The sequence below is a fragment of the Pseudomonas graminis genome, assembly GCF_001705435.1.
Lineage (GTDB): Bacteria > Pseudomonadota > Gammaproteobacteria > Pseudomonadales > Pseudomonadaceae > Aquipseudomonas > Aquipseudomonas graminis_B.
The window spans coordinates 227,181-342,523 of the sequence record NZ_MDEN01000068.1 but is presented as its reverse complement, the minus strand read 5'-3'; the positions used below and the strand labels follow the sequence as shown (position 1 = coordinate 342,523).

Below are 115,343 nucleotides of genomic sequence, written 5' to 3'. Positions count from 1 at the left end.
CTGCGTGCTGTTGTTGATGGCCCTGGGGCTGGCGATCATCTTTGGTCAGATGGGCGTGATCAACATGGCCCACGGTGAATTCCTCACCATCGGCGCCTACACGACTTATCTGCTGTCGACCCTGGTGCAGACCTGGTGTCCGTGGATGCAGCCGTACTATTTCTTCTTCGCCATCGCGTTGTCGTTCGTGGTGGCCGGTGCCGTGGGTTGGGTGGTGGAGTGGGTGATGATCAGTCGCCTCTACCACCGACCGCTCGACACCCTGCTGGCGACCTGGGGCTTGTCCCTGGTCATGCAGCAAGCCTTCCGCTCCATCTTCGGCGCCCGTGAAGTCAGCGCCAACCCGCCCGAATGGCTGATGGGCGCGGTTAAGCTCACCGACGCCATCGAGATCCCGCGCAACGGCCTGTTCGTCATGGGCCTGACCGTGCTGATGACCGGCGGGATTTTTCTGATGCTGTACCGCACCCGCTGGGGGCTGCACGTCCGCGCCACGGTGCAGAACCGCATCATGAGCCGGGCGGTGGGCATCAACACTCGCAAGGTTGACCGCATGACTTTCGCTCTGGGCTGCGGCGTTGCCGGGGTCGCGGGCGCCGCGTTCACCACCATCGGTTCCACCGGCCCCACCGCAGGTTCCCTGTACATCGTCGACACCTTTCTGGTGGTGGTTTTCGGCGGCGCGGCCAGCCTGTTCGGCACCATCGCCTCGGCGTTTGCCATTGCCCAGACCCAGTCCCTGTCGGAGTTCTTCATGAGTGGCTCGATGGCCAGGGTCCTGACCCTGTCCGCCGTGATCCTGATCCTGCTGATGCGCCCCCAGGGGTTGTTCTCCAGCAAGGTTCGTAAATAAGTGTGCGCCAGAGAGGTAGCCCCATGAACGCGCTAAACAAAATGCTCGGCGGACGCCAGGGCGTAATCGGCCTGCTGATCCTTGCGGCCCTGATTCTGGTGGTCTTCCCCCTGACCCTGGACGCCTTTCGCCTGAACATGGTCGGCAAATACCTGACCTACGCGTTCGTCGCCGTGGGCCTGGTGTTGTGCTGGGGGTACGGCGGCATTCTCAGCCTGGGCCAAGGGGTGTTCTTCGGCCTGGGCGGGTATTGCATGGCGATGTTCCTCAAGCTCGAAGCCTCAGATCCGGAAAGCACCAAGATCCAGTCCACGCCCGGGATTCCGGACTTCATGGACTGGAACCAGATCACCGAATTGCCCGGGCTGTGGGCGCCGTTTCACAGCTTCACGTTCACCTTGATCGCGATCATCGTGTTGCCGGTGCTCCTGGCTTTGATCATTGGCGTCGCGCTGTTCAGACGCCGGGTGGGCGATGTGTATTTTTCCATCGTCACCCAGGCCATCGCGTTGATCCTCACGGTGCTGATCATCGGCCAGCAAGGCTTGACCGGCGGGATCAACGGCATCACAGACCTCAAGACACTGCTGGGCTGGGACATCCGCAGCGACAGCGCCAGGCTGCTGTTGTACTTCGTCAATGCAGGGCTGCTGTTCGCCTGCATCCTGTTTGGCAAGTTCATCCTCGCCTCCAAGCTGGGCCGGCTGCTGATGGCCATGCGCGACAAGGAAGAGCGGGTACGGTTTTCCGGTTACGACGTGGCGGCGTTCAAGGTTTTCGTGTACTGCGTCGCGGCGTGTTTCTCGGCCATCGGCGGGGCGATGTTCGCCTTGCAGGTGGGGTTCATGTCGCCCTCGTTCGTGGGCATCGTGCCGTCCATCGAGATGGTGATTTTCGCCGCCGTGGGCGGGCGCATGTCGCTGCTGGGCGCGGTGTACGGCTCGCTGCTGGTCAACTACGGCAAGACCTACTTCTCCGAGTCGTTCCCCGAATTGTGGCTGTACCTCATGGGCGGGCTGTTCATCGCCGTGGTCATGTATTTCCCCAACGGCCTGGCCGGTTTGTGGGAAAGCCACGGGCGCAAATGGTTGTCGGGCGTGACGCGCAAGCCGGCACTGGTGATTGCCTCCCCTGCCCCGGTCATCACGCCAACCCCCGCCCCCGCTGACAAGCAAGCTGCCAGCCCGATGGAGATTCAGCCATGACCCGCGCCACAGGCTTTCAGATGAACAAACCGGTCCTGGCCATTGAAGGGCTGACCGTTTCGTTCGACGGCTTCAAGGCGGTGGACGACCTCAACCTGTACATCGACCGCAACGAAGTGCGGGTGGTCATCGGCCCCAACGGCGCGGGTAAGACCACGGTCCTCGACCTGATCTGCGGCAAGACCCGGGCCACGGGCGGCAGCATCCAGTTCAAGGACCGCGAGCTGACCAAAATGAACGAGTACGACATCGTCCGCGCAGGGGTCGGGCGCAAATTCCAGACGCCGTCGATCTACGACAACCTGAGCGTGTTCGAGAACCTGGAGATGTCGTTTCCGGCGGGCCGGTCAGTGTTCGGCGCGCTGTTTTTCAAGCGCACTCAGGAGGTGCTGGACCGGGTCAATCAAGTGGCCGCCGAGATCTTCCTCGGTGACTGGCTGCAGCAGCAGGCGGGCCTGTTATCCCACGGCCAGAAGCAGTGGCTGGAGATTGGCATGTTGCTGATGCAGGACCCGGAACTGCTGATGCTCGACGAGCCGGTGGCGGGCATGAGTGTCAGCGAGCGGGCGCAAACCGCCGACCTGTTGAATCGCATCAGCCAGGGCCGCTCGGTGCTGGTGATCGAGCACGACATGGAGTTCGTCAAGAGCATCGCGCACAAGGTCACGGTGCTGCATCAAGGCAAGGTGCTGGCCGAAGGCAGCATGGAGTCGGTGCAGAAAAACCCGAAAGTCATCGAAGTTTATCTGGGCCATTAAGGAGCGCAGCATGTTCAACATTCAGCAGCTGGCGTGTGGCTATGGCCAGAGTCAGGTCCTCCACGACCTGAGCCTCTCGGTGCAGAAACAGGAAATAGTCGCGGTGATGGGCCGCAACGGCATGGGCAAGACGACCCTGTTCAAAAGCCTGATGGGCATCCTGCCGCAATGGAGCGGCCAGGTTCAGCTGGACGGCGTGGACGTGTCCGCCATGGAAACCCATAACCGTGTCACCGAGGGCATGGCCTACGTGCCCCAGGGCCGGATGATTTTTCCGTCGATGAGCGTGCTGGAAAACATTCAGACCGGCCTCCCCGCCTCAGCGGGCGGCCAGGTGCCGGAAGACCTGTACGCGCTGTTCCCGGTGCTGTTCGACATGCGCAGCCGACGCGGCGGCAACCTGTCCGGCGGCCAGCAACAGCAGCTGGCGATCGCCCGGGCCCTGGCGACCAATCCCAAGGTGTTATTGCTCGACGAGCCCACCGAAGGCATCCAGCCGTCGATCATCAAGGACATCGCCCGCACCCTCAAAGAGATCCGCACCCTGCGCAACCTGACGATCATCGTCTCCGAGCAGGTGCTGTCCTTCACCCTGGAAATCGCCGACCGGTTGCTGGTGATCGAGAAAGGCCGCTTCGTCATCGAAGAAACCCGGGGCAACGTCGATGAAGCGACGATCAGTCGGTATTTGTCGGTGTAAGCAACAGCCAGAGATGTGCAGCGCCTGTAACGGCCTCTCACGGGACAAGCCACGCTCCTACAGAGGAATGCGGCCACCTGTAGGAGCGACCGGGGTGGCGATCCACCTTGTCCCGCGATGGCGCCCGCCCGGACTTTCACGACGTATTTGATTGACCCGAAACCCAAGGAGAACCCCCCATGACCGATACCTTGATCAAAGTCGACCTCAACCAGCCTGTCACCGAAAACGAGCAGATCCACAACCGCTGGCACCCGGAAATCCCGATGGCCTGCTGGGTCAAGCCGGGGGATGATTTCATCCTCGAAACCTACGACTGGACCGCTGGCGCGATCAAGAACAACGACGATGCCAGCGACGTCCGCGACGTCGACCTGACCACCGTGCATTACCTCTCCGGGCCGGTGGGTGTGCACGGCGCCCAGCCCGGCGACCTGCTGGTGGTGGAGCTGTTGGACATCGGCGCCCGGGCCGATTCGCAATGGGGCTTCAACGGCTTCTTCTCCAAGCAGAACGGCGGCGGCTTCCTCACCGAGCATTTCCCGCTGGCGCAGAAATCCATCTGGGATTTCAAAGGCATGATGACCAGCTCCCGGCACATTCCCGGCGTCGAGTTTGCAGGCTTGATTCACCCCGGCCTGATCGGCTGTCTGCCGGACCACAAGATGCTCGCCGAGTGGAACCGACGTGAGCAGGAACTGATCGACACCGACCCGGACCGCGTCCCGGCACTGGCCTGTCCACCCTGCGCCAGCACGGCGCACCTGGGCAAACTCAAAGGCCCGGCCCGGGACCTCGCCGCCGCCACGGGCGCACGCACCGTGCCGCCCCGTGAGCACGGTGGCAACTGCGACATCAAGGATTTGTCCCGAGGCTCGAAAGTGTTCTTCCCGGTCTACGTGGACGGCGCGGGTTTGTCCGTGGGCGACTTGCACTTCAGCCAGGGCGACGGCGAAATCACCTTCTGCGGCGCCATCGAAATGGCCGGCTGGGTGCACATGCGCGTCGAGCTGATCAAGGACGGCATGGCCAAGTACGGGATCAAAAACCCGGTCTTCAAGCCAAGTCCTATCGTGCCGAACTACAACAACTACCTGATCTTCGAAGGCATCTCGGTCGACGAAGCCGGCCAGCAGCACTACCTGGACGTCAACGTCGCCTACCGCCAGGCGTGCCTGAACGCGATCAACTACATGACCAAGTTCGGTTACTCCCCGGCCCAGGGTTATTCGCTGCTGGGCTCGGCACCGGTGCAGGGTCACATCAGCGGCGTGGTCGACATCCCCAACGCGTGCGCGACGTTGTGGCTGCCGACCGAGATCTTCAAATTCGACATCAACCCCAACGCCAATGGCCCGACAAAATTCATCGACGGCACCGTGGACTTGCCGATCGCGCAGGATAAGTAACGCTGGGCTGACGCCTGACCTGCAGTCGCGAAGGAATTCGCGCCTGCAGAACCCACGCCGACTAAAGGATTTGAGCCATGCCCATGTACGAATACGACTGCCCTGAATGCGGGGATTTCACCTCGCTGCGACCCATGGCCGAGAGCGCGCTGCCGTGCGAGTGCCCGGCGTGCGGCGCATCGAGCCTGCGGGTGATTCTCTCCGCGCCGGGGCTGAGCACCATGGCCGGCAACACCCGCAGCGCCATCGGCCGCAACGAGCAAAGCGCCCACGCGCCAAAAACCCTGGACCAGTACAAGGAAAGCCGGGGCCACCCCAGCGGTTGCAGTTGCTGCGGCCCGACAAAACGGCTCGAACCCACCAAAGCCAATCCCCACGCCCTGAAAGGCAAGCCAGCGGGCCGACCGTGGATGATCAGCCATTGATCTTTAGGGTGTTTATAGGGGACTGATTTATTTATCGCGCTTCTTTGATAAATCAATCTGTCCCCGATCGTTTATAGGGGACTGATTTATTTATCGCACTTCTTTGATAAATCAATCTGTCCCCGATGGCATAGCAAGCCGGGAGACAGATTAATTTACGGTGAAGCGCTGTAAATAAATCAGTCCCCTTCCCAGTCGTAAATAAATCAGTCCCCTCCCCACTACCCTTCCCACTAGTTCCCTCCTCACTTACGACTCGAGATGACAGCGCACGGACGCCTCACCGCCTTTTGCCGGTAGTAACGCCTGGGGCTTTTCGCAGCCTTGGGTGGCTTTCGGGCAGCGATCCCGGAAAAAACACCCCTTCGGCAACGTTCGATTGCCCGGCAGCTCGGTCGGCGCCGACACTTGCCCATCGTCCACCGCCACCCCCAAACGCGGCACTGCCTCCAGCAACAGCTGCGTATACGGATGACGCGGCTGCTCCAGCACCTCCGCCGCCGAACCCAACTCCACAATCTGCCCCAGGTACATCACCGCCACCCGGTCGGCCATGTGTCGCACCACCGAGACGTTGTGGGAGATCAGGATGTAGGTCAGGTCGCGGCTGCGCTGCAGCTCGGCCAGCAGATTGAGAATCTGTGCCTGCACCGAAATATCCAGCGCCGAAGTCGGCTCGTCCAGCACGATGATGTCCGGGTTCGACGACAAGGCGCGGGCGATAGCGATCCGCTGACGCTGCCCCCCGGAAAACTGGTGAGGAAAACGATCCAGGTATTCCGTGCGAATGCCCACCTGAGCCGCCACCTTCGCGGCAATGGCACGCATCTCGTGGCGCGGCGCCGAACGCTGCACGAACAGCGGCTCGGTGATGATTTTCCACACCGGCAGCCTCGGGTCGAGGGACGATTGCGGGTCCTGAAACACAATCTGCACGTTGCTGCTGCGTTCCTTGTCGCTGTTGTAGATCCAGTCGAGTCGCCCGGACGTCGGCTTGATCAAGCCCATCAACAACTGCGCCAGGGTGCTTTTGCCGCAGCCAGACTCTCCCACTACACCGAGAGTCTCGCCGGAGCGGACCTGCAGATCGATGCCGTTCAGGGCGTGGGCCAGGGCTTTCGGGCGACCGAGCCAGTCCTTGCCCATCGGGTAATGCACGCGTACGTCCTGCAGGCCGAGGATGGTCGGGCTTGCGCCGGGCAATGTCTGCAGCGCTGAACGGTTCATGGCCGCGACTCCTGTGGGGTGGCGTGTGAAGGCGCGCTCAACCAGCAGGCGCTCTTGCGGTCTGCGGCGGCGTCGATGGTCTGCATTGGCGGGCGCTGCAGGCATTGAGCCGTGCCGAAGGCGCAGCGATCCAGGAAGGTGCAGCCCTCCGGGAACGCCGAAAGGTTGGGCACCTGCCCGGGTATGGTCATCAGGTCCTGACCCGGTTCGACCATCTCCGGCAATCCGCTGAGCAAGCCCTGGGTGTACGGATGCCGGGGGTCGGCCATCACCTGAGCGGTGACGCCCTGCTCCACCACCGCGCCGGTGTACATCACGTAAACCCGGTCGCAGAACTGCGACACCAGCGCCATGTCGTGGGTGATCAGCAAAATCGCCGTGCCCCGCGCGCGGGCCTTTTCCCGCAGCAGCAACAGCACCTGCCGCTGCACCGTGACGTCCAGCGCGGTGGTCGGTTCGTCGGCGATCAGCAATTGCGGATCGCAGGAGAACGCCAACGCGATCATCACCCGCTGACGCATGCCGCCGGAGAGCTCGAAGGGGTAGCTGTTCATCACCTGCTCGGGGTCGGCGATGTGCATGTCCCGCAGCAACGCGATGGCTTTGGCCTTGGCGTCGGCCTTGCTCAGGCGCTGGTGATGGATGATCACGTCGAGCATCTGCCGGCCGATGCGGCGGGTCGGATTGAGGGCGGTCATGGGCTCCTGAAAGATCATCGCGGCGTCGCGGCCACGGACACTCAGCAGGTCTTTCTCTTTGGCGGTGAGCATGTCGCGGCCCAAAATGCTCAGGCTGCCGGCTTTCACGTCGTAAGAACGCTCCGGCAGCAGGCGCAGGCTGAGCATCGCGGTGACCGACTTGCCCGAGCCGGACTCGCCGATCACCCCGACGATCTCACCGGGATTGACGTGCAGCGAGACGCCGTTGAGCGCCTTGACGGTACTTTTGTAAGCCGGGAATTCGATGCGCAGGTCGTCGATGACCAGCACCGGTGCCTGCTCGGCAAGCGGTGTTTGAACAGAAGCCTGCATGGTCATTTCCCCTGCTGCCGTGGGTCGAGCAAGTCACGCACGCCGTCGCCCAAAAGGTTGAAACCGGTGGCGGTGATCAGAATCGCCACGCCGGGAAAGGTCGAGTACCACCATTGATCAAGGATGTAGTTGCGCCCGGTCGCGACCATCGCGCCCCACTCCGCCGTCGGCTGTTGCGCGCCACGTGCCAGATGACCATGTGCCAGCGCCCGGCGCCGAAGGTTTCGGCGGCCTTGACGTAACCCATCTGGCGAATGCTCAGGGCCTGCCCCCGGGCCAGGCGCACGTAGAACGGAATCCGCACCAGCGTGATCGCCAGCATGGCGTTGAACAGGCTCGGGCCCAGCGCGGCGGCCAGGGCCATGATCAGCACCAGCGAAGGCACCGAGAGCATGATGTCCATCAGGCGCATGATCAGGCCGTCAAAGCGCCCGCCAATGATCCCGGACATGCAACCCAGCAAGCCGCCGGCAAAGCACGACGCGAAGGCCACGAACAGGCCAACGCCGACGGATTGCCGACTGCCGTACAGCACGCGGCTGAACAGGTCGCGGCCCACTTCGTCGGTGCCGAACCAGTGGGCGGCCGACGGCGCGGCCAGGCGCTGGGTCAGGTTCAGTGCATTGGGATCATGGGACGCGAGCCACGGCGCGAAGGCCATCACCAACAGCACCATCACGGTGATCAGCAGCCCGGCCATGGTCAGCGGACTGCGGCGGATTTGGTGGGCCAGATACGCCCATTTGTCCCGCCAGCGCGAGGCGGCCGGCAGTGGCGCCACGGCGGGCGCGGTGATCGGGGTAGTCATGTCAGTTGACCTCGCCAATGCGCGGATCGATCAGGCGGTACAGCAGATCGATCGCCATGTTCAGCAGCACATAAATGAAAGAAACCATGATCGCGAAACCCATCACCGCCGGGAAATCCAGCGACTGGATCGACTTGACCACGTAAGCGCCCATGCCCGGCCAGGCGAACACGGTTTCGGTGAGCACCGCGCCGTAGAGCAGATCGCCCAGGGTCAGGCCCAGAACGGTGACCGAGGGAATCAGCGCGTTGGGCAAGGCGTGACGCAGAATTACCGCCCATTTCGACAGGCCGTAGGCGCGCGCGGTACGGATGTAGTCTTCGCCGAGCTGGTCGAGCATCGCCGAACGGATCTGCCGCGCCACCACGCCGAGGTTGACGAAACCGAGGGTGATGGTCGGCAGAATCAGGTGCTGCAGGGCGTTGAAGAACAGCCCGGTGTCGCCCGCCAGCAGCGAATCGATCAGGTAAAAGCCGGTGATGGTGCGGGGCGGGTCCAGCCCCTCGTCAAGCCGCCCGCTGCCCGGCAGCCAGTTGAGGTGGCCGTAAAACAGCACAATCAGGCCCAGCCCGAGCCAGAACGCCGGGGTCGAAATCCCGGTCACCGCCAGGGTGCGTGCGACCTGATCGATAAAGCGGTTGTGGTACACCGCCGAGAGCACGCCCAACGGCACGCCCACCAGAATCGACAAGGTCAGCGCCGCCAGCGCCAGTTCCAGGGTTGCCGGAAAGAACGCCTGCAAGTCTTCCAGCACCGGGCGATGGGTGCGAATCGACGTGCCCAGGTCGCCGTGCAGCAGGTCGAGCATGTAGCGGCCGTATTGTTGATACAGCGGCAGGTCCAGCCCCAACTGGTGGCGGATGTTGTCGACGATGGCGTCGGTGGCGCGGTCGCCGGCGATCAGTCGCGCGGGGTCGCCCGGAATCAGGTGCGAGATGGAAAAGGTAATCAGGGAAACGCCGAACACCACCAGCAGCAGGCCGCCCAGGCGTTTGCGCAGCATATTCAGGAAGGCCATGGGGCACCTCAGTCACGCAGTCGATCAATAACGCGAAACTGCTCGCGGACACAGCGCTGCTTCACAGGCCCCTGCCTCACTTGCAGGGCCCTGTGAGTCACAGCGATTGACGGGATGCAGCGCTTACTTGGTGATCGTGCCGACGTTGAACACCTGTTCCAGCATCGGGTTGAACACGTAGCCCTTGACCTTTTCGCTCATCGGCAAGGTGTAGGCCTTCTGGTAGAGGTAGGCGTAGACGCTGTCGTTGAGCACGATCTTCTGCGCCTGCTGATACAGCTCGGTGCGCTTGGCCATGTCATTGGTGCTCGCCGATTCGCGGATCAGTTTGTCCACGGCCGGGTTGTCATAGAACGAACGGTTGCCGGCCAGGCCTTTCAGCTTCGAGTCGAAGAAGAAGTTCATGAACATGTAGGGGTCGGCGAAGTCCGGGCTCCACGAACCGATGGCGATGTCGAAGTCCCCGGTGCCCAGGCGCTCGCGCATGCTGGCGTTGGCGAGCTTCTCCAGCTTGAGGTTCACGCCCAGGGGTTGCAGGCCGGCTTGAAGGGTCAGGCCGATGGGCTCCCAGTTCGGGTCTTTGTCGGAGTACATGAATGTCAGGTTGCTGACCTTGGGTGACACTTTCGCCAGGTCCGCCTTGGCCTTGTCCATGTCCTGCTTGAACGCCGGCAGCTTCTCGTCATACGCCCACATGCCCTGGGGGATCGGGCCATTGAGCGGCTTGGCCTTGCCTTTCAGGATGCCGTTGATGATGCCGTCGTAATCCAGAGATTCGACGATCGCGCGCCGCGCATCGGGGTTGTTCATCGGCGCTTTCTGGGTGTTGAGGTACAGCAGCGTCACCCGCAGCGACGGGTAGTCGCCGACGACAATGCCGGATTTCTTCGCCAGCGCTTCGAGCTGGTCTTCGGGCATGTCTTCGATGATGTCCAGGTCGCCGTGTTCCAGCTGCAGCCGACGCACCGAGGCCTCGCTGATGATCTTCACCACAACTTTCTTCAGGGTCGGTTTGGGGCCGGCGTAGTAGCTGTTCTGCTCCATGGTCAGGGCCTGGCCTTTCTGCCAGTTGACCAGCTTGAACGCACCGGAACCTGCGGTGTGGTTCGACAGGTAGGCGTCGGCGCCTTCGGCTTTCTTCGCCACGTCCGGGTTGATGATCGCCGCGCCGTTGTGGGCCAGCGTCGAGAGGAACGGCGCGTACGGTGCTTTCAGGGTGAAGCGCACGGTCAGCGGATCAACCACCGACACCGCCATGTCATCGGGAAACGCACCGGACGGGCCTTGCTTGAGCTTCATCACCCGGTCGAAGGAGAACTTCACCGCCTCGGCGTTGACCTCGGCGCCGTCATCGAATGTGTTGCCGGGCTTGAGCTTGAATTCCCAGGTCAGGCTGTCTGCCGAGGTGGTCCAGCTGCTGGCCAGCTCCCCCGCGACTTCGGTGCTGCCCTTGCCGTTTTCGACCTTGTAGGTGACCAGCCGCTGGTACGCCGGGTAGGTCACGGTCCAGTCGTTGTTGTCGATGGTCACGGCCGGGTCGAGGGTTTGCGGGTCGGACGGTTTGCCGATCATCAGGGTGTCCTGGGGCACGGCTGCGCTGGCCGATTGCCAGGCGCCGAGGCCCATGGCGGTGCAGAGGAGTGCCATCGCCAGGGTGCTAGGGGTGAAGATTGATTTCATGCCGGTTCCTTGATCGTCGATGTAGGGAAGTTCGTCAGGGTTGTTATTGAAGCTATACCGGGCAGTTAAAGCTCACAGGCCTCAGGCCTGGGAAATGGCACGCCCTGCTCTTGCGAGGTCGGGTGGCGCCAGATTCAGCCGGGATTCGTGGTCGTCCCGGTCGTGTGTTCGTGTGTCTTGTTTTATATCTTGTCGTGCTTTGCGTGCTGCGTGGTCAGTCAGCGGGCTGGATCGAGCCGTCGTCGATCAGCGGGTAGTCCTCGGCGTCGGGCAGTTCGTAATGCCACCACTCGCTGTCGATGTAGGTGAATCCTGCGGCCAGCATGATCCCCAGCAGGAGCAGACGATTGCGCTGAACGTTGGCGGGCAGATCAGCGAAAAACTGATGGGACTGCTCGCGCATGTCATCGAAACCGGTGCCCATGTCGAGGGCCTGCCCGCTGGCGTCGATCAGGGTCAGGTCCACCGCCACGCCACGGGTGTGGTGGGAACCCAGCGTAGGGTCACGGACGTATTCCGGGTTGGGCAGCGCCTGCCAGAGCAGGTACTGCGCGTAAGCCGGGCGATAAGCATCGAAGAGGCGCAGGCGCAAACCGGCCTGGCGCGCCAGGGTGCTGGCCTTGCGCAGACAACGCTCGGCGTCGCGGTGCAACAGGCAGCGCGGGTCCTGGTAAATCTGCTTGCCGGCGAGGTTGTCGACGCCGGCGTAGATCAAGTCGACCTCGACCTGCAGCGCGTGGGCGTCGACTTCGACGAGGGGGCTATTCACGTAACGACACTCCAGATCAGCTTCTTCATTCATCATGTATTGAGGGGGTAGAGCTTCCCGGCTGAAGCCGGTCCTACTAAAAGCGAGTCATGCATCGGGCCCGGCTGCCTCCCGTAGGACCGGCTTTAGCCGGGAAGCTGTTGCCCTTGTGAAACCGGCTTCAACCGGGCAATCCGGTTTATTCGAACTGGCCAAACAGTTGTTGCAGCTCACGGTTCTTCGCCAGCCTCTGGTCGAGGCGATCGCCATAGCGCTCGGCTACCGCCGACACCATCAAATTAAACAGGCACGTCAGCGGCGCCAGGGAATCCCAGAATTGCCCCACGTCGGCGTCGAGCTGCAGCAGGTCGCTCGGGAAATCCCGCGCCCACGGGCAGTGAAAATCGGTGATGAAGGCCAGTCCGACGGTCTGCTGATGGGCGACTTCGCAGAAGGTCCGCGTAACAGCGGAATAGGTGCGGAAGTCGGCGATCACGGCGTAGGGATTTTCGAATTGCGAGTTCAGCGATTCGGCATAGGTGCCGGACAAACCGTCGACGTAATACACCTTGGGCCGGATGTACTCCAGGTGACTGAAAAACGCGTTGAGGATGCCGCGGGTGGTCTGAATGCCGACGATAAACACCGCGTCGGCGCTGTGCAGCCGTTCAACGATCCGGGCGAAGGTTTCGCCACGGGCCAGGGCATAGACCCGCTGGATCGCTTCCAGCTCACGGTTCATCGAACGTTCCAGTGCATCACCCTGGGTGTTTTCTTCACGAAACGCGCCGAGCCGATCAGTGATCACCCAAGGACTGGCGGTGTCGCCGCGCAGGCTCTGTTTGACGTCGTCAATGTTACGGTAGCCCAGGGAGCGCAGGAACCGCCCCACCGAAATACCGGTGGTGCCGGTCTGCTGGGCGATGCTGTCAGCGGTCTCGAACGGCAGCTTCTGCGGGTTGGCCAACAGGTAGCCGGCGATGCGCTTGCCCGTCGGCGTCAAATCGCTAAACCGTTGTTCCAGTGCATCGAGGAAGGGACGCTTTTCCATGGGAATTCCGATGATGGAGCCGGGTTGCACGGACCGGGATAATGTTATCCGGCGGTCATTTTGCAACAGGATGTTAGCAACTTAACATCCTGTCTCACGGCCTTACAACGATTTTTTCAAGAGATTTCAGGCAGGGGATTTTGGTGATTCAGGGTGGTGCGGACGAGAGAGGAAATGCCCTTTTTGTGGGCGATATTCACTGATACAGGATGACCTTACGGGAGCGCAATGGTCTGCGGAATGACCACTTCAAGGGAACCATCTGCAGACTTGAGCCCCAAACTTGACCACCGGCTCCGACGGAAACCGCGCAGGGCGAATATCTAGCCGATCCACGGAGACCGTCGTAAGCACCAGCGTGTTTTTACCGTCCTCCTCTGGACGACTTTTCATCTTTGAATATCAGACTATCAGCCAGATGTACTCCGGTTGCTACCTATGGCTTTCGTATCCACCTTAAGAAAGCCGCTGCCGTGAAACCCCGTATGCGGTAATCCGCCCGACGTTATTTTGACAAGATAGCTCGCCGATAAAAACTCAGGTCGGTCGTCATAGCTTGGGATCCTCGACAGGAAGAAGCTACTGCCCGCCCCTTTTCTTTCACTCCGTTTCCTCTCAACACTTTGTTCCCCTTGATCGATATTCTTTCTAGGTAGATCCCCTTGACCGACCACGTAAAATCGTTGACCGGCATCCGGATTTGGGTCGGTGAATACTCCCAAAGGGACTGGACCGCTAAAAACGAAGTAGGGGTCCAGTTCTCCACCCGCCCGAGAGGCTGGAGGGTTTTAACTGCCTGCTTCCCCGAAAAACCTGAAGAGCAAAACTTCGGTGGGAAGCGTGTTCGGATCCTGAGCAACCGCGAGTATATCCGTGCCTCTTTGAATCCCCAGCTTGCGGAACCCATTAAGATTGTCATAAGTTCTGGAGCCGTTAATACCAAACTCGCTGTCCAGAGTCCCATCAGGCATTATCCGCGTCATGCGTGCATGCTGCTCCGATACCGCATCCTGTCCAGCCACGATGATTCGTTCTTGGTTATCCAACTCCATGAACACAAACGCATCTGAAATGCCGCCCATCTCACTCAACAAAAGTGCTTCACCACCATTGAAACTTGCGTCCTCCTTCCCGTTCTTGTCCAGCTTCATGACAGCAAATTCCATGCGTCCCTGCGATTGTAGGTAATCCACAGCAAGCAAGAGGATAGCTTCGCCGTCATCCAGGACCGTGACTTGTTTAATATAAACATTGGCCCCTTCGATCTTGATGATCTGCTCACCGCTATTGCCGAAGCCGGAATCGAGTTTACCGTCCGAGGTATATCGAGCCAGGACCCCCTCTGTAGCATTGGAAACCTGCCCCCTGCCAGCAAGCGTGATGCTCCTATTACTATCGATTCCATAGTCTAACCATTGCAGCCCGCGTTCTGGACTTCCCGCAGGTATCGTCAAGACGCCGTTTGTCCCAAACGAGGTCACGGGGTCGCCGTTCTCACCAATTTTTACCAGGTGGTAGGATTCAACCTGGGTGTTGGAGTTGAAAAGACGGCAACAGAAAAGTATGTCTCCACTTGACTGTACAGTCCGCCGGATAGAGCCGAATCCATGGGAAACAGCTTGAATGTGTGGCGCCCGCGAGTCGTCAGGGTGAGATAAATCAACGCCGCAGCTGGCAGCGTCTTTAGACAAGTCGACCTCGTAAATCATCCGCCCTTTATTCCCGAAACCCTCATCAATTGCGGCAGGGGTGCCTGAAGTCTCAATACGGACTGCGGCAGGGTAAAAATATCTACCGGATTCGGTAGTAACGTCTGTGATGCCAACACAGGTAATTTTGCCGTCGTTATTAAAAATCAACCCCTGAACATCCATAACGGCTCTTAGACTGTCATCGACGAATGGAAGGGCCAAGTTCCCAAAAGCAGGATCAACAGCGCCAGTCGGCAGCCGGCCAACTATCACACTTGGGTTACTGCCACTCGTCCCGTAAGTGATGACATAGATCCTTTGATCAGTATCCGTGGTTGGATCAGTGATAAACGGATCACGAACATATCTGACATAGCCACTGCCGCCGAATTGTAGATCCTGATCCCCAGCAACATGCGCGGCGTTGGCAGGAGAGGTCCTTCCGTTGCGACTGTCATTACCCATGACGTTTCATCCTTTGAATGTGTTTGCGGTTTCCAGAGCCTAGCGCCTGGTCCGATCACGTTCAAATAGGATGAAACCCACCTGATTTATTGCGAATTAGAAAATCCCTTTAAATACATTAGCTTGGAAATTAATAGTATGATTCGCAATTGAGCTTACTTCCAAAAAATCTATAGACTTATAAATAACCGAAATAAGAATCACCGTACTATTCCCTTTTATCCTGCAACGTACCACTGCTCGCAACAAGCACGCCGGCTGATCTACAGGCGCTGTGCATTGCACACAGCGCCCACTCGACCCGCATACGCCTGCCGAACTGGCGCTTGTCTATCATGCGCCGGAAAAATAATACAAGGATCTGTAGACCAATCTGATCAGAGTTATTTAACACCCAACCAACTGTCAGCCAATTATGTATTGCTATGCGTCGCATGCCCTATGAAGTGCGTGCAGAGTCCCAGCGAGTTTGAGATAGCTTAAAGCCTCCCCTACAGACAACATACCCGATCTGAGCAGGACCGGCTTTACCCGGGAGGAGGCCTGTGTGAACACCCTGACTTTTGCGGTGTATCCACTGACGCCTTCCCAGCTGAAGCCGGCCCTACATGAGATCAGCGCAGGTTGTTCTTCGCCAATTCCAGCACCATGTCCCCCTTTGCCGTCATGAAGGCCTTGAGCGTGAACAGACTGAAGCTTTGATACATCATTGCCCTGGCACGCTTTCGCCAAGGTAACGAACGACGTAAAAATTCCCGTCGCCTTGTTTCCGGTAGATTTTCGCGAGCAGGTCGGCCCCCCTGTGAATGGCCGTATTGTTCAAAGCCAAGAGATCTGGATACCCGGCTGTGCCATTCGAGCCGAAGCTGATATCCGGAATGCCGTCAGGTGTGAATCTTTTAAGTTCGCAGCCGTTTTCCTGCGAATAGTAGGCGAGGAGGTAGCGCCCCTTGTCATCGATATGCATTTCCGGCCAGCGTCCGCTGGTGGCAAACACCGTATCAAGAATCCGCGGCTCTCCATTATTAAATGAAGTGTCCGGCGCTCCATTTTCCAGACGCTTCATCAAGGCCAAGGCAGTGATGTTTTGCCTGGATACGGCCACAAGCATCGTCACGCTACCGTCTGCCATGACGTGAACCCGAACAAGATAAGGGGCCTCCTCTCCACCTTGGATCTTCTGTATTCCCCCGGATCCGTAGTTTGAGTCAAGGACGCCCTCTGTCGTGTACTTGGCTATCACCCCATAAGCTTGAGCGCCTGCAGCGCTCTCGCCAATCAGCAAGAGATTACCGCCCCCGTCCACACCATAGTCGTTCCAGATAGGGCCATCGGCGTCCGAGCCAATCAGAAGAAGACCGTCATCGCCAAACTGATCATCGGGCAACCCATTCTGCTTAGTCTTTACCAAATAACACGACCGCATTTGAGTGTCATAGTCGAGGATCTGAGACACGAACAAAATGTCTTTGTTCTCTTGTTGTTGACTCCGCCGAATCGAAGTGAAAGGAAAAGGAGGAACCTCAGGGGCGTTCTTGGAAGGCTGACCGGTGGGATAAACGACTCGCCCTCTATCCCCGAAGTCAACATCCAGGGCCCCGGACGACGTCAGCCGGATTGCTGCGGGGTAATGATAATTAAGCTCTCGCACTTCCAGCGTCGTATCACCGACACACATCACTGCGCCGCGCTGATCGAAAACCAGTCCCTGGATCCGTATATCCCCGCCCACAAGACCCGGCTGATCCGTCAACCCCGGCAGAATCAACGTTTCTCCATTATTAAAGTCGGGATCAGGTTTCCCGTTGGCTAAGTGGCGGGAGATGGAACTTGGAAAAGGTGAAGGCGTGCGGTGTTCTCCGTTGGTGATCAGGTAGAACTTCTGATCTGTTCCTGCCCCAAGTTCGGTAAATACGCGCGCCCTTCGACCCAGTACTTGTCCGTCGATACCGAAAACAGGGTCCTGATCCCCAGCCATTGATTCCACGTTGGAACCCTTAATACCGTTGCGTTTGTTTTTGTCCATGATCACTCATCCTTGCTGAACTAAACTCCGGATTGCTCAGTATAGGCAAGCGAAGGCTGTGCCAAAAAAATAAGCAAGATTCGACGAATGTCGAGGCGCGCTCATAATTCCCTTACTAACAAAGCGTTGCGTGCGGATAGAACTATTTGGAACTGATCTGATTTCGAATAAATATAAAAAGCGAAATACGGGTTATATGAAACCGGCACCCGATAGTGTTTGAGTGTTAAGCGATTGCTCTACCCGCATTGTCCCGGGTTGAAAAACAGGCGCTGTGCATTGCACACAGCGCCCACTCGACCCGCAGGTGCTCAACGCAAATTGGTCTTCGCCAACTCCAGCACCATGTCCGCTTTACCGTTCATTACAGCCTTGAGCATGAAGAGGCTGAAGCCTTTCGCCTGGGCCAGCTTGATTTTTGGCGGCATGCCCAGTTCCTGCTTCGCGGTCACGACATCCACCACCACAGGCCCTGGATGCTCGAAGGCTTTCTTGAGCGCGTTCGGCAGGTCAGCCGAATCCTCCACGCGAATCCCCAGAATGCCTGCACCGATGGCGATGTTGGCGAAGTTGGTGCTGTCGAAATCGGTGTCATGGGGCACGTAACCGCCGGCCTGCATTTCCATCGCCACGAAGCCCAGCGAGCTGTTGTTAAACACCACCAGCTTGATCGGCAAATTCAGTTGGCGGATCGACAGCAGGTCGCCCATCAGCATCGACAAGCCGCCGTCGCCGCACAGCGCCACCACTTGCCGCTGCGGAAATGCGGCTTTCGCACCCAATGCCTGGGGCATCGCGTTGGCCATGGAGCCGTGGTTGAACGAACCCAGCAGAGAGCGCTTGCCGTTCATGGTCAGGTAGCGCGCGGCCCACAGCGTCGGTGTGCCGACGTCGACGGTGAAAATCGCGTCCGGGTCGGCGTAGGCGTCAACCAGGCGCGTCAGGTATTGCGGGTGAATCGGCTCGCCGTGGCCCGACGGCGTGGCCAGTTCGTCGAGTTCTTCGCGGGACTTGGCGTAGTGATCCAGTGCCTTGTCGAGGAACTTGCGGTCCGTGTGGGCCTTGAGGCGGGGCAACACGGCATCGAGGGTTTCACCGATGTCCCCCGCCAGACCGAGGGCGACCGGCACGCGACGACCAATGGCGGTCGGGTCGATGTCGATCTGAATGACCTTGGCTTTTTCCGGGTAGAAATTGCGGTACGGCAAGCTGCTGCCGAGGATCACCAGCGTGTCGCAGGCCATCATCGCGTGGTAGCCGGAGCCGAAGCCGATCAAGCCGGTCATGCCCACGTCGAAGGGGTTGGCGTATTCGATGTACTGCTTGCCGCGCAGGGCGTGAACCACTGGCGCGGAGAGCTTCTCGGCCAGCGCAACCACCTGATCGTGGGCCTCGGCACAGCCGGCACCGGCGAGAATGGTCACGGCTTTGGACGTGTCCAGCATGTCCACGAGGCGTTGCAGATCAGCTTCTGCCGGGATGATCCGCGCAGGCGCGTGATCGACCCACACGGGTTTGATATCCGGGGCCGCGCTCAGGGCGACGTCGCCGGAGATGACAATCACCGCCACGCCGCGCTGGCTGATGGCCGCGCGCATGGCCCGCTCCAGCACCCGAGGGAACTGCTCGGGGGTGCTGACGGTTTCAACGAAGTGGCTGCACTCCTTGAACAGGTCGGTGGGGTGGGTTTCCTGGAAGTAATTCAGGCCGATCTCGGAGGACGGAATCTGCGCCGCAATGGCGAGGACCGGCACACCGCTGCGGTGGCAGTCATACAGGCCGTTGATCAAGTGCAGGTTGCCCGGGCCGCAACTGCCCGCGCACACCGCCAGCTTGCCGGTGGAGGCTGCTTCCGCCCCTGCCGCGAAGGCCGCGACTTCTTCGTGACGGGTGTGCATCCACTTGATCTTGCCCAGGCGCTGGAGGCTGTCGGTCAGGCCGTTCAGGCTGTCGCCGCTGACGCCCCAGATCTTCGAGACGCCGGCTGCGGCGAGGGTTTGGGCGAGGTAGTCGGCGATGGTTCTGCTGGACATGGGGCAAGTTCCTTGTCGAGTCGAATGAGCGCGCGAGGCCGGAACAGACCTCACGCGTGGTCTCAAATCGACCTGTCACGCCGGGCACAGTTCAGTGCATCTTGGGGAAACGCCCCCGCGCGCAAGCGCCGGTTCTCACACCGGCGGCGGGGCCGCCGCTTTGCTCGGCGCGGCGATCTGCACTTTCGGATTGACCGGCGTTGCGCTTGGCGTGGCGTATTGCTGCTTCAGGTGGCCGTCCGGATCCAGCAACCAGGCATCCAGAATTTCCCGCACCACGGGACCGGCCACACGACCGCCCGCCTCGCCGTTCTCGATCATCACCGCCACGACAATCTTCGGATTGGCGGCCGGCGCAAAACCGACGAACAACGCGTTGTCCCGGTGCCGTTCCAGGGTTTTGTTGCGGTTGTAGCGTTCGCCCTGCTTGATCGCCACCACTTGCGCGGTACCGCTTTTGCCGGCGATGCGGTATTGCGCACCTTGCGCCGCCGCACGGGCAATGCCGCGCGGGTCGTGCATGACCGCTTGCATGCCATTGTTGACCTGATCCCACTCGTGGGGATCACGCAGGACGATGTTTGGCATCGGGTGCTCGTCCACCGGCGGCGAACCGCCGATTTCCCTGGCCAGGTGCGGACGGTGCCAGATACCTTTGCTGGCGATCAGCGTGGTCGCCTGGGCCAACTGCAGCGGCGTCACCTGCATGTAGCCCTGGCCGATGCCGAGGATCACGGTTTCGCCCGGGAACCAGGCCTGACGCCGGGTGATGCGCTTCCATTCTTTGGAGGGCATGAGGCCCGCCGATTCTTCGAACATGTCGAGGGAGACCTTCTGGCCGATGCCGAACATGGTCAGGTAATCGTGCATGCGGTCGATGCCCAGCTTGTGCGCCAGGTCGTAAAAATAGGTGTCGTTGGAGCGCATGATTGCCGCGTTCAAATCCACCCAGCCATCGCCGCTGTGGTTCCAGTTGCGGTATTTGTGATCGAAGTCCGGCAGCTGGAAGTAACCCGGATCGAAGACCCGGGTCGATGGCGTGATGACCCCGCTGTCCAGGCCGGCGATCGCCACTTCCGGTTTGATCGTCGAACCCGGGGCGTACAGGCCGCGCAGCACGCGGTTGAACAGCGGCCGGTCGACCGAATCCCGCAGCGCCGAATACTCCTTGAAGCTGATCCCGGTGACGAAGAGGTTCGGGTCGAAACTCGGCTTGCTGACCATCGCCAGCACTTCGCCAGTGGCCGGATCGATCGCCACCACCGAACCGCGACGATCCCCCAGCGCGTGTTCCGCCGCCTCCTGCAGCTTGATGTCCAGGCTCAGGGTGATGTTTTTGCCGGCCACTGGATCGGTGTGCTTGAGCACCCGCAACACCCGACCCTGGGCGTTGGTTTCCACTTCTTCGTAGCCGACATGGCCGTGCAGCTCGCTTTCGTAGAAGCGCTCGACGCCGGTCTTGCCGATGGACTGGGTGCCGCGGTATTCCACCTGATCGAGCTGGGTCGCCTCTTTCTCGTTGATCCGCCCGACGTAGCCGATGGAGTGCGCGAAATGCTCCGCCAGCGGGTAGTGGCGAACGAACTGCGCCTCGACGTCCAGCCCCGGCAGGCGGAACTGATTGACGGCCAACAGGGCGATCTGCTCTTCGGTCAGCTCATAGAGCAGCGTCACCGGCACAAAGCGGTGCGGCGAGTTCTTCATCGCCTTGTCGAAGATGATCCGGTCCTCGTCGGGCAGGTTGAGGATCTGCATCAGTTCGTCGATCACCGCATGCCAGTCGCCTGCGCGCTCGCGGGTCATGGTCAGGTTGAAGCTGGGGCGGTTGTCGGCGAGGATCACGCCGTTACGGTCGAAGATCAGTCCGCGTTCCGGCGGAATCGGCAGCACGTGGACGCGGTTGTTTTCGGAGATGGTCGAGTGGTAGGCGAATTCGGTGACTTGCAGGAAGTACATGCGGCACACCAGCGCGACGCTGAGCATGGCCACGAAAACGGCGCAGGCGATCAAGCGTTTGTTGACCAGCCGGGTTTCCTTCTCGTGGTCTTTTAAAGGTATTGGATCGGGCATTTCTGCAGCTACTCGGTGAATATATAAACGGCACAGTCAGCAACCCGCAGGGACAGGCGGGACGCAAATGGCGTGCACGATACCAAGAAGTGGCCCTGGCAAAGGACTTGGCTTGATGAAGATTCTGTCAGGTTGGTGCCGACGTCAGCCCTGAACGGCTGTACCCGTGGGCTGCTTCGGCGGGAGGACACGCCCCCCTGATCTGACCCATTGTTACCCGATTGCAGATCGACTGTTACGCAATCGGTAAGAGTCATTTACCGATTTCATCAGCCGCAACACGGCGTAACACATCTATCATGGCAGCTGGCGTGAAAAGATGCGGATCAGTTACGGCATTTCCCCGCTTAGCGTGCGCCATTCGCGCGCAGGCGTGCCAGAGACCCAATGTCACACCCCGCCAAGAGCCACTTGCCGTGCACATCGTATGCGCGGCAATACCCGTGATAAAGAACGCAGAGCACAGCCCCGGCACGGACCATTCCCCAATGGCCTGTGGGGGCGTGGTTTTGCAGGAGCCCTGAATGACAGAACAATCCAAAGGCCTCACCCGCCGCCAGTTGCTGAAAGGTTCAGCCACGACGCTGGCCGTCGGTGCTGCTGCCACGGCCCAGGCCGCCACCGTCGTCGGTGTGCCGCAGTGGGTGCCCTTCGACCACAACGGACCGATGCACTACGACACCCCCGGCTGGCAATTCTTCACCGACGCCGAAGCCCTCGCGGTGGAAGCCATTGTCGCCCGACTGATCCCCGCCGATGACCTCAGCGTCAGCGGCAAGGACGCCGGTTGCGCGGTGTTCATCGACCGCCAACTGGCCGGCGAGTACGGCACCTTCAGCCGTCTGTACATGCAGGGCCCCTTCGTTCAGGGCACGCCGATGCAGGGTGACCAGTCGGAACTGGTGCCGCGCCAGCGCTACCGTCTTGGCCTCGCCGGCCTGGAAGGCTACTGCCAGAAGCAGTTTCAGAAAAGCTTCAGCGCGCTTAACGCCGAACAGCAGGACAAGGTCCTGACCGGTCTGGACAAGGCCGAGATCACGCTGGACGGCATCGACGCCAAATTGTTCTTCCAGCAGGTGCTCGGCAACACCATGGAAGGCTTCTTCGCCGACCCGGTCTACGGCGGCAACCGCGACATGGTGTCGTGGAAAATGATCGGTTTCCCCGGTGCCCGCTACGACTACCGCGAGTACATCGGCCTGCACAACCAGAAGCTCAATCTGGTGCCGCTCTCCATCATCGGCAGTTCCGCCTGGACCAAGAAGGGTTAATTCGACATGGCCAAAAAACTACCTTCCACGGACGTCGTGGTAGTCGGGCTCGGCTGGGCCGGATCCATCATCGCCAATGAACTGGCCGATGAAAACCTGAAGATCATCGGCTTCGAACGCGGCCCATGGCGCGATACCGCGGCGGACTTCAACGTTGCCTCGGCGGCGGATGAACTGCGCTACAACCGCCGCCAGGACCTGATGGTGAGGACCCGGCAAAACACCACGACCATTCGTAACAGCGTGACCGAGACAGCGCTACCCATGCGCAGCTGGGGCTCGTTTCACCCGGGCAACGGCACCGGCGGCGCCGGCAATCACTGGGCCGGCATCAGCTTTCGTTTCCAGCCCCACGAATTCCGGCTGCACAGCCACCTGAGCGAGCGGTACGGGAAAGAGCTGTCGCCCGAACTGACCCTGCAGGATTGGGGCACTGACTGGGACGAAATGGAGCCGTTCTACGCTAAGTTCGATCGCCTGGCGGGCATCTCGGGCAAGGCCGGCAACATCAAAGGCGTGATCCAGGAAGGCGGCAATACTTTCGAAGGGCCGCGCTCCGAGGAATACCCGAACCCGCCGACGGCACAGACCTACGCGCCGACGCTGTTCGCCGAAGCCGCGAGAAACCTCGGCTACAAGCCCTTTCCAGTGCCGTCCGCCTTGCAATCACGGCCCTATGTGAACTCCCTCGGCGTGGCGATGGGTGCCTGCACCTTCTGCGGTTTCTGCACCAACTACGGCTGCGCCAACTACTCCAAGGCCAGCGCCATCACTACCGTACTGCCGGTCCTGGTGCGCAAGCCGAACTTCACCGCGATGACCAACTGTGAAGTGCTGCGCGTGACCATGGACAGCAGCGGCAAACGCGCCACCGGCATCGTCTACATGGATGCCAACGGCGAAGAGTGGGAGCAGCCTGCCGAACTGGTGGTGATCAGCGCCTTCATCTTCGAAAACGTGCGCCTGATGCTGCTCTCCGGCGTCGGCCAGCCCTACGACCCGGTGACCAACACCGGCACCACGGGCCGCAACTACGCTTACCAGACCGCCAACAGCGTGCGCATGTTCTTCGATGACAAGAACTTCAACCCGTTTATCGGTGGCGGCGCCATCGGCATGGGCATCGACGAATTCAACAACGACAACTTCGACCACTCGGGTCTGGGCTTCGTTGGCGGCGGCAGCACCCGCGTGACCCCGATCGGCGCCGCGCCGATCGACTCGCGCCCTCTCCCGCCCGGCACCCCGGCCTGGGGTTCGGAATGGAAGAAAGCCACGGTGAAGAACTACGCCGCGACCATGTCCATCGGCTGTGAAGCGAGCAGCTACGCGACACGGACCAACTACCTGTCGCTGGACCCGACCTACAAAGATCCGCTGGGTCGCCCGCTGCTGCGCATCACCTTCGACTTCCCGGAGAACGATCGCAAGATGGCCGCCTACGTCACCGGCAAGGTCGGCGAGATCGCCAAGAGCATGAACCCGCGGCAGATGGTGCCCAGCTCCCAGCAAGGGCACTGGAACAGCGCGCCGTATCAGTCGTCGCACATCGTTGGCGGTTTCATCATGGGCGCCGATCCGAAGAACAGCTCGGTGAACAAACACCTGCAAGTGTGGGGCGTGCCGAACCTTTTCGTGGTCGGCTCCTCCGCTTTCCCGCAGAACCCGGGCTACAACCCGACCGGCACCGTCGCGGCGCTGGCTTTCAAAGCGGCGGATGCCATCCGCACCCGCTACCTCAAGCGTCCAGGGGAGATGATCAGCGTATGAAAACTCTTCTGACGGTCTGCGCAGGCGTTATCGGCCTGTCTGTTTCCCTGGCCCATGCCGCAACCGGCGCCGATTCCTACAACATCGTGGAAAAGGGCCGCTACCTGACCACTCTGGGCGACTGCACGGCGTGCCACACCATCCCGGGCAAGCCGCTGTTTTCCGGTGGCGTGATCCTTGATACGCCGTTTGGCAAGCTGGCCGGCGCCAACATCACCCCGGACCCGGCCACCGGCATCGGCCGCTGGAGTTTCGAGGATTTCCAGAACGCCATGTCCAAGGGCCACGGGCTGGACGGCAAGCGCTTGTACGGCGCCATGCCGTTCACCGCGTACACCAAGGTGCTGCGTGAGGACAACCTGGCGATCTTCGCGTACCTGAAGACGGTGGATCCGGTGGAAAACAAGGTGGAAACCAACCAGTTGCCCTTCCCTTTCAACGTGCGCACCAGCCTGATCGGCTGGAACCTGATCAACTTCAAGGAAGGCGAATTCAAGGCCGATCCGCAGAAGTCCGAGCAGTGGAACCGCGGCGCGTATCTGGTGGAAGGCCTTGGGCACTGCGGCACGTGCCATACGCCAAAGAACCTGATTGGCGGTGACAAGAACGATCAGTTCCTCACCGGCGCCAATCTGCAGAACTGGGTCGCGCCGAACATCACCTCCACTGGCCACGATGGCATTGGTGCGTGGAGCGAGGCGGACATCGTCAAGTACCTGAAGACCGGTGCGAACCGTTTCGACATTGCGTCCGGGCCGATGGCCGAGGAAGTCGAGCATTCTTCGCAACACTGGAAGGATGAGGATTTGCTGGCGGTGGCGGTGTATTTGAAGGATGGCGCCAAGCCGGTCGAGGCCGCCACGCCGGTTTCGGCAAGCGATGCGGCGATGGTAACGGGCAAGGCGATTTATGCGGATCGCTGTTCGGCGTGTCATACGCCGACGGGTGAAGGCGCGGCCAATCTGTTCCCGAAACTGGCGATGGCGCCGTTGGTGAACAGCGACGATCCGTCGTCGTTGATTCGTGTGGTGCTGGCGGGCAGTCGTGCGGGCGCGACCGATGCTGCGCCGACGGCTCCGGCGATGCCGGCGTTTGGCTGGAATCTGTCGGATGAGAATGTCGCGGATGTGCTGACGTATGTGCGTAATACGTGGGGCAGTGCGGCGCCGTCGGTCTCGGCTGCAGAGGTGAAGGATGTGCGTGAGGGGTTGAGGGCGAAGTAGGTTTACGTTTGACGGCAAGATCAAGAGCGTCTGCCTAAGGGCAGACGTTTCGCCTTCGGCGAGTTACTTGGAAAAGCACCCCAAGTAACCAAGGGTGCCTGCTCCTGGTTTGGCCCGACTTCGTCGGGTTCCCTCACTCCGGTCTCGCTCCGTGGGCCCGCCGCCATCCGCCATCCATGGCGGGGGGCGGCTCTCGCGGCATCCATGCCGCTCGGCCCACGGAGCGAGACCTCCGTTCAGCCTGCACCCAAGTCGCGATAGGTGTCGTCTGGACTTTTTGGGTACGAAGATCAAAAGCAGATCAAGTGCAGCTCCGCTGCTTCCCGGCTGAACCCAATTCCACGGTCGAGGTTGCTGCCATTCTCACTGAATGCACGCGCTGCTTTTGTAGGACTGGCTTTAGCCGGGAAGAGGCCGGTTTGGGCGCCATCACTCTTGCGGCTCAACGCTTAGATCGTTCCCCCGCTCCGCGTGGGAATGCAGCCCTTGACTCTCCGCGTCCATTCCCGGCTAAAGCTGGTCCCACTGACTGCATACGTTGCTTTTAGTGGGACCGGCTTTAGCCGGGAAGAGGCCAGTCTGGGCACCGATTTTTTTGATGGCGAGCTGAATACCCCTCCCATCATTCACTTGTACGATGTCTTATCACGAGGTATTACTAGCGACCCGTAAAAAAATAATAGAACGGAGATCGCTACATGGACTCAACCCTGTCCGCCTCGCCCGAGCACACTGAAACCCTAGAACCGTCAAGCGGCAACACCCGCCGCAGCTTCCTGAAAAAGTCCCTCGCCGTGTCCGCCACGTTTGCCGCCGTCGGCAGCGCCGCGCTTCCTCGCCTCGCGTCGGCTGCGGAACCCCTGAGCCAGCGTTACCCGGACCCGCTCATTCACATTCTCGACGACAGCTTTCTCGATCTGCGCGTCTTCAACGCCAGCGTGGAGAAACTCGCCACCGGCATGCGTTGGGCCGAAGGGCCGGTATGGGTCGGCGATGGGCGTTACTTGCTGGTCAGCGACATCCCCAACAACCGCATCATGCGCTGGGATGAAATTACCGACACCTTCACGGTGTACCGCGAGCATTCCAACTTCTCCAACGGCATGTGCCGCGATCGCCAGGGCCGTCTCATCGTCTGCGAAGGTTCCACCACCACCAGCGAAGGTCGGCGCATCACCCGCACAGAATACAACGGCACGATCACCGTGCTGGCCGACAGCTTCGACGGCAAACCTTTCAACTCCCCCAACGACATCGCCTGCAAAAGCGACGGCTCGATCTGGTTCAGCGACCCGCCCTTCCAGACCAGCAACAACTACGAAGGCCACAAAATCACCCCGACCCAGCCCCACGCCGTCTACCGCATCGACGGTGAGAGCAAGAAAGTCACACGAGTGATCGACGACCTCGCCGGTCCCAACGGCCTGTGCTTCTCCCCTGACGAAAAGACCCTGTACGTCGTCGAAGGCCGCGCCAAACCCAACCGCCTGATTTGGGCCATCGCGATCAAAGACGACGGCACACTGGGCGAACGCCGCAAACACATCGAAGGCCTGGACTACGCCGCCATCGACGGTATCAAGTGCGACGAAGCGGGAAACCTGTGGTGCGGCTGGGGTGGGAATGGCGACCCGAAGGCCGACCTGGAAAAACTCGACGGCGTGCGGGTATTCAATCCCCAGGGCAAGGCTATTGGGCACATCTCGTTGCCTGAGCGCTGCCCCAATCTTTGCTTCGGCGGACGTGAAGGGAATCGGTTGTTTATGGCGAGCAGTCACTCGATTTATTCGCTGTTTGTGAATACGCGCGGGACTGGGTTTGCGGTGTAGAGGTATTCACGTGTTGTGACGACGGCCAAGCGGCCGTCGACATTTGCGTTCCGAATGCTGCGCGGCGAGGTTGAAGGGGGTTATCCCCTTTAATCCTTTTATTTAAGTCAGTTCGTATTTTCTGAGACGAAACTCAAAAAGTTTTTCATTGTAACTTTCAATGTAGTCGATAGTAATTTCCGCACTAAGGTCAGCACTTATTAGTCTGACTTCATCACTTTGACATTTATTAAATTCGAATTCCATATTTAAAATAAGACCACGACCAGTATATGCACCGCAATATCGCCAATCCTCGTCAATCAGCAGATAATAATCGTCACCGACTGCTTTCGATAAGAACTGCTTCAGACATTCATCCAGAACGGAAAATTCAGCATTTTCCAAAGATATTTCTTCATTTTTTACCAACTTATTATTTATATTATCTGTTTCAGTCAAGCTCAAAAAATGTCTTTCTTCCGGGTCGATACCGAGAAAAGATTTAAGCTTTTTTTATAGCTTTCACGCAGACTGTTGCCATGAGCCTTCCTGTACAGCAATTCTCTTTTATAAGGATCAATATTCATTGGCAGCATCCTTCAACATAGAAAGCTTTCCCTTTTTCATTTGGACACTGAGCCCGACCTTATGGCTCATCTTCGGACTTCCAAGTTATCAACTTTCACCTGCCCATCTTGCAAGTGCGGTTTTTCTGAGAGTTAAAGTGAGAACTCAAGGGGTCCGTGCCCTTCAACTCCTCTGTACTGCTGGAGGATGCCTAAGACGAAAGGCCTCGTGTATTGGAACTTCATCATCTTGCGCCCCACCTTCTAAGCATCTGTATTGTTTGGTGCCAATTGCAGCCCTCAGCAACTCGTATAAATTCGGGGAACGAAAGCCTACTTCGAGCCAGAGTGAGTTAGCGTCCTCTAGCGTCAGTCTCACATCATAAGCTGCTTCACTTTTCACACTCAGTTCTTTTAAGTAAATACATTCGCCAGTCGCACCAATATATGCCGTACTGGTTTTCACCGAGTCAAGGACATGGCGAGCTGAAAGCGAGTCCTCGAATACTAATCTGAATTCATAGCTCATAATCCGTGTGATCTCCCCCGAACAATAGGTAAATCTTTAGGGTTCCGAATACCAATATGGTACTAGTTCAAGGGGTCCGTCTCCCTCAACTAAATGGGGTCGCCCCCTCTCACTTTAGACATAGTCATCGGTTGATAAATATTTCAATGTCGTCAAGAGCATCCTGAGCTCTACCAGCCAAGGTCGTGTGATTAAGCTTTTCAAGTAGCACCGGCATGACTAAAGATTTGTCGATGACTTTGTGCATGCGGGCAACATGACCTATGCATGTCAGTGCCAGTCCTCTGACGCCCTCGTCGCGATGATTCTTTATTGCTTCTATGCACTTAAGCTGAATCCATTGCGGATCATCAATGTTAAAACACAAATACATAAGTGCATCCGTAGTTACCGCCGCATCGTCCGACCGCAACATAACATCGATCTCCTCTTGGCTATAAGGGGAGGTGGTAGCGCTCATTTTTTGATCTTCCCTTTGCCTGTTACCATGCCAGCTTTTCTGAATGCCGATTGTTGTTCGTTGTGCAAATCGCACCAGCAACGTACATGCCCATGAAATTCTTCGTCTCCATTTGGGTAAGTTTCGATCCTATCCAGTACGACGAACTCCTTATTCTCTACATCTACCCCGACTCGTTTCTGGGATGTTTCTTTAACTTGTACTGAGTTATTCAGCGCTACTTGGCCGTTAGTTGGCGCACGCCTTTTAACTCCTTGCACAAGGTCTCGTAAATCAGTGGTAGTTAAAGGGGTCCGTCCTCTTTAACCCTTCACTCGAACCCGCTGGAATCGGATCGAATTGGTCAGGCCGACTTCTTTGGCGAATTCAGAGAGTTAGAGGGATCCGCCCCCTTCAACTCTTAAACTTCTTTGGGATCTAAATCTCCTGACCTGGGATATGAAGATTTCTAAGCTGGAATGCCTCGCTTAGCGCCACTTCTTCGTTAATTTCTCCATCACTCAGGCACCTGTATGGCTCGTTGTCGAGTGCAGTGCGCACCAGATCATATAACGCCAACGATTTGAAATTAACCTCAAGCCACAGTGAATTTTGGTCATCATAGCTCAAGCGTGCATCGTAATTCGCCTCGGTCTTGGAGACGCAATCTTTCAAGTAAACAAATTCTTGATCTGCTCGGACGCAATACTCACTCACCCTCAGAGCGCTCATGAGGCAGCGGGCGGTAAGAACATTAGGAAAAACCAATCTATATTCGTGACTCATGAGCCGTGCGGCCTCCCTCGAACTGTGGGTAAATCCATGGGGTTACGGATGCCAATATGACTTTTATTTGGATCTGTAGTGACGACACCATGATCATCTAGAGCATTTCCTGAAGGATCTACTTTATGAATATGCGCGTTGTTTCCGGACTTGTAACCGCAATTCTTTTGGTTTCCATACTTATGTACTTTTACTATGGAGCCATCCGAATGCTTCCACATTTCATTGACTCCGTTATCCGTTGTTTTTAAGAAATCTGCGTCATCCAAGCCTACTCCAGCACGGAAAGTGCTCCAACCTTTCATGCGAGGCAGATCTGAGGATGCTGAAAGGCCAAGTGGGTCGATCCAACCGGTTGGATTCGGCACATAGTGGTAAAGATTTAGGCCGCCGCTGTAGCCAGGCGGATCCTTGCTAATGAATCGCCCGACGCTTGGATCATAGTACCGATGCCGGTTGTAGTGCAGGCCGGTTTCGTGGTCGTGGTATTGGCCCTGGAACCGGATGGGGCTGGTCAGGCCGACTTGTTGGGCGAATTCAGAGCGCTGTTCGGTTGCTTTTCCCCACGCCTCGTACTGGGCGCTCCAGGCGGTGTTGCCGTTTTGGTCGGTGATTTCCTGCGGGGTGCCGAGGTGGTCGCACTGGTACCAGGCCAAAAGTCAAAGGGGTCCGTCCCCTTTAGCCTTTGACGTATCGCCTTCTGCCATCTTGGGTAAGCAATAAAATATGAAAGAACGCAACGAACTCTTCACCTATATCAGGGGCAACTTTTTTCAAGGTAATGAAGCACGTCCAGATAGGTGTTGGCGCCCCTAAGTCCATCTCGAGCCACTCTGCTTCACTTGCTGCACAGTGAATCGCAAAGCGAGCGAGGCCTGATGTTGTCACGCATAACTCCCTATAGTGTTTCTCGATCGTCCAGAGCTTATGAACCATTTCCTGGACATGCCCATCATCATGATCAATTAACTCGGTATCTGCGAAGTGCTGTAAATACCGAACTATGGTCTCAAGCCCGTCGGATGGGAGAGCTTGGACCATTTGAGAGCCAATCAGCTTAATCAGAAAACTTGCATAGCAGCGCCTAACTTCGTCATAGGAATTTTTTTGCTCTTCCAAGCGCTCGTTAATGACCCTTATTGCTTTTAGTACTTGATCATCGGTCATTTCAAAGCTCCATCCTGTACACCGAGACTTTTCATTACAGGAACACACGAGTCGCAAAAAACGAGCGGCTTTCCGTCGTTTCTAAGTGTCGTTGAGGTTCCTCCTTGCACAAGGGCTCGTAAATCAGTCGCACACCGGACATTGTGCTGGGTCGCGATCTGACTAAGTGCATCTGCTTCACCGCAACCCCCGTGAAATTTGGATCGATCGTCTGGCGGAACGTCGTCTTATAGCTGTCTTACCACTGGGTGCGCAGCGCCGTTACCCAAGGCGCCTTCGCTATAACCGAACTGGATTCAAGGGGCCCGTCTCATTAGCTGGAAACTATGGTTCACTGCGTTTGCTGGAAAAACTCAATCAGAGCCGGGCGAACTCCAGGAATCACCTTTTTCAAATAGACCAAGTAAAGATAGACTGCCGTCGGCTTATAAGAATCACCCTCCGCCCACTCTTCTTGAGTCCCGTAGCATACAAGCACACACCGAGCTAGATTCGAGAGATCGGCATCCGGGCCGCAACGCAAATCTTCTAAATCCCATAATTCATTCATTAGTTCTTTTATGGCCGGCTCACGCCGATCTATTTTTCTACAAGCGACTGCTTTTTTTAGGTGGGGAACTAGATTTGGCGTCCGATCTCCATAAATCTTGCGCAGCGTTCCGCTACGGAAAAGCTCAAGCATAAATCTTCCAAAGCGACGTCTAACTGTGTCGAACGATAAGCCATCTTCAAGGAAACGTTGTTCGAGGGCTTCTATCTCTAAGGTTTCTATCTCGTTAATCATATTAAGGTTCCATCCTTGATGCCGAGGGCTTTCATTACTCGAGAACAGGAAGGGCAGAAAGGTAACGGCTTTCCATCATTCCTTTGAGTGGTAAAGGTGGCGCCTTTAACGAGTTTTCTCAGCTGAGGTACGGACTGAACATTATGCTGCTTCGCAATAAGGCTGAGAAGGTCTGCCTCTCCGCATTGGGCGTGATAGGCGACGGTACGCTTGTCCCTAGGAATGGAATTGTAAAGCTCACTGATCACAGGATGATGTGCGCCGCCCCCGCCGGCTGCGGAGCTGTAACCTACTTGGGGCGATGGGGGGGTTACATCTTCGCCTGTTGTACGGGCGCCCTGATTATTGGGTGTAATCCCCTTTAGACGGGCAAGTCCCAGCGGATCGATCCAACCAGTCGGGTTGGGGGCGTATTGGAAGAGGTTTAATCCACCACTGTAGCCAATCGGGTCCTTGCTGATAAACCGCCCGACCCTTGGATCATAGTACCGATGCCGGTTGTAGTGCAGGCCGGTTTCGTGGTCGTGGTATTGGCCCTGGAAGCGGATCGGGTTGGTCAGGTTGATTTGTTGGGCGAATTCAGAGCGCTGTTCGGTTGCTTCGCCCCACGCTTTGTATTGCGCGCTCCAGGCGGTGTTGCCGTTTTGGTCGGTGATTTCTTGCGGAGTACCTAGGTGGTCGCATTGGTACCAGGCCAACGCATGAATTGGTAGCGCGACGGGTTTGTAGTTCCAGAGCGGGTCTTCTTTGAAGTTGTAGCGGCCCTGATAGGTCGGTTGGCTTACCAGGCGGATGGTTTCGTGGCGCATGGCCTGGGCCACGGGAACGAAGGTGCCGGGTTCGTGGATGTAATGAACCGTGCGGCCGAGTGCGCCGGCGTACGGCGGAGGGCTGCTCTCCCATGCCAGATTGTCGCCATCCCAGCCGTACAGCGTGAAGCCGCAGCCCAGTTCGCGCTCTTTGCGGGCGTGTTCGTTTTCGTTCCAGCCGGTTCCGGCTTCCGGGCGCGGTCGGTAGTGGGCTTTTGAGAGTTTGTAGAGGCGCCGTCCAAGGGGGTCATAGCCGAAGTCGACGGTGAGGCGCGGATCGCAGAAGTGCACCAGACGATCGAAGAGGTCCCAGTGCAGTTCGCTGCGCAGGCCGTTGGTCCAGCGCTCAGTCTGGTTACCGCGTTCGTCGTATTCGTAGTGGTTGCCGGCGTAGTCGCGTAGCAGGTTGTCGATCAGTTTGTGGCGGACAGGCTCCGGATCTAACGGGCGGCGGACGGGCGCTGCGCTGTCATTTAGCAGGTTGCTGGCCGGGTCGAAAGCGAAGGTTTCCACGCCCAGGCGGCTGGTGGCATTGATTAGTCGGCTGACGGGATCGTATCGGTAGCTCAACTCCCCACGGCGGCTGTCGTTGATGTCGGTAAGTTGGCCGGCGGCATCGTAGGTGTACGCGCGTTTAATGAGTGTGGCTTTGTCGTCGGGACGTCCTAGCAGTTGTTCTTGGAGGCGTCCCGCCGGGTCCCAGCTTTGGGTTTGCAGGAGTTGGTTGCCCTGATGGCGGGTGACTTCGCGATGGAGGTCATCGCGTTCGTAACTGAGCAGTTCGTGCTCATCAAGTTTCAACCCCAGCAAATGACCGCTGCCGTAGGTCAGCCAGCTGACGCGATGGCCGTCCGGGCGAACGGTCGCGACGCGGTTGTTCAGTGCGTCGTACTCGTGCTGCCAGACCGCAACCAGCGGCTCTATCAGGCTGGTGTAGTGCTGATGTTCGCGCAGCAGGTTGCCGGCCGGGTCGTGAAACCATTGCAGCTTGCTGACGGCGTTGGTCGCCATGACCAGATGGCCATTGCCGTCGTAGGCGAAGGTTTCGCTCTGGGATGTTGCGCCCAGGATTGCCCGGCGCTCGGTCAGGCGGCCCATCGGGTCGAAGGTCAAAGCAATGGTGCGTTGGCCGTTGATAGTCTCGGCAAGACGCCCGGTTTCGGGATCGTACTGATAGCGAGTCGAGCGACCGTCGAAACCGCTCTCTTCCAACAGCCTGCCCACAGGGTCGTAATAAAAGTGCGCGCGGCGCTCGTTTTCGTTTTCCAGCGCCACCAGCCGGCCAAGCTTGTCCCAGCGGTAACGCAAGGTTTGTTCGGCGGCATCAACGCGTTCGGCGATGAATCCCGCAGCGTTATAGCGCCAGGTGGTGCAGCGTTCGAGACCATCAGAATGAGCCAGCAAACGACCTTCGGCATCGCGGCTAAAACGTTCTTCGGTTTTGTCCGGATGCTTGATCAGCACTAACTGACCTAACTTGTACTCGTAGGTCGTGCTGTGCCCGGCCGGATCGGTAAAGCGGATCATTTGGCCGCGTTCGTCGTACTCCCAAACACTGACCTTGCCCGAGCAGTCGGTGTACTCAACCAGTTGTCCGGCGTCGTTGTAGGCCAACGCTTTTGTATTGCCGTTAGCGTCCTTGATCGCGGTAGGAAGACCGAAGCCGTTGTAGGCGTATTCGGTAACGTTCTCTAGCGGATCGATCGCCTCAACCAAGTTTCCGCGAAGGTCATAGTCCCGTTTCCACAAGCCACCCTCGCCATCGCTGATCTTGATCAGGTGGCTCTTATCGTCGTTCGCGTAATTCATCACGCTGTGATCAGCGCGGGTGTGTTCGGTCAGATTGCTTAGCTTGTCGTAGCGATACCGGTCGGTGCTGCCATCGGTGTGGACGTGGCGGATGATGTTCTTGGCGGCGTCGCGGAAGAACCACTCCGAGCGACCATCGGCATGGCAAATGCGATAGGTATAACCAAGGCTGTCGTAGTAATGCCGGGTTTCGTGGCCCAAAGCATCCGTGACGTAGGTCAGACGGATGTTTTCATCCCACGCCAGCCGAGTATCAAAACTGCCGTCGTCAGCCCACTCGCGAACAGCCTTGGCATCGGGGCCAGATCCCTGCCACTGCAAATTCAAACCACGATTGGTGCGGTCGGTGTAGCGGGTAACTAGGTGGTTCTGATACTCGTAGCGCCAAGCAGCGCCATTCTCATCCTGGGCCAGAACAAGGTCACCAAAATCATCGTACTGATAAGCGCACAGTTGCCGTTTGACGTCGCCGTTACGAACTTCCCAAAGCCCCGTCAACCGTCCCTGATCATCAATCAACGTGCCGATTCGCAAGTGGACTTTACGGGCGTCCTTTTCCCGATAAGTCACCAATTCAGAGAGCACCGAATGCCCATCATGCCGATGCTCGTGATGCAGCATAACCCCGGCACCATTGGGCAGCACCTTGTTGATCAAAACAAAACGCAGACCCCGCCTGATGTAGGTTTCCCTGTGCTCCAGGCCGCGCATCAGCACTAGCCGATCTTTGCTGAGGCGAATAACGGTCAGGTTTTCAATGGCGTTGAAGTGGAACAGCTTGACCTTGGGCAGAGGGAATTCATGGCTGCGGCCATCGGCATCATGAAACACCAAGCCCTCATCCACACAATCAAAGCGCGTGGTAAACGGCGTAATCCACCGCGCACCAATAACGTCCTGATCGTAGGCATCCAGACTCGAGCAGTAGGTGCGCGTCCACTCAATCGGAAACGGCCCCGGCAGACTGAAATCGGTATGACTGACCGACTCTGAGCCCATCGAAAAGCTGATGCTCTTGATGGTCGCCGCACAGGCACAATTCTTCAGCTCGTTAGGCCGCCCCTTGGCAGGCGTCTCCCGCTGAACCTTCTCAAGTTTGCCTTCGCCGGCCCGGCGCTTGGCCTGATTAACCACCCCCGGCTTGATGTTAAAGGCCTGGCCATGCCCATTGCGCGACCGCCAACTGACGACCGCATCACCCAGCGTCAGCAGCAACGAACCAATGGAATTCTGAACTCCAGGATCAGCCAGACCAGTAATCTGGGTCCGAAGCTCCGGCGCCATGGCGCGCAACAATTTGGCCTGTCTGACCACCTCTTTTTTAACGGCTTCAGGCAACAGATGTTCAACGGCGCCGTTGACAGCACCCTTGCCCGCAGCAACGCAAACCTCCGCAGCCGCCGCAAAAATATTGCCAATCGCCGCCTGAGGATCGTAGGCCCAGAGATCCCCAGCGGCCTGAACTAACTGCTCCGCCTCAAGCAAATCGGCCTTGGCGTTTAGCCCCGGGTTAACCAACTTTTCAAGACCAGAAGCGATCTCAAAAAGCACCCCTTCGCCCAGCTTCCCCGCGTCATCGAGAATGCCAGCAAGTTTGGCCTGCGCCTGGGTCACAAAATCATCAAGCGTCCCAACGATGTCGGCGTTGAGGTGCCCAATCAGCACCTCAATCAGCGAATCCCCAAGCATCAACTTGCCCGCCTGACGCATCTCCTGACGCACCAGAAACAGCGTCGGTCGCAGGCTCATCCGCGCTGCCGCCATGGTCGGCGGCGTCGGCAAGACGCCAATCAGATTGATGCCCAGACTCACCCAATCCAGCGGATCACGCTTCTCGCTCGTCGCCAGCCGAACGATGTCATTCAGCGCATCAACCAGCGCCATGATGTTGCCCACCACAGGCAGAAAGCCCGCAGCGCTCTTGATCCTCTCAAGCGAAACCACCCCGCCGCTGATCTCCTGCAGCCAGGCATAGACATTGGCCGCGCCAGCCCCAACGTCCTCAAGCTGAATCAGATCAAGCGGAACGATCGCCACCTGAGCATCGCGCTCCCCAATGCCCGTACTCATGACAACTTCTCGCCGGCCAGCAGGCCCGACACTTCAAGCAAGTCCTCATCCACCGTCGGCACTGGCAGGCTCGGAAGCTTCCCGCTTTTGATCACCCCGCTCAGAAGGCCTGAAGCGATCGGCAGAGCCGCGGTCGCAAGCGGCGGCAAGCCCAATCCCGCCGCCCCGGCGTCAACTGCAGCCGTCATGACGTGCGCAACATCCCAGTTCTTGGTCGGCAGCCCTTCACCAACCGCCGCGTCTAACGGCGCCGGAGCCTCGCCCGCACTCGGCGGCATGACCGGCCATTCGGGCGTGCCGATAAAACTGCCGTCTGCCCAGGTGTCGGCCGGGTCCTTGCCGAAGGCCACCCTTCCAGGCCCGGGTGCAGCGCCGGGAACCGCCGCGAAACCCTTGGCATCAAGCGAGCCTTTGAGCCGCTGGCCCAGAGCATCGATCACCTCGAAGCCGCCACCCTGAATGCCTTGCTGACCCGCGTACTGGTTGAACAACTGAAGGTCGCCCTCGCCCGGCTTCGGTGGCTCGGGGAACACGCCAGCGAGGTTTTTCGCCGAGGTGTAGGCAAAGTGGGCGGCGTGGGCGGTATACGGGCCGGTGGTGACGTGGGTGATGCCGGCGGCATTGTAGGTGGTGGCGCTGCCGCCGCCCTGAATCACCAGCTCGGTTTTGGCGGTGAGGGTGATGCGCTCGGCGTTGGCGGTGATGTTGAGTTTGGCGAGCAGGTTGATGCTGTCCTTCAGGGCGCGCACGTCGATGTCACCGGAGGCGGCCACCAGACGCCAGCCGAGGCTTTGCACGAACAGGCGCATGCCCTGGCTGGCGCTGGCCAGCAGGCGTTTACCCACGGAAAAGCTGGTGTGCCCCGTGCTGCTCAATGCCAGGTGTTCGCCGGTGACGATGTGGCTTGAACGCGGCGTGGTCAGGGCGATGCCGGCCGGGCTGGCGAGGACCAGATGCGGCTCGGTGAACTCCGGAAACTCGTTGGCACTCGTGTTCGCCGGGCCGCTGCCAAGCACGCCTTGATGCTGAGCGTGCAGGGCTTTGGCGACGTCATCCTGGTCGCCGGGTTCCTGGGCCTGCACCGCCTTGGCCTGCAGCGCGAAGCCGTCCTGCTGATCGGCGGCAGTGGCCAGGCGTTCCGCGGTTTCCGGCAAGTCCTTGTGGTGCCTGGATTCGTTGGGGCGCGGCTCGGTGGTGATCAACAAGCCCGCAGCGGCCCGGACCGCACCATGGCGGTCGGTGCGCAGCTCGAAACCTTCGCCTCTGGGCTGGCCGCCGGCGGGCCGTGGATGGGTCAGGTAGCCGAGGTTGATGGCACTGGCGCCGTGATCGCTGCGCAGGGCAATGCTGATCTCGCTGGTGGTGTCGTCGATGCGCAATTCGTTGGCGCGGCTGCCCTTGTATTCCTTGCTCTTGACCGTGGCCACGGTCTTGAAATCGGGCAGCTTGTACGGCGGCAAGTGAGCGCCGTGGTACAGACAGCCGGTGATGAGGGGCTGGTCGGGGTCGCCTTCGAGGAAGGTGATCAGGACTTCCATGCCGACCCGCGGCAGGTTGATCGCGCCGAAGTTCTGGCTGGCCCAGTTCGAGGCCACGCGCATCCAGCAGCTGGTTTTGTCGTTGTGCTGGCCTTCGCGGTCCCAGAAAAACTGCACCTTCACCCGGCCGTGCTGATCGCAGTAAATCTCTTCGCCTTCGGGGCCGGTGACAACCGCGCTTTGGGTGCCCAGCACCTTCGGTTTCGGGTGCTCCAGCGGCGGCCGGTAGTGCACGTCCCAAGGCGTCGCGCTGAAACGGTTGCGGTAGCCCTGATGGAAGTCACTTTTCAGGTCGGTGACGTCGCTGGTGATGACTTCTTCCAGCACCTGCGGCTGTTTGCCCTCGTGGAATATCTCGGTGAGCAGCCACAGGTCATTCCACAACGGATTGGCGTGCCCGGTCAGGGCAAGAAAATGGCCGCTGACCAGGCGTGGCTGATCGCTGCTGCCCTCAGCCACCCGATAGTCGCTGCGGTGGCGCTCCAGGGCGCGATGGGCCAGATGGCGGCCACGTTCGCGATCGGCGAAGCGGCCGGGGTAGTCGTAATCTTCGAGGTCCGGGATGGCTGCACTTTTGGCGCTGCTTTCCAGCTGGAACTTCGGTTTGGTGAAGTCGTAGTCACGCCGCGCAGTGCGGCTGGTGCGGGTGTTCATGCGCAGACCGAAGCGCTTGATCACCTGGGCGTCGGCGACCAGTCCGGTGTCCTGCTGGTAGAGCACCGGCGCCAGTTTCGGGAATACCGTCTGGTCATCGCCGAACACGAGCAGATGGCCCTTGGCGCTGTGCTGAAAATGAAAGTGAATCCCTTCCTCTTCGCACAGGCGCTGGATGAAATGCAGGTCAGACTCGTCGTACTGCACGCAGTAGACGCGTTCGGGATAGGTCGCACCGAGCTGAAACCGGTAATCGATGGAGAGAATGCCGTGCTCTTCCAGCACCTGGCTGATGATCTGCTGCACCGTCATCTGCTGGAAAATGCGCTGGTTGATCCGGTGCGCCAGGTAAGCCAACTGTGGTCGCAGGGAAATCCGGTAGCGGGTCAGCCGCTTGCCGGCATCACCCTGGGCGATGCTGTACGCCAGTCCGTGAATCCCGGTGCCGTCGTCGGCCAATTGCAGAAACGTCTGCCCGTGAAGCAGGCTTTCAAGATCGAGCGCGGCCTTTTCGCTGACCAGCTCCAGCTCGAATTCGAACGGTTGGTTGAGGCGCTCCCGGCCGGTGAAAGACAGCACTTGAAACAGCGTGTCCTGCCCATTGAGGGTCAGGCTGAATGGGGCTTGGTTGGCCGGTGCGAACATCCCTTGTTCCTTGTGCGCTGAGGCGGCAGACGTCGATGCAAAGGAGGCGATCAGCGGCTGCGAATGCGTGGAAGGACAGCGAGCCGCCAGGGGTCGGCGGTGCTCTCCGCGGTCTGGGAATCGCGATCAATCAGGGTTGTTCGCGTAACCAGAGGACGACGGAGATATCAAGGGCCGTGCCAGAAGGAGCGCCACCCTTATGCCACAAGGGTTTGCGGGGGATTTTTGCTGGCTTGGGGTGACGTCGGGTTAAACGTCCCGGGGAATGTGCGCAAGAAGTTGCGCACCCCTGCGCAACTTCTTGCGCATTCCTCTGCACGCGATAAACGACGCCCCATGCAGGGCGCTAAGCAGGCAGTCAGGGGCGGCCCACTGCGCAACTTCTTGCGCATGATGGCGATGGGGAATGATCGGGAAGTTCAAGGTCCGGCAGGGTGTTGGTAGATGCGGCAGAGATCGGCAACATTGCGCCGCCGATCCCCATGGCGCCAGATCAGTACTCGGCGTCGGCGTCCACCGTATGGGTATTGAACGCAGGTCGCGTTCCGCCCACTCGCGCAAGGAAATACAGCGCCACCCCCACCAACATCAGTGCCCCGGCGCGCAGCCAGGTTTCGGCGCTTTGCTGGGTCAGCAAAATCAGGCATGACACGATCGCCAGAACCGGCACCCAGGTCGGCACGCGAAAGTGGTCAGCCTCGACGGTGTCCTTGCGCAGGACCAGCACGGCCAGGTTGGTACTGATGAACACGAACAACAGCAGCAGGACCACGGTTTCCGCCAGTGTTGCCAGCGAGCCGGTCAGGGTGAGGATGATCGCGACCACTGTCGTCGCGACGATGGCCACCCACGGCGTCCGCCGCTCAGGCAGCACGTTCGACAGCGCGCTGGGCAGCAGGCCCTGGCGAGACATGCCATATGCCAGGCGGCTGGACATGATCATGGTCAACAACGCGCCATTGGCCACGGCCACCAGCGCAATAAAGGCGAACAGCCGTGGAGGAATGCCGAGGTTCGACGCTTTGACCACTTCCAGCAACGGTGCCGAGGAATGCACCAACTGCTCGATGGGCATGACGGTGGCGGCCGCGATACCGACGCCCATGTAGATCGCGCCGGCGATCAGCAGCGCACCGAACAACGCGCGAGGGTAGACCGTGCGCACGTTGCGCACCTCCTCCGCCAGATTGGCCGAGGTCTCGAAGCCGACGAACGAATAAAACGCCAGCAACGCCGCGCCGAGCACCGCAAACGCGGGGTTGACGCCCTCCTTGAATTGCACGGCGCGGGACAAATCACCGTTGCCGGAGCGGAAGAACCAGACCGCCGCGATGATCACCAACAGCAGGCCCGAGACTTCGATCACCGTCATCACCAGGTTGGCGGACAGCGATTCTTTAATGCCGCGGGCGTTGAGCAAGGCGATGACCACCAGGAAGATCAACGCCACGATATGGGGTGGCAGGTCGATGAAGGGCGCCATGTAATCGCCAGCGAACGCCAGCGACAACCCTGCGGCGCTGGTCACGCCCGCTGCCAGCATGCAGAAGCCCACCAGAAAAGAGATCAAGGGCGATTTGAACGCCTTGCCGGCAAACACGGCTGAAGCGCCGGCGTGAGGGTATTTGGTGACCAGTTCGGCGTAAGAGCCTGCGGTGAGCATGGCGAAGCACAGGGCGATGAGCAGCGGCACCCAGATCGCCCCGCCCACTTCACCGGCGATGGTCCCGGCCAGGGCGTACACCCCGGCGCCCAGCACGTCGCCGAGGATGAACAGCAAGAGCATCGGCCCGGTAATCGCGCGTTTCAGTGCTGGGCTCGGTTGTGGCGGCTGCGATGTCATGGGCTGGCTCCGGCGGTGTGGCGGGGTTCGGGATTTGAGTCTAAGGCTGACCCGATTGGACGCCGGAAGTTTTGGCTGTGGGAATGTCGGAACGATCAGCGGTGATCTTAAAGCGGTGTAAGATTCAGACCACTCATCTCTTCCCGACTAACGCCGGTCCTGCACGGGAATTTTCCACAGAGGACCGGCTATAAGCCTGGAACAGGCAGGCAAGTTTCAACGGGATCTAACAAGGTTCAAGGGGCGGCTTTAGTTAGATCGCGCGCCCTTCAATCAACACGTAGCCCATGGGGAAAAGTCTGAATCAAGCCGACTTCCAGCTCACCGCATCGATGCCCAATCGCTCGGCCTTGGGCTTGGAGAGTTTGATGGCTCTGTCACTCCGGTACTTGGGGATGTCGGCCACTCCAGCGTCCACTGCAGCCCAGTGCCACGCCCCAGCGTTATCCATTTGCCTGGCGCACACGTAGAACCATCGTGGCTTGCCATGGAAAAGGTATTCAATGCGGTAGTGTTGGGTATGTTGCATGGTCTTGATCTCGTTCACAGGGTCGATTTCGTTGTTTGGGTTCCATCTGGGTGGACGACTGACTCACCGCGCAGGGTGGAGCTGCAGACCAGGGATCAGCCTGTGGCAGCTTCTTCTAAGGGGATGACCGCATTGAAAGTCTCCATTATCGAGGCCTCAGGCTTTCAAGGGCGGCTGCAGGCCGCGTTATAACCGGGACGCTAAGAACATTGATTCAATGCATGCCAATAAAACAGGCCATACAATGGCCCGTTAAAAAGTTGACCGTAGTTGGCTGAAGGATGTTCATCGCGAATTTGAAATTTCGAGACGAGCGGTTTAATGGCTGTTTCAACGCGTTAGTTGATCTAGCGCACCCACCAAAAAGATGTATTAAGTGCGTCGGCGGACGCTAATCATTCATTCGAATAGTTTCGGATATCAGCAATTAACGGCAGGCCGTCGGAGTCACCTGCGGCAATACGCTCGGCTTGGTCACGTCCCCTGACAAGCCCTTGCTCGACGGTCCATCCGGACGCCGGAAGACTCTCCAGATGTTCCACCACCCTTTCGCCATCAGCGGCATAAACGCAAACCATAACGTCAAGGGTGTCGCCATTGGCCCGCGCCCGGACCTCCAGCTGACAGCCATTCTCCGCCGCTTCGGTATAGTTCTCATCACTCGCTGGTGATTGCGTCCACTCGTTATAAACATCGCCGCGCGCTAACATGAACGTGTCCCTTTTCCTGATCGTTATAGAAGATGGTCAATAGCATTGACTGGGGCGGCAGCGAATGATTCAGCGACCCCGTCAGATCGGCGCCCCGTTGATACAGGCCCTGTCGTCGCTTCGTTCGTTGCGCCGTTCGTCAGCCGAGCCCTGGTCAGGCTGAACCCATCCACGCGGACATCCGTTCCAATGGGTAGGCCGTAGCAACGCAACTCGCCCCGTAGCAAGTTGCCTCCCCCTACGCCCCACTCTTCAACGCAGGCCCGGCAGCCAAGAGCCCACGGTGATAAAACGCCCGGGTGGCAAGCACCACGCTGTTACAGAATCTCACCGCGCCGCCGATAGCCCGGGACAGTCATAACGTTTTGCAGCGCTGCAAGTTGTGGGGTGGTCGTTCTTTTGAAATTGCGCGCGTTGGGTCCCTATTTATGAAATTCCCGTCTCTAGATCGATTGAAAGCGCTGGTCTGCGTCCAGCGAGACAACACGCGACTGATGGAAGCGCAATACATCGCGCTGTCCAGGCAGCTGCCGATGATGTACGTCATTCTGCTGATCAATACTCTGGCCCTGGCCGCCACCCATTACGGCGTCGCGCCGCTGTGGCTGACGGTGTACATCCCGCTGTTGCTGACCCTGGTGGGTACCGTACGCGCGGTCCTCTGGTGGCAGAGCCGCAGTCAGACCCTGACCACCGAGCAGATCTTCAAGAAACTGACCCGCACCAATCAGGTCACGGTGGTCATTGCGTTCGGCTTCACGATCTGGGCGCTGTTGCTGTTTCCCTACGGTGACACCTACACCAAGTCCCATGTGGCCTTCTATATGGCGATCACGGTGATCGTCTGCATCTTCTGCCTGATGCACCTGCCCTCCTCGGCGATGATGACCACGGCGGTGGTCAACATCGCCTTCGTGGCGTTTTTTGCCAATGCCGGCAACGCTACCTACACCGCCATGGCCGCCAACGTGTTCCTCGTCTCGCTGGCGATGATCGTGGTGCTGCAGAACCACTACGGCGAGTTCACCCGGCTGGTGAACATGCAGATCCGCACGGAAAAGCTCAGCGACGACAATCAACGGCTGGCCAACGAAGACAGCCTGACCGGCCTGCCCAACCGACGGCAGTTTTTCACCTTGCTCGATCGTGCGCTCAAACAGGCGCGGCACGGCGACACGCGTCTGGCGGTGGGGATGATCGATCTGGACGGTTTCAAGCCGATCAACGACTCTTATGGCCACGGCATAGGCGACAAGCTGTTGCGTCAGGTCGGCCAGCGATTGCGGGCGTTTGCCAGCGAGCAACTGCACGTGGCCCGACTGGGCGGCGATGAGTTCGGGCTCATCATCGTCAGGGCCGGTGACGAAAGTGAGTTGATCAAACAGGGTGAGTCGCTGTGCCGCGCCATGCGTCAGCCCTTCGTGATCGGCGATATTCACGTCAGCATCAGCGCCTCCATGGGTCTGGTGGTGTTTCCGGACCTGGCGAGCAACTCGACCGAGGCGTATGAATTCGCCGATTACGCGCTCTATACCAGCAAGCGCGAAACACCTGGCGAGCTGTGCATTTTCTCGCCGAGTCAGCATCAGCGCCTCAAGCGCGACATGCTGACCGAGCAGGGCCTGCGCCAGGCCAATGTTGCGGAAGAATTCACCCTGGTGTTTCAGCCGATCGTCGACATCCGCACCTCCAGAACGGTGGCGTTCGAAGCGCTGGCCCGGTGGGTGAGTCCAAAGCTGGGCAGCGTCGCGCCAGGGCACTTCATCGGCGTGGCCGAGCGAATTGGCCTGATCAACCGACTGACGCCGCCGCTGCTTGAGAAAGCGCTGCACGCGGCGCAGTTATGGCCGGCCGATGTCCGGCTGGCGTTCAACCTGTCGGCCCACGATTGCTCGTCGATGGACGCTGTCGAACAGTTGATCAAGGTGATCCGCCAGAGCGGATTCGACGCCTCGCGGCTGGACCTGGAGATCACTGAAACCGCCGTCATCAAAGACCTCGTTCAGGCACAACGGGCGATCAATGCGTTTCGTGAACTGGGTTGCGGCATTTCCCTGGACGACTTCGGCACCGGCTACTCAAGCCTGAGCCAGCTCCACGCCTTGCCGCTGACCAAGCTGAAAATCGATCGCTCGTTCATCACCGACATTCACCAAAACGCCGCCAGTTTCAAGATCGTCAAATCATTGCTGGCCCTGAGTCAGGACATGGAATTGCAGTGCGTCAGCGAAGGTGTTGAAACCGAGGCGGAGCTGGAGGCGTTGCGGACCCTCGGCTGCACGCTGGTTCAGGGCTACCTGTTCTCCAGGCCGATGCCCCTTGAGCAGACGCTGGAGTGGATCGGCTCAACGCCGAGCATGCCCGTGGCGGCGGTTGTTCTGTGAAATCGGCCTGGGAGGGCAACAGCGGCGCTCATCGCTGCTGACAGGAAGGCACCGGGCGTTGCCAATCAGGCGCTTTGCTGGACTTTCATCATGGCCAGGCCGATGAAGCGGCGTGAGTCTTCCTGGAAGTCCCGCACCTGAGCGGCAAACTGCTCTTCGCGGGTGTCAACGTGGCGCGTGCTGAAAGAGGTGGCGACGTCGGCGATGACCTGGGTCGTGTCGTTGAGGGTCTGGTGCAGCGTGCCCAGAATGCCCACCGCATTGCGATTTGAAATGATCACTTCGCGGTTATTGCTGGGGAGCGTTCTGCCTGAAGACGTCTGATCCTCGGCATCCAGTCTGTCCGCAGTGCCCAGCAGGGTGTTGCCGGAGAACAGATAATGCATGTCGACGCCAGCATCACAGACGCGCTGAAGGTAATCGGCCTTGGGTGAGCGATGGCCACTTTCATAGTGACCCTGGGCGTTGGGTTCGACGCCGCCAATTCTGGCGAACGCGATTTGCGTCAGCCCCAACCGTTTGCGTTCTTTTCTCAAACGCGATCCAAGCTTTTCCATGAGCAAACTCCTGCTGAATTCACGCCACGCGAGGGAGCGGTGGGTGCAATGGGGGGCTGGAGTGCGAGCTTCCTGAATGAGCGAAATAGCCTCGTACGGTGTTAACTCACCACCTTACAGCCTTTGCAACATCAGCGAACAAGTATTTGGCCGGCACCTCGATCATCGGGTACCGAGACTGAGCCTGCCCCCCCCTGCCCGCCGTCGTGAAATATTAAACGCAGCACGTCCTTCAGCGTTTGCACATTCAGGTGAATATGCGCAAGGAGATCCACCCAGTCCCGACAGCGACAGTGGCGCTTCAACTAATCGACTGTAACGCGCAAACGTTTTCCACTCGTACGAGCACATTTGCTTAAAACCGCCGACGATCGGTAGATCGATATCTAACTCACATTTTTTGCTGACGTAGCAATGGCTTACGTCATATCCATTTCGTCATATCGATAAACGTCAAAGTATTTTCCATTGATCTCGAATAGATCCGATCTAAATTATTGGCAAACAGCGTCACGCCTAACAAGAAACAAAGCTGCGCCTGACTCGATGAATCAGGTGGCTGGTATGACACGCCATTACCCGCGTCGTTGTAGTGCTAAAAGCGAAGAAAAGGACTGTCAGAATGGACAATATTGTTGTAGCCAATAAAGCAACCTCCGAACTTACTGCCAACACGTGGGGCGATCTTTCACTCAATTCACCCTCCATTGTTCAAATGCCCGTTCCACCCAGCCAAGTCGCTTCGGTCTCCCGAAATGGGCAAGACCTGGTGGTTAATTTGAAGAATGGCGAACAGGTCAAAGTTGCCAACTTCTTCAGTACCGCGCCGGAAGGCCCCACCAGCGACATGGTGTTTCAGGGCGAAGACGGCACCCTGTGGCAGGCGCAGTACGACGCTCAGTCCTTCACCGGCTTTACCTTCGACGAAGTCAGCTCTCTGGATGAGCTCATCGCCGGAGCCGGCGTGGTGGGGGGGACGACCCCCACCTTTGCGATTGCCGGGCTGGGTCTGTTGGGCGCGGGCGGTGCGGCGGCAGCAGCGGGCGGGGTCGCAGGTGGAGGTGGTGGTGGCGGCGGTGGAAATGCCGCTGACACGTCAGCTCCCGTGGCCCCGAGCAATCTGCTGGTCAGTGCAGACGGGACGTCCCTGACCGGCATCAGTGAAGCCGGCGCGACCGTTCGGGTTCGCAACAACGCTGGCACCCTGCTCGGCAGCGGTACCGCGGCGGCAGACGGAACATTCAGCCTGTCGCTCAACCCACCGCAAACCGACGGCCAATCACTGACCGTTGATGCGGTCGACGCGGCTGGAAACGTCTCCCCGCCGGCTCAAGCGCTGGCACCGGACATCGATATCACCCCGCCTGGCGACACTACGCCACCCGATGCGCCGGCCAACCTTGCCGTCAGCGCCGATGGCACGCGCGTTACCGGTTCCGGCGAAGTCGGCGCCACCATCCAAGTGCGCGCCGCCGACGGCACCCTGCTGGGCAGCGGCATCGTCGCAGCGGACGGGACTTTCAGCCTCGGGCTCAACCCTGCGCAAACCGACGGCCAGTCGCTGACCGTGAATGCGGTCGACGCCGCCGGCAACGCCTCCCTGCCGGCTCAGGCGCTGGCGCCGGACATCGATATCACCCCGCCCGGCGACACCACGCCACCCGATGCGCCGGCCAACCTTGCCGTCAGCGCCGATGGCACGCGCGTTACCGGTTCCGGCGAAGTCGGCGCCACCATCCAAGTGCGCGCCGCCGACGGCACCCTGCTGGGCAGCGGCATCGTCGCAGCGGACGGGACTTTCAGCCTCGGGCTCAACCCTGCGCAAACCGACGGCCAGTCGCTGACCGTGAATGCGGTCGACGCCGCCGGCAACGCCTCCCTGCCGGCTCAGGCGCTGGCGCCGGACATCGATATCACCCCGCCCGGCGACACCACGCCACCCGATGCGCCGGCCAACCTTGCCGTCAGCGCCGATGGCACGCGCATCACAGGCTCCGGCGAAGTCGGCGCCACCATCCAAGTGCGCGCCGCCGATGGCACCCTGCTGGGCAGCGGCATCGTCGCAGCGGACGGCACTTTCAGCCTCGGGCTCAACCCTGCGCAAACCGACGGCCAGTCGCTGACCGTGAATGCGGTCGACGCCGCCGGCAACGTCTCCCCGCCGGCTCAGGCGCTGGCGCCGGACATCGATATCACCCCGCCTGGCGACACCACGCCACCCGATGCGCCGGCCAACCTTACCGTCAGCGCTGATGGCACGCGCATTACCGGTTCCGGCGAAGTCGGCGCGACCATTCAGGTGCGCGCCGCCGACGGCACCCTGCTGGGCAGCGGAATCGTCGCAGCGGACGGCACTTTCAGCCTTGGGCTCAGCCCCGCGCAAACCAATGGCCAGTCGCTGACCGTGAATGCGGTCGACGCCGCCGGCAACGTCTCCCCGCCGGCTCAGGCGCTGGCGCCGGACATCGACGTCACGCCCCCCAGCGGGGACGTGACGCCGCCGGATGCGCCGACCGGCATCGCGATCAGCGGCAATGGCTTGATCGTCAGTGGCCGTGGCGAAGCCGGCAGTATCGCCAGCGTCATCGATGCAATCGGCAACGTGCTCGGCACGGCCGTCGTGGGCACTGACGGGTTGTTCAACATCACCCTGAACGCGTCACAAATCGCCGGTCAGTTGCTGCAGCTCACCCTGACCGATGCCGCCGGCAACATCTCCGCCAACGTGGCACTGCAAGCACCGGACACCACCGCGCCGGTGACGCCTTCGAATTTCGTCCTGTCGGCCGACGGCCTGATCCTTACAGGTGTTGCCGAAGCGGGCGCTCGCATCCTCGTGCGCACTGCGTCGGGGGCAGTTATTGGCGTCGCCCGCGCCGGTCTCGACGGCACCTTCAGCGTGACCCTGGACATCGCGCAACTCAATGGCGAAAAACTCAACGTCAGCGCCACGGACTCGGCGGGCAACTCCGCCTCCGCCGAGCTGACCGTCGCCGACACCACGCCCCCCGCCCAGGTCACCGATGTGGTGATCAGCGCGGACGGCACGCAGGTCTCGGGTAAAGGAGAAGCCGGCGCGACAGTGACCTTCGTGGCCAACGGCACGCCAATCGCCACGGTGGTCGTCGGCGCCAATGGCACCTTCGCCACCACCCTGACTCCACCGGTCAACCCCGGCGATCTGGTGCAAGTCATCCAGACCGACAGCGCAGGCCTGCCGTCCACCGTGCTGGCGGTCACGGCGCCCGACGCCATCGGCCCGACCACGCCTTCCGGTCTGGTCATCAATGGCGACGGCACCCAGCTGACCGGCACCGCGAGCGCCGGTTCGGTGGTCCAGGTGCGCGATGCCAACGGCGTGCTGCTCGGCAGTGCGACCGTGGGCGGCAATGGCAGCTTCACCGTGGTGCTCAACCCGGGCCTGGCCAACGGCGAAGTGCTCGACGTGGTCGCGGTCGACGTTCAGGGCGAAAGCTCGGTCACCGTTCCCGTCACCGCGCCCGACGTCACCGGTCCTTCCGCTGCCAGCGATCTCAGCGTGGCCAATAACGGCCTGACCCTGACCGGCCGTGGCGAACCCGGTGCGACCGTTTCGGTACGGGACGTCCTTGGCATTGTCATCGGCACCGGCGTGACGTCCGCAACCGGCAACTTCACCGTCACGCTCGCTTCTGCTCAAACCAATGGCCAGGCATTGCAGGTGGTGCTGAGCGACGCTGCCGGAAATCCGTCCCTTGCCACCCCCGTCAGCGCACCGGACCTCGACGGCCCGCTGCAGCCCGCTGCGATCAGCATCGACGCCAGCGGCACAACGCTGACCGGCACCGGCGAGGCCGGGGCAACGATCACCGTCACCACCCTCGACGGCACGGTGCTCGGCACGGCGATCGCTGCCGCCGACGGTCGCTTCAGCGTGACGCTGAACAGCCCGCAGAACAACGGCCAGACCCTGCTGATCGGCGCCAGTGACGGCACCGGCAACCTGCCACCGTCGGTAAGCTTCATCACCCCCGACACCCAGGCGCCTGCGTCGCTGACCGGCGTTGTCCTCGACGGCACGGGCCTGGTCCTCACCGGTACCGGTGAAGCCGGCGCAAGCCTCACGGTGCGAGATGCGGCCGGCAACGTCATTGGCAGCGGCCAGGCCGGCCCCGACGGCAGCTTCTCCCTGACCCTGACGACCGCTCAAACCGACGGTCAGTTGTTGCAAGTCACCCAGATCGACGCTGCAGGCAACCAGTCGGTAGCCGCTCCGGTCACGGCGCCCGACGTCATCGCACCGGGAGCTGTGACCAACCTCAATCTGTCGGCCAACGGTTTGATCGTCACCGGTAACGGCCAGAGCGGCGCCACCGTCACCGTCAAGGATGACCTCGGCGCAACGCTGGGCAGCGCGGTGGTCGGCAGTGACGGGCGCTTTGAAGTGACGCTTTCCAGCGCGCAGATCAACAATCAGCCCCTGAGCGTCACGCAAGTCGACGGCTCGGCCCTGGCCTCTCCCGCCACGCCATTGCTGGCGGCGGACATCCAGGCCCCCGACGCCCCCACCGGCCTCATTCTTGGCACCGATGGCCTGACGCTCAGCGGCCAGGGCGAGCCCGGCGCCACCGTCAACGTGCTCGACGTCAATGGCAACGTGCTGGGCACCGCCACGGCCGACCCGCTGAACGGCCGCTTCGACGTCCTCCTCAACGCGATCCAGGCCGACGGCCAGGTGCTGCTGGTCAAGCAGACCGACGCCGCCGGCAACATCTCCCCCGCCTCCTCGCTCAACGCGCCAGACACCACTGCGCCGGGCGCGCCCACCGGGATTACCATCAGCAACGACGGCCTGACCGTTTCCGGAACAGGCGTTGCGGGCGATACCGTTCAAGTGCGGGATGTCAGCGGGACTCTGCTGGGCTCGGCCATCGTGGGAACCAACGGCATTTTCGCGGTGACCCTGAGCCCGCCGCAGCTGGACGGTCAGGTGTTGAGCGTGACCCAGACCGACGCCAGCACCCTGCCCTCGCTGGCCGGTTCGGTCACGGCACCCGACCTCACCGCGCCGCCCGTGCCAAGCGGCCTGACGCTGGATGCCGCCGGGCTGTTGACCGGCACCACCGTGCCCGGTGGCTCGGTGAGAATTCTCGATGCCGCTGGCGTTCAGATCGGCACTGCCGTTGCCGGGACGGACGGGATTTTCATCTTTAATGTTGCGCCGATCCTGAGCAACGGCGAGACGGTGCAAGTGGTCGCCACCGATGGTGCCAACGATTCGCTGGCGACCCCGGTGCTCGCACCTGACACCACCCGACCGGTCGATGTGACGAATCTGGCGATCAGCCCGGACGGCGCGAACGTTTCCGGGGTCGGCGAACCCGGCACCACCGTCACCGTTCGCGGGCCGGGCAATGTCGTGCTCGGCACCGGCACGGTTGGCCAGGACGGTACGTTTGTTATCGGCCTTATTCCGCCTGCTGCAAACAACACCAACGTTGACGTCATCAGCACCGACGCCATCGGCAACGCCTCCAACGCGGTCACCCTCCCAGGGCCGGACGGCACCCAGCTGGCGACCCCCAGCGACCTCGCCGTAAGCAGCGACGGCTATATTCTCACCGGCGCCGCAACTCCAGGCAGCACGGTGAACATCCTCGACAGCAACGGCGTCAGCCTGGGCAGCGGCAGGGTCAACAGCTTTGGCCGCTTTAGCATCCTGATGCGTTTCGCTCAATTGAACGCGCAGAGTTTGCACGTCGTCTCGACCGATGACGCAGGCCACACCTCGGTCACCGCGCTGGTGGTCGCCAATGACCTCACGGCACCCGATGCGCCGGCGGGTCTGACCATCAATGGCGATGGCAGCGCCGTCACCGGGCGCGGTGAAGCCGGCGCGACGGTGACCATTACAAACAGTGGCGGCGCCGTGCTGGGCGCCGGCACGGTTGCGCCCAATGGCACGTTCGTCATCGCACTGACGCCGCCCCAACTGGACGCCCAGCCGCTCACCGCCACGCAAACCGACCTGGCGGGCAACGTGTCGCAAACCGGCAGCATCAGTGCGCCGGACCTGAAGGCGCCCGATGCCGCCACCGGTGTGACCATCAACAACGTCGGCACCGTGGTCAACGGCGTTGGTGAAGCCGGCGCGACCGTGACCATTCGTGATGCCGCCGGCAACGTTCTCGCCACCGGCATCGTCAACCAGAGCGGCCAGTTCCAGGTCACGCTGCCGAACGCCGTGACCACCGGTGAACCGCTGTCCGTCACCCTGACCGACGCGGCGGGCAACGTCTCGGGCGTCGCAAGCCTGACCACGGTGGACACCACCCCGCCGTCGCTGCTGCAGAACCTGCTGATCAGCGCCAACGGCAGCACACTGACCGGCACCGGTGAGGCCGGTGCGACTGTTAGAGTCCTCGACATCACCGGCACGTTGCTTGGCACCGCCCTTGTGGCCAGTGACGGCACCTTTACCGTGACCCTCGCCCCTGCGCCGACTAACGGCCAGGCCCTGGACATCAGCCAGACCGACCCGAGCGGCAATGTCTCGCCGTCGATCAACCTCACAGCGCCGGACATCAGCCCGCCCGCTGCCCTCACCCAAGTGGCGGTGAACGCTGACGGCCTGACCGTGACCGGCCGGGGCGAACCTGGCGCGACGGTATCGGTGCGCACGGCTGGCGGTGCCCTGTTGGGCACGGCGCTGGTGGCTGCGAATGGCGCGTTCAGCGTCACGCTGACGACCGCGCAGCTCAATGCCGAAGTGCTGACCGTCACCCAGGAAGACCCGCCCGGCAACGTCTCGACGGCGGTCAACGTGACGTCCGTCGACCTCACGGCACCGGACAGTCCGACCGCTCTGCTGCTGAGCGGCAGCGGCGCGCAACTGGCAGGTAACGCCGAAGCCGGCAGCACCGTCACCGTGCGCGACGCGGCCGGCAACGTGCTGGGTTCAGGCGTCGCCGGGGCCAATGGTGTGTTCCAGGTCACCCTGTCCAGCCCCCAACTCAACGGCCAGAGCCTCAGTGTCACGGCCACTGATGCGGCCGGCAATGTCTCGGTGGCGGCGCCTTACCAAGCCGCCGACACCGTCGCGCCCGCCGCCGTCAGCAACCTCGCGGTCAGCGCCGATGGCCTGACCCTGGGCGGTATCGGCGAGCCCGGTGCGACAGTGGTGGTGCGCGATGCCAACGGCAACGCGCTGGGCACCGCCACCGTGGCCGCCAATGGCAGCTTCACCCTCGGCCTGACCCCGGCGGCAGTGGCCGGCGGCACGTTGACCGTGGTCCAGACCGACGCCGCCGGCAATGCTTCCGACGCCAGCACGGTGGTTGCGCCCGGCAATCTCGCCGAACCGGCGCCGGTGAATCTCGCCCTCAGCGCAGACGGCCTGACCCTGACCGGTACCGCCAACGCCGGCAGCACCGTCAGCGTCCGCACCGCCTCGGGTGTGCTGCTGGGCACGGCGCTGGTCAACGGCGACGGCACGTTCAGCGCGCCGCTCAATGCCGCCCAGCTCAACGGTGAATCGCTTGCGGCCATCGCCACGTCCAGCGACGGCACCAACTCGCTGGCCACCGGTTACCTGGCGGCGGATGTCACCGCGCCCGGGCAGCTCACCGATCTGGTGCTCAATACCAACGGTTTCACCCTGACCGGCCACGGCGAAGCGGGCGCAACGGTGACGGTGCTCGGCGCTGGCGGGGTAATCCTGGGTACCGGGCAAGTGGGCCTCGACGGCAACTTCTCGCTGACGCTGAACCCGCCGCAGATTGCCGGCCAGTCCCTGAGCATCAGCCAGACCGACCTCGCCGGTAATGAATCGGCCAGCCTCGCGCTGACCGCCAGAGACCTGATCGCCCCGAATGCGCCGCTCGCCCTGTCGGTGACGGCAGACGGCGCGATGCTCTCGGGCACCGGTGAGCCTGGCGCCACGGTCAATGTGTTCAACGCCAGCGGCGCGCTGGTGGGCTCCGGCAGCGTGCGCATCGATGGCACCTTCCAGCTCGCCCTCACCACCCCGCAAGCCAACGGCGAACTGCTGGCGGTGACCCTGACTGACGCGGCCGGGAATATTTCCCTGCCTGCCAGCCTGACTTCGGTCGACACCACGGCGCCGCTGGCCCTGACCCAGCTAAGCATTTCCAGCGATGGCGCAACGCTGACCGGCCGCGGTGAAGCCGGGGCAATTGTCACAGTGACCAACGACCTCGGCACCGTGCTCGGCACGGCAACGGTGGGCAGCACCGGGGCGTTTACCCTGGTGCTGGTCCCGGCGCTGTCCAACGCCGAAGTGCTGACGCTGGTGCAACGCGATGCCGTCGGCAACGTGTCACCCCAAGCCAGCCTGACCACCCCGGACTTCACCCCGCCCGACCCGCTGGACAAAGTGCGCATCAACGCCGCCGGTGCGGTGGTCACCGGGACCGGTGAAGCCGGCGCCACCGTCACCGTCCGCGACGCCGGCGGTACGCTGCTCGGCACCACCCTGGTCCTGGCCGACGGCACGTTCAGCGTCACCCTCACCACCCCGCAGATCAACAGCCAAGTGCTGAGCGTTCAGCAGGCCGACCCACCCGGCAATGTCAGCGTGCCAGCGACGGTCACCGCGCCGGATTTGACCCCGCCAGCCGTCGCCACCGATCTGCAGTTCAATGCTTCCGGCAGCGTGCTCAGTGGGAGCGGCGAAGTCGGTGCGGGGGTGCGCATCACCCTGGCCGATGGCACGCTAGTCGGCACCGGCACCGTGGGCGTCGATGGCACGTTCCTGATCAACCTGTCACAGACGCAAAACGCCGGTCAGCCGGTGTTTGTCGTGCTCACCGACGCCGCCAACAATGCGTCGGCTGCGGGCTCCCTGGCTTCACCCGACCTGACGCCGCCCGCACCCGTCACCAACGTGCAAATCGATGACACCGGCGCAGTGGTCAGCGGCCGCGGTGAGGCAGGCGCCAGCCTGTTAATCACCGATGGGGCAGGCAACCTCGTCGGCACCGGCGTGGTGGGTGTGGATGGCAATTTCGCGGTCTCGCTGTCGGTGCCGCAAATCAACGGCGAACTGCTGTCGATCGTGCAACGTGATGCTGCGGGCAATCCGTCCGTTGGCGCGCCCGTTACCGCGCCCGACAATACCCCGCCCGCGCTGCCGGTCCTGGCGCCGCTGAGTGGCGACGGCCTGATCCTGACCGGCACCGGTGAAGCAGGCGCCACGGTCAAAGTGACCAGTGCCACCGGCGCCAGCCTCGGCACCACCACGGTGTTGGCCGACGGCTCGTTCAGCGTCACGCTGTCATCTGCCCAGCTCAACGGCGAGACGCTCAACGTCACCCAGACCGATGCGGCCAACAACGTGTCCGGCACGGTGGTTTACCGGGCCGACGACCTCACCGATCCGCTCGCCGTGACCAACCTCTCCGTCAGCCAGGACGGCCTGACCCTCAGCGGCCGCGGGGAACCCGGGGCCACGGTCACGGTGTCGGTGGCGGGCACGCCGTTGCCCGGCACCGCCATCGTGCGCGCGGACGGCACGTTCAGTTTTGCGCTGGCGCCCGCGCAGCTTGATGGCCAGTCGCTGTCGGTGGTGCAGGTTGATGCAGCACTTAACGATTCGACGCCGGTGGCGGTCACCGCACCGGACATCACGCCGCCAGTGATTCCGACGTTCATCTCGCTGACCGGCAATGGCACGATTCTGCAAGGAACTGCCGAAGCCAACAGCACGGTGACCGTAAGGTCCGCCGACGGCACGTTGCTGGGCTCCACGCGGACCGACGCCGGGGGACGTTACGAAGTCGGGCTGAATCCTGCGCAGGCCAACGGGCAAGTCATTTCCGTGACTGCAACGGACGCGGCCAACAACGCTTCCGCGCCGCTGGTTTACACAGTGCCGGACACTCAGGCGCCTGATCCTGTCAGCAACCTGACCATCAGCGCCGATTACCTGCTGTTGGCAGGCCGCGGTGAAGCGGGCGCGATCGTGACCGTCAAAGACTCCCTCGGCGTCACGCTCGGCACCGGGCAAGTGGCGGCCAACGGCACCTTCGTGGTCACCCTGGCCCCTGGCGTCACGGCCAACAACGTGCTCACGGTCGGTCAGGTGGACGCCAGCAACAATGTATCCGGGACGCTCAACCTCACCGTGCCCGTGACCCCGCCACCGAATGCGCCGACCAATCTGCAGGTCAGCGCCGACGGTCTGAGCGTGACCGGCAGCGCCGCAACAGGCACCACCATCACGGTGTACAGCGCAACAGGCGCCGTGCTCGGGACGGCGGCCACCAATGCTGGCGGTACGTTCACGATGGCCCTCAACACCGCACAAACCAACGGCGAAAGCCTTGGCGTGACGGCGAGTACCGGAGCAGGTGGCGCATCGTTGCCGGCTGCGGTGGTGGCGGCTGACACCACGCCACCGGCTGCGCTCAGCGACCTCGCGGTCAGCGCCACCGGTACGCTGGTGACGGGACGTGGCGAAGCCGGGGCGACGGTGACCGTTACCACCGCCGCGGGCGTTACGCTCGGCACCGCCGTGGTCAATGCCGGCGGTACGTTTGGCGTGTTGTTGAACCCGGCGCAAGCCAACGGTCAGGTGCTCAACGCGTATCAGACCGACAGCGTGGGTTTGCAGTCCGGCATATTGCCGGTCACCGCACCCGACATCACCGCGCCGAATGCACCCGCAGCGCTGGTGCTTAATGGCGCCGGCACAGTCCTGACCGGGATTGGCGAAGCCGGCGCGACGGTCACGGTGCGCAGCAGCCTCGGCGTCGTACTCGGCACGGCAACCGTTGCACTGGACGGCAGCTTCACGGCTAACCTTTCGACGGCGCAGCTCAATGGCCAGGTGCTGACGGTGAGTCAGCGTGACGTCGCCGGTAACGTCTCGTTGCTGGCAAACCTCAGCGCCGTCGACACCACGCCACCCGCCGCGCTGACCAACGTCGCCCTGAATGGCGCGGGCCTGCAAGTCAGCGGTAACGGCGAGGCAGGCGCGACCGTACGTGTCACCAATGCGGCCGGCGCAGTGCTCGGCAGCGCAGTGGTCAATGCTGCGGGCGGGTTTGTCGTCTTGCTCTCCACAGCCCAGTTGAACGGTCAGGTGTTGAGCGTCCAGCAAGCGGACGTGACGGGCAACGCCTCGGCCGTGGCGACGGTCACCGCTGCGGATATTCAGGCGCCTAATCCCCCTTCCGCCCTGGTGCTGGCAGCCAACGGACTGACCCTCAGCGGCAGCGGTGAAGTGGGCGCGACGGTCAACGTGGTCAATGCCGGCGGCACGCTGCTGGGCACAACCACGGTCGGCGCGGGCGGAACGTTCAGCCTCACCCTCAATGCCGCTCAGCTGGATGGCCAGGCGTTGACGGTGCGTCAGGTCGACGTTGCCGGTAACGTGTCGGCCGCCGGCAGCCTGGTGGCACCTGATACCACGGCCCCCGTCGCACCGACGGCGGTGAGCATCAACGCCAGCGGCTCGGTGGTCACGGGCACCGGCGTCGCGGGGTCGACCGTGACCGTGCGCAACGCACTCGGCGTCGTCCTCGGCAGCGCGACAGTCGCCGCCAACGGCAGCTTCTCGGTGGCGCTGAACACCGCGCAGATCAACAACCAGGTGCTGAGCATCACCCAGGCCGATGCCGCGGGGAACGTGTCGCTTTCGGCGAGCGCCATTGCGCCTGACCTGACACCCCCCGCTGCACCCACTGCGCTGCTGGTCAGCGTCGATGGCCTGACCGTCAGCGGCACGGGCGAAGTCGGTTCGACGGTACAAATCAAATCCACCGGCGGCGCGGTGCTCGGGACGGGCACCGTCGGGGCCACGGGAATCTTCAGCGTCACCCTCGCCCCCGCGCAAATCAACGGCGAAACCCTGCTGGTCAGCCTCACTGACATCAAGGGCAACCTGTCGGTGGTGGCCAACGTCACCGCGCCGGACATCGACGTCAACACGCCGGTGATCGCCAGCGATAACCTGGCCACCGCCACCGTCAGCCTCGTGCCGGTGAAGACCACGCAGAACGTTGCGGACTCCTTCACCACCTTGTTGGCCGGTTTCTCCAAGGCGTTCGTGTTTACGGTCAACGGCGGCACCAGCCTCGACCCGACCCTGACGTTGACCACCGGTAGTGCCGTGTCCTTGCTCGACGGCGTGGTCTATACGCTGCAGGTGAAGAACGCCAGCGGCAATTGGGTGACCCTGGACGTCAATGGCAACGGCGGCCTGCTCGATCTGGTGGCGCTGACCGGCCAGGGCGTGCGGGTGAACATCGGCGATCTGCTGGGCGGCGATTACCGGCTGGTCGTGTCGAGCACCGGGATCGGCGTGGTGACCAACGTCACCACGCAGCTGCAGCTGGACGTCACCAGCCTGACCCAGTTCAACGGGGTGGCCGGTGCCGCCGTGATCGGCAACGTCATCACCAACCTTGGCATTGATGGCCAGGCAGACGTGACCGGCCCGGACAATGGCGCTGTCTTGCAGGTGCTGAAAAACGGCAGCTACGTCACCGCCAGCGCGGGCACGACGGTGCAAGGGCTGTACGGCACGCTGACCATCGACGCCAGCGGCAACTACAGCTACCGGCCCGACGGCGCGGTCACCAGCGTCGGCAAAGTGGATGTCTTCAGCTATCAGCTGGTGCACCCCAATGGCCTCAGCGACACCGCCAATCTGTACGTGCGCATCGACAGCCCACAGGCCACCGAGGTGTGGAGCGATACCAGCCTGGCCAGCCCGGCTTTGCTGGTCGATGCCACCAACGACATCGCAGTCAGTGACATCACGCTGGTCAACAAGGAGGTCATCACTACCACGGCGCTGGGCCCGTTCATCGTGCCGGTGCTGGGCGGCAGTGGCTCATGGACCACCAGCGTGGCGGCCGGTGCGATCAGTGACCTGACGGTAGTGGTCAACTCCTCCAACCTGCTCAGCCTGCTCGGGTCCCTGACCCTGGGCCTGTACAAGCTCAACACCGCCACCGGCCAGTACGTGCTGGTCAAGAACTACAGTGGTGCTTCGCTCGCCAATCTGGGCGGCGGCAATTACGCCGCGCGCTTCGATGACCAGGGACCTGGCAGCTATCAGGTCAAACTCGCCGCCGGGGGCGTCGGTGTCGCCAGTACGGTCAACATCAGCCTGACCAACGACGCCACCTACACCAATCAGTTCGTGGTGGGCAGCTACACCCCGGTGGCGGGCAATCTGCTCACCGACACAGCCGGCGGCGGCGCTGATGTGCTGGGCTCGGCGTACACCGTGCTCAACGTGCTGGCGGCCGGCAGTTACGTGACGCCGGGCTACAACGGCACCACCATTGTCGGCACCTACGGTTCGCTGCTGGTGCAGGCCGACGGGCGCTACACCTACACCCTGACGCCGGGCCAGACCGATGCGGTCATCGGCCGTGAGGAGGTCTTTACCTACCAACTCAAGCACCCCAACGGCACCACCGACACGGCGACGCTGACCATTGATCTGGAACAGGCCGGTGCCGTCGCCACTACCTCGTTTGCCGCGCTGTCCACCGTAGCGAGCGGCGATGATCACAGCGCCACGGCCATCGCCACCACCGGTGCCGAGCTGATCCAGGGCACCGCCGGCAATGACACGCTGGACGGGTCCCATGGTGGGGCGGTCACCCTGCAGGGCGGCGCCGGCAACGACACGCTGATCATCGCCGACCAGCATTTCGCCTCGGTCGATGGCGGCAGGGGCACCGACACCCTGCTGTGGGCCGGGGGCGACGCGACCATTAACCTGGGCGATCTGCAGAGCCGGATCCACAACATCGAGGTGCTGGACCTGAACCACACCAGCGCCGTCGCGCTGACCATCAGCCTGGCGGACCTGGTGTCCATTACCTCGGCCGACAGCAACACATTGATCATCAAGGGAGGCAGCGGGGACAGCGTGCACATGACCAACACCTGGGTCGCCGGCGGCGCGCAACAGGCCGATGGCGTCGATTACACCCAGTACACGCCGCAAGAAGATCCAACCCATCATCTGTGGGTGCAGAACGGTATTCACGTCGTCTGATCAGCCCGCCCTCTGGCGCTGCCGGAGGCGGGGTTCAACCGGCCGATCAATGCGCTCGGCCGGTTGATTCAACAAAAGGGAAGCTCTGTATTCGTACAGTAAGGAAGCCATGTGGAGCGCGTTCGCAAGCAGAAATGGACGGCGGTCGTCCTGACCGTCGGCCTGTGTCACCCGATTTTTTCCGTTGCGCTGGCAGGGGATCAAATCGATCCCGGCCTGCGCAGCATCAGCCCTTCCCGCCTGCAGGCGAAGCCCGCGGATCAGCGGAGCAAGGGCGATGGTCGTGAAGGCAGTCACAAAAGCAATGCCAAAGGCAGTTCCGGGCCCGGAGCGGTCGGGGTCAAGGAAGACAGTCAGACCCTGGGCCTCGAACAGGCCGTCCGGCTCGCCGTTGACTGGCACCCCAGCATCAGCGAAGCGATCGGCACCTTGTATCAACAGGCCGAGGGCATCAACGTGGCCGAAGCCGGTTACTACCCGCAGATCTCCGGCGGGATAAAAGGCGGCTACACCAGCGGCTATGGCAGCGACGACGGCAGCCAGTCGGTGAGCATCTCCCTCAAACAGATGCTCTACGATTTCGGCAAGGTCTCGAACGCAGTCGAGGCGGCCCGTGCCAAGGCCGCCCGCAGTCAGGCGAGCATTCTGCTGGCGATCGATCAGGTCAGCCGCGACACCGCGTTTGCCTACATCGAAGTCCAGCGCTATCAGCGTCTGGTGGACATCGCCCGGGAGCAGATTCGCGGCATCGGCGATATCGTCGAGCTGGCCAGGCAGCGCAGCGACATGGGCGCGAGCACCCGTTCCGACGTAGTTCAGGCGCAGTCCCGCGCCGAGGGCGGCATGGCGACGCTGCAAGAGTACAAAGCGTTGTATGCACGCTGGCAGTCGACGCTGACCAACCTGCTCGGTCGGCAGACCCCGCCCCAGGTCAGCAGCACCTTCAGCGCCTCGATGACCGACGCCTGCACCGCCCCCATCAGCACAGACGCCCTCCCCGCCGTGCTGCAAGCCGCCGCCCAGCGCACCCAGGCCCAGGCCGAACTGGCCCAGGCCAGGGCCGAAGCCTACCCGACGCTGTCACTGCAGCCCTCGGTCAACCAGTTTCTGGACGATCATTACGACGACCAGAACTCAACGATCAATCGGACCCAGGCGGGGATTTTTCTCAACCTGGAAGTGCCGATCTATCAGGGTGGCGCCACCAGCGCCCGCAGCCGCGCCGCCAACTACGCCCTGACCGCCGCTGACTCCGCCGAGGACGCCGCACGCCTGCAGGCGCGGCAAGGGCTGGGCGAGGCGCAGGCGCAGACGTCCGGCCTGACGCGCCGGCTCAGCTCGCTGGAATCCCGGCAGACCAGCATCACCGAAGCCCGCGAGCTGTACGGGCGGCAGTACCTGGAACTGGGCACCCGGCCGCTGCTCGACCTGCTCAACGCCGAGCAGGAAATCCACCAGTCGCGCTTCGACCTGGCCAACACCCAGGCTGACCTGCGCCGTCTGCAGATCGATTGCCTGTACAACAGCGGTGCGCTGCGCCGCGCGTTCGGCATCGATCACAGCACCATCCAGCACGTGGAGATCCTGCCATGACCGAGACCGTCGTCATTCCCGAAGCGCCCGCGGCAGGCCCTGATCGTCCGGACTACGCGCCGTGGCTGGAGGCCATCCTCACCGTCGCCCGGCATTACCGCCTCGACGTGTCACCGGAAAGCATCCGCCTGGCCTCGGCCAATAGCGAGGGCCGAGTCGAAGAAGTGGTCCGCTACATGGCGCGGCAGGCGGGCTTGAGCGTCAAGTTCGCCCGTTACGACCGCAAAAGCCTGTCCCGCTGGCGCACGCCGCTGCTGGTGCAACTGCGCGACGGCCAGGTCGGCGTGATCGAAAGCGTCAGCGAGCAAGGCGAACTGGGCATCGCCTACAGCGGCGACCAGGGCCTGCAGAGCCGCATCGACCCGGCCGTCCTCGCCGAGCACGCCCTGCGCACGGTGGTCCTGCGGCCGATTCAGCCCCTCAGCGACGTGCGCACCGACGACTACATCAAGCCCTACGACGAGCATTGGTTCCGGCGCATCGTGCTCAGCGACCTGCGCCCCTACCGCCAGGTCATGCTGGCGTCGCTGGTCGCCAACCTGCTGGGCATGGCGGGCGTGCTGTTCTCCATGCAGGTCTACGACCGGGTGATTCCGGCCGAATCCCTGCCGACCCTGTACGTGCTGTTTGGCGGCGTGATGCTGGCGCTGGTGTTCGACTTCGTCATGCGCATCATGCGTCTGCGCATCACCGACGTGATGGGCAAGCGCGCCGATCTGCGGGTCTCGGACCTGATCTTCGGCCACGCCCTGCGCTTGCGTAACTCGGCGCGGCCGAAATCCACCGGCTCGTTCATTTCGCAGCTGCGCGAGCTGGAGCAGATCCGCGACCTGATCACCTCCAGCACCGCGACGGCGCTGGCGGACATGCCGTTTTTCTTTCTGTTTTTGCTGGTGTTCTACCTGATTGGCGGGCCACTGGTGTTGATCCCTTTGGTCGCGCTGGTGGCGATGGTGCTGCCCGGCGTCCTTGCCCAACGCAAGCTGGCGCGGCTGGCCAATGCCTCAATGCGCGAAGCCGCACTGCGCAACGCCATGCTGGTGGAAACCGTGCAGGGCATGGACGACATCAAGGCGCTGCAGGCCGAGCAACGTTTCCAGCAGCAGTGGAATCACTACAACGCCGCGTCGGCCGACAGCAGCCTGAAACTGCGCTCGCTGACCAACAGCCTGGTGGCCTGGACCCAGAACGTGCAGGGCGCGGTGTTTGCCGTGGTCATCGTGTTCGGTGCGCCCATGGTGATTGCCGGCGACCTCACCACCGGCAGCCTGGTGGCCGCCTCGATGCTGGCCTCGCGGATGATGGCGCCAATGGCGCAGCTGACCCACGTGCTGACCCGCTGGCAGCAGGCGAAGGTTGCGCTGCAAGGGCTCAACCGGCTGATGCAGATGCCTGTCGATCACCCCGAAGGCAGTCAGCGCGTGCATGTGCCCGCCATTCGTGGTGACTACGTGTTGCGTCAGGCCGGCTTCAAGCACAGCGAAGAGGCCGCGCCTGCCCTGAGCGGCATCAACCTGAACATTCGGCCGGGCGAGCGCGTCGCCATTCTCGGGCGCAATGGCGCAGGCAAGTCCACGCTGCTGCAGGCGCTGGCAGGCTCGATGGATTTGTCCAGTGGCGAAACCACCCTGGACGGCATTGCGCTGGCCCACCTTGATCCGGCCGACCTGCGCCGGGACGTCGGGCTGATGTCCCAGCAGGCGCGGCTGTTTCACGGCACGCTGCGGGACAACCTCACCCTCGGCGCCGGGCAGGCCAGCGATCAGGAGATCATCGCCGCCCTGTCGGTGACCGGCGCGCTGGAATTTGTCCGCCAGTTGCCCAAGGGCATGGACCACCTGATTCTTGAAGGCGGCCTGGGGTTGTCCGGCGGTCAGCGTCAGAGCCTGCTGCTCTCACGCCTGTTGATTCGTCAGCCCCAGGTGCTGCTGCTGGACGAACCCACCGCCTCGCTGGACGACATTACCGAACGCCAGTTGCTGGAAAAACTCTCGACCTGGTGTCAGGGCCGCACCCTGATCGTCGCCACCCACCGGGTCAGCCTGCTGCAACTGGTGGAACGGATCATCGTGCTGGACAACGGCCGCATCGTCATCGATGACCACCGCGACGCCGCCCTCACCCGACTCAGACAGCCGCAAGGAGCGCAGGCATGAACGCACTGACCACGGAGCAAACCCCACGGCTTGGCGATCAAGTCACGTACCTCGACGGCCAGGATGAACGCAGCATCACCGGGAGCGTGCGGGTGATCTGGACGTGCGCGCTGATGCTCGCGTGTTTCCTTGCCTGGGCGGCCTGGTTTCAGGTGGTGGAAGTGTCTACCGGCACCGGCAAGGTGGTGCCCAGTTCCAGGGAGCAGCTGATTCAGTCCATGGAGGGCGGGATCATCAAGGAGCTGAACGTCAGCGAAGGCACGCTGGTGGAGCGCGGCCAGGTGCTGGCGCAGCTCGATGCGGTGAAGAGTGAGTCGAACGTCGGCGAGAGCGAGGCGAAGTACCGGGCGGCGCTGGCCAGCGTCAACCGGCTGCAGGCCGAAGTCAGCGAGAAGCCGCTGACGTTCGATGCGTCGCTGGACAAGTACCCGGAGCTGCGTCGCGCCGAAACCGACTTGTTCAACGCCCGGCGCAGGGGCCTCGGCGAAACCCTCACCGGCATCGAGAGCTCGCTGAAGCTGGTGCGCAGCGAACTGGCGATCACCGAGAATCTGGCGAAAATCGGAGCGTCGAGCCGGGTCGAAGTGCTGCGCCTGAACCGCCAGCGCTCCGAGCTTGAGCTCAAGGCCACCGAGGCGCGTTCCGAATACATGGTGCATGCCCGCGAGGACCTGGCCAAAGCCAATGCCGAGGCGCAGATGCTGTCAGCGGTGATCCGCGGCCGCAGCGACTCGCTGTCTCGCCTGACCTTGCGCTCGCCGGTGCGCGGCATCGTCAAGGACATCGAAGTCAGCACCATCGGCGGGGTCGTGCCGCCCAACGGACAGCTGATGCAGATCGTCCCGCTGGATGAGCAACTGCTGATCGAAACGCGCATCTCGCCCCGGGACATCGCGTTCATCCACCCCGAGCAGCAGGCCAAGGTGAAAATCACGGCCTATGACTATTCGATTTACGGCAGCCTCGACGGCAAGGTGGTGACCATCTCGCCGGACACGATTCAGGATGAGGTGAAGCCGGAAATCTTCTACTACCGCGTGTACATCCGCACGGACTCGGACGTACTGCGCAACAAGGCCGGCAAGAGCTTTGCCATCGTCCCCGGAATGATCGCCACGGTGGACATCCGCACCGGTGAAAAAACCGTGCTGGATTACCTCATCAAACCCCTCAACCGCGCCCGCGAAGCGTTGCGTGAGCGTTGATCAGTTGACCGCGAGGTGGGTCGGCGCTGGCGTGGCCGGCTTGGCCTGAGCCATGTAACGGGTCCACTCGCGGTTGATTTCGTTGTACGGCATGAAAATACTGATCCGTGGCTGGTTGGCCAGGTCCGGGCGCTTGATCTTGGCCAGGTCGCTGGAGGTCAGCAATGCCACGGTGATCCCCACCACCTTGCCGTCTGCCGCGAACACCGGGCCGCCCGACATGCCCTTGGCCACCGGGCCATCATGGGTGCCGTACATCACGTTGCCCTCTTTGGCGTCCAGGCGAATCATCGCCGGCAGGGCGCGGCCTGTGCCTTTCACCGACATGTAGGCGGAGTTGTAGCCCACTGAGGTGAGTTCTTCACCCGGCTGGTACGAGCGCCACATCGGAACGGAATCGGCCTTGTGCTTGAAGAACTGTACGTCGCCTTGCCCCTGGAATACCGCTCCGGAGATGTAAGGGATGTGCTTGACGGTGACGGCGTAATCTTCATTCCACTGGATCGCGGTGCCCATCAACAGATAGGGCAGCGGCGCACCGGAATGGACGACGAAGGCTTGGTCAAAGACAGGATCCTGGGTGAAAGCGGTGGGCATTCCGTTGCACCCGCTGATCAGCACCGAGGCTGCAACAAGTGACTTGAAGGGGCGCATTTTTTTCCGTGGGCATGAGTTGAGGGCGCAGTGAATATGTCATTGAGCCATCACTTAATCAATAGACTAAGACTACCGCCTGTCTTGTTCTGATGCATTTAATTCATTGGATCCAACCTGTTTGACTTTATCGGTCGATAGAGCCGCTCGATTAATCACTCATTTGAATAAACTTCAAAAAACCAGGGATTTTTCTGAATTAATTGTGTCAGGGTCCTATCTGATGCAGATCGGCCTGCCACTATTACGACAGCACACCACCTCTTTCGAGTGTATGCGCTGCCGTGGGTCGCAATGCCGATCGCCACAACGTCGCAACGTCACACTTCTAGCTGCCGGGACTTTTATGAGATCACGCAAGAAAACCGTCAACCCGATCGGGTTGCAAGACATCACTATTGTCGACGATGCCAAGATGCGGAAGGCCATCACTGCCGCCGCGCTGGGTAACGCAATGGAATGGTTCGACTTCGGCGTCTACGGCTTCGTGGCCTACGCACTGGGCAAGATCTTCTTCCCCGGCGCCGACCCCAGCGTGCAGATGATCGCGGCCCTCGCGACCTTTTCCGTGCCCTTCCTGATTCGCCCCATCGGCGGCGTGTTTTTCGGCGCCATCGGTGACAAGTACGGGCGACAGAAAGTCCTCGCCGCGACCATCGTCATCATGTCCTTGAGTACCTTTGCCATCGGACTGATTCCCTCGTATGAATCGATTGGCATCTGGGCGCCGATCCTTTTGCTGCTGGCGAAGATGGCCCAGGGCTTTTCGGTCGGAGGCGAATACACCGGCGCCTCGATCTTCGTCGCTGAATACGCGCCGGACCGCAAACGCGGGTTCCTTGGCAGCTGGCTGGATTTCGGCTCGATCGCCGGTTTTGTGCTGGGTGCCGGCGTGGTGGTGCTCATCTCGTCCGTGGTCGGCGAGGAGAAGTTCCTCGAATGGGGCTGGCGTCTGCCGTTCTTCCTCGCCCTGCCCCTGGGCATGATCGGCCTCTACCTGCGTAACGCGCTGGAAGAAACCCCGGCGTTCCAGCAGCACGTTGAAAAGCTTGAACAGGGTGACCGCGAAGGCCTGGCCCACGGCCCGAAAGTCTCGTTCAAGGAAGTCGCGACCAAGCATTGGCGCAGCCTGCTGACCTGCATCGGCGTGGTCGCGGCGACCAACGTCACGTACTACATGCTGCTCACGTACATGCCGAGCTACCTGTCCCACAACCTGCATTACAGCGAAAACCGCGGCGTCCTGATCATCGTGGCGATCATGGTCGGCATGCTGTTCGTGCAGCCGCTGATCGGTTTCCTCAGCGACAAGATCGGCCGTCGCCCCTTCATCATCGCTGGCAGCATCGCGCTGCTGGTGCTGTCGATTCCGGCGTTCAAGCTGATCAACAGCGGCCAGTTGGGCCTGATCTTCGCCGGTCTGCTATTGATCGCGGTGATCCTCAACTTTTTCATCGGTGTCATGGCGTCGACGCTGCCGGCGATGTTCCCCACCCACATCCGCTACAGCGCGCTGGCCAGTGCCTTCAACGTCTCGGTGCTGATTGCCGGCCTGACCCCGACCGTGGTCGCCTGGCTGGTTGAAACCACCCAGGACCTGTACATGCCGGCGTACTACCTGATGGTGGTGGCGGTAGTGGGCCTGATCACCGGCCTGACCATGAAAGAAACCGCGAACAAGCCTTTGCGTGGCGCCGCGCCGGCGGCGTCGGACCTCAACGAAGCCCGTGAGCTGCTGCAGGAACATCACGACAACATTGAGCAGAAGATTGAAGACATCGACACGCAGATTGCCGAGTTGCAAGCCAAGCGCGAGACGCTGGTTCAGCAGCACCCGCGTATAGGTTGATTCTGGTGGGACCGGCTTCAGCCGGGAAGAGGCCGGTTTGTACACCATCCGTGTTGTGGTGTAGCACACGACGCCGTCCCGGCTAACGCCAGTCCCACGACCCCTGCCGTTCGCGGTCATTTGAAGAATTTGTCGGAACCGCTGCGCCCCTCTCCCGGTCAGGTCTTGCATGAGTATTCAACCGCTGCTGTGCAGACACAGACAGCCGGACAGAGAACTGAAAGGCAGCCTTCCCCATGACCGACATCCTCGACCACCTGCCCCCCGTACTGCGACCGCAAAGCGAGCGCATCCTGGCTGATATCCATGCGTCGGGCTCGACCATCGACGCGGTCAAGAACGGCGCTCAGGCCAACGGCTTCGTGCTCGGGCTGCGGTGCTGCGGCGGCATTGACGCGCAGCAGGCCGATGCGCTTTCCGAGTTCTACGACAAGGTCGTGGAATGCCGGTTGAAGCGGCTGACACTCGGGCTGTCCTGAACCGCTTTTATGCCCCGGCCTGAACGCCGGGCGCTTCCCCTTTTATTTTTAGTCATTGTCAGCGGATGACCTGTTGACCAACGGAGCCTCACCATGCGATCCAATACCTCCTTCCTTTTCGACCTCGACGGCACCCTGACCGATAGCGTTTATCAGAACGTCACGGCATGGAAGGAAGCCCTTGATTCAGAGAACATTCCACTGGCGATGTGGCGCATCCACCGCAAGATCGGTATGAGCGGCGGCTTGATGCTGAAGATGCTGTCCCGTGAAACCGGGATGGAGATCACTGAGGCGCAGGCTGAGCGGTTGAGTGAAAGGCACGCTGAGGCGTATGAGAGGACTCAGGATCAGATCATTGCGCTGCCGGGCGCCGTGGAGTTGTTGAAGACGCTGGACGATGAGGGTTTTCCCTGGTGCATCGCGACCAGTGGGGAGATGTCCACGGCGCGGATCAATCTGAAGGCGTTGGGGCTGGAGCCGGAGCAGATCAATCTGATCACGCGGGATGATGTGAAGAATGGCAAGCCGGACCCGGATTTGTTTGTGACGGCGGCGAAGAAGATTGAGGCGAGGATCGAGGATTGTCTGGTGGTGGGTGATGCGATCTGGGATATGTTGGCGGCGCGGCGGTGCAAGGCGACGGGGATCGGGCTGTTGTCGGGCGGGTATGACGTGAGCGAGTTGGAGCGCGCCGGGGCGTTGCGGGTGTATGAGGATCCGCTGGCGTTGCTGAACCACCTCGATGAGATCGCTACGCGCGAGTAGCTTTGCAGCTTTTTTTAAGGTAAAGATCAAGATCAAGGGCGTCTGCCTGGGGGCAGACGTTTCGCCTTCGGCGACTTACTTTTGAAAAGCACCAAAAGTAAGCAAAAGTGCCTGCTCCTGGTTGGGCCCGACTTCGTCGGGTTCCTTCACTCCGGTCTCGCTCCGTGGGCCCGCTGCCATCCGCCATCCATGGCGGGGGGCAGCTCTCGCCGCATCCATGCGGCTCGGCCCACTGCGCGAGACCTGCGTTCAGCCTGCACCCAAGTCGCGATTGGCGGTGACTGACCCTTCCCTGTATGAAGATCAAAAGCAGAGCAAACGCGTTCTTGGTAGGACTGGCTTTAGCCGGGAAGACGCCAGTGCCGGCGCCATCAATTTTCAGCGCATAGGGGACTGATTTATTTACAGCGCTTCACCGTAAATTAATCTGTCCCCGGGACAACGCTAACGTCTTTTGCCTCCACTGATCGCTCCGCGTCCGCGTCTGTACTCGATCCGGGATAAGGCGAGGGGTTTTATTCGCCAGCCTTATAAACCGGATAGTCGATATAGCCCACTTCGGTCCCGCCATACAACGTGGCCGGGTTGACGGGGTTGAGGGGCCAGCCGTTGGCGATGCGTGCGGGCAGGTCGGGGTTGGCGATGAAGGGGCGGCCGAAGGCGATGAGGTCGGCGAGGCCGGCGTCGATCAGGCGGTTGCCGCGTTCGGCGGTGTAGCGGCCGGCGTACATGATGCGTCCGCTGAAGGCGTCGCGGATGGCTTTGCGGAAGGTCTCCGGCAGTTCAGGGGCGTTGTCCCAGTCGGCTTCGGCGATGGAGACGTAGGCGACGCCGGCGTTTTCCAGAACCTTGATGGCTTCGACGTAGGTGTGATGCGGATCGCTTTCCACCAGGCCGATGTAGACGCGTTCTTCGTCGGTGCTGGCGAACAGCGGTGAGAAGCGCACGCCCAGACGATCCCCGCCAACGGCTTCGGCGACGGCAGTGACGATCTCGCGCAGGAAGCGCAGGCGGTTCTCCAGCGAGCCGCCGTATTCGTCGTCGCGGTGGTTGGCGTGCTCGGAGATGAACTGGTTGACCAAGTAACCGTTCGCCGCGTGGATTTCCACGCCGTCAAAACCCGCTTCGATCGCGTTTTTTGCCGCCTGGGCGTACAGCTTCACCAACTCGCGGATTTCTTCCACGGTCAGTGCGCGAGGCGTCGGCGGCACCACCAGTTGCCCTGCGCCCGGCGCGGTTTCGATGAACGCCTTGGCGTTGGCCGCCGGAATAGCCGATGGGGCAACCGGCGCTTCGCCGTTGGGCTGCAACGCGTGGTCGGACACGCGCCCCACATGCCAGAGCTGGGCGAAGATGACGCCCTCTTCCGCGTGCACCGCGTCGGTCACTTTTCGCCAGCCTTCGACCTGCTCGGCGGTATAAATGCCCGGGGTCCATGCATAGCCTTGGCCGCGCGGCTCGATCTGGGTGCCTTCGGTGATCATGAAACCGGCGGACGCACGCTGCTGGTAGTACGTCGCCATCAGGTCCGAGGCGATATCGCCCGGTTGCAGGCTTCTCTGGCGGGTCAAGGGCGGGAAGGCAATGCGGTTTTTCAGGACGTGCCGCCCGAGGTTGACGTGAGTGAGCAGGGGTTGCGTAGCCATGGGTGAAACTCCGTTCAAGGCGTTCAAAGGTGTGACCAGACTGAATGGCGTAGACCAGTCGTCTAGTGGATGGCCGGGAGTCTAAAGCGCACCCGCAGCGCCGGCAATGTCAGATCCGCAATGATTCCGGACATTGATTACGGACTGGCGGACTCGCAGAATCTTGCGCTTTGCGTATCCCCGGTGGGCCCGGCGCTGACATCGACTGTAGGACCGGCTTCAGCCGGGAAAGCGCCAGAAGCCACGCCGCAAAATCGCGGCTGCTCGCACCGGCCCCTTCCCGGCTAAAGCCAGTCCCACTAAAAACACCGCGCGCATTCAGTGGGACGATCGCCCGCACTGAACAGGCAGCACGTCAACCAACGCCCATCATTCACATCCTTCCGCACAATCCCCTAGAATGCCGCCTGGTTTCAGGCTCGTGCCCCCTGGGCTGGCAGTGGCGGTAACAGAAAGGCGATCAAGGCATGCCCGACATTTCCAGGCAAAGAACAGTGGCAGTGGTGCTGTTCACCGACGTGCTCATGCTCGACGTGACCGGCCCGATGGACGTCTTTTCGATTTCCAATCGACTGCTGGCACCGGAAGAACAGTACCGATTGATCACGGTGGCCGAGCGCCCGCTGCTCATCCGCAGCTCCTGCGGGCTCAAGGTCCAGGCGGATGTGGCGCTGGACGATCTGCCGGCCGACATCGATCTGCTGCTGGTCCCCGGCGGGCCGGGCGCGTACGGCGTCGGCCATCCTCAGCTCACCGCCTGGCTACCCGCCGCCGCCCAGGGCGCCCGGCGTTTCGGGGCGATCTGCACCGGTGCGTTTCTGCTGGGGGACGCTGGCTTGCTGGACGGCTATCGCTGCACCACCCACTGGAACTACGTCGAGCGACTCGCCCGGCGCTTCCCCGCCACCCGGGTCGAAACCGAGCAAATCTACGTCGTCGACCGCAACCTGATCACCTCCGGTGGCATTACCGCCGGGATCGACATGGCCCTGGCCATCGTCGCCGAAGACCACGGCAAGGAGATCGCCCTCGAAGTCGCCAAAGTGCTGCTGGTGGTGATGAAGCGTCAGGGCGGGCAAACGCCCTACGGCCCCCTGCTGGCGGCGGTGCCCCGGGATGACAGCGCGATCGCCCGGGTGCAGGCCTACGTCGTCGATCACATCGATGAGGCGTACACCGTGCAGCGCATGGCCGACCTGGCAGCGATGAGTCCGCGCAATTTCGCCCGGGCGTTTCAGCGCGAAGCCAGTCTGACGCCCATGCAATTCCTGCTCAACGCGCGCATCGATCATTCACGCAAACTGCTCGAAGGCAGTGACCTGCCGCTCAAGGTGGTGGCCAGTCGCTGCGGCTTCGGCAGCGCGCGGCACATGCGCAAGGCATTCAATGAGCGCATCGGCGTGACGCCCGGCCAATACCGTCAGCAGTTCGGCGGCGACTGAACGAGTGCGCGTCTCCATCCTCTGATCTTCAAGGGCGGCCGTTGCGCCGCCCGCTCGCCAACAAGCTCGCAGACACGCACACTGCGGCGCTTGTCTGACACACACCGCTCAACAGCTGGAAGGACTTGCCCATGACCACCCACACCGAAACCGCGCTGCTTGCCGGAGGCTGCTTCTGGGGCATGCAGGACTTGCTGCGCCGCTACCCCGGCGTCGTCTCGACCCGCGTCGGCTACTCCGGTGGCGACGTCGACAACGCCACCTATCGCAACCACGGCACCCACGCCGAAGCCATCGAAATCGTCTTCGATCCCGAACAGATTTCCTACCGTCAGATCCTGGAATTCTTCTTCCAGATTCATGACCCGTCGACCCCGAATCGCCAGGGCAATGACCGGGGCGTGAGCTATCGCTCGGCGATTTTCTACCTCAACGACCAGCAAAAAGCCGTGGCGCTGGACACCGTGGCCGATGTCGATGCGTCGGGCCTTTGGCCGGGCAAAGTCGTCACCGAAATCGCCCCGGCCGGACCGTTCTGGGAAGCCGAGCCGGAGCATCAGGACTACCTGGAGCGCATTCCCAACGGCTACACCTGCCACTTTATTCGCGCTGGCTGGAAACTGCCGCACCGCGAAACTTCAACCACGGCCTGATCGACACGGACTGTTCCCCCGGACCGCCTTGCCAGAGCGGTCCAAGGGGGATACGGTTGCCGTGGCACGGCCCGAATCCATCGGACCCAAGTGCATAAACTAATAACTAAACGATATTTATCTAATCTTTTTTAGACTCTTATGATTCGCGGCTTCCGCTCTCCTGCCCCCACTGACGCCACGAGTCCGCCATGCCCTTCCCTCGCACAATCGCTGGAAAATCCCTGTCATTGTCAGCCGCACTCGGCTCCGCCCTGCTGCTGAATGCCGTGGTTTCGTTCTCCGCCGTCGCCGACCTGCTGGAAAAGGGCCGCACTCAGGGCCTGACCGCCGGCATCGCCAACGAGCAGCCCTATGCCTACGTGGGCACCGACGGGAACATCGTCGGCGCCAACGTCGAGATCCTCCGGGCCATTCTCGAACCGCTGGGCATCAGCAAGGTTGAACTGCCCATCACCGAGTTCGGCTCGCTGGTGCCGGGCCTCGCGGCAGGTCGTTTCGATCTGATCGGTGCCGGCCTGTTCATCAACCCGGCACGCTGCAAAGTGATTGGCTATTCCAACCCGGTCACCCGTTCCGGCGGTGCGTTTCTGGTCAAGGCCGGCAACCCGCTGAAGCTGCACAGCCTCAAGGACGTCGCGGCCAACGGCAAGGCGCGGCTGGCGACCCAGCCCGGCAGCAATCAGGTGCAGGAAGCCAAGGACAGCGGCATCAGCAATGGCAACGTGGTGCTCTTCGACAAAGACACCGAAGCCCTCGCCGCGCTGCAGGCCGATCGCGTCGACGTGGTGTACTTCCCGGATGCCGAGATCATCGGCCTGCTGAAAAAAGCCGAAGGCACGCCGGTTGAACGCGCGCTGCCATTCGAGCAGATCCCGGACGCCGACGGCAAACCGACCTGGAATTACCACGCCTACGGCCTGCCGAAAAACGATCCGGCGTTCACCCAGGCGTTCAACGAGCAACTGGCGAAACTGCGCGCTTCCGGTGACCTGCTGAAGATCCTGCAGAAGTACGGCTACACCGAAAACGAACTGCCGCCCGCCGACGTCACCGCCGAGCAACGCTGCAACCGCTGATGTTGATCCCGGTGCCGATGCCGATGCCGATGCCGATGCCGACGATGATGCCTCCGCTGATGCCTGCGCCATTGTAGGACCGGCTTCAGCCGGGAAGCTTCTCGATCCTTCACCCGCGACATGACGGCCCCAGCCCATACGAGTACGGCCCATGCTTTTTGATGCTTCCACCCTGGACACCGCGCGCTTCATCGCTCGCCAGTTGGCCAACGGCGCACTGGTCACCCTGGAAATCACCTTCTTCGCCCAAGTCGTTGTGGTGGTGATGTCGTTTGTCATCGCGCTGATGCGCCTGTCGCCATGGCGCGCGCTGCGCTGGATCGCGACGGTCTACGTCGAAATCCTGCGGGGCATTTCCGCCCTGGTGCTGCTGTTCTACCTGTTCTTCATCCTGCCGCTGTTTGGCATCACCCTGGCGCCGATGACCACCGGCATTCTCGGCCTGGGCCTGACCTTCTCCGCCTATGGTTCGGAAATCGTCCGCTCGGCCCTGAGCAATGTCGCCCGGGGCCAGCGGGACGCGATCAAAGCCCTGGACTTCGACGCGATCACGGCGTTTCGCCGAATCATCCTGCCCCAGGCCCTGCCCTTCATGCTGCCGCCCATGGGCAATCAACTGGTCGAGCTGCTGAAGACCACGTCGCTGGTGTCACTGATCACCCTCAGCGACCTGACGTTTTCCGGCGGTCAGCTGATCACCACCCTGGGCCAGCAGACGCTGATCTGGAGCATCGTGCTGGTGTGTTATTTCGTCATGGCCTGGCCGCTCAGTTGGCTGGTCAAGCGCTATGAGCGGCGGGTCACCCACTGGCGTCGCGGGGTGGCCCCATGAACTTCGATTACGCCTTCGCCTGGTCCATCGTCCCCGATCTGTTTCAGGGGCTGCTGGTGACGCTGCAAGTGGTGATCCTGGGGTTTCTGCTGGCGGTGCTGCTCGGTCTGCTGCTGGCCATCGCCCAGCGCTCGAACAACGCGCTGGTGCAACGGCTGAGCGCCGGCTACCTGAGTTTTTTTCGGCACACCCCGCTAATGGTGCAGCTCTACGTGCTGTTTTTCGCCCTGCCCCTGGCCGGCCTGACCCTGCCGGCGATTTCCACCGGGGTGATCGGGCTCGGCCTGTATTACGCGGCCTACATTGCCGAAGCCTTTCGCGGGGCCATCGAAGGCGTGCCGGCCGGACAATGGGAAGCGGCCAAGGCGCTGGATTTCGACGGCGCCACCACGTGGCGGCGGATCGTCTTGCCCCAGGCCCTCAAACCGATGCTGCCAGTGCTGGGCAATTACCTGATCGGCATGTTCAAGGAAACCCCGCTGCTGGCGGTGATCACGATTCCCGAGCTGTTCCAGGCGGCCAAGCAGATCGCCGGCATGACGTACCGCTACAACGAGCCCTACACGGTGATGGCGCTGATGTTCCTGGCGATCAGCGTGCCGACCTCCCTGTTGTTCAAATATTTCGAGAGGCGCAGCCATGTCTGATCTCGCACACGCTCTGCCCGGCGCATCGCCGCAGATCATCCTCAAGCAAGTGGTGAAAAACTTTGGCGCGACCCGGGTCATCGATCACCTCGACCTGAGCATCCCCGCCGGCCAGAAAGTCGCCCTGATCGGCCCCAGCGGTTCGGGCAAATCCACGGTGCTGCGCCTGATCAAAGGCCTGGAGGCCTATCAGCACGGCAGTATCGAGGTGGCCGGCTCGCCGGTGCCGGCCAAATCCGGCGGCTGGCACTGGCCGGGTGCGAAGAAGCCGCCGGTGGTGCATCGGGTGGGCATGGTCTTTCAGCAGTTCAACCTGTTTCCGCACCTGACCGTGCAACAGAACGTCACCGAAGCCCCGCTTCAGGTCCTCAAGCTGAGCCGCGAAGAGGCTCTGGAGCGCGCCCATCAATACCTCGGGCTTGTCGGCTTGAGCCACAAGGCCGATGCCTATCCCTCGCAGCTGTCCGGCGGCCAGCAACAGCGCGTGGCCATTGCCCGGGCGCTGGCCATGCGGCCCCAAGTGATGCTGTTCGACGAGGTCACCTCTGCGCTGGACCCCGAGCTGGTCGGTGAAGTGCTGGCGGTAATTCGGGCCATCGCCCACGAGCAGCAGATGACCATGCTGCTGGTGACCCACGAAATGAAGTTCGCCCAGGACATCGCTGACCGCGTGCTGTTCATGGAGGGCGGGCGCATCGTCGCCGATGGCTCGCCGACCGAGGTACTGGTCGACCCGGACAACGAGCGCACGCGGCGCTTCCTTAATCTGGTGGAGCAGCGTTGAGCGGCTCCGGCCCCGCTTGGCACGCGGCCGAAAAAAACCCGAACTCGGCGACCGTCGACACATCCAACCCTCATACCCCACAGCGAGGATGAACCCATGAGCAACGACACCCCGGTCGACCCACGCAACGTCACCCAGCCCGACGCGCCAACCCTGGACAGCGCTGGCAAACCCGTCAACGTGGTACAGCGAGACCTCAATGACCCTGACAACGACACCCGCGCGGTGGACGAAATCATCACCCCGACCTCCATTCGGGAAAAGGAACAGGACGCCGAGGAGCTGAACAAAAAGTCAGCTGAGATCGAACGCAAGGTCGCTGACGGACGTTGATTCACTCAGGGCGGCGCCATGGCCGCCCTGCCCTCCTGAGTTTTAATCCACGCCCGGCATCATCTGCCGCGCCGCAAAATTGCTGGCGTCCACACCGGCCTCTTCCCGGCTGAAGCCAGTCCCACAAAAAGCATCCCAAGCGTCCAGTGAGACTTGCTCCCGGACTTCGCCAGCAGCCATGACCTCGACTGTAGGACCGGCTTTAGCCGGGAATGCGCCGGCAGCCGCGCCGCAAATTTGCTGGCGTCCACAATGGCCTCTTCCCGGCTGAAGCCGGTCCCACAAAAAGCATCCCAAGCGTCCAGTGAGACTTACTGCGCCTCGAGCTAGGCAGCAGCTGTGACCTCGACCGTAGGACCGGCTTTAGCCGGGAATACGCCGGCAGCCGCGCCGCAAATTTGCTGGCGTCCACAATGGTCTCGTCCCGGCTGAAGCCGGTCCTACGTGCCCAGCAGCGACCGTACCGCTTCCAGCACTGCGCTGATCTCGAACGGCTTGTCGAACACTTTGCTGAACAGGTCTGGCCGGGCGATGCCCAGATGCGACTGCGCACCGCTCATGAGCACAATCGGAATCTGCCCCAGGCTCTGATTCACGCGCACCGCTTCCGCCAGCTCGATGCCGTTCATCCCGGGCATCATGTAATCCGTAATAATCAGCTGCGGGCGCTCGCGTTCGAGAATGCCGAGGGCCTTCAGTCCGCTGCCGGCGGTGACCGTCAGGTAGCCTTCGTCTTCCAGCGCGAAGCTGAGGATGTCAGCGATGAGGTATTCATCGTCGACGATCAGAATCGTGGTCATGCAGCCCTCCGCGCCAATGAGCGATCATCGGCTCGATGACGACTTCTACGCCGTTGCATTGCCTGAATCGTCGAGGGCATGGAACGCAGCCTTTTTCACAGTCAGACCCTGCTCGCCGATCAAGACGTCCAGCAGGGCCGGGTCGTAGGGGTTATCGCGGATTTTGAGGATCGACAGTTGCCGGGTCAGCCCCGCCGTCGATTGCGCGAAGCGGATCAGCATGAGGTTGTCGACGATGCCCGACATATCAGGGGCCGGTGCGTCGATCTTGCCGCCGATCAGGCCGCGGATTTCCCAGCTTGAGACCACCGTGACGCCACGGGCGCGAAGCTCGCTCATCAGGGCGCTGAAGAGGTCGAGAATCCGCGATTGATCGCACGACGCCCGGGCCATGCCGCCGAGACTGTCGAGGAACACGCGCTTGATGCCGTGCTGCTCGACGATCCGCAGCAGGTCGAGGGCGAGTTTGTCGATCAACTCGGCGGTCGGTGATTTCCAGGCGATGTGCAGCGCACCGGCGCGTTCCAGCGCTTCAAAGTCCAGGCCGAGCGCCGCCGCCTTCACCCGAAGGCGCTGTGGCGACTCGTAGAAGCCGAACAGCAGCCCCGGTTCATCGGGCGTCGAGCGCGCGAGAAAGTTAAGGCCGAACGTGGTCTTGCCCGTGCCCGACGGGCCGAGGAGCAAGGTCACCGACGATTCCACCAGGCCACCACCGATCAGCGGGTCCAGCGTGTCGATCCCGCTGGCGACGACGCTGAACTCAGCACTGTCGCGCAGCGCCGAGTGGGTGATGGTGCTTTCAAGGCGCGGGTAGACGACCAGCCCGTTTTCGGTGATTTCGCATTCGTGGGCGCCGGGGATGGCGCCACTGCCACGGGTCTTGCGCGCCTTGATACGGCGCACGGACCGGTTGCCGACCAGCTCTTCGCCCATTTCCAGCACGCCGTCGACCATGGTGTGTTCGGGGCTGCCGTCGTCCAGCTGGGAACTGGTGAGGAAGAACACCGTGCACCCGGCGAAAGCGGCGTGGCCCTGCAGTTCGGAGATGAAGCGTTTGGTGTTGAGAGTGGATTCGGCTTTGGAGCGGGCATTGAGCAGCCCGTCGAGGATCATCACCGTGGACTTCTGGCGGACGATCTCCCGGCGCAGCAGCTTGACGACTTCATCAAGGCCGTCGTTTTCCATGGTGTCGAACGCGCTGACGAACTGGATCTGGTCGCCGACCCGGTCTTTGTCGAAGAAGCTCATGGTGGAGAGGAACTGAAACAGCCGTTCGTGGGGCTCGGCGAGCAGGGTCGCGAACAGCACGCGGCCGCCATTGCGGATGTGATTGAAACCGATCTGGTTAGCCAGAATGGTTTTTCCGGAGCCCGGTCGACCCTGAATGATGTACGAGGACCCGGCAACGAAGCCGCCCATTAGCAGCTCATCAAGCCCTTCAATTCCGCTCTGAAGGCGTTTTAGCTGATTCAAATTTGCTTCCTCCGCCACGGTATTGGCGTGGTGAATATTGCGAGTTAGGTGCGCGAATAATCGCGCATTCTTCCGTTTTTGAAGAAGCTTTCCAAGCGCAATCATCAATTTCAATGACAGATGCACACGCATTTGCCGACAGACGCAGCGATTCACCCATCCGAACGAATGATAATCACTCGGCCGGATCGGCACCGGCTTCGGGGGTGCACCCATCGGTCTCGGCCTGGGACTGCTCGCTGCGCCGCTCGGGATCGTCGGGTTTGATGGGGGCAGACAGGGGATATTCAGGGGTGTCATCCGTACCTACCGCGGGATCGTCGGCAGGCATGCAAATGAGTGATGGGCTGGAAGGATGCATGGTCGCGGGTCCATAAGGGAGGCAACCGTTGGAGCGCACTGTCGAGCCCTCGTGCGGTGCACCGGACCAGTGGCGTGCGCGGTTTCGCCTGCGCCCTGTGGACCGGCCGCGGTTGGACTGGTTTGGCCTCGACTGCAGGACCGGCTGCAGGACCGGCTTCAGCCGGGAAAGCGTCGGATTAATCGCTGATGTCGGCGCTGGGGCTTGTGGCCACCAACATCTCATGGGTCGGCTTCAGCGACACGGTAAAACAGCATCCCCCGTCATCACGGCTGGTCAGGTTGACTGTCCAGTGCTGGTTGGCGCAGATGCGCTGGACCAGCGACAACCCCAGGCCCAGCCCCTCCCCGCGCTGTTCGTCGCCGCGCACGAAGGGCTGGAACATGGCCTGCTGTTTTTCCAGCGGAATGCCGATGCCGCTGTCCTCGACGCTGAACCCGTCGCTGCGCAGGGTCAACTGGATGAATCCCTGATCGGTGTAGTGCCAGGCGTTGCGCAAGAGATTGCCCATCACCGAGCGCAGCAAGGGCGCGTTGTAGGCCTCGTCGTCGCCGTCCAGGCGCTGATAGCTGAAGCGCAAGCCTTTGGCTTCGATGGGCGTGCGCCAGGTGTCAGCCAGCTCGTCGGCGATCAGCACCAGAGACGACCGCTGGCCATGAGGCGTGTTCTTGCCTTCGGTACGGGCCAGCAGCAGGAAGGTTTCGACCAGTTGGTTCATACCCGCGGTGGCCTTGCCGATGCGCTTGACCTGCGTGCGGGAACGGTCGTCCAGCGCCGGGTATTCCATCAGCAGTTCGCAGGACGTCGCCAGCACCATGAGCGGCGTGCGCAGCTCATGGCTGACGTCGCTGGTGAACAGCTTTTCGCGACTCAGCGCGGCCCGCAGCCGGCCCAGGGTTTCGTCGAAGGATCGGGCCAGTGCGCCGACTTCGTCATTGGCGTAATCGCTGGCGAGCACCGGCGCCAGTTCCAGCAACTGATCGCGATGGCGCACCTGACCGGCCAGGCGCGACACCGGCGTGATCACCCGGGACGCCAGCAGCCGCCCCAGCAACACCGCCAACAGCACGCTGAGGACGAAGCCGACCAGCACGACCCCGAACAGAATTCGTTCACGTTTCTGGAATTTGCGCTGATCCCGCAACAACACGTAATGGCGCCCGTTCACTTCCGAGACCATGGCGTAATAGGCTTTCTTGCCGCGAAAGAACTCCTGAAATCCCAGGGGCAGGCCCTTGAGGTCATCGCTCATGGCAAGGTCGCCAACGCCCTCTTCGGCGTAGAACAATTCGTCTTTTTCAGGCCGGTGGCGCCAGTCGTTGATGCTGTCCACCGCCAGCAGACGGTGCATGTTGCCCTTCAGGCTCATGATCGACAGGCGCTTTTCGACCACGTGCACGGTGGCAATGATACCGGCGGCGAATACCCCGGCGACCAGGGTGCTCATCAAGGCGAATACGATGACAATCCGTTGCTTGAGGCTGTGTTTGATGTCCATGAAGGTCCGTGCATGGCGGTACTCGAATCCGGGGCGTCGCCCCTCCTGCGGCGATTATCGGGTGCGGGATGTCATGGTTTTGTCAAATGCCGCGCTCCGCCCGGCTGGCGCCCGTCCCGCTGGACATCAGAGGCCGCATCAGCAACATCCCGACCGCGCACCCGCCCATCAGCAGGCAGGTGGCGATGAAGACCACCGGCATCCCGAAATGCCCGCCCAGGTACCCCCCGGTCAGCGGCCCCAGCACCTGGCCGATGTACTGGCAAGACGTGGAATAGCCCAGCATGCGCCCCGCCACGGCGTCGGGCACCGAATGGCGGATGATCGCCGCAATGCACGGCAACAGGCCGCCCAGGGCAATGCCCATCAGAAAACGCAGCAGCACCAATTGCCAGGCATGGCTGACGAACGCCTGGGGGATGAGCAACAGAGCGGCCGCCGTCAGGCAGCCGATGACCACTTTCCAGTGGCCGGTGCGGTCGGCCAGCTTGCCGATGCGGGACGCCGACAACACGCTGGCCAGGGCGGTAGCCGACATCACCAGCCCGGCCATCAGCGTGACGTTTTCACTGTGCAATTGGGTCAGGTACACGGTGATGATCGGCTCGATGGACATGATCGAAAACATCACCAGACAGGCCACAACCAGCATGGTCAGCACCGGTTTTTTGTCCGCGATGACGTCCCACGCCCGCACAGCCGGCGCCTTCGCCGCACCCGCCTGACGTCGAAGCCGAGGCGCTTCCTTCATCAGAAACAGCGTCGCAAGGAAGGTCAGAAAGATCACGCCCCCGGCCAGGAAGAACGTGGTACGGATGCCGATCAGCGGCGGCAACAGTCCGCCAATCAACGGCCCGGCGAGATTACCGGCCATGATCCCCGAAGAGAGCATGCCCAGTGCCCAGCCGGTGCGCGCCCTGGGCGTCTGCGTCGCCACCAGAATGGTCGCGCCGGAGGCATAGCCGCCGAGCAACCCTGCCAGCAAACGCAGCCCGACCAACTGGTAAATGTTCTCCGCCAGCCCGATCAGCGACATCGCCACCGCCATGCCCAGGCTGGCGCGAATCAGCATGAGCTTGCGCCCGTAGCGGTCGCCCAGCCGCCCCCACAGCGGTGCCGTCAGCGCGGCAGACAGAAAGGTCGCGCCAAACGCCACCCCCGACCACTGCACGATGGCGGCCTGATCGCTGACGCCCAAGTGTTCGACATACAGCGGCAGAAACGGCAGCAGCAGCGTCATGGCGACGATGGTGGTGAACGCGCCGAACACACAAACGGCCAGATTGCGCTTCCAGTGCTCTTCGACGATGGATGGCAGGGGCTCAGCCTGGGATTGGGGGTGTGCGGTCATGATGGCTCTACCGTGAACGGAACACGCTCACGGTAGAGGGCTGACAGGCATAAATAAAATTCATGTTTTTCATGCGGGGGATTCCAGTCAGGAATAACCCCCGGCCACTGGGGCGCTCGCGTCCGGGTCAGGACGCCATGGACGCGCGCGGCACCGTGAAGCGGAATTCGCTGCCGACGCCCTCTTCACTGGCGGCGGTCAGTTCGCCGCCGTGGGCCCTGACGATGCCCTGGGAGATGTAGAGCCCCAGGCCCGTGCCGCTCGGATTGCCTTCACGCCTGCGCCAATAGCGCTCGAACACGTGGGGCAATTGATCGCCACGAATGCCATCCCCGCTGTCCACCACGGCGAACACCACATTGTCGCCCGCGGCTGACGCCGTCACCTTCACACTGCCGGACTTGGGCGTGAATTTGATGGCATTGCCCACCAGATTGGAGAGCACCTGGAACATGCGCTCCGGGTCAGCGAAAATCGTCAGGTCGGGATCAGCGTCGAACGTCAGGTCGATGAATTTGTTCAGCGCCAGTGGCGTGAGCAGTGACCAGGCGTCTTCGAACAACTGACTGACTTCCAGCGGCTCGGCGTCGATGAAGTAGCGGCCGGCTTCGATCTTTGAGGTATCGAGCAAATCCTCCAGCAGGTTGGTCATTCGCGTGGACGCGCGCTGCAGGATGTCGATGGCCGAGTTGAGTCGTTTGGTAGACGCCGTGGCGTCGGCGTTGATCACCCGCTGCATCATGGCGCACTGCATGACGATGACGGTCAGCGGGCTGCGCAGGTCGTGGGACACCACGGCCACCAGCTCATCGCGGGCACGCACGGCCTCTTTTTCGCGCAGCACCTGCCGTGACAGGTCCGCCTCCAGCGCCGAGCGACGCAGGTCGGACACCGCGTAGACCTCGCCGGCGCTCCAGGCCCTGGCCTTGCCCTCGACCTGCTGTTCCCACAGGGCAAAGGATTCCCGTGGCTGCAGGCGGTCATTGACGACCCGTTTGGCCTCCTGTGGGTTACCGCTCCACTCCACGCTGCCCCTGACCTCTGCGCGAAACCACAGCACCGCGTTGGCCACCGGCTTGGGCAAGCTGAACGCCAGCAGTCCGCTGGCCACGTCTGGATACCCTTGCGCGTCGGGGAACACGGCGCCGAGGCTGGACGTCTCGAACACCGCTCCGGGCCGGTTCTGCAGCCATTGCTGCAACGCGCTCACTTGCTCGGTGCTCGGGCACTGGCCGATCAGGTGCACCTGACCGTCGATGATCACCGCCACACCGTTGGCGTCGACCAGTGTCAGCAGCGCCTGGGAATGTTCAAGCAGCCCGTTGTAGACGTCGGCCGCGGACTCGTTCATCGCCCTGGACAGCCGGTCCAGCATGTGGTGTTTGGCCAGTCGCTGGCGCTGAGTGTGCTGATCTTCCAGCAGGCTGATCTGCATCGACAGCACTTGTCCGATGGTCTGGCAGGCTGAGCGCAGGGTGTGGGGAACCTGCAGCGGCTCGCGATTGCCGCAACTGATCAGGCCCCAGAGGCGTTCATCCTTGAGCAGGGAGATGCTCATCGATGAGCGCACGCCCATGTTATGCATGTACTGACAATGGATCGGCGACACGCTGCGCAGCACCGCGTGGCTCATGTCCAGCGGTTCGCCGGTATCCGGGCGCAGGGCCGGGACCATAGGCGCCGGCACATACGCGGCGTCGGGGATGATGCGCAGCCAGTTCAGGCGATACAGCTCGCGGGCCTGTTGCGGAATGTCAGTGGCGGGGAAAAAAAGCCCCAGGTAGGCGTCCAGTTCGGCCGTTGCCGACTCGGCAATGACCTGCCCGTGGCCCTCCTCTTCAAAGCGATAGATCATCACCCGGTCGTAGCCGGTCAGTGCGCGGATTTCCGCGACGCTGATGGCGTACAGATCGTCCAGTGATTTGGCCGATTGCAGGCGACGCAAGGTGCGCGTGAGGCGCGGGCCCAAGTGCTGCATCGATGCCTGGGTGGCGACGGGCTCCACCTCCAGAAACAGCAGGCCGTCATGGCGATGCAACAGGCCATCGAATGCCTGCCCGGCAAACTGCATCGGCAACGGATCGAGGCTGTGCAGATCCGCGTCCCGAACGGCGTCGCGCAAGGCGTCGGCCTGCGCCTCGCCCAGCCAGCGTGCCAGCGAGTCGCCGGCCTGCACGTCGCCGGGAATGCCCAGCATCTGCCAGGCATTGGCACTGGCCTGTTGCACGGACCAGTCGGCTTCGAGCAGCGTGAGCAGAGCGCCGTGGGGCTGAATGGCGCCCGGGATACGAATCGGTTCGTTGGCGCAGGTGTCCAGCAGGTCGTCCATGGTCTGCATGTTGTTAAGCATTGTTCAGCACTCCCGCTCGCTCCAGCCAGGTTTGAAAGGATTCAAAGGTGTGGCGGGCCGATTGCACCACCTCGGTGTTGTGCAGCGGGGTGTCGAACTCGGCCAGTTGTTTGAGGAAAGCTTTCCACAGACGACCGGTGTCGCGGCCGTAGACGTCCAGAAACTCGCCGCCGCTGTCGGCGTCCACGCCCAGTCTGCCGGCGATGATGCGGCGCAACACCTGCCCCCCCAGGGTCGCCCCTTCCATGACGTACATCACGCCGAGTAACTGCGCGACGCTGTCGATGGCGGGCAGCTCGGTGCACAGCGGCAGCGCCTCAATCTGCAGGTCGTCCAGGCCGAGAGCGTGCAGATCCTTGATCAACGCCGGGATTTTCTGCCGCGCAGGATCAACGGCCTGGGGCGCCAGAAAACGCTCAATCGACTGTTGCAGGGGCAGATGAAAACCGTAATAGGCAGCGATGATCCGTTTGTAGGTGTCGAGATCAAGCTGTGGGTGGGTCAGTGGCAATCGGGCTTCGAGTGCCGTGTGCTGGACAGCGGTCGCCGTTCGCAATTGCTGAAGGACGCTGGCAACGGGGGCCGGGACGCAAGGGTCGCGCAACGCAGGGGTGATTTCAACCAAGGGCGAAAGTGTCCGGTCTGAGCGGACGTGCCTGAACATGCGGCAGCCGCGGTGTTGAGGCAGATGATGCGCGCACACTAATGGAGTCAGTGCCCGGCTGTAAATATGGCCGACGGGTAAATGCCAAGGTTCAGCCGGGCGGTACATTCCGTGCGCGACCGACCCCGCGAAAAGTGTGAGGTCAACGCACCTCAATAGCCTGCGGCAAGAACGATGAGACAGCCGAACAGCGCGGCGGCGAGCCATCCGATACGGAGCGCTCGACGCTGCTGGAGGGGCGAATTGGGGGGCGTGGCCTTCCTTTGCGTGCCGGGCCGGTTGCGCTGCGTTGAGCCGGGCACTGCGCGCTGCACTGGGGAGTCCGCTGAGGTGGGCAGCGTTGAAGCTCGCGCTGTTTGCTGCCCGACAACGCCAAGGGCTTGGGCATCGCGCTCCAGACGTGACACCCGCTGTCCGATCTGCTCGTGTAACCGATCCAGCGCGATGAGGGATTGCGGATGTTGCTCAACCAGCGTCTGGCGCAGCGACCCAAGCCGCGTGCTCAGCAGGTTAAGGCCTGCCCGATCGCAAGGGTTGATCTCCAGTTCCCGCAGCACCGCTTGCCACGAGCCGAACACTCCGCCGAGGATTTCCGCCCGCGCCGATACCCCTCGGGGCCAGGGTTTGGCGTCTGCCCGCAGAAGGCTCTCCAGCACCGCCACGCCTTCGAAGATCCCGTCCACTCCGGCCAAGTGACTGCGCGTCAGGGCATAAGCCGCCGCCGTTTGCAGGTCCGCGCCATGGCTGGCAAACAAGGCCAGGCAGCACTGTTCGATGGATTGCCAGTCCACATCAGGGCAGGCCGGATGACCCATTCGCGCCATTTCAATGCACAACCTGCGGTAGTCCGGCAATTCCCGCGGATCGCCGCCGGCCTTGATCTCCATGGCGAAGCCCTGGGTCATCGCGCGCGCTGTCAGCCTCACGGGAGGGCCCGCACATCATGGCGCTTGAGATGACGCACCACCGCCCTTCCCTCCGGGCTCAACGTCGTGCCGAACGTCGCGATGCGCTCGCCTTCCAGCGTCGCGTCGAGGGCGTAGACCAGATGGCCCGGTTCGGTCTGCGGCAACAGCTCAATGTGCAGCGACAGCAGGCGCGGCTCGTATTTGAGCAGCGTGTCGGCGATGGTCCGCATCAGTCCATGGGCGGCAGACGGCAAGCCTTCGAGCACGGTGCCCATGTCCGGCAGGCCGTAATCGGGCAGGTGCGCGAGGGTGCCCGCGCGGCTGTTGAGAATGCGCTGCAGGTTGTCCAGCACCGAGAGCACGTACTGGTCGTCCTCCGCCACCCGGGCCAGATCGAGTTCACCGGTGAAATTCTGCAGCAGGGTTTAGTAGAGCGACGGGTTGAGCTCGGTCATGGCTCAACCCTCGGCCAGGGGGCGCAGCGTCAGCCGGCTTTCCCCCAGTTCGATAACCCGTGGCCGGTCCGGGTCGAGGTCGTCGCGGTTGAGCAGCATGCGCCAGTCGTTGGCCTGTGAATCGGGCTCGCGGAACAACCCGACGACGGCGACCACCCCGGCGTTTTCGTCCAGCGGCACATCCAGCTGCGCCCCCTCCCCCGGCTTGATCACCAGTGAGCGCTGATCCAGCAGGTCAGCGCCGAGCAGGCGGTCGGCGTCCCGCAGCAGGTCGTCGTAGGTGGCTTTGCTTGCCGATTTGCCGTCGCGCAGCTGGTACACCCGCACCATCACCGGCACCGACAAGGCGCGCATGTCCGTGCCTTCGGTGTTCAGGGCCTGGCGGCCGTCGAAGTCCAGACGCAGTGTTCTGACCTGTTTGTAGAAGATCGCCCTGGTCATTGATGCGGTGGAGTCCGACACGCTTTGCGTGACCCCGCAGCCGCTGACGAGGAGCCCGAAGGCGCAGAGGGTCAACGTTCTAAAAATCATAGGCGACATGGGTGGTTTCTCTTTCCTGAGGGTTGAGGTGGAGCCCCTGATAACGGCCCAAATGGATAGTGATCGTGTCGTTTTCCCCGGCAGCGCGGGCCTTCAACCCGAGCCCAGCAGTCATGCCCAGCAGCACGCCGCGTCCGCTCAGCGCTGACACCGGCAGGCAATCAATCGGCAGCGACAAGCGCAACCGCGCCGTACAGCGCCAGCCCAGATACACCTGCAGCAGCACCCGCAGGTCGCTGTGCAAGCCGCCGCCGGGCAGCCATTCCCGCGCCTCGTCGTGGTCGGCGGTGAACAGTGTCAGCAACAGTTCGCTGTTGACGTCGCGACCGACGCTGCCCAGCGGCGTGCCCTGGGACAGGTTCACCGGCCGTGCGGAGGACAGGCTGGCCGGCGTGGCGAGGGCGATGTTTCGCGGCCAGTGCGGCGCGATCGACACCCGGGTCTGAGACGCCAGCAAATGCACCAGCGCCGAAATGCCCTCGGCATTGCGGGTCGGCAAACGCATCACCCCGAGCAGCGCCAGAAAGCGCGACAGCGGCGTGGCGATACGTTTTGCCGTGCCGGGGATGCCCAGCCCGATCAGCCCGAACAGGCATTGCGAGGTCGGGTCGGCGCCAGCGGGCGAGAACGACGCCGGGTACGAATACTTGCGCCAGATCCGGTAAAACTGGGTGAAGACCCGATGGCTGAAGATGTCGAGAAACCCCTCCAGCGCCTCGTGGCCTTCCCGCTTTTGCGCGATGTCGTCGAGGTAGCGCGTCGGCAGCGGCGAATCCACGCCATAGAGGCCGAGCAAGCGGGTGCGCACGGTCGCGGGCAGTGGCTGATCCTCAGACGACCACTCCACGGCTTTGAGCTCACTGGCCGGAAAGCCCATGCCGGGGTCAGGCCGGAAACGCACCAGATCATCCTTCGGGTTTTCCGTGCTGCCCAACGACGGCTGGCCGGGCGCAGCGCTTTCCAGCAACTGGCAGAAACGGTAGACGCTCGCCTCTGCCACCCGACCCTGCACGGCATCGAGCCATTCGACGAGTCTTAACCTGGAATCCGCTGGCTGTGGTTTTCGCTCCATCGCAGGCTCCTCCCGGTCGGTTGCAGGATCAGGGTGATCTGGGTGAACAGGTGGATGTCGGCGTACAGCGCGAAGAACCGGTTGAGCATTTCGCCGAACAGGCAGATGTCGCCCTCGCCGGCAAAACCGTTGGCGTCGAGGGTGACTTCGATGTCCACCCCGCGCAGGAGAAAGCCTTTTTCGAAGCGCTGAACGAGGTGGTGACGGACGTCGACGATGGCCTCCAGACGCCGGCGATTGAGCTCGCTGCCGGTCCAGTCGTACAGCGCCAGGGTGCCGCGCAGCACTTCGGCGCTGTCGAGCATCGGCAGGAAGTTCGAGCCCAGGTGGCTCAATACTCGCCAGTGAAAACGGTCGCGACTCGGCGGGTAGCACGGCAGGGTCGGCGCACACAGATTGCGCACCCGCAGGCCTGCCTGGGTGGCGTGCAACGGCGTGTCGAGGATCGTGCTTTGCAGCGCTTTTCGCGGCAACTGGCCGTTGGTGCCAGTGAGCCGCAGGGACAGACACGCGCGCTCGGCGAGCCGATCGACGTCGGCGCCCTCTCCGCCGAGTATCAGCCAGGTGTCATGCAGCCCGTTCGCTGCGCGCTTGAGGCGGGTGTGGAAATAACGCTCGGGCGCCTCGTCGCGGAGCATGCCGCCCTTGTGCCGGAAGCTGGAAAACGGCACGTAGGCTTCCCGCCCGGAACCCCGGGACGCTGTCACCCGGTCGACCGAATAGATCTCGGTGTGGCCGTCCTGCAGACGCATCGGCCGCAATAGATAGTCGGTCTGCAGAGGGTCCAGGGACAGCGGGTCGGCCTCCAGCGGGAACAGATTAATCACCGGCACGGCGTGCAGGCGAATCTGTTCCGCGCTCAGGGCAAGCCCGTGGGGCCACGCCTGACTCAGCACGACCTCGAGCTCGAACCACGGCGCGTCCGGCGCGATGCTCATGTTCTCGAGCCCGTGCAAGGTGACGAACATGAATTTCTCGCGAAAACTGAAGTACTCCAGCAGCAACTGATAGCCGCTGAAGGCGCTGTCGCCCTTGGGCCAGAGCCGGTCTTCATCGCTGAAGCCCTTGGGCGTGAAACGCCCCTGCAGCGGTTTACGTTGGGCGTCCCCGGGCTGACGCACGTAGAGGGCCTGGGTGCCCAGGGTCAGCGCGTGGTGCAGCGCGTTGGCCACCGCCGGCGTGGCGTTGAGGTACAGCGGGATGCGGCGCAAGTCCAGCTGGCCCCAATGGCTCAGCGCACCGCAGGAAAAACGCAGGCGGATCAGCGAGCGGCCGTCCGGCTCCTGGGCCAGGCGCACCGAATCCAGCGCCAGCGGACGCAGGGTCACCGCTTGGGTGGTGGTGTAACTGCAGCGCGTGCGCTGAGGGCCGATGGGTTGCGACTGAATTTCAAAGCCCGTCGCGACCTCCTCGCTCTGCTTCATCTGGTGCACGTCGGGCTGCAACTCGACGATCGACAGCGAGGGGATCGTGCGCAGGTAATGGGGCCACAGCAGGCTGACCAGGCCTTCGGTCAGCTCCGGCAAGTCGTCGTCGAGCTTCTCTCGCAGGCGCCCCATCAGGAACGCGAAGCCTTCGAACAGCCGTTCGACGTAGGGATCGTGGGCGCCGGGCTTGTCCAGATTCAGCGAGGCGGCGCGGTCGGGAAACGCCTGGGCGAACTCCTTGCCGGCCTCGCGCAGGTAGCGCATTTCGGCATCGAAATAGCGCAGGGTCAGATTGTCCGTGTTCAAAGCAACCTCCTGGTTGTGAGTGTCAGCCGCACAGCACTGCTGCGCGGACCGGGTCCATGGCCACCAGAGCCGCCAGCAGCGGCTCCATGCGTTTGCTCAGCGCAGCCTTGTCGGCGTCGCTGCGCTGGGCTTTGAGGCGCAGCAGCTTGAGCAAGCGCGCCTTGACTTCGAACACCCGCGCCGGCTCCCACTGGGCCAGGACATGGCGCTGGGCCGTGGCGTCCAGTTCGCCGAGCAGGTGCAACGCCAGCTCGCTTTTGCCGTACTGCTCGGCGACCCGCGCCATCAGCAGGCGCAGCAGCCAGCGCTGCCGGCCGCTGTGAATATCGGGGCGCGTGTCGAGCCAGGCCAGCGCCACCTCGACGCCGTCGCGGTCGGCCTGGGCCAGCGCCTCGCTTTCGAGGGCCAGAATGTCGGCGTCGTCTGGGTTGGACGCGGCCGGCGCGGGCAACCAGGCAGCAGCGCCTTGGGTGCTGACGTGCTGTTCGATCCACTCGCGGGTGGTCTCATCGGCAAAGGCCGAGCCGTCGTCCCAGCACAATGTTTCGAGGCCCGGCAGGCGCTCGAGCAGCAGGCCCAGGTCCTCCTTGACGATCCGCGCCCAGCCCTCGAATGGCGCAGGTTGCCGGCTCAGCGCCTGATACAGAAACCACTGCAGGTCGAGCCAGAAATGGTTTACGCCCTCGGCGAACATGCGCTCCACCTGATCGAGCAACTCGTTCCAGCTCTGTTGCAGGTACAGCCGTTTGAGCTGCGCGCGGTATTCGCCCCGGGGCGGTGCCAATCGTGTTCGGCCACTCGCGTCGTGGGGCGGCGACTGGTGCACGGTGTCCCAGCGAAGGCTTTTCATCAGCCGATGGGCCGCCAGCCAGCCCTGGGGTTGTTCGCGCAGATAGCTGGCCAGCGTGCGGCCGTTGTCCAGCAGATCACGGCCAGAGCGGATGGTATTTGGCGCGGGGCCGACGCCAGGGGTGGCGGCGTGTTGGGTGGCCTGAGGATTCGCAGCGTCATGGCTGGCGCTGAACTGCGGCACCACGGCGTCGAGTCCGCCGGACTGGGCCAGCCGTGCCGACAGCGCCGCGTACAGCGCGCCCAGTTCCGGGCGTTGTTGCGCAGGCCAGCCTTGCAGCACCTGATCCAGCCAGGCGAGCGCGGCGACTGTGCGCTCGGCCTCGGCTTTCACCACTTCCGGGTACAGCGTGAGGCTGTCCAGCACCTTGGCGCTCGCCAGCCACTCCAGCGCTACCTTGCGACTGTTGGGACGCGCCGGCAGCACGTCGGCGCTGTAGCGTTCGATGATCGCGGCCAGGAGGTTCAGGCTTTCCGCCAGCCCGGACTCGCCGTCCCGCTGCAGGCGCGCCCACAGGTAATAGGTGAGCACGCGCAGGTCCTTGCACGTGACTTTGAGCAGCTTTTCCGCCAGAGAGCCGACCCGATCGGCGTCCGCTCCGGAAAGTTTGTTGACCTCCTCGCGCATGCTCTGGAAATCATCGTCATAGCCGGGGTCCTGACCCACGGCAGACTCGGCACTGATCGGTGCCAGCAACGCTGTCCAGTGTTCAGCCTGGGCCCTGGCGAGGCCCACCGCGTCGCGCTCACCCAGCGTCGTGGCGATCAACGTTTGCAGGCTCATTCCATCACCTCGGCGCGCGATGACGTTGGTGCGCTGGCGATCCCGTTGAGGAAGATCTGTCGCGGCAGTTTGAAATTGCGCAACGCCAGCAGGCTCATCGGTCCCGCGCCCAGCTCGGTGCGCATGTGCCAGGTCAGGTCCAGGCCATCCGGCGCCGGCACCGTGATGCGGTAGCGGCTGTCACTGTCGTCCAGTGCGTTGACGGTGGCGGTGTCCAGCAAACGGATCAGCCCCCAGGCGCCCTGAAAGTCGCCATACAAACGCTCGCCGCTGCGCACGCTGGTCCAGGTCAGGCTGGCGCCGGGGTAATCGCTGCTGCCTGGCCAGGCAAATCGCTGCCAACTCTCTTTCTGATTGAAGTACTGATGCCGCGCGCCGTTGAGCACGAAGGTGGTCTGCACCACGTCGCGCACCGCCTTGCCCTGCAGCTCGAAGCTGATGCCCATGCCCCCGTCGGTGTAGAGCACGTCGGCCAGGTGGCTGAGCTGATTGACGGCCGCGAGAAATTTTCGGGTTGATCAGCAGGCCCTGGCCGTGGGCCGGGTCCACCCCCCAGCGACCGCCGTCCTTGCGCAACACGCCGGTCAGCTCGCGCTGGAGGAACTGCTCGATACGCCCTGAATCCGCCCGAATCATTTTGCCCAGCATCGGCAACGAGGCGTCGCTGCCGGTGGCGGCAAAAGGGTAGCGACCGAGGAACGCCTGGTCCCATTCATCCACAACGCCTTGCTGCCATTGCCGGTTGAGGGCCACCGTTGATGGCTCGAGCACCTTGCGCCAGGCCTGATCCAGCGGCTGGACAAACAGCGCGTGGGCCACGCCGTCCCACTCCTCGCCGAGACTGGCCGCGAGCAGCTCGCCGTAGGCGCGGGTGTCGGTGAGGTCGATGTTCTTGCCCTGGAACACCGTCTGCGCCATGGCCTGGGTCATCCCCTGGGGATCGGCGGCGTGACTGACCTGCTGCAACTTCAGGCGCACCCGGGTCACGCGGGTCAGGAACGCCTGCAGGCTGAGGTCGTCATCACTGCCCTTGCCTTCCGGGTCCTTGCCCAACAACCCCAGCAGCGGGCCGAAGGTCGGATCCAGCGGCCCGGCCGGCGTGTCGAGCTGCTGGCTGATGGCAGACACCCGGGTCGAGCGTTCGCTGCCCATCAGCTTCTGCGCCGACTGCACCAGCGAGTCCTTGAGCCCCTGACTGCGATTGCCGGCCTGCCCCTGCCAGGCCAGGGTGTTCATGAAGGCAATCAACGGTGACTGACGGACGTCGCTCATCAGCGTCAATTGGTCGATGACGTCGGCCAGGCTGTCGGCCCGTCGCCATTGCACACTGTTGAGAAACTCAAGCCAGGCACCGGAGTAATCATGGAAATAGCGATCGGTCAGGCGCGCTCTGAGCTGCTCGGGCGAGGTGTCGGCAACGGCGCTGCTTTCCCGATCGCTGAGCACCCAGTCGATCTGCTCGCGGCGGGCTTCGACGATGTCATCGATCGCCTGGCGCACCTGCCCGTCCCACGCCTGCCGCGTAAATACCCCCGGCACACTCGCCTCGGTGAAAAACAGCGGCCACGCCTCCTTGTCATCGACCATCTGCTCAACCCCGAGATCGGGAGCGTGGCTCGCGGCGGCCTCCAGCACCTGCCGATAAAGGCTGGCTTCGCCATTGCGCTGGCCCAGTTGCACCAGCAAGACCTGCCGCGCCTGGGCCACCAGTGCGTTATCTGGCTCGATGCGCCACTGCGGATTGGCCGCCAACTGTTCGGCGTAAAACTGCCACAGCGTGGGCGACAGCCCTTTCCACAACCTCGGCGCCACGCCCATTCTCGTTGGCTCGGCATGACCCAGTGCGGTCACCAGAAACGCCGCATCCACTTTCTCCGGCCGGGCCATCATCAGGTAGGCCTTGAGCTGTACGTAAGCGTTGTGGGCGCCTTTCGCCCGCCGCGAACTGTCGGCGGGCGACGCCACCAGCCATGCCAGTTGGCGCTTCAGATTCTCCGCCGCCGGGTCGCGCATCAGCCGGTTGTTGGCCTCCACATAGCGCGGCCACATCGCCGCGAGCAGTGCATCGTTCTGGCTCAGCCCGAAGCGCTGGTACCACGGTTCGCCACGCCGGGCTCGGTCCTTCAGCCTGCCCATTTCGAGGATCAGCGCGTTGAGGGCGAGCAACGGCTCATCGCCGTTGCCCGAAGGCTGCACGGCCGCGAGGGACGACTGAATGTCGATGATCTGGGCGCGGTGGGTGGAGAACGACAGCAGCAGGCCTGCTGCCCAGATCAGCGCGGCACCCAGTGCCAGTGCGTAGCTGATGCGCGTGACGGGCCAATTCAAGCGCCGGACGTCGCGAGGTGTGTCCGCGAGCACGCCGGCCCACGCCGGACCCGCCAGCCATTGATTGCCATTGGACTCGGTCGATGGCGCCGGCAAACTGAACCACAGCCCGCGCAACGGCACGCCCCGCGCGAACTTGCCCAGCAACGGCGTCAGGGCCTGCCGCCAGCGCGAGATGCCCTCTGCTTTCAGGTTGGAAGATAACCGTGAGAGAAAGTCATGGTCGGGGTAGACCGCCAGCTCGGCCAGGCCCATCTGGTGCAAAGAGTCGTCAATGGGGGCCAATATCGTCTGCAGTTGCGAGCCGCTGAAGCGCGGGGGCAGCAGCGACCCGGCGGGCCCCCGTGGGTGCTTTTGCTGCGTCCGATTGCTCTCGCAGACCTCCCACAGGTGCAGCGGCAACTGCCAGCCCAGGGTTCGCGCCAGTTGCTGCAAACCGGCGACGCCACTGGCCATCGTCGCGGCGTTGGCGCTTTGCTGCTTATCAAGGGCCCAGACCACGCCGTCCAGGCACCGCCGCTGGGTTACGGCGTGCCAGCGGGTGGCGTTTTTGCAGAGCTGCGTTTGCGGGCTGCCGCCCCAGAGCAGCACGGTGTTCTGGCCTTCGAGCCACTGGGCGTCGGCAAGGCCTGGTGCGATGGCCTCGATCTGTTTGGGCTCGCCGACGACCAGAATGAAGCGGGTGCGGGTGCGCTGGAAGGCGCTGTACTGGTGGTCGAGGTGCTCCTGGAGTTCAGCGACGCCCGGGAGTTTCTTGGTTTCCGGGTTGGATGACGATTCCTCCGGTGGGAATACGCCGTCACCCTGCCGCCGCTCGACGCTGCGGCGGGCCTTCATCAGCGCCAGCGCACGAGGAAGGGTCTGCACCAACAGCGCGATCACCATCAGCAACAGGAACACCGTGATTTGCTGATGTCTCTCCGTCAGTCCGACCGTTGCGCCATAGGTGTAATCAAGCCAGCCCAGCGCCGCTGGGAAGGCGACAAGCCATACCGCGCCACCCGCGCGACGCCAGCCATTGCCGATCATGGATTTCATGCGATGTCTCCCGGTGTGACGGTATTGATCCAGCGCCCTTTGTCTTCGCTGCTCAGTAACAACAAGGGTTGCTTCGCAAGCTTGGCCATCTCGATGCCGAGGGCTGCCAGCAGCCAAGGACCGCAGGGGCCCGGCACGCCATTTAAGGCTTCCAGAATCCAGCGGTGGTCCACCGACAGCGCTGCACCCTCTCGCGCGGCTGCCGCCAGTAATAGGGTGGTTTGCGGATGCCAGTCGGCGCCGTCGGCCAGAACGCCTGTTGCATCGCGAGCTTTGGCCTGAATCTGCAGGAAAGTGGTGAAGTCGGTTTCCAGGGAATCGACGTCGAGGGGCATCGGGCGCAACAGGCGCGCGGCGATGGGCAGCTTGTGGGCTTTGGCGACCGCGTCGGCGCACAGCAGGATCGCGGCGAGTCCGTCGGAGTAAGCCTCTTTACCGTGGGCCTGGACGACGAGGATGAGGTCGACGGCGTCGCGTGGGGTTTTAAGTGTTTCTTCCATCCAGGCGAAGGAGAGCTGGCTTGTTACGTGGACGCCGGTGAGGGTGGATGACGGGGTGAGCTCGGACAGGTGCTGCTGGCAGGCGACGGCCAGTGCTGGATGCTCATCCTGTGGCGCATCGGTCAGGACAGTGACACTGAGACTTTCACTCGGTGGCAGCGGCGCCAGCACTGTCGACAGCGAACCCATCAATTGGGCAAGACCTGCCAAGGCCCGGCCCTTTTGGCCCTTCGGCAGGCCAACGATGCGGCGGGCTTTGCCTGAGTGTGGGACAGGCGTGTGGGGCGGTTTCATCATCGCCACCGCAGACAAATGCTCGGGCAATAGAACCAGACCGGCCATGGCCGCCATGTAACGCTGCCCCCATTCCCCCCAGGCGACCTGTGCCAGCCGGGACCGCTCCTGCAGCAGCCTGTACTCATCCAGAGCGCCACCGTAGGCGTGCACCCGCGCCGCCAGCGCGAGAATCGCCACCACCAACGGCGAGGCGGTGAGCGCCCATACGTTTAACGCCTGCAATTCAGGCACCACGACGTAGAGCAGGAACATCAGCACAGCCGCTGCCCCCGCTAAAACCACGATCAGCAGCCAGCGAACCGGTGAAGGCGGTTTGGGTGCGAGCCCTGCTTGCACGTATTCACGTTGCCACGCCATCTTCAATCCTTCGCCCAGTCAGGCGCGCTGGACATGACCTGGCAACCGCACTGTGAGTGGCAACCATCGACCACCAGCTCACGGCCTTCCTCCAACCAGTCGGCACAACCCTCAATAATGGGATTAACGCCATGTCCGGGTATGGGACACATGACCCTATCCCCCACCAGAGCGACTGCTTTGCCCTGGGTGATATGAGTAGACGACGCGGAAATTACCGCTCCTCCGTGGGTGGTCTTGTCACCCAACAATACGAATCCTTGTGACATTGAAAGATCCTTTGTTAATGAATTGATGAAGCCGTGTATTTATTCCGCGCGAGCGGATGCCTGGGCGAGCTCATGGGTTGCGCGTGCTTGTCATACGTGCCGGGTTTTAACGGTGCGGGCCTTCACTCACCGACTTGATGGCCGATATAAAGATCAGGCGTGACACGTTAAGTTATTACCTGTCCTCATAGTCTGGCTTCAGCGTTTAAACGAATGGCCTCAAGCGTGGGAAAATCTGGCGTATCGCTGTCATCTGGGCCCGAAGTCCCGTCTGGATAAATAAAGGCAGGGTGAAGTCCGATTCCTTTGAACTCTGGCTGTTCTGACGTCACGACATACTTGGCGTGAAGCACTGCCTCAGCGTTTATGTTTCGCACCTGGGGAGCCAGGTAAGTCTGGTAAGGCACCGCTTCACCCACCAGATTAAGCCTCTTGACGTAATCCTTCTTTAGGACATCTTTTAACCATGGGTAGCAATTATTTTTTATATCAAGATGGGTGCCCACCACGTTTTTAACCCCTTCAGACGGAAAATCCGGATTGTTATGCTGAAACACGACCAGAACATCACCTCCCGTTCCCACTACCGCACCTTCGCCAATGCGCTCAGGCCATTGAGGACGTACCCCAAACTTCACGTAAGCCACGCGCCACCGACACATCCCGCCACCGTCAACAGCGAAATCGGCGTCATAGAAATCGCCCTCCCCACGCCGTTTGAACGCTACACGCTGCTCCCTGATACTGCCGAATACATCAGGCCCCTCATAAACGTTTTCACAGATCGTCGATAGATAACCCACGGCCATGGGCGGCGGGAATAACCCTTCCGATGCTTTAAGCGTCATCGTGACTCTCTCCCCCTCCGTGTCCGGATGGAGTTCGTAGTCGAGTGCGCAACCACTGAGCGATGCAAACACCGTTATGATTATGAGTAAAGCGCTGAAGCTTGAAGCTTTCGGATTCGGTTGATCGCCCTGAAGATATCTCGCGGCGGTGAGCAAGTTCATTATTTCGCCTCCGTCTTCAAGCGAATTTCCTGCATTTTCTTAAAGTCTGGCTCAAGTTCCCGATTGGATTCTTCCGTTCCGTCGGGGTAGCGAAATGTTGTCGTGACGATTTCGTCAGCGACGCGTTTCTTCGGGGAAGTCGACGTCACTACAAAATTTGAATGCAGCACTGGCTCAAAAAATATGTTTCTTGCGTCCCGAGCCCTGTAGGTACGATAACTTTCATACTCTTTGGCCAGATTTACACTCTTATCATAGTAACCGAGTTCATAGGCTTCCCTTACCCATGGGTAGTAATCCTTTACGATTTTCAGGTCCGGCCCTTCGATAAACTGATCAACCCTATTAAAGGGCGCATGCTGCCCGTCGAACTTGACTATAACCGTCCCGCCATAATAAGCTGTTACTTTTTTTGCAAAACGATTAGGAATACGATACACGACCCCAAACTCGATGCTATCTAGTTGCCATTCACATTCACCGCCGCCATCAACGAATACCTCTGCTTCGTAGAAATTAGTTTCTCCCTGCCTGGTGAACTTCGAATTCTGGAAGTTTGATCCTGGAAACTGCATACGGCTCACAGTGGGCAAGTCGACGAACATTCGGCATCTGCTCGACTCGTACCTGGCACGCAACGTTTTGGGCTCAAGCTCTGCAGGCACTTTTATAACAATTTTTACCTTTTCGCTGTCGGGCGGCGGAGTCAGAACTTTATAGTCTTTTACACAACCGCTTAAGAGTGCGAGCAGCGCAAGGCATAAGAGTGGAGTTTTTGCGTATAGCGTCGCGTTACTCATATAAGGCTCCTTAAAAAACGGGTGCAGCACACCGAGCGACTTCATTTGTTTGCTTCAGCTGCCAAGCGGATTTCCTGCATTTTTTTAAAGTTGGGCTCTGACCGCCGATCAGACTCTACTGTTCCGTCAGGGTATTTAAACGTAATGAATTCACCAACCTTGTGTTTTTTTGGTGCTGTCGATGAAACCACGTAATCAGAATGCAACACCGCCTCGAAATACACGCTGCGGGCTTCACGGGCCTCGTAGGTTAGATAACTTCTCGCCTCGCCTGCCAGGCCCGCTCGCTTGATATAACCGCCTGAGTAACTATCTTTCACCCAAGGGTAATAGTCCTTGATGATAGTAAGGTCTGCCCCTTTAACTTTCATCAAACCAGATGTCCGAAGCTGTGGATCGTTATGGTCAAATATCACAATTACCCCACCGCCCCCTCCTGAGCCCACGTTTTCTCCAAAACGATTAGGCACGCGATAGCTCACCTCAAATAAAACATTACTTAAGCGCCACTCACAGAGCCCACCGCCGCTTACAAATAAATCTGCCTCATAGAAACTTTCGTTGTTTTGGTGTGACAATTTCACATCAATCGAGTTGTAACCTTCGAGCTTCTCGGGTCGTCCATCTCCGTCATGGGTGACACGTTCGCAGATCGCTGATCGATACATCACCCTAAGGGGTGTTACTTCTAATTCCTCGGGGACCTTAATAGCAATCTTGACTTGCTCGCCACTCGGTGACGGCGCCATGCTGTAGTCTTTCGCACAACCACTAATGGAGAGAACCGTCGCAACACAAGGCAGCAATACTTTCAAACACAAACCTTCTCTACTCATACTAAACTCTCGTCGCACTAGCAACTATGTCAAGCCGCTGCAACGCTTCAATCCCACCCTCCGCCTGAACTGTTGCCTCCAATGCCGCTTCTATTTGCTTATGCATTTTAAGAAACAGGTCATTCCGCTCATATTCTTCTTTCGGCGAGGTGCCGCCATGCTTTGTCATCTGTTCCGCGAAGCGCTTGATCTCGTCCTGTGCATCAAGCGGCGGCTTCCGATCAGGTTCGATGGCTGTGAGTAGTCGATGAGTTATGTGTGCCATATATTCGCCCATCATGTGATTCCCAATACCTAGCAACCCTCCCGGCTTGGGGTTTTTGTAGCGTGGGAATATTCGCTCTAGCGTTTTCTTGTCAAGGCTGCTTATGAAAAGGTGTTGTAGTTTTCCGCTTTTTTCACTCAATGTTTTATTAATACTTGGCACCAGATACAGGTTTGGCCGCACGGGCAATCGGGTCTTTATGGTGTTGTAGTACGGCGCGCCGAGACCATCCTTATTTCGATATGCAGGGTAGGAAGAGCCACGGCTCTGAATGTGCTGTTCTACACGATAAAACATGGCAAGTTCGCCATGATGGCCGTATGAATCACCGAATTCGATCACATTAGTTGCGAGGGCCTGACCCATCGACCAAGCGAAGCCTAACGTCGTGCCTAAAGGGCCGTAAAGCCTATAGAGATGGTTATCCAGATCTGCCTCAGGCGGCACGCTGGGTATAGTGTCGGTGTCATGGACGTGTCGAAAGTGGGCAAATCCGCTCAACCCCTGTATCGCGTCGATGGTAAATGTACGTGGCATACCGTAGGTGTACAACACCGGACCTTTATCCTTGAGTGTTGCGGCATGTATTAGACCCAAAGCTCCTCCAAGGCTGTGTCCGCAAATGAAAAGTTTCCTAAACACAGTATCTTCTGGAATAAATTCACTGAAGTCCCTAGCGTATAAGGTTTCAGCTACTTTGAAGGCCTCACGAAAACCTAGGTGAACCCGGCCCTCGAGCGCCAGGTCTGCGCATGGAACCGAAGGCGCACAACTCAACTTCAGCTCTGGAGGGACAGGACGAAATGTGAGGTCCGTGACTAAGTCTGGCGCATGGAGGCGGTCAAAGTCAGTCCCGCGCCATGCCACCAGTAACTGAGCCGCGTTTCTGACGTAGAAGAGCTGTGTGTCACCCTTGGGAATGGCTGCTTTAGCAGTATTCAATACCTCGCAGCGCTCGTAACGATCATCGAACGGTACGTCAGTGACCAGACAGGGCCAATTTCTCCCACCATCCCACACCCTAGGCGTCCTCGATAAATCAACGCACTGCTCGGCAAAGAAATACTCAGGTGACCCGTACAAATCCTCCGCGCGGTTGCTGTATGACAAGATACTCATCAGCCCCAAGTTGTAGGCATTCGCCAGGCTGTACTCAGGCTGATGATGCAACACCAACGACCAAGCCCGCATCGGGCAAACTTCCAAGACATGCCGGCAGTTCAGCGCTTCGTAAGGTGCGGTAAACCCTGAAAACTCAGCGTCCGGGAAATGATAAGCCGGTGGCGGAGCCAGCTCTGGCCATGGCGGGTTGAACGCCGGTAGCTCATCACACAACTGCCCTATTCGCAGGTAGTGATAGGCATGCCCCTGCTCAAGTGCCTGTTGTTCCACCGGCGAAAACCCGGGACGCTGCTTTCCGTACAGAGGTTTGCTGTCACTTGCACCCGGCCGCTCGGGCTCCGGACGCACTGCGCGCAACCGCCGCTGTTGCAGAACTTCAGCCAACGGCGCCGCCGGCATTAGCAGTGTTACGTCGAGCGGATGAAGATCCTCAACTCGAATGACACCCTGGGCATCGGTGCTCCCCGAGTACTCAGCAACGCAGCCATCCCGCACTGCCTGATTGGTCGCCCGCCACGGCAGATTAGCCAGCGGCTCGCCGCGCTCGTCCACCAGTTGAAATTCAACCCAATGGGTTTTCTGGGGGCCGATGGCCACAGGCTTGTAGGTGCAAAAAATGTCCGTCTGGTGCTGTCTGTCTTTCATGCCGGGTCCTTCCTGATTGAAGATTTGATGCGGTGATAAATTGTCGCGGCCGATTGCTTGGCGGCAGGCGCGGTGTCGGTAGCCGTTGCGATGCAGATCGCAAACCATTTGGGCGACGGGGCCCCTGAGCGGTGCTCACTGCTCATCGGGCTTGTCATTGGGGAACTCGATCACCACGTTCCCGGGCAATAGCGTGTGGACCGGGATGGTCTTGCCGTCCTTATCGGTCACGCCGGGGAACCGCTCGCCCTCCTGGGTGGTGATCAGGTAACGGGCGAAGGGGGCGTAACCCTTGACCGGGTCGCTGAGGGTGTAGCCCGCGGCATAGCCCGGCGGTATCGGTGTCGCCGGGGTGGTCAGCGTAGTGGCACCGCCCTTGAGGACGTACGCGGCCCGGTGATGGATGTTCCCTGGCGCGCCCAGCTCGATCTCGCCGCCTTTGATGCGGATGAACGCGCCGCCGCAGCTGAAGACGATTTCTTCGGGCGCACTGATCTCGACACGGCCGGCCAGGCTTTCAATTTTTATCTGGTCATTCGCCAGCGCGTGCATCGCGCCGCCGTAGGCGTGCAACTGCACATCCCCATCCACGGCTTTTAGGTCGAGGCCTTTGGTCACAGCGCACAGGCTGATCGCACCCTCGGCGGTGCCGGTGATGTCATGTCCCGCGCTGATGTTGGTCGAGCGCGACGACGCGATGGCGACGCTGTCACGGCCGGAGGACAGCAAAACAGTCTCGGGGCTGACCACGCCAATGCCGGCCGGCGCGTGCAGTAGCAGCCCGGGCTCGGTGAGGTTGGTCAGGGCCGCGGTGAGTTGTTCGTGGCCGCTGGTATCGGCGGCAATGGTCTGGGCACTCCGCGCGGCTTGAGCCATGGACCGGGCCAACGACAACGCGCTTTCAAGCTGCTCGATTGCAGCGTCCATATCGAGCTGCTGACCGTGCGCCCTGGTCTGTTCATCCGCACTGATGAACACCCCACGCCCGGCCCGAATCGCGCCCCAGCCATCCGTGCGCAATTCAAAGCCTTCGCCGCGCTTATCCTTCTCGTTGTCGACCAGATGCCCAAGGTTCAGCTGACTCTTGCCGCTGTGCTCGGTGCTGAGTTTGATGTGTTCTTTGCCGCGATCATCTTCCATGCGCAGCTTGTTGTTCGCCGGCGTGCGCAGGACATTGCGTTTGTAGTCGCTGCGCAGCAGCGTCACATGGTCGGGATGGCGATTATCGTGAAGGGCATGGGCGATGTAGGGCCGGTCCGGGTCGCCTTGCTCGAAGGCAATCGCCACTTCGGTGCCGCAGATCAGTGGCAGGTGCAGGCCGTGGGTATCTCCGGCATACGGACGGGCCAATCTGAGCCACAGGCTTTCCTGACCGATTTCCCAGCTGTCTCGGTCAAACAGAAAGCTGACCTTGTAGCGGCCTTCGCGGTCGATGTGGCTGTAGGGATCGTTGGCCAGCGAGCTGGTGACCCGCGCCGGGACGGTCCCGGCAATTTGCGGTTTTGCCAGCAACGGCGGCCGAACACACACGTTCTCCGAATAAGGAATCGCTTCAAAGCTCAACTCAAAACTGCGATCCCGTGCGGCCCGCAACTGCAATCGAGTGATTACCGCACCCGGTTCAAACGCCTGCGGCGCCCCACCGGAAATCGCCAGCACCTGCGCCAGTCCCAATGACGCACTGCTGCTAATCCCGGTCAGCCGAGTCTGGTTATTGAGATACCGTTCGTGCCGCAACCGGGCAAAGAAAAACCCGCTTTCACCCTCTAAATCTTCATCCTGATCGAGCTTGTCACCCAGCGCTTTGTACGGCTCGGCATAGTGATAAGCCTCCCCATAAGTCGTGGTATCACCGCGAGTCTGATCAACATCCCCATCCAGCCACGCACCGGCGTCACGGTCGTGGTAGGCACGAAAGTGAACGCTCTGCTCCACCACTTCATGACTGACCTGCAGCCCCCAAACCCCATCCTGGCCGCTGCTGCCCAACCCCGACTGCGGCCGAAACGGCAAGCTCACCCGCGGCCGAACGTAATGCCGCTGATCATCGTGAAACTCGACGACCTCAATACCCAATCGCTCATTGTTGCTAAAGCGGTACCAGATCCCCACCTCGGCCAGCAGCCGGGAAATAAACGCCAGATCGCTCTCGCCGTACTGCATCACCTGCTCGCGCGCCGGGTACTCCCGCACCAGCGTGAACAGAAAGTCCTGCCCCTGGAAGTCATGGCGCGTACGCAGAATGCTCTCGACAATCTGCGGCACCGACTGATGCTGATAGATCCGGAACTGCCGCCCACGGGCCAGCAACGCCAGGCGCGGTTCCAGCGTCACTTCATAGCGCGCTTCATCAGCCGAGCCGGACAGCCGCTTGAACCCGGTAACCACCCCATGCAACGTACGCAGCGCTTCAACCCGAGGCACCCGCAACCCAGGAATCGCCACCGGCAACATGTGGGCCGCCGCATGCAGACTGAACTGCGCATCCTGGCTTAGCATCCGCTCGGCGCCGATGTCTCGCTCAACCGAGGTAAATTCCACGCGATAAAGAAACGGCTGGCTCAGCTGTTCTTCACCTTCAAAGGCTAAAACGTCAAGTGTCACAGGCAGGTTATGAACGACGAGTTTGTGACGGCTATGGTCGAAAAACACCCCGATGGCATCGTTCATCATTCGCCCTCCACCGAAGCCAGGGACTCGACAAACTCAAGGGTGATACCGTCCTCCTCGCAGTGCCCCAGCACCACGCCCCGCGTCGCCAATCGCGCCGCCTGGCGCTGTAAAAGCTGTTGACTCAGCACCGGCAAAATCTGCTGATTGAGCAAGCTGTCGATGTTCCGCGCGCCGCTGTCGGGCAGCAGGCACGCCTCCACCAGCGCATCATGCAGGCGCTCGTCGATCCGGCAGTCCAGCCCGTAATGCCGGCGTAACCGCTCTGCCACTTTGCCCAGCTTGATTGCGACGATGCGCTTGAGCGCCGGCGCCTGCAGCGGTCGGTAAATCAACGTCTGGAAACGAGCCAGCAACGCGGGCTGGAAGTGCTCGCGCAGGACCGGCCGCAGTTGCTCGTGGACCTCCCCGTCGAGCGCGTCGGGGTTCTCCAGCAGGTAGTCCTGCAGCAGGTCGCTGCCCAGGTTGGACGTCATGACGATGACGGTGTTGCGGAAGTCTATTTCGCGCCCTTCGCCGTCGCGCATGAAGCCTCGATCAAAGACCTGATAAAACAGGTTGAGCACGTCGCGGTGGGCCTTTTCCACTTCGTCCAGCAGCACGACGCTGTAGGGGCGCTGGCGCACCGCTTCGGTGAGCACGCCGCCCTGCCCGTAGCCGACGTAACCCGGCGGTGCGCCTTTCAACTGGCTGACGGTGTGGGCTTCCTGGTACTCGGACAGGTTCAAAGTGATCAGCGATTTCTCGCCGCCAAACAGGGTGTCGGCCAGGGCCAGGGCGGTTTCGGTCTTGCCGATGCCGCTGCTGCCGACCAGCAGGAACACGCCCAGCGGCGAGTCTTCTTCGGTCAGGCCGGTTTTCGCGGCGCGCAGACGCTGGGCCATTGCCGTCAACGCGCGGTCCTGTCCGATCACCCGCGCGGCCAGGGACTGTTCCAGCGTGAGCAGGCTGGCCTGTTCATCTTTCAGCAAGCTGCTCAGGGGCACGCCGGTCCAGTCGGCAATGACTTGGGCGACGCTGCGATCGTCGACATCCAGCGACAGCAGCGGTGCATCGCCCTGAACCGCCTTGAGCTGGGCCTGCAAATCCGTGCAGGTCTCGGCGTCAAAGACTTCGGCATGACGAGCAGCGAGCAACGTCTGCGCAAGATCGAGTTCGTGGGCGTGCTGGTCCTGCAGTCGCGCCAGCTCACCGCCCAGGGATAACAGCTGCGCGGCGATGGCCGTCAGACGCTCATCGGCATTGCGTCCGTTGACGCGCTGATCGTCTTGCAGCGCCTGGCGTTCCTGCGCCAGCGCGGACTGCCGGGCCTTGCTCGCGATCAGCGCCTGGGGCTCGCAATCCAGGCTCATGCGCACCCGGGCGCTGGCGGTGTCGAGCAGGTCGACGGCTTTGTCCGGCAACTGCCGACCGGGCAGATAGCGGCGCGACAGCACCACTGCCGCCTGTATCGCCGCGTCTTCGATGTGCACGCCGTGGTGGCTGGCGTAGCGGGCCTTCAAACCGCGCAGCATGACCATCGCCGCGGCATCGTCCGGCTCGTCGACCTTGACCATCTGGAAGCGTCGCTCCAGTGCCGGGTCACGTTCGAAATACTGCTTGTATTCGCTCCAGGTGGTTGCAGCGATGGTGCGCAGTTCACCACGGGCCAGGGCGGGTTTGAGCAGATTGGCGGCATCGGCGCCCCCCGCCTGATTGCCCGCGCCGATCAGCGTGTGGGCTTCGTCGATGAACAGCAGCACCGGATGCTCGGCCTGCTGCACGGCCTCGATGACGTCTTTGAGGCGCTGTTCGAATTCGCCCTTGACCCCGGCACCGGCCTGCAACAGGCCCAGATCCAGCGTGCGCACGCTGACTGGTTTAAGGCTCGCGGGCACGTTGCCTTCGACGATGCGCAGGGCCAGCCCTTCCACCAGCGCGGTTTTGCCGACACCGGGTTCGCCCACCAGAATCGGGTTGTTCTTGCGCCGGCGGCTGAGAATGTCGATGACCTGACGAATCTCGTCGTCACGGCCCAGCACAGGGTCGATCTCACCCTTGCGCGCCTTATCAGTGATGTCCTGAGTGAACCTGGCCAGCGAAGGGTTTTCCGCCGTTGAATCCGCAGGCGAGATCTTTACCGAAGCCATCTCCGGTTCAACGTCCAGACCCTGCCCAGGCTGTGGGCGCTCATCGGAATGCTCGTCAAGAAACGGCAGCAAATGGCGCAACTGCACCTCGCTCAGGCTGAGCAACGGCCAGGCCTCTACGCATGCGAGGAGGTCGGGAGACTCGATCAGCGCGCCCAGCACGTGGGCCGAGCGCAGTTGCTCGTTGTCCTCTTCCATCGAAGCACGCACCCAGGCGTTCTTGATCAGCCGCTGCAAGTTGTCACACAGCTGCGGCTTGGCCTGGACACTGCGCGGCAGGCGGTCGAGGTGGTCGAGCAAGCCGCTCCACAGCGCCTCGATGTCCCACTCATAACGCCGCCCGATCAGCACCAGATAGCCGTCGCCCTGCCCCAGCAGTTTCAGCAGCCAGTGCTCGATGGTGATGTGGCCGTGGCCGCGGCTCTGGCACAGCGTTGCCGCCGCACTGAGGGCCTGGGCGCAGAAAGGATTGAGGCGGCGAAGCAAACGGGAGGAGCTCTGTGCCATGGGTCATCGTCCTTGAACGGAAGGAGTAATAAGCGGCGACGAGACCGTTGAGCGATCGACGCCTCGCTGTTTTTTCTCGGGAAACGTGCCGTGTAGATGTGCTTGGCGCAGCGACCGCGAACGGACGCTCCACCCAACACACCGCAGCCGGCAGACAGGCGTGCAAAAGCTGCCTGTCTGCCGGCCTTGCAGCGTCAGGCGGTCTGGCGTTCGTTCCACGAGTCGGAGTGGATGATGTTGCCGTCCTTGTAGGTCCAGGTGACCTTCTCGTAGCGCAGCTCGACCATCTCCAGGTGGTTGTGCTTCTCCTTGGCCGGGTCCTTGACGTCGTGCATTTTCGGCGCGACGCGCACGACCTTGACGTTCTCCAGCAGGGTGTTGAAGTACTCGACTTCCTGGCCCGCGTCGTCGATGCGGTACCACTTGAACTCGGCGCTTTTCAGGGTCTGGCCGGTGCCGACGGCCTTGTACAGGTACGGGCTGCTGGCATCGATTTCCTTGGTGAACAGGAACGGCGTGTGCACCCGGGCGCCGGTCAATTTGCCGGTGTTGTTGTCGGTGGGGATGTAGACGCTGTGGTCCTGGGCGACCACTTCGACGCTGCCTTCCCGGGACTGCACGTTGACCGAGCCTTTGATGTCAGCGCCGCCGTCATCTTTGAGCCAGAGGTAAACGGGAATTGCCATGTGAAACTCCTTGCTTGGGTTATCGAGTGCCGCGAAATGCGACGGGGGTAGCCGGCCCGGCCCCGGCAGAAAGCGACCCGCAGGCCCCCTCTTCCGGCACCAGACGGATATCGACGCGGCGGTTGGCCCTGCGCCCTTGTTCGGTGTCATTGCTGGCGATCGGTTGACTGGCGCCGTAGCCCTGCACGGCGAAGCAACTGCCGGGAATGCCGCCCATGCGCTGCATCCAGTCGCGCACCGAAGCGGCGCGGTCGCGGGACAGGCGCAGGTTCTGCTCGGCGCTGCCGGTGGCGTCGGTATGCCCGGTGACGACGATCAGCCAGCCGGGTCGGGCCTTGATGCCGACCAGTGCGTTGATCAGCACCTGGGTCGACTCGGCCTTGAGTTCGGCGCTGCCGGTGTTGAACAGCGACAGCGTGTCCAGGCGCACTGGCCCGGACGCCTGCGCCGTGTCGGTTGGCGGCCGGTAACGGCCGATGGCGTGCCAGACCGTGGTGCGCAGCTGTTCGGCGCGGTAAAGGCCGAGGCCCAGCGACCAGGGCTCGCCGTAGCGGTAGTAGTCATCCAGCCGCCGGGCGTCGTCGTGCAGAACGGTCAACGCCGCTTCGCGCCGGGCTACCGCCTGCTGGTCCTGGCGAGCGGTTTGGTTGATCGAAGCGTAGCGGCGCAGGTCGTCACCGACCTGGCGGATCAACAAGGTGTTCTGCCGGGCCGAGCTCGACACCGCGACGACGGCAGCGAAGACCGTCAGCCAGATGCCGATGACAGTGGCGCGCCGCGCAGCGCTGTTGCCGGTGTGTCGGGGCAGCAATTCCAGCAAAGGATCCGGCGCGGGCAAAGCACCGCCCGTGTCGATCGCCAATCGGGTCGGCACCAGCGCAGTTTTTACCTGTACCCAGTGCTGCCAGACGCTGCCAGGCATCGGGTCAGGCAGACGCGCCACTTGGCAGATTGCATAGGCCACTGGCGACGGCGCGCGATGCCGGCCGATCCCGGTGAAGTGCGGCGCGACGTACTGAACCAGCCATGCGGCGTGGGCGTTCATCTGCACGGCGAGCTGCATACGGTCAGTGAGCGCGGCGGCGTCTTGCCTCTGCCAGTCCTCGACGCTGACGCAAGTGCCGTTGCTTCGCACCCGGGCGGATGGCTCGCCATTTTCCCAACTGAACCAGACGGGTTCGGTGCGCAAGACGCCCTCTTTCCGGCTGAAGCCGGTCCCACGAACATCCCCCGGCCCTTGGGACATGTGCTGATAACTCATGACCCACAGCGGCAACACCAGCGCGCGCTGGCGGACCACGAACAGCTGATGCGTCAGCGCACGAAGCTGGCCATCCAGCTCCGAACTGTCAGCGTGTTGAGATGGGTTGATGACGAACATGACGCTTATCTGCGCACGCCATTGCGGACGGGCGGCCAGCAGCGCAGCGGCCACACCGGGCAATCGTTCAAGGCTCGGCACCCAGACGTAACACCCGCTAGCCGTCTTCCGTACGACGGTTTGCCCGGCGATATCGGCATCGGCCTCAACAGCAAAAAGCCCCGCCGCCCCCTCGCCACACACCAGCACCACAGGCAGCCGATGTTCACTGCCGGGCAAGGCTCTGAACTCATCCAGGCTTAGCGAACCACCGACACGCGCCGACCTCCGCCCCGCCAGCAGCCATCCAACGGCCACCAGAATCACGGCGCCAAAGACAGCGACCGCTTGAGCGACCAGGCTCAGGGGCAATACGCTGATCACCATCAGCGCCAGGCACCCCGGCCACAGGGCAAGCGCGCGCATCAACTTGAGTGTCATGGGCGCGTCACACCCGCTCGGTCACAAGGGAGGCGACCAGCGCCGCCAAGTGCGAATCCAGCAACCACCAGATGCCCGCCAGCAACAATCCGGCCGCCAGCAGATGCAACAGCGGCGCGCGCAACCAGGCCGGCAAGGGTTTGCGTCCCCTGGCGTCGATCCAGGTGGACAGCGGCTGATCCAGGGTCAGCGGCGCTACCCGGGCGGTCAACTCGGCCATCAACTGTTGCCGCTCGGGGTGGTTCGGTTCCTTGTAGCGTCCGAGAAACCCCAGCATCAGAACGCGGTGATACACCCTCAGCACGCTCGGGTCCGGAGACGGCTCGTGCAGCACCTCACGCATTTCTTCGTACAGAAACTGCCCCGCCTGATGACGTCCGAAGTAATGCGCCTGAAGCGGTTCGTGGGTCCATTTGGCGCGGGCACTGGCATCGGCGTGGGCCAGCACGGTTTCATCCAGCAGCGCGCATTGAGCGTGGCTGATGAAGTCGACACTGCGCTGGCTGACGCCGGCTTGCTTGAGGGCATCGCGAACCTCTACCACCTGGCGGGTGCACAGGTTCCAGAGCGCATCGCTGTCCGGGGCGGCCGCGCCATGGCGCAACTCGACCACCAGCAGGTAACTGTCCTGCAGCAGCTGATCGACATTGACGGGCTGGGTAGCCGACTGGCTTTTCATCGGCCGGCTCATGAGCGCAATACCGCAAACAGCTCAAGCTTGACGTCCGGCAGCGTGGCCGGGACGTAGAACGCACAGACCCCTTCGGCGAGCACGGCTTGGCCGCTTGGATGAGCGAAGTCCAGAGCGAAATACTGGTTTTCAAGACGCAGCGGGATCGCCGCCGGCACGTGGCTGAGGGGCTGCAGCGGAACGCCGTCCAAGGCTGCGTTGATCAACCGATCGACGTCGTCCGGCGTGCCGACCTTGCACAGCCGCGGGAACTGCGCCTGCAGTTGCGCCGGTGCCTCGCGGCAGCGCACCGACAGGTAAAAGTCAGCGGCGTCGGCCTCACGCAGCCGTGGGTCGTTGAACGTCACTTGCCAGCGCCCGGGGAGAACCCGCTCCAGCGCCAGAGCGATCACCCGCGACGGCAGACTGGCTTCGAGCAACGTCGAAATCATCTGCATCAAGGGCGGGAACACCGTTTCAAGCGCTTCGTGACGGTAGGCCGGAATCGCCTCAACGTCGTGTTCGAGGGAGAACGTCAGCAGCGCCCCCGCCAGCTTCACCAACTCCTGATAGACCTGCTCGGGATGGCGCGCCGGGCAGGCCTTGAAATCGGCGAGCACGGGCTGGTAAGTGTTGAGCGCATTGAGCAGCCAGAACAGCGAGACATCGGCCACTGCGAAGTCGGCCATGCGCTGGTTGCTCTCACGGCGCATGCCCATCAAGCGCTGGCGCTTGGACGCCAGTTGGGTCAGCAGATTGTCCAGTTGCACCAGCAAACCCGCGTGCCCTGCAAAGCTCAACAGCGGTGGCACGAACGCCTCGTCCAGGCACGCGCGCCCTTGCCCGTCCCGCACCAGCCGGGCGACCGGACAGGTCAGGTAATCGGCATTGTCATCGCTGGCCAGACGCAGGCTGAGCAGGTGCTCGAGCACGCCGATCGACTGTTGATCGTCGCCGTACAGATCCTGCACCTCACGCCACTCCTGCCGGTAGCGCACCGGTCGGTCAGCGCGAGCCCCCTCGAACAGGCAGTTGCCGCCATTGGCCTGCTCCAGGGGCAAACACAACATCACTGTCGCGCCCTGCCCCGGTTCGATCAGGATGTGTTCCAGGGCCAGCGCGGCGGGCAGCCGATCAACGCTGTCAGTGTCGATCAGCGTGCCATCCGGCAGCCGCACGCGCAGCGTGGACGCCTTCAGTTTGCCCAGCCGCAACGCTTCAAGATCAAACGTCGCTGTCTGTACGCCCCACGGATGGACCCGCGACAGATGGGCGATGCATTCGTTGGTCCAGGCTTCCCAGCGCGCTTGCTGCTGGAATTGCTACTGGGACAGCAGCGCCCCGGCAGCCCAGAGAGGTCGGTCGATTTTCATGTTGTGCTCACCTATGGCCGACGTCAGGTTTTGGCTTTGGGCATCTGGGAAACCAGCGACAGATTCACGTCCATGCCTTCCACCTGGAAATGCGGCACGGCGTACAACTTCACGCGGAAGAAACCGGGGTTGTCGTCGATGTCCTCCACCGTCACCCGCGCGTCACGCAGCGGATGCGAGGCCTGCAAATCGTCCCCCGGGTCGGTCATTTCGGTGACCAGCCCGCTGATCCACTTATTCAATTCCAGCTCCAGCAAACGCCGGTCCTTGGTGGTGCCGATGTTTTCGCGCTGAATCAATTTCAAATAATGCGCAATGCGCGACAGCAGAAAGATATAAGGCAGCCGCGAATTGATCCGGCTGTTGGCCGTGGCATCGGCGGTGTCATACAGCGCAGGCTTTTGCGTCGAGTTGGCGGAGAAGAAACAGGCGTAATCGCGATTCTTGTAATACGAGAGCGGAATAAACCCCAGATTGGCGAATTCAAACTCCCGGGTTTCCGGAATCATCACTTCCGACGGGATCTTCACCTGACTGCCGGTGCCCAGGTCATATAAATGAATCGGCAGATCCGTAACTGCCCCACCGGACTGTGGCCCGCGAATTTGCACACACCAGCCGTTATTGACGAAACTCTTCACCATGTTTGCAGCGAAGGCAAAAGAAGCATTGGTCCACAGGTATTTGCTGTGGTCGGTGCCTTTGACACTTTCCACATAATTGAAACTGCGCACCGGAATGGTGTCCGGGCCATAGGGCAACCGCCCCAATACCCGGGGCATGGTCAGCCCGATATAACGGGAATCATCGGTGTCTCGGAATGACTTCCACTTGATGTATTCCGCGCGATCAAAGTAATTGCCGATGTCTTTGATGGCAGCCACTTCCTCCATGGTTTCCTTGCCGAAGAAGGCCGGGCCGACTGAACCAATGAACGGCATATGCGCCGCCGCTGCGACTTTCGATATATTGCGAAGCAGCGCGATATCTTGCGGACTGCGATCAAACTCGTAACTGGAAACAGCCGCCGCAATGGGCTCACCACCGGGCGTGTCGTATTCCTGGGTATAGGTGTGCATATACAGACCGCTCTGGGCGATCTCGGGGGCGTCTTCGAAATCCTGGACCAGATGGTCCTTGCTGATGTCCAGCAACTCGATGCGCACGTTCTGGCGGAAGTCGGTCTGATCGATCAGCGACTTCACTCCGCGCCACGTCGACTCGACCCGCTGGAAGTCCGGGTGATGCATGACGGCATCAAGCTGACGGCTGATCTGCGCGTCCAGCGAGGCGATGTGTTCGTCGAGCAGGGTCTTGTCGAGGCGCTGAACCTTGCGCGACGAACCCTTGAGCAGGTTGAGGAACACGCTGACGGCTGCGGTCACGCGCTCATCGGCGGAGATCTCCGACAGCGCCTCGTTGTTCTGGAACGCCTCGATGTCGCCCAGGGCTGACACCGGGTTGAGGTTGATTTTGGAAAACAGCGCGCTATAAACGCCCGTGCTTTCTTCGGACAAAACGGTGCCACCGCCTGAGACTGCGGAAGAGTGTTTCGAGGACATGTTTGATACCTGCTATCAGAGACCCGGGTGATTAACGCTCTGTGGGTGCGGCGAGCATCGCCAGTTCGGCGCGCAGTTCATCGCTCAGCGTTTCGTCTTTGACGATGCGTTCAAGTTCGTGCCGGAAGGTGGCGTTGTCGAGCAGGTTTGATTTGAGGTCACGCAACAGATTGCGAGTCGCCAGCAGCGCGCGCAACGAGGGTATTTGTCTGGCCACGTGTTCCGGCTCGAAGTCTTTCATTCTTTCGAAATTCAAATCCACTGAAGCGTCGGAACCGTCGTCGGCGAAGGTGTTCTCAACGGTGAGTTTCAAGGCAGGGGAAAATTCCGCCAGCACACTGTCGACATTGTTTTTATTGATATTAATCTTGGTGCGTTCGGACAAGGGCCGGTCTTCCCGGCCATTGCTGTAGTCCCCGAGCACCATTAATTTAAGCGGCAATTCGACTTTTTTCTGCGCACCGCCAGTGTGCAAATCGAGTTTTATATTGACCCGCGCCTTGGGCACTTCATTTTGAAAGCTGTTTGAAGCCATAACTCCTCCGTCGAAAATGCCACACATCACAAAGGGGAATATCCGGATCGCAGGGCCTTTGTATCAGCCGAACGCCCGCACCCCAAGCGGTCAAGTTTTAACAAGTGTGAGCAAAGAATGGGCTGATGAAGTTTTCATCGAGCTCGGGAAGCGGCAAGGCTAATTCCCTACGAATAAAAACTCTACCCACCAAAGAGAGGAAGAGAGGTGTCCTACGGAAGTCTAGAATCCTTCCTACAAAATAATCTCAGACAGAGGAAGGGCTACAGAATTAAACACCCAGCGCAATACAGTGGCGGCGGGTTTTAAAGTACAGCTATAAAAAAACCGCAGGCGGTTGAACAGCATCCGCTGTGCAACACGCCTGCGGCCGGTTGGAGCAAATGAATCAGAAAATATAATCCGTGGTCAGGAACGTCGACTCACGGTTGTGAATGATGTCGCTGATCAGCGCCTTGTTACTCTCCTGGAACTTGGTCGCCACCAGGGTGCGGATCGAGAACACGCGCAGCGCATCGTCCACCGACAGCGTGCCCTCGGCCGAATTCTTGCGGCCGTTGAACGGGAAGCTGTCCGGGCCGCGCTGGCACTGCGCGTTGATGTTGATACGGCCCACCTGATTGGCGAACGCATCGACCAGACGCCCGACCTGCTTGGAGTCGTTGCCGAAGATACTCAGCTGCTGACCGAAATCGGAATCCAGCACGTACTCGATCACCGTTTCCAGATCGCGGTACGCCACCACCGGTACCACGGGGCCGAACTGTTCTTCGTGGTAAACGCGCATGTCCGGGGTGACCGGGTACAGCACCGCCGGGTAGAAAAACTGCCCGTGGGTCGTGCCGCCACCTTCGTTCACCACTTTGGCGCCTTTGCTCACGGCATCGTCCACCAGCCCTTGCAGGTAATCGGTCTTGCCCGGCTCCGGCAGTGGCGTCAGCGAGACGCCCGGTTCCCACGGCATGCCCGGCTTGAGCTGGGCGAGTTTCTCCTCGAACTTTTCAAGGAAACTGCCGACCACGTTTTCATGCACGAAGAGGATCTTCAACGCCGTGCAGCGCTGGCCGTTGAACGACAGCGAGCCGGTAATGGCTTCCGTCACGGCGTTGTCCAGGTTGACATCCGGCAGCACGATTCCCGGGTTCTTGGCATCCAGACCCAGTGCGGCGCGCAGACGGTGCGGCTTGGGGTGGAGCTTTTTCAGGGCGCTGGCGGCCTTGTTGGTGCCGATGAACGCGAACACGTCGATCTTGCCGCTGGCCATCAGCGCACTGACGGTCTCGCGGCCGCTGCCGTAGATCACGTTGATGACCCCGGCCGGGAAGCTGTCGCGGAACGCTTCGAGCAGCGGACGAATCAGCAGCACGCCGAACTTGGCCGGTTTGAACACCACGGTGTTGCCCATGATCAGCGCCGGAATCAGCGTGGTGAAGGTCTCGTTCAACGGGTAGTTGTAAGGGCCCATGCACAGGGTCACACCCAGCGGGACGCGGCGAATCTGGCCGAGGGTGTCCTGCTCCAGCTCGAAACGGCTCGAGCGGCGGTCGAGCTCCTTAAGGGCGTTGATGGTGTCGACGATGTAATCGCAGGTGCGGTCGAACTCTTTCTGCGAGTCCTTGAGGTTCTTGCCGATTTCCCACATCAGCAGCGTCACCACCGCATCGCGCTGCTCGCGCATCAGCTTGAGAAAGGTCTCGACGTGATGAATACGATCAGCGACACGCATGGTGGGCCAAGTGCCCTGACCGCGATCGTAGGCGTTGACGGCGGCGTCCAGCGCGGTCATTGCGGTGTCGGCGTCCATCAGCGGCGTGCTACCCAGCACCACGGATTCCAGGCCCGCGTCGGTCTTCAGCGAGACCGGGCTCAACACCGGCGCCAACGGCCCGTGCCATTGATGCAGTTCGCCATTGACCAGGTAATCGCGCTGCTCGATGGCGGGGCCTGCGCGAAACTGCTCAGGGATCTCGTCGGCGCGCGGGTACAGGTTGTCCAGGCGGTTTTGCAGGGTCATCTCATTTACCTCTTCCAGTCGGTCATCGTGCCAAACAGGCTGGACACACTACGCCACAGCCGCCGCCGAATGAAAAGCGTCGAGATAAATGTCACGTCCGGGTGACACGAAAACCGTCTGCCACCCGTGCCAGAGTTGGCGTTCAGGCCACCGCGGTCTGGTTGCGACCGGATGCCTTGGCCCGGAACAGCGCCTTGTCTGCGAGGGCCAGTAGCCCATGTAAATCCTGATCGTCGTGGTCCCACTCGGCGACGCCGAGACTCGCGGTCACCCCTTCGTCGTGCTGGCAGATGATGTCGGCGATGGCCGAGCGCAGTCTCTCGGCAATGATCTGCGCCGCGTCGATCGGCGTGTTGGCCAACAGCAGCGCGAATTCCTCTCCGCCCAGGCGGCCGCTGACATCTGCGTCGCGCACGGATTGGCGGATGACCCTGCCGATCTGCCGCAAGACCTCGTCACCTGCCTGATGGCCGTGGCCGTCGTTTATGCGTTTGAAATGGTCGATGTCCAGCATCAGGGCGCAGAGCGGCAGATCGGCCTGCTTGCAGGTCTCGTACACGGCTTCGGCCCGATGGAAGAAGGCACGACGGTTCTGCAGTCCAGTCAGCTCGTCTGTCTGCGCGGCGTGGGCGGCGATGCGATGGGCGTGTTCCATTTCACGACTCAGGCGAAAGGCCTTCTCCATGGCCTGAGACAGTTTGCGCGTCGCGCTGACCACAAAGCCGGCAAAGATCAGCGACGCAGCCGCCATCCCCTGCTGCGCGGTCTGGGGCTGAACCAACAGCCAGATCGTGCACGGCAGCAGCACCAGCGCAATCGACACCAGGGTCATCGAGCGGTACGCCGAGTAGCAGGACACCGCACTCACTGACATGCCCACGGCGAACAGCAGCACCAGCGTCTGGATCAGCAGATCCCCGGCCTGCATCAGCGCCAGCGCGCCACCGCCCCAGATACCGGCCGACAACACCAGCGTGATCCAGTAAGTGCTTTCCCAGCGCTCTGGGGTCCGGGCGGTTTCCGGCATCCGGAAATAAATGGCCAACATCACCAGGCGCAAGACGGTCGACGCGCCCAGCAGCCCTAGCCACCAGACAATAAGCGAGTGTTCCAGGCGCTCCCAGCAGATCCACGAGAGGATCACAGCCGCCAGCGCGCTGCCGAACACCGAGAAAAAACTCTGGCGCAGGAGCAGCTGCAATCGATCGTTGCGCACTTGGGCCCGTATCAGGGCCTCACGCGCCGGTTGAGAATCATGGAGGTACATCGAGTTCGCCCGACCCTGGCACTGGAAATGGGCCGATTGTGGCATCGTGCTATGACGCTTAACAACTCGCGCGCCAATTAACTCACACCTAACGAAAAGCAGCGTCGCCGATCGTTTCCGGTCAGGGCTCCAACCCCTCTGGAACGGGGGTTTTGGGCGAGGGTCATGACTGCGGACCGAGCAGCTCGATCAGCCTCAGCGCGTTGCCGGTAGCGGCGCCGCTGGCAGTGTTGTCAAAAATACACCACGTCGGCGCGCCGCCTTGGGCCTCGGCCTTCAGCGCGGCGGCCAGACGCGCCAGATAGTCTTCTTCATAAGCGCTGTAATAGAGGCGCGGCGCCCCGTGCAGTCGCCAGTAGCGCAACCCCGGCCAACCTGCCGGCTGACTGTCGTTGCTGAGCCTCGACGGGTCGACCGTTGCTTGCGTGATGCGCCAGTGAGTCAACAGCGATTCGGCCTGCACCCAGGTTTCCTGGCGAGGCTCAATGACCACCTGCCCCGCGAAGCGCTCGCGCAACCCGGTGAAAAACACCTCTGCCACGCCTGGCTCGAACGCCAGCGAAGGCGGCAATTGAAGCAGCAGGCAGCCCAA

Annotated in this window: 77 protein-coding genes and 5 pseudogenes (2 of these 82 cut by a window edge); 26 read left to right on the top strand and 56 right to left on the bottom strand. The window is 61.6% G+C overall.

Features of this window, described 5'->3' with window-relative positions; all coding sequences use genetic code 11:
* From urtB to BBI10_RS21540, 6 genes are all read left to right on the top strand, one after another.
* Nucleotides 1–853, top strand: partial view of an urea ABC transporter permease subunit UrtB gene (urtB, locus tag BBI10_RS21565; protein WP_065991641.1) — the 3' portion only. The gene continues 65 nt to the left of window position 1, outside the view; 853 of the gene's 918 nt are visible here — the last part of the coding sequence; its start codon lies beyond the left edge, outside the window; the stop codon is at nt 851–853.
* A gap of 23 nt (nt 854–876) precedes the next feature.
* Nucleotides 877–2,058, top strand: a complete 1,182-nt coding sequence (urtC, locus tag BBI10_RS21560; RefSeq protein WP_065991640.1) for an urea ABC transporter permease subunit UrtC — start codon at nt 877–879, stop codon at nt 2,056–2,058.
* Nucleotides 2,055–2,816 carry an urea ABC transporter ATP-binding protein UrtD gene (gene urtD, locus BBI10_RS21555; protein ID WP_065991639.1) on the top strand — a complete coding sequence of 254 codons (762 nt, stop codon included), beginning with the start codon at nt 2,055–2,057 and terminating at the stop codon, nt 2,814–2,816. The genes urtC and urtD overlap by 4 nt, the downstream gene beginning before the upstream one ends.
* Before the next feature lie 10 nt (nt 2,817–2,826).
* The gene (urtE, locus tag BBI10_RS21550; protein WP_065991638.1) at nt 2,827–3,516 is read left to right on the top strand and encodes an urea ABC transporter ATP-binding subunit UrtE; all 690 of its coding nucleotides are present in this window, start codon (nt 2,827–2,829) and stop codon (nt 3,514–3,516) included.
* Between the two features lie 179 nt (nt 3,517–3,695).
* The gene (gene fmdA / locus BBI10_RS21545; protein ID WP_065991637.1) at nt 3,696–4,925 is read left to right on the top strand and encodes a formamidase; all 1,230 of its coding nucleotides are present in this window, start codon (nt 3,696–3,698) and stop codon (nt 4,923–4,925) included.
* A 77-nt stretch (nt 4,926–5,002) separates the two neighbouring features.
* Nucleotides 5,003–5,350, top strand: coding sequence for an FmdB family zinc ribbon protein (locus tag BBI10_RS21540; RefSeq protein WP_065991636.1), 348 nt, complete (start codon nt 5,003–5,005; stop codon nt 5,348–5,350).
* A gap of 249 nt (nt 5,351–5,599) precedes the next feature.
* Here BBI10_RS21540 and BBI10_RS21535 read toward each other — a convergent pair whose 3' ends face one another.
* The 8 genes and pseudogenes from BBI10_RS21535 to BBI10_RS21500 all read right to left on the bottom strand — a co-directional run bounded on the left by BBI10_RS21535 (nt 5,600) and on the right by BBI10_RS21500 (nt 15,069).
* Nucleotides 5,600–6,577: an oligopeptide/dipeptide ABC transporter ATP-binding protein gene (locus BBI10_RS21535; protein WP_065991635.1), complete on the bottom strand. Its 978-nt coding sequence runs from the start codon at nt 6,575–6,577 to the stop codon at nt 5,600–5,602.
* The gene (locus BBI10_RS21530) at nt 6,574–7,614 is read right to left on the bottom strand and encodes an ABC transporter ATP-binding protein (protein WP_065991634.1); all 1,041 of its coding nucleotides are present in this window, start codon (nt 7,612–7,614) and stop codon (nt 6,574–6,576) included. The genes BBI10_RS21535 and BBI10_RS21530 overlap by 4 nt, the downstream gene beginning before the upstream one ends.
* A pseudogene (locus BBI10_RS21525) lies at nt 7,611–8,416 on the bottom strand (ABC transporter permease subunit). Before BBI10_RS21525 ends, BBI10_RS21530 begins: the two are co-directional and overlap by 4 nt.
* Before the next feature lies 1 nt (nt 8,417).
* Complete coding sequence (locus BBI10_RS21520) at nt 8,418–9,434, bottom strand: ABC transporter permease (RefSeq protein ID WP_065991633.1); 1,017 nt, start codon at nt 9,432–9,434, stop codon at nt 8,418–8,420.
* Between the two features lie 123 nt (nt 9,435–9,557).
* Nucleotides 9,558–11,114: an ABC transporter substrate-binding protein gene (locus BBI10_RS21515; RefSeq protein ID WP_065991632.1), complete on the bottom strand. Its 1,557-nt coding sequence runs from the start codon at nt 11,112–11,114 to the stop codon at nt 9,558–9,560.
* 214 nt (nt 11,115–11,328) lie between these two features.
* Nucleotides 11,329–11,883 carry a D-alanyl-D-alanine dipeptidase gene (ddpX, locus tag BBI10_RS21510; RefSeq protein WP_244160409.1) on the bottom strand — a complete coding sequence of 185 codons (555 nt, stop codon included), beginning with the start codon at nt 11,881–11,883 and terminating at the stop codon, nt 11,329–11,331.
* A gap of 178 nt (nt 11,884–12,061) precedes the next feature.
* On the bottom strand, nt 12,062–12,913 hold the full coding sequence (locus tag BBI10_RS21505; protein ID WP_065991631.1) for a MurR/RpiR family transcriptional regulator: 852 nt from the start codon (nt 12,911–12,913) through the stop codon (nt 12,062–12,064).
* A gap of 788 nt (nt 12,914–13,701) precedes the next feature.
* Nucleotides 13,702–15,069 (bottom strand): hypothetical protein, encoded by a 1,368-nt coding sequence (locus BBI10_RS21500; RefSeq protein ID WP_065991630.1) that lies wholly within the window; start codon nt 15,067–15,069, stop codon nt 13,702–13,704.
* Between the two features lie 279 nt (nt 15,070–15,348).
* Between BBI10_RS21500 and BBI10_RS28385 the strand changes: the two genes are divergently transcribed.
* On the top strand, nt 15,349–15,552 hold the full coding sequence (locus BBI10_RS28385) for a 2Fe-2S iron-sulfur cluster-binding protein (RefSeq protein ID WP_347876474.1): 204 nt from the start codon (nt 15,349–15,351) through the stop codon (nt 15,550–15,552).
* A gap of 223 nt (nt 15,553–15,775) precedes the next feature.
* Here BBI10_RS28385 and BBI10_RS21495 read toward each other — a convergent pair whose 3' ends face one another.
* From BBI10_RS21495 to mrdA, 3 genes are all read right to left on the bottom strand, one after another.
* The gene (locus BBI10_RS21495; protein ID WP_065991629.1) at nt 15,776–17,095 is read right to left on the bottom strand and encodes a hypothetical protein; all 1,320 of its coding nucleotides are present in this window, start codon (nt 17,093–17,095) and stop codon (nt 15,776–15,778) included.
* Between the two features lie 311 nt (nt 17,096–17,406).
* Nucleotides 17,407–19,128 carry a ubiquinone-dependent pyruvate dehydrogenase gene (gene poxB, locus BBI10_RS21490; RefSeq protein WP_065991628.1) on the bottom strand — a complete coding sequence of 574 codons (1,722 nt, stop codon included), beginning with the start codon at nt 19,126–19,128 and terminating at the stop codon, nt 17,407–17,409.
* Between the two features lie 135 nt (nt 19,129–19,263).
* Nucleotides 19,264–21,198 (bottom strand): penicillin-binding protein 2, encoded by a 1,935-nt coding sequence (mrdA, locus tag BBI10_RS21485; protein ID WP_065991627.1) that lies wholly within the window; start codon nt 21,196–21,198, stop codon nt 19,264–19,266.
* 524 nt (nt 21,199–21,722) lie between these two features.
* On the opposite strand from mrdA, the gene BBI10_RS21480 reads away from it, so the two are divergent.
* From BBI10_RS21480 to BBI10_RS21465, 4 genes are all read left to right on the top strand, one after another.
* A complete protein-coding gene (locus BBI10_RS21480; RefSeq protein ID WP_065991626.1) occupies nt 21,723–22,469 on the top strand; it encodes a gluconate 2-dehydrogenase subunit 3 family protein in 747 nt (248 codons plus the stop codon).
* 6 nt (nt 22,470–22,475) lie between these two features.
* Nucleotides 22,476–24,239, top strand: a complete 1,764-nt coding sequence (locus BBI10_RS21475; protein WP_065991625.1) for a GMC family oxidoreductase — start codon at nt 22,476–22,478, stop codon at nt 24,237–24,239.
* A complete protein-coding gene (locus tag BBI10_RS21470) occupies nt 24,236–25,462 on the top strand; it encodes a c-type cytochrome (RefSeq protein ID WP_065991624.1) in 1,227 nt (408 codons plus the stop codon). The genes BBI10_RS21475 and BBI10_RS21470 overlap by 4 nt, the downstream gene beginning before the upstream one ends.
* Before the next feature lie 698 nt (nt 25,463–26,160).
* Complete coding sequence (locus tag BBI10_RS21465) at nt 26,161–27,291, top strand: SMP-30/gluconolactonase/LRE family protein (protein WP_065991623.1); 1,131 nt, start codon at nt 26,161–26,163, stop codon at nt 27,289–27,291.
* A gap of 102 nt (nt 27,292–27,393) precedes the next feature.
* On the opposite strand, the gene BBI10_RS21460 is transcribed toward BBI10_RS21465, so the two are convergent.
* From BBI10_RS21460 to BBI10_RS21410, 11 genes and pseudogenes are all read right to left on the bottom strand, one after another.
* A complete protein-coding gene (locus BBI10_RS21460) occupies nt 27,394–27,738 on the bottom strand; it encodes a hypothetical protein (protein ID WP_141695234.1) in 345 nt (114 codons plus the stop codon).
* A 754-nt stretch (nt 27,739–28,492) separates the two neighbouring features.
* Nucleotides 28,493–28,828, bottom strand: coding sequence for a hypothetical protein (locus BBI10_RS21455; RefSeq protein ID WP_065991621.1), 336 nt, complete (start codon nt 28,826–28,828; stop codon nt 28,493–28,495).
* Nucleotides 28,829–29,245: 417 nt separating this feature from the next.
* Nucleotides 29,246–29,593 carry a hypothetical protein gene (locus BBI10_RS21450; RefSeq protein WP_065991620.1) on the bottom strand — a complete coding sequence of 116 codons (348 nt, stop codon included), beginning with the start codon at nt 29,591–29,593 and terminating at the stop codon, nt 29,246–29,248.
* Between the two features lie 326 nt (nt 29,594–29,919).
* A pseudogene (locus BBI10_RS28730) lies at nt 29,920–30,249 on the bottom strand (RHS repeat-associated core domain-containing protein); the annotation flags it as partial.
* A 22-nt stretch (nt 30,250–30,271) separates the two neighbouring features.
* Nucleotides 30,272–30,760, bottom strand: coding sequence for a hypothetical protein (locus BBI10_RS21440; protein WP_065991618.1), 489 nt, complete (start codon nt 30,758–30,760; stop codon nt 30,272–30,274).
* A gap of 331 nt (nt 30,761–31,091) precedes the next feature.
* Nucleotides 31,092–31,544: a hypothetical protein gene (locus BBI10_RS21435; protein ID WP_065991617.1), complete on the bottom strand. Its 453-nt coding sequence runs from the start codon at nt 31,542–31,544 to the stop codon at nt 31,092–31,094.
* Nucleotides 31,541–36,232 carry an RHS repeat-associated core domain-containing protein gene (locus BBI10_RS21430; RefSeq protein ID WP_065991616.1) on the bottom strand — a complete coding sequence of 1,564 codons (4,692 nt, stop codon included), beginning with the start codon at nt 36,230–36,232 and terminating at the stop codon, nt 31,541–31,543. The genes BBI10_RS21435 and BBI10_RS21430 overlap by 4 nt, the downstream gene beginning before the upstream one ends.
* Complete coding sequence (locus tag BBI10_RS21425) at nt 36,229–39,069, bottom strand: type VI secretion system tip protein VgrG (RefSeq protein WP_065991615.1); 2,841 nt, start codon at nt 39,067–39,069, stop codon at nt 36,229–36,231. Before BBI10_RS21425 ends, BBI10_RS21430 begins: the two co-directional genes overlap by 4 nt.
* 493 nt (nt 39,070–39,562) lie before the next feature.
* A complete protein-coding gene (locus BBI10_RS21420) occupies nt 39,563–40,912 on the bottom strand; it encodes an APC family permease (protein WP_065991614.1) in 1,350 nt (449 codons plus the stop codon).
* A 304-nt stretch (nt 40,913–41,216) separates the two neighbouring features.
* Nucleotides 41,217–41,441: a DUF6555 family protein gene (locus tag BBI10_RS21415; RefSeq protein ID WP_065991749.1), complete on the bottom strand. Its 225-nt coding sequence runs from the start codon at nt 41,439–41,441 to the stop codon at nt 41,217–41,219.
* Nucleotides 41,442–41,836: 395 nt separating this feature from the next.
* Nucleotides 41,837–42,151: a hypothetical protein gene (locus BBI10_RS21410; protein ID WP_065991613.1), complete on the bottom strand. Its 315-nt coding sequence runs from the start codon at nt 42,149–42,151 to the stop codon at nt 41,837–41,839.
* 428 nt (nt 42,152–42,579) lie between these two features.
* Between BBI10_RS21410 and BBI10_RS21405 the strand changes: the two genes are divergently transcribed.
* Complete coding sequence (locus tag BBI10_RS21405; RefSeq protein ID WP_065991612.1) at nt 42,580–44,535, top strand: putative bifunctional diguanylate cyclase/phosphodiesterase; 1,956 nt, start codon at nt 42,580–42,582, stop codon at nt 44,533–44,535.
* Nucleotides 44,536–44,897: 362 nt separating this feature from the next.
* On the opposite strand, the pseudogene BBI10_RS28080 reads toward BBI10_RS21405, so the two are convergent.
* Nucleotides 44,898–45,092 (bottom strand): annotated as a pseudogene (locus BBI10_RS28080) (helix-turn-helix domain-containing protein); the annotation flags it as partial.
* A gap of 622 nt (nt 45,093–45,714) precedes the next feature.
* Between BBI10_RS28080 and BBI10_RS21395 the strand changes: the two are divergent.
* The 4 genes from BBI10_RS21395 to BBI10_RS21380 all read left to right on the top strand — a co-directional run bounded on the left by BBI10_RS21395 (nt 45,715) and on the right by BBI10_RS21380 (nt 64,066).
* A complete protein-coding gene (locus BBI10_RS21395) occupies nt 45,715–59,112 on the top strand; it encodes a BapA/Bap/LapF family large adhesin (protein WP_065991610.1) in 13,398 nt (4,465 codons plus the stop codon).
* 111 nt (nt 59,113–59,223) lie between these two features.
* On the top strand, nt 59,224–60,705 hold the full coding sequence (locus BBI10_RS21390) for a TolC family outer membrane protein (protein ID WP_065991609.1): 1,482 nt from the start codon (nt 59,224–59,226) through the stop codon (nt 60,703–60,705).
* Nucleotides 60,702–62,861 (top strand): type I secretion system permease/ATPase, encoded by a 2,160-nt coding sequence (locus tag BBI10_RS21385; RefSeq protein ID WP_065991608.1) that lies wholly within the window; start codon nt 60,702–60,704, stop codon nt 62,859–62,861. The genes BBI10_RS21390 and BBI10_RS21385 overlap by 4 nt, the downstream gene beginning before the upstream one ends.
* Nucleotides 62,858–64,066 (top strand): HlyD family efflux transporter periplasmic adaptor subunit, encoded by a 1,209-nt coding sequence (locus tag BBI10_RS21380; RefSeq protein ID WP_065991607.1) that lies wholly within the window; start codon nt 62,858–62,860, stop codon nt 64,064–64,066. Before BBI10_RS21385 ends, BBI10_RS21380 begins: the two co-directional genes overlap by 4 nt.
* Here BBI10_RS21380 and BBI10_RS21375 read toward each other — a convergent pair whose 3' ends face one another.
* Nucleotides 64,067–64,663, bottom strand: a complete 597-nt coding sequence (locus tag BBI10_RS21375; protein ID WP_244160408.1) for a S1 family peptidase — start codon at nt 64,661–64,663, stop codon at nt 64,067–64,069.
* Between the two features lie 403 nt (nt 64,664–65,066).
* Here BBI10_RS21375 and proP point away from each other — a divergent pair, with 403 nt between their 5' ends.
* From proP to BBI10_RS21360, 3 genes are all read left to right on the top strand, one after another.
* Complete coding sequence (gene proP, locus BBI10_RS21370) at nt 65,067–66,569, top strand: glycine betaine/L-proline transporter ProP (protein WP_065991606.1); 1,503 nt, start codon at nt 65,067–65,069, stop codon at nt 66,567–66,569.
* Nucleotides 66,570–66,805: 236 nt separating this feature from the next.
* Nucleotides 66,806–67,048 (top strand): hypothetical protein, encoded by a 243-nt coding sequence (locus BBI10_RS21365; RefSeq protein WP_065991605.1) that lies wholly within the window; start codon nt 66,806–66,808, stop codon nt 67,046–67,048.
* A gap of 93 nt (nt 67,049–67,141) precedes the next feature.
* Complete coding sequence (locus BBI10_RS21360) at nt 67,142–67,816, top strand: HAD family hydrolase (RefSeq protein WP_065991604.1); 675 nt, start codon at nt 67,142–67,144, stop codon at nt 67,814–67,816.
* A gap of 515 nt (nt 67,817–68,331) precedes the next feature.
* Here the strand turns inward: BBI10_RS21360 and BBI10_RS21355 are convergent.
* Entirely contained in the window at nt 68,332–69,462 is a 1,131-nt protein-coding gene (locus BBI10_RS21355) for an alkene reductase (protein ID WP_065991603.1), read from the bottom strand.
* 467 nt (nt 69,463–69,929) lie between these two features.
* On the opposite strand from BBI10_RS21355, the gene BBI10_RS21350 reads away from it, so the two are divergent.
* From BBI10_RS21350 to BBI10_RS21320, 7 genes are all read left to right on the top strand, one after another.
* A complete protein-coding gene (locus BBI10_RS21350; protein WP_065991602.1) occupies nt 69,930–70,904 on the top strand; it encodes a GlxA family transcriptional regulator in 975 nt (324 codons plus the stop codon).
* Nucleotides 70,905–71,035: 131 nt separating this feature from the next.
* Nucleotides 71,036–71,557, top strand: coding sequence for a peptide-methionine (S)-S-oxide reductase MsrA (gene msrA, locus BBI10_RS21345; protein WP_065991601.1), 522 nt, complete (start codon nt 71,036–71,038; stop codon nt 71,555–71,557).
* A gap of 191 nt (nt 71,558–71,748) precedes the next feature.
* Nucleotides 71,749–72,636, top strand: coding sequence for an ectoine/hydroxyectoine ABC transporter substrate-binding protein EhuB (gene ehuB / locus BBI10_RS21340; RefSeq protein WP_065991600.1), 888 nt, complete (start codon nt 71,749–71,751; stop codon nt 72,634–72,636).
* 151 nt (nt 72,637–72,787) lie between these two features.
* A complete protein-coding gene (ehuC, locus tag BBI10_RS21335) occupies nt 72,788–73,468 on the top strand; it encodes an ectoine/hydroxyectoine ABC transporter permease subunit EhuC (protein ID WP_065991599.1) in 681 nt (226 codons plus the stop codon).
* A complete protein-coding gene (gene ehuD, locus BBI10_RS21330; RefSeq protein WP_065991598.1) occupies nt 73,465–74,115 on the top strand; it encodes an ectoine/hydroxyectoine ABC transporter permease subunit EhuD in 651 nt (216 codons plus the stop codon). The genes ehuC and ehuD overlap by 4 nt, the downstream gene beginning before the upstream one ends.
* On the top strand, nt 74,108–74,899 hold the full coding sequence (locus BBI10_RS21325) for an amino acid ABC transporter ATP-binding protein (RefSeq protein ID WP_065991597.1): 792 nt from the start codon (nt 74,108–74,110) through the stop codon (nt 74,897–74,899). The genes ehuD and BBI10_RS21325 overlap by 8 nt, the downstream gene beginning before the upstream one ends.
* Before the next feature lie 96 nt (nt 74,900–74,995).
* Nucleotides 74,996–75,232, top strand: coding sequence for a hypothetical protein (locus tag BBI10_RS21320; protein WP_065991596.1), 237 nt, complete (start codon nt 74,996–74,998; stop codon nt 75,230–75,232).
* A 440-nt stretch (nt 75,233–75,672) separates the two neighbouring features.
* On the opposite strand, the gene BBI10_RS21315 is transcribed toward BBI10_RS21320, so the two are convergent.
* From BBI10_RS21315 to BBI10_RS21165, 31 genes and pseudogenes are all read right to left on the bottom strand, one after another.
* A complete protein-coding gene (locus BBI10_RS21315; protein WP_065991595.1) occupies nt 75,673–76,032 on the bottom strand; it encodes a response regulator in 360 nt (119 codons plus the stop codon).
* A gap of 45 nt (nt 76,033–76,077) precedes the next feature.
* Entirely contained in the window at nt 76,078–77,505 is a 1,428-nt protein-coding gene (locus BBI10_RS21310; protein WP_083233208.1) for an ATPase domain-containing protein, read from the bottom strand.
* Nucleotides 77,506–77,680: 175 nt separating this feature from the next.
* Entirely contained in the window at nt 77,681–77,866 is a 186-nt protein-coding gene (locus BBI10_RS21305) for a hypothetical protein (protein WP_065991593.1), read from the bottom strand.
* A gap of 178 nt (nt 77,867–78,044) precedes the next feature.
* A complete protein-coding gene (locus BBI10_RS21300) occupies nt 78,045–79,364 on the bottom strand; it encodes a sensor histidine kinase (RefSeq protein ID WP_065991592.1) in 1,320 nt (439 codons plus the stop codon).
* Between the two features lie 82 nt (nt 79,365–79,446).
* Nucleotides 79,447–80,715, bottom strand: coding sequence for an MFS transporter (locus tag BBI10_RS21295; RefSeq protein WP_065991591.1), 1,269 nt, complete (start codon nt 80,713–80,715; stop codon nt 79,447–79,449).
* Nucleotides 80,716–80,842: 127 nt separating this feature from the next.
* The gene (locus tag BBI10_RS21290) at nt 80,843–83,065 is read right to left on the bottom strand and encodes an ATP-binding protein (RefSeq protein ID WP_065991590.1); all 2,223 of its coding nucleotides are present in this window, start codon (nt 83,063–83,065) and stop codon (nt 80,843–80,845) included.
* Nucleotides 83,058–83,690, bottom strand: coding sequence for a biliverdin-producing heme oxygenase (locus BBI10_RS21285; RefSeq protein WP_244160407.1), 633 nt, complete (start codon nt 83,688–83,690; stop codon nt 83,058–83,060). The genes BBI10_RS21290 and BBI10_RS21285 overlap by 8 nt, the downstream gene beginning before the upstream one ends.
* Nucleotides 83,691–83,881: 191 nt before the next feature.
* A complete protein-coding gene (locus BBI10_RS21280; RefSeq protein ID WP_141695233.1) occupies nt 83,882–84,655 on the bottom strand; it encodes a type VI secretion system ImpA family N-terminal domain-containing protein in 774 nt (257 codons plus the stop codon).
* Nucleotides 84,652–85,059 (bottom strand): type VI secretion system baseplate subunit TssE, encoded by a 408-nt coding sequence (gene tssE / locus BBI10_RS21275; protein ID WP_244160418.1) that lies wholly within the window; start codon nt 85,057–85,059, stop codon nt 84,652–84,654. The genes BBI10_RS21280 and tssE overlap by 4 nt, the downstream gene beginning before the upstream one ends.
* Before the next feature lie 36 nt (nt 85,060–85,095).
* On the bottom strand, nt 85,096–85,632 hold the full coding sequence (gene tssJ, locus BBI10_RS21270; RefSeq protein WP_065991746.1) for a type VI secretion system lipoprotein TssJ: 537 nt from the start codon (nt 85,630–85,632) through the stop codon (nt 85,096–85,098).
* Nucleotides 85,613–86,704 (bottom strand): type VI secretion system baseplate subunit TssG, encoded by a 1,092-nt coding sequence (tssG, locus tag BBI10_RS21265; RefSeq protein ID WP_065991588.1) that lies wholly within the window; start codon nt 86,702–86,704, stop codon nt 85,613–85,615. The genes tssJ and tssG overlap by 20 nt, the downstream gene beginning before the upstream one ends.
* Nucleotides 86,668–88,437: a type VI secretion system baseplate subunit TssF gene (gene tssF / locus BBI10_RS21260; RefSeq protein ID WP_065991587.1), complete on the bottom strand. Its 1,770-nt coding sequence runs from the start codon at nt 88,435–88,437 to the stop codon at nt 86,668–86,670. Before tssF ends, tssG begins: the two co-directional genes overlap by 37 nt.
* Nucleotides 88,438–88,459: 22 nt before the next feature.
* Entirely contained in the window at nt 88,460–90,070 is a 1,611-nt protein-coding gene (tssA, locus tag BBI10_RS21255; protein WP_065991586.1) for a type VI secretion system protein TssA, read from the bottom strand.
* A pseudogene (locus tag BBI10_RS28725) lies at nt 90,067–93,235 on the bottom strand (ImcF-related family protein). The gene tssA and the pseudogene BBI10_RS28725 overlap by 4 nt, the downstream one beginning before the upstream one ends.
* Before the next feature lie 197 nt (nt 93,236–93,432).
* Nucleotides 93,433–94,590: a hypothetical protein gene (locus BBI10_RS21245; protein ID WP_065991585.1), complete on the bottom strand. Its 1,158-nt coding sequence runs from the start codon at nt 94,588–94,590 to the stop codon at nt 93,433–93,435.
* 2 nt (nt 94,591–94,592) lie between these two features.
* Nucleotides 94,593–94,859: a PAAR domain-containing protein gene (locus tag BBI10_RS21240; protein ID WP_065991584.1), complete on the bottom strand. Its 267-nt coding sequence runs from the start codon at nt 94,857–94,859 to the stop codon at nt 94,593–94,595.
* Nucleotides 94,860–95,044: 185 nt separating this feature from the next.
* Nucleotides 95,045–95,869: a hypothetical protein gene (locus BBI10_RS21235; RefSeq protein ID WP_065991583.1), complete on the bottom strand. Its 825-nt coding sequence runs from the start codon at nt 95,867–95,869 to the stop codon at nt 95,045–95,047.
* Complete coding sequence (locus BBI10_RS21230; RefSeq protein WP_065991745.1) at nt 95,869–96,669, bottom strand: hypothetical protein; 801 nt, start codon at nt 96,667–96,669, stop codon at nt 95,869–95,871. The genes BBI10_RS21235 and BBI10_RS21230 overlap by 1 nt, the downstream gene beginning before the upstream one ends.
* A 41-nt stretch (nt 96,670–96,710) precedes the next feature.
* Nucleotides 96,711–97,484 (bottom strand): hypothetical protein, encoded by a 774-nt coding sequence (locus tag BBI10_RS21225; RefSeq protein WP_244160406.1) that lies wholly within the window; start codon nt 97,482–97,484, stop codon nt 96,711–96,713.
* Nucleotides 97,485–97,506: 22 nt separating this feature from the next.
* Nucleotides 97,507–99,537, bottom strand: coding sequence for a lipase family protein (locus tag BBI10_RS21220; RefSeq protein WP_065991581.1), 2,031 nt, complete (start codon nt 99,535–99,537; stop codon nt 97,507–97,509).
* A gap of 135 nt (nt 99,538–99,672) precedes the next feature.
* Nucleotides 99,673–102,207 (bottom strand): type VI secretion system Vgr family protein, encoded by a 2,535-nt coding sequence (locus tag BBI10_RS21215; RefSeq protein WP_065991580.1) that lies wholly within the window; start codon nt 102,205–102,207, stop codon nt 99,673–99,675.
* Nucleotides 102,207–104,843, bottom strand: coding sequence for a type VI secretion system ATPase TssH (gene tssH / locus BBI10_RS21210; protein WP_065991579.1), 2,637 nt, complete (start codon nt 104,841–104,843; stop codon nt 102,207–102,209). Before tssH ends, BBI10_RS21215 begins: the two co-directional genes overlap by 1 nt.
* A 194-nt stretch (nt 104,844–105,037) precedes the next feature.
* Nucleotides 105,038–105,529, bottom strand: a complete 492-nt coding sequence (locus tag BBI10_RS21205; RefSeq protein WP_065991578.1) for an Hcp family type VI secretion system effector — start codon at nt 105,527–105,529, stop codon at nt 105,038–105,040.
* Nucleotides 105,530–105,548: 19 nt separating this feature from the next.
* A complete protein-coding gene (locus BBI10_RS21200) occupies nt 105,549–107,330 on the bottom strand; it encodes an OmpA family protein (RefSeq protein ID WP_065991577.1) in 1,782 nt (593 codons plus the stop codon).
* Between the two features lie 7 nt (nt 107,331–107,337).
* Entirely contained in the window at nt 107,338–108,009 is a 672-nt protein-coding gene (gene tssL / locus BBI10_RS21195; RefSeq protein WP_083233205.1) for a type VI secretion system protein TssL, short form, read from the bottom strand.
* An 8-nt stretch (nt 108,010–108,017) separates the two neighbouring features.
* Nucleotides 108,018–109,373, bottom strand: a pseudogene (gene tssK / locus BBI10_RS21190) (type VI secretion system baseplate subunit TssK).
* Between the two features lie 23 nt (nt 109,374–109,396).
* On the bottom strand, nt 109,397–110,935 hold the full coding sequence (gene tssC, locus BBI10_RS21185; protein WP_065991575.1) for a type VI secretion system contractile sheath large subunit: 1,539 nt from the start codon (nt 110,933–110,935) through the stop codon (nt 109,397–109,399).
* 31 nt (nt 110,936–110,966) lie between these two features.
* Nucleotides 110,967–111,470: a type VI secretion system contractile sheath small subunit gene (gene tssB, locus BBI10_RS21180; protein ID WP_065991574.1), complete on the bottom strand. Its 504-nt coding sequence runs from the start codon at nt 111,468–111,470 to the stop codon at nt 110,967–110,969.
* A 388-nt stretch (nt 111,471–111,858) separates the two neighbouring features.
* Nucleotides 111,859–113,484: an NADP-dependent glyceraldehyde-3-phosphate dehydrogenase gene (locus BBI10_RS21175; protein WP_065991573.1), complete on the bottom strand. Its 1,626-nt coding sequence runs from the start codon at nt 113,482–113,484 to the stop codon at nt 111,859–111,861.
* Nucleotides 113,485–113,626: 142 nt separating this feature from the next.
* Nucleotides 113,627–114,751, bottom strand: a complete 1,125-nt coding sequence (locus BBI10_RS21170; RefSeq protein WP_065991572.1) for a GGDEF domain-containing protein — start codon at nt 114,749–114,751, stop codon at nt 113,627–113,629.
* A 163-nt stretch (nt 114,752–114,914) separates the two neighbouring features.
* Nucleotides 114,915–115,343 carry the 3' portion of a DUF72 domain-containing protein gene (locus BBI10_RS21165; RefSeq protein ID WP_244160405.1) on the bottom strand. Its footprint extends 339 nt past the window's final position, so only the last 429 of its 768 coding nucleotides appear in the window; its start codon lies off the right edge, out of view; it ends in the stop codon at nt 114,915–114,917.

Excerpts from the sequence above, each read along its gene's own strand:
- urtC (WP_065991640.1), top strand. The coding sequence starts at position 877 with ATGAACGCGCTAAACAAAATGCTCGGCGGACGCCAGGGCGTAATCGGC.
- urtD (WP_065991639.1), top strand. The coding sequence starts at position 2,055 with ATGACCCGCGCCACAGGCTTTCAGATGAACAAACCGGTCCTGGCCATT.
- urtE (WP_065991638.1), top strand. The coding sequence starts at position 2,827 with ATGTTCAACATTCAGCAGCTGGCGTGTGGCTATGGCCAGAGTCAGGTC.
- fmdA (WP_065991637.1), top strand. The coding sequence starts at position 3,696 with ATGACCGATACCTTGATCAAAGTCGACCTCAACCAGCCTGTCACCGAA.
- BBI10_RS21540 (WP_065991636.1), top strand. The coding sequence starts at position 5,003 with ATGCCCATGTACGAATACGACTGCCCTGAATGCGGGGATTTCACCTCG.
- BBI10_RS21535 (WP_065991635.1), bottom strand. The coding sequence starts at position 6,577 with ATGAACCGTTCAGCGCTGCAGACATTGCCCGGCGCAAGCCCGACCATC.
- BBI10_RS21530 (WP_065991634.1), bottom strand. The coding sequence starts at position 7,614 with ATGACCATGCAGGCTTCTGTTCAAACACCGCTTGCCGAGCAGGCACCG.
- BBI10_RS21520 (WP_065991633.1), bottom strand. The coding sequence starts at position 9,434 with ATGGCCTTCCTGAATATGCTGCGCAAACGCCTGGGCGGCCTGCTGCTG.
- BBI10_RS21515 (WP_065991632.1), bottom strand. The coding sequence starts at position 11,114 with ATGAAATCAATCTTCACCCCTAGCACCCTGGCGATGGCACTCCTCTGC.
- BBI10_RS21505 (WP_065991631.1), bottom strand. The coding sequence starts at position 12,913 with ATGGAAAAGCGTCCCTTCCTCGATGCACTGGAACAACGGTTTAGCGAT.
- BBI10_RS21500 (WP_065991630.1), bottom strand. The coding sequence starts at position 15,069 with ATGGGTAATGACAGTCGCAACGGAAGGACCTCTCCTGCCAACGCCGCG.
- BBI10_RS21495 (WP_065991629.1), bottom strand. The coding sequence starts at position 17,095 with ATGGACAAAAACAAACGCAACGGTATTAAGGGTTCCAACGTGGAATCA.
- poxB (WP_065991628.1), bottom strand. The coding sequence starts at position 19,128 with ATGTCCAGCAGAACCATCGCCGACTACCTCGCCCAAACCCTCGCCGCA.
- mrdA (WP_065991627.1), bottom strand. The coding sequence starts at position 21,198 with ATGCCCGATCCAATACCTTTAAAAGACCACGAGAAGGAAACCCGGCTG.
- BBI10_RS21480 (WP_065991626.1), top strand. The coding sequence starts at position 21,723 with ATGACAGAACAATCCAAAGGCCTCACCCGCCGCCAGTTGCTGAAAGGT.
- BBI10_RS21475 (WP_065991625.1), top strand. The coding sequence starts at position 22,476 with ATGGCCAAAAAACTACCTTCCACGGACGTCGTGGTAGTCGGGCTCGGC.
- BBI10_RS21470 (WP_065991624.1), top strand. The coding sequence starts at position 24,236 with ATGAAAACTCTTCTGACGGTCTGCGCAGGCGTTATCGGCCTGTCTGTT.
- BBI10_RS21465 (WP_065991623.1), top strand. The coding sequence starts at position 26,161 with ATGGACTCAACCCTGTCCGCCTCGCCCGAGCACACTGAAACCCTAGAA.
- BBI10_RS21455 (WP_065991621.1), bottom strand. The coding sequence starts at position 28,828 with ATGAGCGCTACCACCTCCCCTTATAGCCAAGAGGAGATCGATGTTATG.
- BBI10_RS21450 (WP_065991620.1), bottom strand. The coding sequence starts at position 29,593 with ATGAGTCACGAATATAGATTGGTTTTTCCTAATGTTCTTACCGCCCGC.
- BBI10_RS21440 (WP_065991618.1), bottom strand. The coding sequence starts at position 30,760 with ATGACCGATGATCAAGTACTAAAAGCAATAAGGGTCATTAACGAGCGC.
- BBI10_RS21435 (WP_065991617.1), bottom strand. The coding sequence starts at position 31,544 with ATGATTAACGAGATAGAAACCTTAGAGATAGAAGCCCTCGAACAACGT.
- BBI10_RS21430 (WP_065991616.1), bottom strand. The coding sequence starts at position 36,232 with ATGAGTACGGGCATTGGGGAGCGCGATGCTCAGGTGGCGATCGTTCCG.
- BBI10_RS21425 (WP_065991615.1), bottom strand. The coding sequence starts at position 39,069 with ATGTTCGCACCGGCCAACCAAGCCCCATTCAGCCTGACCCTCAATGGG.
- BBI10_RS21420 (WP_065991614.1), bottom strand. The coding sequence starts at position 40,912 with ATGACATCGCAGCCGCCACAACCGAGCCCAGCACTGAAACGCGCGATT.
- BBI10_RS21415 (WP_065991749.1), bottom strand. The coding sequence starts at position 41,441 with ATGCAACATACCCAACACTACCGCATTGAATACCTTTTCCATGGCAAG.
- BBI10_RS21410 (WP_065991613.1), bottom strand. The coding sequence starts at position 42,151 with ATGTTAGCGCGCGGCGATGTTTATAACGAGTGGACGCAATCACCAGCG.
- BBI10_RS21405 (WP_065991612.1), top strand. The coding sequence starts at position 42,580 with ATGAAATTCCCGTCTCTAGATCGATTGAAAGCGCTGGTCTGCGTCCAG.
- BBI10_RS21395 (WP_065991610.1), top strand. The coding sequence starts at position 45,715 with ATGGACAATATTGTTGTAGCCAATAAAGCAACCTCCGAACTTACTGCC.
- BBI10_RS21385 (WP_065991608.1), top strand. The coding sequence starts at position 60,702 with ATGACCGAGACCGTCGTCATTCCCGAAGCGCCCGCGGCAGGCCCTGAT.
- BBI10_RS21380 (WP_065991607.1), top strand. The coding sequence starts at position 62,858 with ATGAACGCACTGACCACGGAGCAAACCCCACGGCTTGGCGATCAAGTC.
- BBI10_RS21375 (WP_244160408.1), bottom strand. The coding sequence starts at position 64,663 with ATGCCCACCGCTTTCACCCAGGATCCTGTCTTTGACCAAGCCTTCGTC.
- proP (WP_065991606.1), top strand. The coding sequence starts at position 65,067 with ATGAGATCACGCAAGAAAACCGTCAACCCGATCGGGTTGCAAGACATC.
- BBI10_RS21365 (WP_065991605.1), top strand. The coding sequence starts at position 66,806 with ATGACCGACATCCTCGACCACCTGCCCCCCGTACTGCGACCGCAAAGC.
- BBI10_RS21360 (WP_065991604.1), top strand. The coding sequence starts at position 67,142 with ATGCGATCCAATACCTCCTTCCTTTTCGACCTCGACGGCACCCTGACC.
- BBI10_RS21355 (WP_065991603.1), bottom strand. The coding sequence starts at position 69,462 with ATGGCTACGCAACCCCTGCTCACTCACGTCAACCTCGGGCGGCACGTC.
- BBI10_RS21350 (WP_065991602.1), top strand. The coding sequence starts at position 69,930 with ATGCCCGACATTTCCAGGCAAAGAACAGTGGCAGTGGTGCTGTTCACC.
- msrA (WP_065991601.1), top strand. The coding sequence starts at position 71,036 with ATGACCACCCACACCGAAACCGCGCTGCTTGCCGGAGGCTGCTTCTGG.
- ehuB (WP_065991600.1), top strand. The coding sequence starts at position 71,749 with ATGCCCTTCCCTCGCACAATCGCTGGAAAATCCCTGTCATTGTCAGCC.
- ehuC (WP_065991599.1), top strand. The coding sequence starts at position 72,788 with ATGCTTTTTGATGCTTCCACCCTGGACACCGCGCGCTTCATCGCTCGC.
- ehuD (WP_065991598.1), top strand. The coding sequence starts at position 73,465 with ATGAACTTCGATTACGCCTTCGCCTGGTCCATCGTCCCCGATCTGTTT.
- BBI10_RS21325 (WP_065991597.1), top strand. The coding sequence starts at position 74,108 with ATGTCTGATCTCGCACACGCTCTGCCCGGCGCATCGCCGCAGATCATC.
- BBI10_RS21320 (WP_065991596.1), top strand. The coding sequence starts at position 74,996 with ATGAGCAACGACACCCCGGTCGACCCACGCAACGTCACCCAGCCCGAC.
- BBI10_RS21315 (WP_065991595.1), bottom strand. The coding sequence starts at position 76,032 with ATGACCACGATTCTGATCGTCGACGATGAATACCTCATCGCTGACATC.
- BBI10_RS21305 (WP_065991593.1), bottom strand. The coding sequence starts at position 77,866 with ATGCATCCTTCCAGCCCATCACTCATTTGCATGCCTGCCGACGATCCC.
- BBI10_RS21300 (WP_065991592.1), bottom strand. The coding sequence starts at position 79,364 with ATGGACATCAAACACAGCCTCAAGCAACGGATTGTCATCGTATTCGCC.
- BBI10_RS21295 (WP_065991591.1), bottom strand. The coding sequence starts at position 80,715 with ATGACCGCACACCCCCAATCCCAGGCTGAGCCCCTGCCATCCATCGTC.
- BBI10_RS21290 (WP_065991590.1), bottom strand. The coding sequence starts at position 83,065 with ATGCTTAACAACATGCAGACCATGGACGACCTGCTGGACACCTGCGCC.
- tssJ (WP_065991746.1), bottom strand. The coding sequence starts at position 85,632 with ATGTCGCCTATGATTTTTAGAACGTTGACCCTCTGCGCCTTCGGGCTC.
- tssG (WP_065991588.1), bottom strand. The coding sequence starts at position 86,704 with ATGGAGCGAAAACCACAGCCAGCGGATTCCAGGTTAAGACTCGTCGAA.
- tssA (WP_065991586.1), bottom strand. The coding sequence starts at position 90,070 with ATGAGCCTGCAAACGTTGATCGCCACGACGCTGGGTGAGCGCGACGCG.
- BBI10_RS21245 (WP_065991585.1), bottom strand. The coding sequence starts at position 94,590 with ATGGCGTGGCAACGTGAATACGTGCAAGCAGGGCTCGCACCCAAACCG.
- BBI10_RS21240 (WP_065991584.1), bottom strand. The coding sequence starts at position 94,859 with ATGTCACAAGGATTCGTATTGTTGGGTGACAAGACCACCCACGGAGGA.
- BBI10_RS21235 (WP_065991583.1), bottom strand. The coding sequence starts at position 95,869 with ATGAACTTGCTCACCGCCGCGAGATATCTTCAGGGCGATCAACCGAAT.
- BBI10_RS21230 (WP_065991745.1), bottom strand. The coding sequence starts at position 96,669 with ATGAGTAACGCGACGCTATACGCAAAAACTCCACTCTTATGCCTTGCG.
- BBI10_RS21220 (WP_065991581.1), bottom strand. The coding sequence starts at position 99,537 with ATGAAAGACAGACAGCACCAGACGGACATTTTTTGCACCTACAAGCCT.
- BBI10_RS21215 (WP_065991580.1), bottom strand. The coding sequence starts at position 102,207 with ATGAACGATGCCATCGGGGTGTTTTTCGACCATAGCCGTCACAAACTC.
- tssH (WP_065991579.1), bottom strand. The coding sequence starts at position 104,843 with ATGGCACAGAGCTCCTCCCGTTTGCTTCGCCGCCTCAATCCTTTCTGC.
- BBI10_RS21205 (WP_065991578.1), bottom strand. The coding sequence starts at position 105,529 with ATGGCAATTCCCGTTTACCTCTGGCTCAAAGATGACGGCGGCGCTGAC.
- BBI10_RS21200 (WP_065991577.1), bottom strand. The coding sequence starts at position 107,330 with ATGACACTCAAGTTGATGCGCGCGCTTGCCCTGTGGCCGGGGTGCCTG.
- tssL (WP_083233205.1), bottom strand. The coding sequence starts at position 108,009 with ATGAAAAGCCAGTCGGCTACCCAGCCCGTCAATGTCGATCAGCTGCTG.
- tssC (WP_065991575.1), bottom strand. The coding sequence starts at position 110,935 with ATGTCCTCGAAACACTCTTCCGCAGTCTCAGGCGGTGGCACCGTTTTG.
- tssB (WP_065991574.1), bottom strand. The coding sequence starts at position 111,470 with ATGGCTTCAAACAGCTTTCAAAATGAAGTGCCCAAGGCGCGGGTCAAT.
- BBI10_RS21175 (WP_065991573.1), bottom strand. The coding sequence starts at position 113,484 with ATGACCCTGCAAAACCGCCTGGACAACCTGTACCCGCGCGCCGACGAG.
- BBI10_RS21170 (WP_065991572.1), bottom strand. The coding sequence starts at position 114,751 with ATGTACCTCCATGATTCTCAACCGGCGCGTGAGGCCCTGATACGGGCC.